The organism is uncultured Roseobacter sp. (assembly GCF_947496515.1).
GTDB lineage: Bacteria > Pseudomonadota > Alphaproteobacteria > Rhodobacterales > Rhodobacteraceae > Roseobacter.
The window spans coordinates 1-108,813 of record NZ_CANMDB010000001.1 but is presented as its reverse complement, the minus strand read 5'-3'; the positions used below and the strand labels follow the sequence as shown (position 1 = coordinate 108,813).

Below are 108,813 nucleotides of genomic sequence, written 5' to 3'. Positions count from 1 at the left end.
CATCGGACCCTCGGATATGATGGACGGCCGCATCGGCGCCATGCGCAGCGCGCTGGAGGACGCAGGCCACCAGAACGTCATGATCCTGAGCTATGCGGCGAAATACGCCTCTGCCTTCTATGGACCCTTCCGCGATGCGGTAGGGGCGTCGGGCGCGCTGACAGGCGACAAGAAGACCTATCAGATGGATCCGGGCAACTCCGACGAGGCGCTGCGGCTGATCGAGCGTGATCTCAGCGAGGGCGCGGATATGGTCATGGTCAAACCCGGCATGCCCTATCTCGACATCTGCCGGAGGGTCAAGGACAGCTTTGGCGCGCCCACCTACGCCTATCAGGTCTCGGGCGAGTTCGCGATGATCCAGGCAGCGGCGGAGCACGGCTGGATCGACGGAGAGCGGGTGATGATGGAAAGCCTGATGGCCTTCAAACGCGCGGGCTGTGACGGGATCCTGACCTATTTCGCCCCCGCCGCGGCAAGGCTGCTCAACGCCCGGCGGTAAGCTGCACGGGTTCCCAGCTTTCCCGTGACAAGCCCGCGCGATGGGCGTATCTTTGCGCATAAGTCGGACAAACCGGCATATGAGCAAACATACAGGCGGATCAAATGACAGATTTCAGACTTTCCCGCAGGGGATTCACGCTCGGCGCGCTGGCGGGCGTGTCGGTGACGGCAGCCTGCGGCAACGGCGTGGGATCGCGCGGATCGGTGGCCATTGACGCCCGCGTCGATGCAGCCCTGGCAGAGATGTACCGACGCTATCCCAACACGGTGAACCTGGCGGAGAAATCCAACGGCATGCTGGTCATGCCGCTGGTGACAGAGGCGGGTTTCGGCTTTGGCGGCGCCTACGGGCGCGGCGCGCTGCGGGTGAACGACGTGACGGTGGATTACTACTCGACCGCGCAACTGTCGGGCGGCTTGCAGATCGGCGCACAGCAATATGCGCATGTGCTCTTCTTCCTCACTGAGAACGCGCTGACCCAATTCCGCCGCTCCCCCGGCTGGGTCGTGGGCGGCGACGTAGAGTACGTGATCTCCGATCAGGGAGACGGGGTGAAGGCGGACAGCACCACGGCGCTGTCACCGGTGCAGGCAGCCGTCTTCGGCCGCGCGGGCCTGCTCATCGGAGCGACACTGCAGGGCACAAAGTACACGCGGATCATCCCCTAGAAGCGCGGTGCAACCCGGCAACCGCGTCCGAGCACGGTCGCCAACCCGCGCCCGTCAGAGCCGTTCGATGGCACCAAAGCACGACTGAACCGCTGTTAGCGTCTTGCTTCTCGACTGCTGTTGACAGCCCAAAGCGGTCCTTGCTGCAGAGGTTCTTCGGGAGTAAAATTGAGTAGGACTAGCATGGTAACGGCGGATGGCAAAGCCGGAAGAAAAGACAATTTTTCTGATGTGAGGCTCTTCGAAGTTGCAAAGTCGACTTATCAAACGGAGTTCTCTCTTTCGCAACACTATGAGACATTGCGAGCCTCACTGACTGCAGTCAATTTAGCGCTTGTTGGTGCGGTTTTTTCTATTGATGTGAGAGATGAAACTGCCCGCCTGGCGTTCCTTCTGATACTTGGTTTGGTTTCTGCGCTCTTGGCGCTTAGGCTAGGACAGGCGCACCAGTTTCACTTTAAGCTTGCTGCGAAGATGAGGCGAATTGCCCTTCAACACCATCGAAAGGCGTTCTCAAAATTTAATGAAGTAAACAGGGATTGGTCCGAAAGAAACTTCTGGTGGAGTTGGGCAGATCATGAAGCCCTATGGGTTTTTGATCAACATCAGTGTCCCGTGGACTTTTGTGGCAATTGAAGTCTTTGACTTCAAAGCAATGCCGTAAATGAGCCTGCTATTGACGACGGGACATGTCGGAAAGATGGGTATAGTTGCCGCCGTCAGCCCAAAGCGGTCATCGCATTCGGACATTGGATCCAGCACTTGCTGCCATTTTCCAACGTTGCACCGCGCCAGTATGCGCCTCATACTCGAAACGAAAAAAATGGAGAGTGCGATGTCTGAAACTGAGTGTATTTGCGGCTGCGGTGAGACTACACGCGGCGGTCGGTTCCGCCCAGGCCATGACCAGAAGCTTCGCAAAGCAATTGAAGATGCTGTAGGCGGATTGGAAAACCTACGCGTAGTCGCCGAAGCGCACGTCAAGCGCCCTATAACGACTAGCAGGCCAGAGTGAAGGCTGGCTGTTTGTGACCTTCCATACAAAGAGCAGCGAGCGGCATTACCAGCCCATATAGACAGATGCCACGGGGCGCGCGGATATCGGCTTTAGTAACCGACCGCACGATACCTTATCGCGATTCGGTCGTCGCCAACGTGAAGCCAGCGAACAGAAAAAAGCATGCCAGCCCGCTTTCAACCCATCGCCGCGCTCGAAAATAGCCTCGCCGGATCGGTTCGGAAGACAGGATCAAGGCGTAGCCTCCATGTCCTGCGAAAGAGATCACAAACGCCCCCGTGATAAAAATGAGAACAACGGAGATCGGGGCGTTTCCGACACCGCCGACGCTCGCCACTGCAAGCCAGAAAAAGATCGCCTTCGGGTTTGAGAGTTGCAGTGCAAATCCGGTCAGCCCTGATCGCCATGCGCTTGAAGCGGAACAGACTTTTATCAACGATGCTGGGTTTAGAGCCGCGATGCGGAACGCTTTGTAGGCGAGCCATGTGAGATAACCCGCGCCGATCAACCATACATACGTCATCAGGTCAGCCATTTCGGCCATCAAAGCGGCCAATCCAAGAACGGTGGCGGTCGAGAGAACGATGGAGGCGCAGGCAATACCGAAGGCAGTCACTATTGACGTCAATCTACCTTGGTTGGTCGCCGAGCCTAGGATCAGCATGATCCCCGGTCCGGGTGAAATGACACCCATGAACTGGATCGACCAAGCGAGCATGAGTTGGGGCAGATACTCGGCCATCAAACGCCAGATAGGAGCTGGCGATACACCGCAGGTGTCATTCCAGTCTGCGCCTTAAACGTGCGGGTCAAATGGCTCTGGCAGGAAAAGCCACAAGCCGATGCCGCTTTGGCAATACTGCTTTCGCATCGCAGACTGTCTTTGGCGGCCTCAATTTTGCGCATCGTAACCCATTTGTGCGGAGACGTACCTCGCGAGACGCTGAACATCCGATGAAAGTGGAACTCCGAAAGCCCTACTTCAGCTGCAAGCTCAGAAAGCCTTATGGCGCCACCAATGTTGGCGTCGATCCACGCGTCCGTCTGCCTCAACTGTTTGGTCGCGAGACCACCTTGAAGCGGTCTACGACGATCTGGGAGGCAATAGATCAGCTCTGCGATTGCACTATCCGCGAGTAAGAGGTCATTCGAAGCTGCGGCAAAAACCAACTGTTTTAGCTGCTCCGTCATGGGAGGCGCAGCGTCAAACTTTATTTCAGCAAGGTCGAAATACCGGGCGTCCAGATCATGGATGCGAGAAAACCAAGCACGCAGCGGTTCGTCCGGCAGAACCAAATGCAAAAACTGGAACGGCGTTGTGATCTCCCAATCGGAGGTTTGCCCTTCAGGCAGCACGCAAATCGCGCCTGGAAACCCCTTCATGCCTCCTGCATCAAGCCTCCGCGTTCCGGTTCCACCTTTCAGATGGAGGCTAAAGGTGTGCCCTTTAGGTTTGTTGTAGAAAATCCGGTCGCTGTGCTTCTCCCATATGGTCACGGTTCGGCCAGCACCCAAGTCGAGTCGGGCGTGCGCATGAGCGGTGGGAGACTGCTCCAAATAATCTGAAACCGTTGATAGCATAAATATTCATAGCCTTTTGGCTTATCCAACTAAAGGCGGCTGGGGCGACTAAACTCCAAAAACCGCAAGATCGTGCAAGCCCGGAGCTGCGCCCGGTGGTAACGCCTGCGCCGAAGGGGACAGTTTTGAATAGCGCAGTATTATTTGTCGCCACGGTCTTGATTTGGGGAACGAGCTGGATTGCGATTACTTTGCAGATCGGGCAAGTGCCAGTCAGCGTGTCGGTTCTTTATCGGATCGCGCTCGCGGCGGTCCTTCTGCTTTTGGCGCTCGCAGCCATCAAGCGTCTCGCTCTGCCTGCACAATAGCGGTTCGTCGTCCTTCAGGCCATCTGCCTGTTCAGCCTGAACTTCGTGGCGCTCTACAATGCCGCAGCTTTGATCCCGTCTGGGCTACTATCTGTTGTTTTCTCTCTGGCATCCATTTTCAATGCGCTGAACGCCCGCGTCTTCTTTGGTGAAAAAATTGCAGTCCGAGTGGTGCTCGCTGGGTTGCTGGGGGTGTCAGGACTTATTCTCCTGTTGTGGGACAGCCTGACCGTTTCGTTTGATCCTGACACTGTGCGCGGAATTGGTTGGGCGTTGCTGGGTACTATGATCTTTTCGTGGGGCAACATAGCTTCCCGTAGGAACAGCGCAACCAGGACTGCACCGATCATCGCTAACGCATGGGGCATGGGTATTGGTGCAGGTGTGCTCCTCGTTCTGGCATTGGCGACACGTCAGCCATTGGTCGTTCCAACTGATCCGACCTACCTTGCCGCGTTGCTTTATCTGGCAGTGTTTGCCTCTGTGATCGGCTTCACGACTTACCTGATGCTTGTTTCGCAGATCGGATCGGCACAGGCTGGCTATGCGACGGTGGTTTTCCCCGTTGTAGCGCTGGTGATCTCCACGTTCTTCGAAGGCTACGCATGGACAGCTACTGCCGTCATCGGAATTGCTCTGACCCTATTAGGCGATGCCGTTATGTTCGGAAGGTTTGGCCGAAAGCGTGCCGGGAAAATCCTTAAGCTGACATAGCGATATGGTACTCGAACGGCAGCTCCGTCTCACGATTTTCCTATCCATGGAACTTTAGCCTTCGCTATCGCAGCGATTGTCCGGCAAGGCGGGCGCAGCCGTAGAAACTCTGTTAGTGGTCGGATGGCGGCTTTGGGCCGCCCGCGAAAGCCCTCCACCCTTGACCATGGGCGATGCTGCGGAGGCCCCGACGGCTCGACTGAGCCCATAGTCACTGATGCTGCAGAGACTTCAAACGACCGCTAATGGAAAACCAGCCCACACACTATTCTGCCCCGCTGGTCAAATCCTGGGCAAGCATCAACGCGTTGCCGTCAGGATCATAGAAGGTTGCTGTTTTCACCATGCCTTCAACGACATCGGTGCCGCCGTCAAATTTAACTTCGGCCTGCTCCATTTTCTGCCGCGCCACATCCAGATCAGCGATACCGAAGACAGGAACACAGTTTCCAGGCGCAGGTTTCGTGTGTTCGCCCAAACCGATTGTCACGCCGGTCGTCTTGGTCTGAAGCTCTGACCATCCTGCCTCATCCGCGTGGTAGATCGTCTTAAATCCAAGCATACTGCCGTACCACTCAGCACTTGCATGGCGGTCTTTGACTGACAACGCTATGGTGATGGTTTCTTCCAGTGAAATGAGTGACATGGTCTTCCCTTTTTTGCATAAATTTATTAACTATACTTTATGAACATAGCAGTCTTTGTCAACACCACCTCAAGGGCTTGGGCCATTCCTATCATGTCGAGCCTGCATGCAGGCATTGCAGGCAGACAAGCGCCGCTGCTTGCAGCTACCGGAGCCAGTAGGACAGCTTTCGCGCAAAGCATAGATCACCTCATCTCGATCGGATTGCTGGAACGAAACCCAGGCTATGGCCATCCGCTACGTCCAGAGTTTCAACTGACAGAGCTTGGTGTTTCCGCTGCTGCCCTTGCTAACAAAATTCAAAGTGTCACTGCTGAACGCGATCAGGATTTGCTCCGACGCTCATGGACCTTGCCGGTTCTGACTGCAATCCATAGGCCGAGCAACTTCAATGATATCAAACGAAACCTGCGAACGATTACGGATCGCGCCTTGTCGCAGTCGTTGAAAATGATGGAAACCAGAAGCTGGGTTCACCGAAATGTTGACGCAGCCGCCCGACCACCACGATCTATATATTGTGCTGTGAATACTGGTGGTTTGATAAGCAGTGTTGTGGCCAGTGAAATCAGCTTTCACGGATAAGCAGTCCTTCTTTTGGAAACAACGAATGGAGGCAAAGTCCGCTGACCGACGCTTGAGCGGCAAAAAATGCTGCGCAGTGCATGAATGTCAGCAATGCAAAAGCCGCACTGCAGCGCCGATCAATGAGACGGATGGCAGCTGTGGGCCGTCCGCGAAGACGGCCCTGGAACTCTAGATCTCAATGGCTTCTGCGATGATAAGTGCGTCTTCCAGCTCAACGCCGAGATACCGGACGGTGCTGTCCAACTTTGTGTGTCCGAGTAGGAGTTGGACCGCGCGGAGGTTGCCGGTCTTTTTGTAGATCTGCGTAACCTTGATCCGTCGTATTGAGTGCGTCCCGTAGGCACTTGCATCGAGGCCGATCGAGGTAACCCAATCCCGCACGATCCGCGCGTACTGGCGCGTCGAGATGTGCAGACAATCGCGAAAACGGCCAGGCCAGAGGTATTCCGATCCGACCATCAGGTCATCCTTCAGCCATGTTTTGACAGACGCGCGCGTCCCTTCAGATATCTCGAAACGAACGGGGCTCTGGGTTTTACTCTGCAGCACGGAAGCCCGCTCTTTGATCCGGCCAGATGCCATGACATCCATGACCTTCAGCTTGACGAGATCACAGCCGCGAAGCTTGCTGTCGATGGCCATATTAAAGAGCGCGAGATCGCGGTGGCTTCCGGCGAGTTCCAGGCGCACTCTGATCGCCCAGACATGTTTCGGTTTCAATGGTCGCTTCTGGCCCACGATGCGACCCTTGTTCCAGGGGGCGCGCCGCACGCGGATTGCAGGTAGGTTTGATGTTTCCATAACAGATCCTCCAATCCACCATGCCCTCCCGAACGACAACCCGACGTTGACCTGCATACCCTACCACGAAATGCCGCACTGCATTTGAGGTCAGTAGAGAGCCCAGAGTACCGCATGCTGCGCGCTGCACCAATGTCAGCGCTTGATGAGCCTCGGTCACATCTCAGCTCGTTCGATCGGGCGAGGCCGGCCATGCGAACAGCGCGGGGCCGCACCGCTACACTCCGAAGTGCCGGTCGAGACTCAAGATGCCGGGGGCGGGAGGCCGGCGAACTGCGGCAGATCGTCAGGAATGCGGTGGAAGGGTTGCTTCTCTGCCACGAAGATCGCCGCGCGGGGCGCATCGAACCTGCCGGGCTCATCGAGGGTGCCCACCTTCAGGATCACGCCGTCGAGCCCTGGTCGCCGGGTGAAGAGATGAGTACCGCATGTTCGACAGAAGCTACGCGTGACGGCCGCTTCGAGGTCGGACCGCGCGAACGAGGCCGGCGTTCCCTTCGTGATAGAGAACCCGAGCTCCGGCACCAGCATAAAGTATTGCGGGCCGCCTCCGGCGACATGCTGGCAGGCCCGACAGTAGCATAGGGCCTTGAAGACCGGCATGCCCGCCACCGCGTAGCGGACCGCGCTGCAGTAGCATCCACCCTCCAGCTCCATCACAAGCCCCTTTCGAACCTCTAAGACACGGTAGCACCAGAAACGAGCGTTATGGGTAGAAACATTTAAGCGGGCGACGTCAGTATTCGGCCGAGCAATGGTCGGGGCGCATTTTCGGATGGGGCCAATACTGAGGTCACACTTGGCATGTTTGAAAAAATGGGCCTTAGTGTGCCGCACAGCGAAAGCAGGATCTGTCCCGCAGACCGCGAATTCGAGTGGAGAAATTCTGTGGCGAGGCAGCGAAAGTCCGGTCTCGTGAACGTGGGACCGGCGCTTGAGTTTGCCGGCAATGTCCGCAGTGGAGGCAACTGCCAAGGAAGGCATCTAGACTTTGCAACTTTGCAGTGTCCGCTTCCTGCGCTTCACGGTCTCTAAGGTAACCCAAAGTATCATTCAAAAAGATCTCGAAGCAGGCCCCTCAGTTAAAACCGGGAAAGCCCGCTCCGAAGGCGCATTATCCGAGTGCCTGCAACCGCTTGAAAAGGCTCGACGTGTCCCAGCGGCCGCCGCCCATTTTTTGAACGTCCTTATAGAACTGATCGACCAGCGCGGTGACCGGCAGGCTGGCGCCGGTTTCATCCGCGGTGGACAGGCAAATGCCCAGATCCTTGCGCATCCAGTCGGTGGCGAAACCGTGGTCAAAATGATCGTCCAGCATCGTCTCGTAGCGGTTCTGCATCTGCCAACTGCCCGCGGCGCCCTGGCTGATCACCTCCACCACCGCACGCCCGTCGAGCCCGGCTTTCTCGGCGAAGTGCAGCGCCTCGCTGAGGCCCTGAACCAGCCCCGCGATGGCGATCTGGTTGCACATCTTGGTCATCTGGCCTGCGCCGCTGTCGCCGATGCGGCGGCAGATCTTGGCGTAGACCTCCATCACCGGCAGTGCGCGCTCATAGGCGCCCGCATCCCCGCCGCACATGATCGAGAGTGCCGCATTCTCTGCCCCGGCCTGCCCGCCGGAAATCGGCGCATCGATGAAACTCACCTGCGCATCATTGGCCGCGGCATAAAGCTCCCGCGTCACGGCCGCGGATACCGTCGTGTGATCCACGAAAATGGTGCCGGACCCCATGCCCGCAAAGGCACCGTCATCGCCGACACACACGCTGCGCAGATCATCATCGTTGCCAACGCAGGCCATCACCAGATCGGCGCCTGCCGCAGCCTCCCGCGGGGTGCTTGCCATCGCCCCGCCATGGGCCGTCACCCAATCCTCCGCCTTGGCGGTCGTTCGGTTGTAGACCGTCACCTCATGACCCGCCTTTGCCAGATGCCCGGCCATCGGCCCGCCCATGACGCCCAGACCCAAAAATGCCAGCTTGGCCATGTGATTACCTTTCTATTTTTACGTGTTTTTTACGTGTTGTCTTGCACAGTCGTTGTACCTAACAGTCAGGCTGCAAGGGTTAATGAAACGAAGCGCTTGCACATAAGAGGCATGGATGGGTCTGGTCTTCAAATGGTTAATGCGATTGGCCGCCACCTCGGTGGTTCTGGTCGTGCTGGGGGCGGGGCTGGTCTACTATCTAGCCGCGCGGTCGCTGCCGCAATATGACAAGACGCTGGATCTGCCCTACCTGACCGCGCCAGTCGAGATCGTGCGCGACAATGCCAACGTGCCGCATATCTTCGGGCAGGCCGATCAGGACGTCTACTATGCGCTCGGCTACGCACATGCGCAGGACCGGCTGTGGCAGATGACCATGCTGCGCCGCACCGTGCAGGGGCGGCTGTCGGAGGTTTTTGGCACACCCACCGTGAGCATCGACACGCTGATGCGCCGGTTCGACCTCTACAACGCCGCCGTCGCGTCGCTGGAGGCGCAGGACGAGGCGACCATGCAGATCCTGCGGGCCTATGCGACAGGCGTCAACGCGCGGCTCGATGAAATCAATGCCAGTGCCCTGGGTCGGGGGGCGCCGGAGATGTTCGTCTTCAACGCGCCGGTATCGGCCTGGCGACCTGCGGATTCGCTGGCCATCGTGAAGCTGATGGGGCTGCAGTTATCGCGTCATCTGCCGGAAGAGGTGCTGCGCGCGCGCATGTCGCTGGCGCTCTCCGACCCGGAGCGGTTGCTGGATATTCTGCCCGATGCGCCGGGCACCGGGGTTGCGGCCCTGCCCGAATATGCGAGCCTCTTTCCCGGTGCGCCGCGGATGGCCAGGGCGCCCGTGCCAACGCCCCACCCACTTGTATCGCTGGGCTCGCGCGTCTTTGGTGGGGCATCAAACGCCTGGGCCGCGGCCCCCTCACGTTCGGCCTCCGGGGGGACGCTGCTGGCGAACGATCCGCATCTGGGCTTCAGCGCACCGTCCATCTGGTATCTCGCGCGGCTGGAGTTGGAGACCGGCGGGGTCATCGGGGCCACGATCCCCGGCATGCCATTGGTGCTGAGCGGGCGCAGCGAGGCGCTCGGCTGGGGCCTGACATCCGCGGGGATGGACGATCAGGATGTCTACATCGAAGCGCTGAACCCCGACAACCCGGAGGAGTACCGCACACCGGACGGTTTCAAGACCTTCGAAACCCGCGGGTCTATCATCAACATCAAGGACGCAACCCCCATCACGATCACCCTGCGGTGGACGGAAAACGGGCCGGTGCTGCCCGGCTCCGACTACAACCTCGGCACGATCACGCCGCCCGGTCACGTGGCATCGCTTGCCTGGACCGTGCTGAGCCGGGAGGATACCTCGCTGGCCGCGGCGCTGCGGCTGATGGCGGCCGGTTCGGTGGATGAGGCGATTGCGGCGGCCGAAGGCTATGTCGCACCCGCCCAAAACCTCATGTTGATTGACCGCAATCGCATCGCGATGAAGATGATCGGTGCCATGCCCAGGCGTGATGCCACCCATCAGAGCCAGGGCCGCCTGCCCAGCCCCGGCTGGATCCAGACAAACCGCTGGCAGGGCCGCCTGCCCTATAGCGCCAACCCCGAGTTCATTGCCCCTGCAGGCGGTATTCTGGGGAATACCAACAACAAGGTGGTGGACCGACCCTTCCCGAACCACGTCTCCTTTGACTGGACGGACACGCAGCGCATCCAGCGCTGGCAACGCCTGATGCAGGCGCGCGAAGTGCACACCCGCGACAGCTTCATCGAGGCGCAGCTCGACAGCGTCAGCGTCACGGCACGCGCCTTGCTACCGCTCATCGGGGCAGAGCTGTGGTTCACCGGCGAAGCGGCGGCAGAAGGAACGCCGATGCGCAAGCGGCAGCGGGCCCTGACATTGCTGGCGGATTGGTCGGGCGAGATGAACGAGCATATGCCCGAGCCGCTGATCTACGCCGCTTGGCTGCGCCGCCTACAGGAACGCATTGTCCGGGACGAACTGGGCCCGCTGGCGGCGGCTCTGACCCACCCCGAGCCGCTCTTTATCGAACGCGCGTTTCGCGACATCGACGGCGCCTCGGTCTGGTGCGACGTGATCCAGTCCGCCCCGCGGGAAACCTGCGCTGACATGGCGCGGCTGGCGCTCGACGACGCGCTTTTGTGGATCGAAGAGACCTGGGGCCCGTCGCTGGAGACGCTGCGATGGGGAGATGCGCATCAGGCGACTCACGATCACCCGGTTTTGGGCGAGGTGCCGGTGCTGCGGTACTTCGTCAACATCCGCCAGTCCACCAACGGCGGCGACAACACACTGCAACGGGGGCTGACCCGCGGGACCGGCGACAACCCTTTCGCCAATGTGCATGGGGCGGGCTACCGGGGCGTCTATGATTTCGCTGATCCCGACAGTTCCGTCTTCATCACCTCCACCGGTCAGTCCGGGCACTTCCTGTCGCGGCACTACGATGACATGGCGCAGCTGTGGCGGCGCGGCGAATACATCCCCATGTCGCTCGACGAAGACCTCGCACGTGCCGCCGCTGTGGGCGTGACGGTGCTGCGTCCCGCCCGCTGAGCCCCATGAGCCGCGTCCTGCTCTTCCACAAACCCTTCGGCGTGCTGTCGCAGTTCACCGACAAAGGCACCGAAGGGTCGCCGCGCCCGACGCTCTCACAGTTTATCGACGCGCCTGGCTTCTACCCCGCCGGGCGGCTCGACAAGGACAGCGAAGGGCTGATGGTGCTCGCGAACGATGGCCGCCTGCAGGCGCGTATCGCCGATCCGCGGCACAAGATGGCCAAGACGTATCTGGTGCAGGTGGAAGGCACGCCCGATGAGAACGCGCTGACAGAACTACGGCGCGGCGTGACGCTGAAGGACGGCCCGACAAAGCCGGCAACAGCAGACCAGATCGACGTGCCGGACCCGCTCTGGCCACGCGACCCGCCGGTGCGCTTTCGCAAGACGGTGCCCGATGCCTGGCTGCGGATGACCATCCGGGAAGGCCGCAACCGGCAGGTCCGCCGCATGGTGGCCCATGTGGGCCTGCCTTGCCTGCGGCTGATCCGGGTTCAGGTCGGAGACTGGCGGCTGGACGATCTGGCCCCCGGGACGTGGGTATTCGAGGAAACCGCAGATCGGCCATAGCGCCCGCCCCCCTCGCAGAGACCGCCCCATAAAAAAGACCACCGGTGCCAGTCAAGCTGCGAGGGGCCTTGGTCACGCCGGTCGCAACGGGTCCACCCGGCCAAAGGCCGGGCAGCCCTCGATCCTCCTCGATGGAGGTGAGGGGGCTTGCCCCGTCCGGGCCATAGGACAGCACGCGCGCTCCGCGCAGCCAAACTACACCCCGTTGCCGAATGCCCGCGCAAAGGCCGCTTCCTGATCCACTGTCCAGCGCACGGTGATCTCAAAGCCGTCCTCGGTTTGCCGCTCGCCCTCCACCAGATCCTGATCAAAGAGCCACGCGCGCTTACGCCCGTCAGCAAAACCAAGGCTCAGGTCCGTGACCCGCTTTGCCCCCTGAAGCTGTGCCGTGATCGCATCCAGCAACGTGCCCAGCCCGTCTCCCGTGAGCGAAGAGATGGCAAAGACGGCCTTGTCCCGGTCCGCCCGTGCCTGCATCGCCTGTGCTGCCTCTGCGGGCAGCAGATCCAGCTTGTTCCAGACCTCGAAACTGGGACGATCCTCCTCTACCCCCAGAGACGCCATGATCTCACGCACGCCGCCCGCCTGCTCTTCGGTCTCGGGATGGGCGATGTCGCGCACGTGACAGATGACGTCAGCGGCCAACACCTCCTCCAGCGTGGCGCGGAAGGACGCCACCAGTTCCGTGGGCAGATCGGAGATGAACCCGACAGTATCGGACAGGATCACCTCTGGCCCGTCGGGCAGCGCCAGCCGCCGCATCGTCGGATCGAGCGTGGCAAAGAGCATGTCCTTGGCCATCACCTCCGCCCCCGTCAGACGGTTGAAGAGCGTGGATTTCCCGGCATTCGTATACCCCACGAGTGCCACGATCGGATAGGGCACCTTGGCGCGCGCCGCCCGGTGCAATGCGCGGGTTTTCACGACCTTGTCCAACTGGCGGCGCAAGCGGTTGAGCTGGTCGTCAATGGCGCGCCGGTCCGCCTCGATCTGTGTCTCACCGGGCCCGCCGACAAACCCCAGGCCGCCGCGTTGTCGTTCCAAGTGGGTCCAGGCGCGCACCAGCCGCGTGCGCTGATAGCTCAGCGCCGCCATCTCCACCTGCAACACCCCTTCGCGGGTCGCCGCCCGGTCGCTGAAAATCTCCAGAATGAGCCCCGTGCGGTCGAGCAGCTTGACCCCCCAGGCCTTCTCAAGGTTGCGCTGCTGCACCGGCGTCACCGGCCCGTCGACCAGCACCAGTTCGATCTCGGCCTCGTGCAGGGCCGCCTTGATCTCCTCGATCTTGCCGGAGCCAAAGAGCATCCCCGCGCGCACGGTTTTGAGCACGACAATCTCGCCGCCCACGACCTCCAGATCCGGCAGCGCGCGCGCCAGCGACATGGCTTCCGCCAGAGCATGATCCGGCAAACGCCGGTCGGGATCCGAGCGGATGTCAGGATGCAGCACCCACGCCCGGGTTACCCGGGAGGCGGCATCACTCTCGACCTGGAAGGGTGGCTTGCTCAAGTCTCGACCTGACCGGGCGGCATGCTCAATTCGAGTCTTCGCCCTCGTAAAGGCTGATCGGCTGGCTCGGCATGATGGTGGAGATCGCGTGCTTATAGACCAGCTGGGATTGCCCGTCGCGGCGCAGCAGAACGCAGAAATTGTCGAACCATGTGATCACACCCTGCAGTTTTACACCGTTGATCAGGAAGATGGTCACAGGAACTTTCGTCTTGCGCACATGGTTCAGGAACGCATCCTGAAGGTTCTGTCTGTCCGACGCCATTTTAGCACTCGCTTTTTTTCTTGCAGGGGCGCGCAGATCGCACCTGTCCCTCAACTGCAAGTATGAAGGTCCAAACAAGGAGATTCCACCCCAAAAAACAGTCCGTTACGGACCTAAAAAACACGTCCCCTCAACCACGCCACAAATCCGGCGTCAAAAGCGCGATGATGGCGAGCGTCTCCAGCCGCCCAAGCACCATGGCGGCGCAGAAAACCGCCTTGGCCGCGGGGCTTAGCTGCGCCAGCGCGATCGGCGACTCGACAGCCAGCGTCGTCAGCGGCCCGGTGGTGGAAAGCCCCGCGATGCTCAGCACAAGCGCATCCTCGAAACTGACACCGCAAATCGCAAGCACCACGGTCAGAAAGGCCAGTGTCAGCGCGAACAGCATGAAAAAGATCCAGGCGATAAAGGCCCCGTTGCGTTGGATCCGGCGTGCGTCCCCGCCCGCGCGGCTGACCGAAGAAGGATGCACCAGCCGTTCCATCTCGCGCAGCCCGTTGAGATAGAGCGCAAAGACCCGCAGCAGTTTGACCCCGCCTGCGGTCGTGGCAACCCCGCCCCCGATCAGCGCCAGCCCCATCAGGATCAGCCCCGGTGTCTCCAGCCCGGACCACGCCTGCGTCTGTACCCAATGCTCGCTGGCGAAACCGGTGGTCGTCAGAAAGGACATCACCGTGAAAATGGATCCCCAGAGCGCCCGCGCCGCCTTGCCCAGATCATCCTCGCCCGCGACGTCGAAGGCCCCCAACCAGTGGCGGAAGAACAGCACCAGCGGCACGCCGATGATCAGGATCAGCCCCAGCCGGAATTCCGGATCGGACCGCAACCCGCCTTGTGTGGCCGTGACGGTGTCCGAGGAAAACGTCAGCCGCGAGAGTGCAAAGAACATGAACAAGAGCGCCAGCGCCTCGCCGGTGATGCCAGACCCGCTGAACTCCACCCCGCCCACGGGCGAAATGCCGGATGTGGCCATGACCGACATCGCATGACATAGTGCGACCAATGCGCGGTCACCGCTGATCAGCAAGAGCACCCACAACAGCAGCGTCAGCCCGATGTAGATAGGCAGCAGCGTGCGGATCACGCGGAGCAGCTGCGCCCGCGGATCGACGCGCCCCACGAGGCTGGAGAGCGACTCGCGCTGGCCAGGTTCAGCCTGTGCCGTGACCTCGAAGCCGCCGAGGTTCAGGGGTGCAAGAATGGCGGAGGCCGCGATCCACATGACCGCCCCGCCCATCCAGCCTACCTGCGCGCGCCACAGATGCAGCGTGGTATCCAGCCGCTCCGGGTCCTGAAAGAGCGTCGCACCGGTGGTGGTGATGGCACTGACCATCTCCAGATAGGCGTTCAGGAACGTGGTGGTGCCCAGACCCTCATAGAACGGCAAGGCCAGAAAGGCGGGCAGAAAGACGAAAGTGGAAAAGAGCGACATGAGCGTGCCAAGCGCCCCCTGCCGGGGGCGGCGTCCCGCGTGGGCAATCGCCACCAGCGCAAAGGCGATCAACCCCAGAACGCCGGAGTAAAAGAACATCCGCGCCGTGTCGATATTTCGCACCGTGCCACCGTGCAGCGCAGGCACCAGCATCGCGACCGACGCAACCCCGAAGATCAGCAGGAAGAGCGGCAGGTCAACGAGGTGTTCCAGCGCGCTGCGGCGGCCCCTCATATGGCGGCTCTGCGCCACGGGCTAGAAGAAATCGATGGAGACCTGCATCAGCCGCTCCACCTCCGGCACATCGCCCGCGAGTGCAAAAATAGCCACCACGTCGCCTTCCTCGATGCGGGTGCTGCCCATGGGGCGGATCACCTTGTCGCCCTTGCGCACGGCACCGACCAGCACGCCTTCGGGAAAGTCGATCTCGGCGATGGTGCGTCCTGCCAGAGGCGAGGTGGACATCACCTCGGCCTCGATCACCTCGGCCTCCGCATCGCCGATGGAATAGACCGCGCGCACCCGCCCGTGCCGGATGTGGCGCAGGATGGAGCTGACCGTGGTCGCGCGCGGGTTGATATAGGCGTCGATGCCCAGCGGCGTCATCAGCGGCACCAGCGTGGGGTCATTGATCAGCGCGATGGTATAGGGGCAGCCCTCCGCCTTGGCGCGCACGCAGGCCAGCATGTTGGTCTTGTCATCATCGGTGATCGCCAGCATCGCATCGGCGCGGGCAATCCCCGCCTCGGCCAGGAGCCCCGCATCAAGCCCGTCCCCGTTGAGCACAATCGTCCGCTCCAGCGCCTCGGCCGCGCGTTCAGCGCAGATGCGGCTTTTCTCGATCACCTTGGCCCGCACCCGCCGCGCGCGGCTTTCCAGCGTCTGGGCCACGGCGAGACCGACATTGCCGCCGCCCACCAGCACCACGCGCTCCTGCTTGGCAACCTTCTTGCCAAAAATCTCCAGCGTGCGCGGGATGTCATCCACATGGGTAAAGACATAGCAATCATCCCCCACGAACAGCTGATCCTTGGATTCCGGCGCAAAGAGCGTGCCGTCCCGGCGCACCCCCACCACCACCGCCCGCAGGGTCGAGAAGAGATCCGTCAACTGCCGCAGCGGCGTGTTCACCACCGGGCATTCTGCCTCAATTGTGATGCCCATGAGATGCGCGTGGCCTTCCATAAACACCTCCGTGTCGAAGGCCGCAGGGGCAGAGAGGCGTTGCAGGGCGGCGGTGGCCACCTCCTTTTCCGGGCTGATCACCACGTCGATGGGCATGTGATCGCGGCGGTAGAGATCCGAATAGATCGCATCGAGATAGGATTTGCTGCGCAGCCGGGCGATCTTGCGATTGATGCCAAAAACCGAGTGGGCCACCTGACAGGTGACCATATTGACCTCATCGGAATAGGTCGCGGCAATCACCATCTCCGCATCGCGCGCACCCGCGCGGTCGAGCACATCGGGATAGCTGGCGAAGCCCGCAATGCCCTGCACATCCAGCGTATCAGTGGCCCGGCGCACCAGATCGGGGTTGTTGTCCACGACGGTGACATCGTTGCGTTCTCCCGACAGATGTCGGGCGATCTGCCAACCGACCTGCCCTGCGCCGCAGATAATCACCTTCATGCGCCTGCAGATCCCCTCGGCCGTTTCGCACCTCTTTGCATGGCAGAAGGCCCCAGTGTGGTCAATTCAATTGTCCCGGGCCGATTTGGACGGCAAAGTGGGTGTATGAGACATGCGATATATCTCCTCCGCACCGCGGCCCTTGCAGGGGCGCTGGTGGCCTGCACCCCGCTGACGGTCTACCACCGGCAAGGCACGGCGGTTGCCACGATGCGCGCCGATCTGCTGGCATGCGAGGTCTCGGCGCTGGCGGATGTGCCCGTCGCCAACCAGATCCGGCGCGAGCCGCCGCGCTACATTCCCGCCCGGCGGTTCTGCGATGCGGATGGCGATTGTGTGACCCGGGGTGGCTTCTTTGAAGAGGGTCGGGTGTTTACCGTCGATGTGAACGCCGACTTACGTGACCGGGTCGAAGCGCAGTGCATGGCGGACGAGGGCTATGTCCCGCAGACCCTGCCCAATTGTCCCAACAGTGTCTTTCGCGCAGTGCCCAAGACGCAAACGGCGGTGCTGCCCAGGTTGACCCCCAACACCTGCGCCATCAAGTATCAGGACGGCACCTGGCAGATCGTGGAACAGGCGGGCTGAGCCTTATTCCGCCGCATCCGGCTCCTCTTCCATATGCGCCACGCGCCCCCCTGTTTTGGCGGAGGTTACAACCCCCAGCGACTTCAGCTTGCGGTGCAACGCCGAGCGTTCCATGCCCACGAAGGTCGCGGTGCGGGAGATATTGCCACCAAAGCGGTTGATCTGGGTCAGTAGGTATTCCCGCTCGAACGCCTCGCGGGCCTCGCGCAGCGCCAGCGTCGCCAGCCCCCCTGAGAGCACCACGCGGGTGTCTTCCTCACCGGATTTATCCAGCCCCGGCAGTTCGCGCGCCTCGATGGGGCCGCTGCCATCGCCCAGGATCAGGATCCGCTCGATCAGGTTCTTGAGCTGGCGCACATTGCCGGGCCAGACCATCGTCTGCATGGTGGCCTCCGCCTCGCTGCTGATCTCGCGCAGGGGCAGACCCTGGCTTGCGTTCATCTCGGCGATGAAATGATGCGCCAAGGCAGGAATGTCCTCGCGCCGTTCCTCCAGCGAAGGTACCGCAATCGGCACCACGTTGAGCCGGTGATAAAGCTCCTCGCGGAAGGTGCCCGCGGCAATCGCCTCCTTCAGGTCGCGGTTGGTGGAGGAGATGACCCGCAGATCGACCCTCACCTTGTCGTTCCCCCCGACCCGCTGAAACGTCTGATCGACCAGCACGCGCAAGATCTTCGACTGCGTGCCCACCGGCATATCGGCCACCTCGTCGAAATAGATCACCCCGTTGTGGGCTTCCTCCAGCAGGCCGGGCTCCACCCCGCGCTCCGGCGTCTCGCGGCCAAAGAGCACTTCTTCCATCCGGTCAGGGGCAACACCGGCGCAGTTCACCGTGACGAAGGGTGCTGCGGCGCGCAGCGAATTGGCGTGGATATAGCGGGCGGCCACCTCCTTGCCGGAGCCTGCGGGGCCCGTCAGCATCACCCGACCGTTGGATTTCGTCACCTTGTCCAACTGGCTGACCAGACTGCGGAAGACGGCTGAATTCCCGATCATCTCGGATTTGGTCAGGTCCCGGCGGCGCAGCGTCTGGTTCTCCCGCCGCAGGCGCGAGGTCTCCATGGCGCGGCGGATGACCACCAGCAACTGATCAATGTTGAAGGGCTTTTCGATGAAGTCATAGGCCCCCTGCTTGATTGCGGCGACGGCAATCTCGATGTTGCCGTGACCGGAGATGATCACCACCGGCACATCCGGGTTGTCCCGTTTGACGGTCTTGAGGATGTCGATCCCGTCCATCCGGCTGTCCTTGAGCCAGATATCGAGCACCAGCAGCGCGGGCGGCTCGGCATTGATCGCGGCCATGGCATCATCGGAGTTGCCCGCCATCCGAGTCGCATAACCTTCGTCCTGCAGGATGTCGCAGATCAACTCGCGGATATCGCGTTCGTCGTCCACAATCAGAATATCGCTCATGGGGTTGCGTCCTCTTTCGTGTGTAGGGGATGGGCGCCAGCCGGAAGGCACGGCAGCGTGATCACTGCCATGGCGCCGAAATGAGTGTGCCCGTCAAAGGGCGGCGCGTCCTCAAGGGTCAGGCTGCCGCCGTGCTCCTCGATAATCTTCTTGACGATGGGCAGCCCGAGGCCGGTCCCTTCGCTGCGGGTGGTGACATAAGGCTCAAAGAGCCGCGCACGGTCTTCGGGCAGGCCGATGCCATTGTCGGCAACCGTGATGCGGGCGTGGGTGTCATCCTGCGTCAGTGCTACCTCAATCCGCGGCGCATGACCCTCTGGCGCACCTTTTTTCTGCAGTGATTCAATGGCTTCCCCTGCATTCTTGATCAGGTTCGTGAGCGCCTGGCTGATCATCGTCGCATCCAGATCCACCATCACGGGACTGTCCGGCAATTGGGGGACGATCTTCACGCCAGGCTGACCGGTCTGCTGCAGCACGACCGCGTCGCGCATCAGGTCGCACAGATCGAGCGGCTTGCGCTCAGGCTCGGGCATGCGGGCGAATTTCGAAAACTCATCGACAATGCGCCGCAAATCATTGGTCTGGCGCACGATCACATCGGTCATCTGGTCCAGCGTCTCGCTGTCCTCGCCGACCTTCGGAGAGAACTTGCGCTTGATCCGCTCGGCTGAGAGCTGAATGGGGGTCAGCGGGTTCTTGATCTCATGCGCGATGCGCCGCGCCACATCGCCCCAGGCCGCCATCCGCTGGGCGCTGACCAGATCGGTCACATCATCAAAGGACACCACGTAGCCTTCCAGCGTGCCATCGAGCGACCGTCGCGTTGCCATGCGCACCAGCAGGTTCTCCAACTGGCCCTTGCGCGATACCTTAATCTCGCCCTGCGCGACCTCGTTGCGCGATTGCACTATGGTCTCGAACAGCGGGCCAAATTCCGGCACGGCAGCGGTCAGGGTAAGCTGGTCCGCGCCTGCGCGACCGGCCAGCAAGCGTTCGGCTGCGCGGTTCACAAAGGTCACCCGCCCCCGCGGATCGAGCCCCACAACACCCGAGGTCACGGAACTCAGCACAGAATCAAAGAGCCTGCGGCGGCGTTCGATCTGCTCGGTGTTCTCGACCAGCGTTTCGCGCTGCGCCTTGAGCTGACGGGTCATCTGGTTGAAGTACCGCCCCAACATGGCAATTTCATCGTCGCCGGTTTCCTCGCGCACCTGCACGTCCAGATCACCCGCGCCGACGCGCTGCGCCGCACCGGTCAGCAGACCGACAGGGCCGGACAACCGCTCCGCAAACCACAGACCGAGCCAGATCGCCGCGAGGATCAGAATCACCGCGAAGGCCAGATAGAGCAGCACAAAGTCAAACAGCAGTCGCCCGCGCTCGCTCTCCAACTGCTGGTACAGCTCGACCGTCTCCTTGGTCTCGTCGAGCAGTGACAGGATCTGGCCATCGACTTCGCGGCTGATATAGAGAAAGCGGTCAACAAAACCCGTCAGGCGCACCAGCGCGCGGAATTCATTGTTGTCCCAGTCCTGAATGACCACCACGTCCTGAACATCGGCCTGTTGCATCTCCTCCGGGGTCGGCGGCTCGAAATCAAAAAGGTAGGATCGGTCACCGCGGGCGCGGATCTCGCGGGTACCGTCGATCAGGTAGGCTTCCCGCAGACCGCGCTGGATCTGCCGCTGCCGATCCCCCAAAAGCTCGCTGTCAGAGGCGTTGACCCCCGATCGCCGCGCCTGTGTCAGGCTGCGCGCCAAGGCCAGCGCATCCGCCGCCAGATCGATGCGCTGTTCTTCCTCGTAGGCCTCGGCGGCGGCCAGCGAATTGCCCACCACCTCGCGCACCCGGTCGGAGAACCATCCCTCCAGCCCCACGTTCACGGTCAGACCGGCAAAGATGGCAACCGTCACCGTGGGGATCAACGCCATCAGCGCGAACACCCCTGTCAGCCGCAGGTGCAGCCGCGAGCCTGCGGATTTCGCGCGCCGCGCGGCGATCAGGCGCCCTACCTGCGCCAGGACCAAAGCGGCAACGACGAGGATGTAGACCAGATCGGCCATGAGAATGAGCCGCAGGCCCAGCGTGTTGCCCGCCTGCCCTAACGGGCCCAGCACCAAGTAGGTAGAGAGGGCCAGCAACGGGCCCAGCACGACAAGGCCCAGCGTGGCGGTGTTGCGCATGCGTCTGCGGCGGCGCAACCGCCCCAGCCTGAGCCATAGTGACCGTTCTACCCGGGGGTTCACCCGATGCCCTCACTCATGATGTGGACGCACCGCGCCCGACCGCCTTATGTTGTGGTCCTGATCGGGGTGTCCCCCAATGGCCACGGTTTGTGTGGCGGTTTTACATCAACTTGCGGCGTCTTGTCACCTCTATATCGAGGTCGGTGATTTTCTTTCTGAGCGTATTCCGGTTGATCCCCAGCAAATCAGCACATTTCGCCTGATTTCCACCCGTTGCCTCCAGTGCAATCTCGATCATCGGGGTCTCGACCTCGCGCAGGATCCGCGCATAGAGCCCGGCGGGCGGCAGCATATTGCCATGCAGATCGAAGTAGCGGCGCAGGTGCCGCTCGACCGAGGCGCCGAGCTTTTCGGTATTGCCCGCCGCGCGCATCGGTTCAAGATCGGGCTGAGCGCCCAGCACGTGTTCGACCTCGGAACCGGAGATTTCCGCGGCCCGGCTGGTCAGCCCCAGGCGGCGCACGGCGTTTTCCAGCTGGCGCACGTTGCCGGGCCAGCTGTAGTTGCGGAAGATCTCGGAGGCCTCACGGGACAGCGCGCGCGGGGCCGACCCGGAGGCTTCGGCCTTGGCAAGGAAGTGTTCCGCCAGAATGGGGATGTCATCTACCCGCTCCCGCAAGGCCGGTACCGTGAGGGTCGCACCGCTGAGCCGGTAGTAAAGATCCTTGCGCATCTTGCCGGCTTCCATCGCCGCGTTCAGATCGGACTGGCTGGTGGCCAGAAAGCGCGGCGCGTAGTCGCCGGGCGTGTCCATCATATGCACCAGACGCGCCTGCAGTTCCGCGGGCAGATCACCGATTTCCTCCACCAGAAGCGAGCCGCCCTTGACCCGGGCCAGAAGGCGCGCGGGCCCTTCCAGATCCTGCAGATCCTCCGAGGAGGCCGCAATAAACGGCAGGTTCCGCCGGTCCGAAAAATCATGGATCGCGCGGGCAATCAGCGATTTGCCCGTGCCGGATTCGCCCCAGATCAGCACCGGCAGATCGGTATTCATCACCCGCGCCACCACCCGGTAAAGCGCCTGCATCACTGCCGTGCGCCCCACCAGCGGCAGATCATCGGGCCGTGCGTCGCTGTCCTCGGCCATGCGGCGGTTCTGGGGCCGCGTTTCCAGCGCGCGGGCGGTGCGTTTCATCAGATCAGGCAGATCGAACGGCTTGGGCAGATAGTCATAGGCCTCCGCCTCTGCCGCCTTGATCGCCGTCATGATGGTGTTCTGGGCCGAAATCACGATGACCGGCAGGCCGGGACGATCCTGCGCTATCTTGGGCAGCATCTCCAGCCCGTTACCATCAGGCATCATCACGTCCGAGATGACCACATCGCCCTTGCCCTCGCCGACCCACCGCATCAGCGTCGTCAGGCTGGAGGTCGCGTGCACCTTGCAGCCCGCACGGGTCAGCGCCTGGGTCAGGACGGTCCGGATCGTCCTGTCGTCATCGGCCACAAGAATGGTGCCATCCATCGGTCTGCTCTCCTGCTTTATGCCTGCTCGGCGCTTTTCGGCGCGCGCGGAAGTGAAATGCGAAAGACGGTGCGCCCGGGAACAGATGTCACCGAGATCCAGCCGCCATGGTCTGAAATGATTTTGCTGACAAGCGCGAGGCCGAGCCCCGTGCCATTCTCTCGCCCCGACACGAAAGGATCAAAAACATCCTCGCGAATGGCCTCGGGCAGGCCCGGGCCATCGTCGATGATCTCCACCTGCAGGGGCAAGGACTGGCCAGCGCCATCGGCGCGGCGCAGCCGGAAGGAATGCTCGTAATAGCTGTGCAGCCGGATCGTACCGCGCGCGCCGCTCGTTGCTTCAGAAGCGTTCTTGAGCAGGTTCAGCACCACCTGCAACAGCTGATCCGGATCGCCATGGGCCAGCGGCAGCGACGGGTCGTAGTCCTCCACGATCTTCATATGCGCACCGAACCCCAGCAGGGCAGAGCGCCGCGCCCGGTCCAGCACATCATGGATGTTTACCGGTTGAAAATCAGGCACGGAGAGGTTGCCGAACTGTTCGACTTGTCCCAGCAGCTTCACGATGCGGCGGCTCTCTTCCACGATCAAGTCCGTCAGTTCCAGATCGGAGGCCTTGAGGTTCATGCTCAGCAGTTGCGCCGCCCCGGTGATGCCCGCCAGCGGGTTCTTGATCTCGTGGGCCAGCATCTCGGCCATGCCGATGGCGGATTTCGCGGCGGATTTGACGGAATGGTTCTGGGTCATGCGGCCCGCCAGCTCGCGCGGGGAGATCACGAGGATCATATGGCCGGGATGCCCCACCAGAGGGGCGACCTGCAGATCGGACTGCATCGGCGCGCGTTGACCGCTGCCCACATCCACATCGTTGACGAAGAGCGGCGTGCCGGTGTCGCGGGCGCGCGCCACCGCATCCTCCAGCGGCTCGTTCACGGCGATCTGGTCCCAGACCGGCGCCGCGCGCACAGATTTGGCGGAGACATTCAGGAAGCCTTCTGCGGCAGAATTCACATCGGCAATCCGGTCGTCGGGATCAATGATCAACGTCGGCACAGGCAAGCTGGCCCAGATGGCGCGGTCAGATGTCATGCAGCGACCGCGAGATCGCTGCAGCAGGCGTCGGGGATCAGCGCCAGCGTGCCCGTCACATCCGGTGCCGTCAGCACCGCGCGGCGCAGATCAGCGGGTGTGCCGCAGGTGTCCATGTACCAGCCCAGCTGCTTGCGCGCGACGCGCAGGCCCAGCGTGTATCCGTAAAAGCGGATCATGGCCTCGTAGTGCGCCGCCACCATATCGGCCAGCGCCGCCCCGCGCGGGATCTCCGGTGCCGGGGCGTCAAAAAGCGCGTGCGCAATCTCGGCCAGCAACCAGGGTTTGCCGCGTGCACCACGTCCGATCATCACGCCACTGGCGCCGGACAGGGCCAGAGCCGTGCGGGCGGTTGCGCTGTCCACGATATCGCCATTGGCAATGACCGGAATGCGGACCGCTTCCCGCACAGCGCGGATCGCCGCCCAATCAGCGCGCCCCTTGTAGAACTGACAGCGCGTACGCCCGTGGATGGTGATCATGGCTATGCCCGCCGCCTCCGCGCGCGATGCGATCTGCGGCGCGTTCAACATTGCGTCGTCCCATCCCAGCCGCGTCTTGAGCGTCACGGGCACATCCACGGCCGCCACCACCGCCTCGATCAGCCTCAGGGCGTGATCAGGCGTGCGCATGAGCGCGGAGCCGGAATACCCCTGTGTCACCTTCTTGGCCGGACAGCCCATGTTGATATCGATAACCTGCGCGCCCTGCCCCGCCACCATGCGCGCGGCCTCGGCCATGGGTCCTGCCTCGCGGCCCGCAAGCTGCACTGCCGTCCGGGTGCGCCCCAGACCAAGCTCCGCTTTTTCACGGCTGCCCGGGCGCGCGTTGAGCATGTCGTGGCTGGCCACCATTTCCGACACGACCAGCCCCGCGCCGAAACGCGCCACCACATCGCGAAACGGAAGGTCAGTGATTCCCGCCATCGGCGCCAGCAGCACCGGGGGAGCGAGATCAACGGGAAAAGGACTAACGGACATCTGTGCTCAATCCTTGGGCATCGCCGAAAGAAGTATCAACCGCGAGTGATTTCCTCAATATTCCAATGAGGTCATGCGGCGTCTGCGAGAGCGTATCGCCTATTTTTTGGGCGACGCGCTTCGGCGATTGCCCCGGCTGACGCGACCTCATAGGAAGGAGCACAAATGACATTCGACTGTTTAACATGAAAATCGGCGCCGTGATTGTGGCAGCCGGTCGCGGGACCCGGGCCGGGGAAGGCATCGCCAAACAATGGCGACCGCTCGCCGGTAAATCGAGCGCGTTCTATGCGCTGGATGCTTTTGCACGCCATCCCCGCGTCGACCATTTGGTACTGGTCGTTGCCCCTGCGGATCTTGACGCGGGGATGGTCTTCGAGATGCCGGAGGTCGAGATCGTGCCGGGCGGCGCCAGCAGAAGCGCCTCCGTCCTGGCGGGCCTCGACGTCCTTGAGGGCAGTTGTGACAGGGTGCTTATCCACGATGCCGCGCGACCCTGCATCTCGCGCAGGGTGATCGACGACGTGCTGGACGCCCTGGAGACCACGCCCGCCGCGGCGCCGGCCCTGCCGGTCGTCGATGCGTTATGGCGCGGGGCGAATGGCCGGGTCGTGGAGAGCGTTGCGCGCGACGGGCTCTTTCGCGCCCAGACACCGCAGGGGTTTCACCTGCCCGCCATTCTTGCCGCGCACCGAGCGCATCCCGAGGGGGCCGCCGACGATGTGGCGCTGGCATTGCTGGCCGGGCTTGAGGTTGCCATGACACCCGGCTGCCAGGACAATCTCAAAATCACCGTGGCGGCGGATTTTGACCGCGCCGCCCTTATCTTGAAGGGCCGATATGGACATCAGGCTAGGTAACGGATTTGACGTGCATGCATTCGGGCCGGGCGATCACGTGGTGCTCTGCGGCGTGAAGGTTCCCCACGACCGCGGGCTTGTCGGCCATTCGGACGCGGATGTGGCGCTGCACACCATCACTGATGCGATCTATGGTGCTTTGGCCCAGGGCGACATCGGCCAGCATTTTCCGCCCAGCGACCCGCAATGGAAAGGTGCGCCAAGCGACATCTTTCTGCGTCATGCGGTCGATCTGGCGGCTGAGATGGGCTTTGCCATCGGCAATATCGACTGCACACTGATCTGCGAAGAGCCCAAGATCGGTCCCCATGCGCCCGCCATGCGCGACCGGCTGGCGAAGATCACGGGGATCGACCGAGACAGGCTGTCCGTGAAGGCGACCACCTCAGAACGGCTGGGCTTTACCGGACGCGGCGAAGGCATTGCGTGCCTTGCGACCGCGGCACTGGTGCGCCCGTGAGCCGCGCTGCCACTTGGGTCGGGACGGTACTGGGGGTTGGCTATCTCCGGCCCGCGCCGGGCACCTGGGGATCGCTGGTGGCCCTGCCCTGGGCCTGGCTGCTGCACGTACTGGGGGGGTTTCCGCTGCTCGTGCTTGCGATTGGCGCGGGCTTTGCCAAAGGGTGGTGGGCGACCGCTATCATGACAAAGGGCAGCGACGAGCACGATCCCTCCGAGATAGTGGTGGATGAGGTGGTCGGTCAATGGATCGCCCTGCTGCCGCTGTCCTATGCTGCGTGGTCCATGGGGCTGAACATTCTGGTGATGTGGCCGGGATGGCTTGCCGCTTTTGCGCTCTTCCGGCTGTTCGACATCCTCAAACCCGGGCCGGTCGGCTGGGCCGACCGCCGTGGCGATCCGCTGGGGGTGATGCTGGACGATGTAATCGCGGGCATCTTCGCCGCAATCGGAGTGCTGGCGCTGGCGGGTCTCTATCACGGAGTCATTGCATGAGCCTCGCCGCACAGATAATTGAAAAAGCATCGAAATCCGGGCTGAACATCACCACTGCCGAAAGCTGCACCGGGGGGATGGTGGCGGCGGCCCTTACCGATGTACCGGGTGCCTCGGCAGTGGTGGAGCGCGGCGTTGTGACCTACTCCAATGCCGCCAAGACAGAGATGCTGGGCGTCGCACCCAAAACGCTCGCCGCCCACGGTGCCGTGTCCGAAGAGGTCGCGGCGGAGATGGCAGCGGGCGCTCTGGCGCGGGCGCGCGCGGGGCTTGCTGTCTCCATCACGGGCATCGCAGGTCCGGGCGGATCCGAGCACAAACCCGAAGGTCGGGTCTGCTTTGGACTGGCACAGGGCGAGCATGTCGAAACCCATACGGTGGAGTTCGGCCCGCTGGGGCGCAGCGCAGTGCGCACAGCGGCGCGGGATCACGCGCTGACCCTTCTGCTGGGACGGCTCTAGGCGGGCGCCTTGCCGTATAGTTCCTGAGCGCGGGTCTCAAAGGCGCGCACGATTCGCTGCATCGCCTCGTTGAAGACCACCCCGATCATCCGCTGCAAGATCATGTTGCGAAAGGCGAAATCCACGAAGAAGCTCACCTCGCAGCCACCCTCCACATCCCGAAAGCCCCAGTTGGATTTCATGTAGCGGAACGGCCCGTCCAGGTACTCGGTATCAATGCGATGATCGTCGGGCATCAGCACCACGCGGCTGGTAAAGCGTTCGCGGAACACCTTGAAGCTGATCACCAGATCAGCTTCCATGATCTCGTCCGAGCCTTGCTGTGTCACCGATTTTACCCGCGCCGCAGAACACCAGGGCAGAAACTGCGGGTAGCTGCCCACATCCGCCACCAGATCGTACATTTGCTGAGCGCTGTAAGGCAGCGTGCGGGTCTCTGAATGGGTGGGCATTGCGTAACCGGTGTTAGAACGATAATGCCCCATGTGCTGCCTGAATGCCCCAAGATCAAGGCCTGCCCATGTCCGCGCGTCCATATGTCATAGAAGAAATGATCTCTGCCAAGGCCATCGCGGCCCGGATCGAAGCGCTGTGCCGCGACATTCAAAAGGAGTTCGCCGAGACCAACAAGCTGGTGGTCGTAGGCCTCTTGCGGGGCAGCTTCGTCTTTATCGCCGATCTCGTGCGAGAACTGGATCTACCGATCGAGGTCGATTTTCTGGAAGCCTCCAGCTACGGCGACGGGATGGAGAGCACACGCGAGGTGCGAATCCTCAAGGACCTGCGCGGCGCCATCGAAGGTCGCGACGTGCTGGTGGTCGAGGACATCGTGGACACCGGCCACACGCTCAACCACGTCACGCAGCTGCTGCGGACACGGCGCCCGGCGCATTTACGGTCCATTGCCTTGCTCGACAAACCCAGCCGCCGCGAGGTGGATTTTCGCGCCGACTGGATCGGGTTCGAGATACCGGATGAGTTCGTCGTGGGGTATGGTATTGATTTCGCTCAGCGAAATCGCAACCTGCCCTTTATCGGCAAGGTCCGCTTTACCTGACGGTTTACCAGCAAGATCAGCAATTCGGGCAGGTGCAGGCAAAGTGATGTTTCGGGGCGCTATCTTGTGCATCGCGCGCGACAATCGCAAAAACCGCATCATCAATATGGTGTGCTGCGACATCGTAGCGTTCTTTATCGAGTGCTTTGTAAATGTCACGGAGTGCTGAAATTGCCCAATGCTTATCCGTCATCGTACCAACCCTTTTTTGAGAGTATTTGTCTCGAGTCAAATACAACCAGAGGGCTGCACCGGTCACGAAAAAAACGGTCGGATTTTCACGGCTAACGTAACGTAACGCAGTCAGGCGCGGCCCAGCTTTCGGTCGCGGGCGGCGCGCAACCGGGCAAAGTCATCGCCCGCATGATAGGACGAGCGTGTCAGCGGCGTGGCCGACACCATCAGAAATCCTTTGCCGTAGGCTGCATTTTCGTACGCGGCGAACTCATCGGGGTGTACGAAACGGTCCACGCGGTGGTGTTTCGGCGTAGGCTGCAAGTATTGACCGACCGTCAGAAAGTCGATGTCGGCGGCACGCATATCCTCCATCACCTGCAGCACCGCCTGCTTGTCCTCGCCCAGCCCCACCATGATGCCCGATTTGGTGAACATCGACGGATCCAACTCTTTGACCCGCTGCAACAGGCGCAGGGAATGGAAGTAGCGTGCGCCCGGGCGCACCTCCGGATAGAGGCCGGGGACGGTTTCGAGGTTGTGATTGAACACATCCGGGCGGGCCTCGACGACCACCTCCAGCACCGCAGGATCACATTTGATGAAATCAGGGGTCAGGATCTCGATGGTGGTGCCGGGGCTGCGGTGGCGAATCGCCCGAATGGTCTGGGCAAAGTGATCGGCCCCGCCGTCTTCCACATCGTCGCGGTCCACGGAGGTGACCACCACGTGGTTCAGCCCGAGCTTTTCGACAGCATGGGCCACGCGCCCGGGCTCAAACGCGTCGAGCGCTTCGGGCGGTTTGCCGGTGGCGATGTTGCAAAAGGTGCACGCGCGGGTACAGACCTCTCCCATGATCATCATGGTCGCGTGGCCCTGGCTCCAGCATTCGCCGACGTTCGGGCAGCCCGCTTCCTCGCAGACGGTGACCAGCTTGTTCTCGCGCATGATTCGCGCGGTGTCCGTATACCCTTGCCCACCCGGTGCCTTGACCCGGATCCAGTCGGGCTTTTTCGGCTGCGGGTTATCGGGGCGGCGCGCTTTTTCGGGATGGCGCTGCGCGGGTATCTTCAGATCACGTGGGGCCATGGTGCCTGCTCCTCTGGGCTACAGCTAAGGTCTGCCGCAGCCTTTACAAGAAGACTAATCTATCGCGCCGCGAGCGTACAGCCGCACAAGGTCGCATGAGACGCATGGCAGACCTGCGCCCGGACTGAAAAAGGGGCGCCTGTTGGGCACCCCTTTCGCAACTTCATCGGCAGCATCGCCTGTTTCGCGGCCCTCAGCCGATCAGCGGACCGCCCGGACCAACCGTTTCATCGTAGTGACGTTTCAGCCGCATCAAAGCGATGCGCAGCACGATCTTGCCCGACCGCGCGGACCAGCCGAGTTTTTTCTCGGCCGTCTCCAGCCCTTCGAGATAGCAGCAGCAGCGCAGGACCACATCCGACAGGCCCGGCCCCAGATCGGACAGCGCATCCGCGACCCGCTTGCGCGCGCGCGACGGCCCGTCGCCGACACCGCTGTCCGGCACATAGCTGCCACGGTCGCTGGAGGTCAGAAAGCGATCCCAGTTCTGGGCGACCTTGGGACCCATCTGCGCCAGCTCGAAATCCTCGCGCAGCCGCTCGCCAACGGTCACGAGCGCATCGGTCAGAAAGGGCTCGCCGTTCTTGTCCCGCCGCCGCGCGAGCGCTGTCAGGGGGCTTTCCGCAAGATTGTAGCGCATGCGCCGCGGGCGGTCCGTCTCCGCATCCGGCAGGGTCTTTTCCCCCCAGAGCCGGTGCTGGCCCGCAAAATCAGCCGGCGCTTCGCCAAAGCCGGGCGTCTCATCGCCTGCGGTCTCCAGCATTTCTTCGAGCGCTGTGCGACCCGCGGGCGTGATGGTATAGCGCGTGATCTTGCCGCTGGTATTGGCCGAAATCCAGTCCTTCAGCGCCATGGCTTCGGCAATCTGGCGGGACACCACACCGGTACGTGTGGCCCGGCCCGTCGCCCCATCGCGCACGATCACGGCTTTTTCCATCTCGGCCGCAACCGCCAGCACCGCCCCTTTTTCGCACAATCGCCGCAGCACCCGTGTGCTTTCAGCCAGCAGAAGCTCTTCGCTGGGCGGGGTTTCCAGAGCAGGCGTCGGGGTGGGCAGGTGTTCTTGAAAGCTCATGCGCGATACATCCTTTGTCGTCGGTTTGGCTGCATCGGAACGAGGAACAAAATGGGCGGCCCCAAGGGTTTTCAGAGCAGCATCGACAAGCGGATCATCCCGCCGGGTTTCAACCCGCCGGATCTGCCGCAGAATTGTCGAGGCATGGCAGCCCGCCGCCCGCGCCAGTGCGCGAATGGGCAGACCCGCTTCGGTATGGGCCAGATAGACCTGTGCCGCGGCAGGAACCCAGTCAGGCAACCCGGCTTCTGGCGGGCGGTTGTCAGCGAAAGATGGCAACTCCAGCTCCTTCATGTGTAGCGGTCCCAGGTCATAACACACCTTTGGTTGTTCGATTTTAATCAAATGCAACCTAAAGAGGTATTCGTTACTCGTTCGTTAACAGGTGCAGATTTGCCGAGTATTTGCGGAAAATTATAAACAGTTTTTACTGGTCCGAACGCCCCAGCCGCGCTCCGCGCAACAGCGCCTAAAAAAGAGGCGGAGCGGCAAAATCTCCGTGAGATCCGAGTCTTAACAACTCCCTAAGCCACCCGAGCGCGCTGTTGCCGAGCCGCGCAACATCGCCGGGTGCGGTGGTATAGCCTGGTCATCGGGCTGCCAAAGCTCCGTTGCCAAAAAAAAGACGGACCGAAAGGAATACGAATATGCAAGACCTTCTCTCCATGCTGCACGCCATTCGCCGCCCCCCCCTTTTGATGCGCGCGGCGCGCATCGGCGCGGAGGATTACCGGCGCGCTGTCCATCTGCCGCGGCTGCTGGGCTACGGTGTGCTGCCACGCCATGGCGCGGCCTTGATGCGGCTGATCGAGATCGAGGGTGAGCTGAATGCCCAGCGGACCGGCAGCGACACGAGCTACAGCCTGATCCGTCATGTGGACGTGCTGATCGCAATGCTGGGAGAGGCGCGCGTCCTGCGCGCGACCCAGGCGGCCTGATCTACATGAAGCTGTCTGGCTCCTGTGCCTTCTTGGCGGCGATGAACGCGACGAGCGCCTCTTCCTTGGCGGGGTCAAGCGATGGTTGCTGGTAGTCGGCAAGCATCTTGTCCACACGCAGGCTGGCAAGCGCCTGGGTGTCCCGCGCCCCTTCGTCGTCCCAGGTCTCAAAGGGCTTGTAGTCCAGCAGATCGGATTTCCAGAATGCCGTTTTGAAATTCGCCTGGGTATGTGCGCAGCCCAGGTAATGCCCTCCCGGCCCCACCTCGCGGATCGCCTCCATCGCCTGCGCTTCCGCATCGACACTGACGCCCTGCGCCAGATGATGCAGCGTCCCAAGCTGGTCCGCATCCATCACGAACTTCTCGAAGGATGCCACCAGGCCGCCTTCCAGCCAGCCACAGGCGTGCAGCATGAAGTTGACCCCCGAAAGCAAGCCCACGTTGAGGCTGTTCGCCGTCTCGTAAGCAGCCTGGGCATCGGGCAGTTTCGAGCCGCAGAATGAGCCCGCCGACCGGTAGGGCAGCCCCAGCCTGCGCGCCAGTTGACCGGCCCCGTAGGTGATATGCGCAGCCTCCGGTGTGCCGAAGGTCGGCGCGCCGGAGTTCATGTCGATCGAGGTCACGAACGCCCCCATGACCACCGGCGCGCCTGCCCGGCACAGCTGGCTGTAGGCAATCCCCGCTAGCGTCTCCGCCAGCACCTGGGTCAGCGTTCCCGCGACGGAGACGGGCGCCATGGCGCCGCCGACGATAAAGGGCGAGATGATGCAGGCCTGATTGTTGGTGGCATAGACCTCCAGCGCGCCCATCATCACATCGTCGAAGGTCATGGGCGAGTTGATGTTGATCAGCGACGTCATCACCGTGTTCTGCTGCACGAAATCGGCGCCAAAGAGCACCTCGCACATCTCCACCGAATCGCGCGCGCGGCTGGGTTCGGTGACGGACCCCATGAACGGCTTGTCGCTCAGCGTCATATGGGCGTGCAGCATGTCAAGATGGCGCTTGTTCACGGGCAGATCCGTGGGCTCGCAGACCGTGCCGCCCGAATGATGCAGCCACTTGGACATATAGGCGAGTTTCACGAACTTGCGGAAATCCTCCATCGTGGCATAGCGGCGCCCGCCGATGGCATCGCGTACGAAGGGCGGGCCGTAGACCGGCGCCAACACCAGATTGCGCCCGCCGACCTCAACGTTGCGCGCCGGATTGCGCGCGTGCTGGGTGTAGCTGGAAGGGGCGGTCTTACAGAGTTCGCGTGCCAGCCCCTTCGGAAGCCGGACCCGTTCGCCATCCACGTCAGCGCCAGCATCACGCCAGCGCTGCAGGGCCGCGGGGTTTTCGATGAAGTTCACGCCCACCTCGGCCAGCACCGTCTCGGCATTGGCCTCGATGATTTCCAGCGCTTCTTCGTTCAGCACATCGAAATTCGGGATGTTCCGCTCGATAAAGCGGGCGGTCTCAAAGGAAACGGCGGATCGTTCGGCACGTCGCGCCGCGCCGCCGCCCCCTCTGCCCCGTCTGCGCGTTGCTGCTTCGGCCATATCCTTGCTCCCGCCTGTGCTGCTCAGGCCGGTGCTACCCCATTTCGGGCAGCACCTTCGCGCCCGCTGCGGCCTTGCAGGCAAAAAAAGCGACATACTGCAGCCATCTGACCCAACTTGTGATCGGAAATATCCGCCCGGCTCCGGCGGCGGGCAATCATCGCACCCTTGCCACTTGGCAGCGCCGCCCCTAATCAGCGTTTATGAACACAGCCCAACACGACCGCCTCTTAATCATCGATTTCGGCAGCCAGGTGACCCAGCTGATCGCCCGCCGCCTGCGCGAGCTGAATGTTTACTGCGAGATCCACCCGTTCAACACGGTGACGGATGCGTTTCTGGCCGATTTCGCGCCCAAGGCAGTGATCTTTTCGGGCGGCCCCGCGTCTGTCTTTGCGGATGGCGCGCCGATGCCGCCAAAGTGCGTCTTTGAGCTTGGCGTACCGATCCTGGGCATCTGCTACGGTCAGCAGGTCATGATGCACCTGCTGGGTGGCAAGGTGGACCGCGGCCAGGGCACCGCGGAATTCGGGCGCGCCTATGTCACGCCTGCGGCGCGCCAGCTGGCCCTGCTGGAGGGGTGGTTCGCCGCGGACCGGGAGCAGGTCTGGATGAGCCACGGTGATCACGTGAGCCAAATCGCGCCGGGGTTTGAGGTCTACGGTACCTCGCCCAACGCGCCCTTTGCCGTGACTGCGGATACGGATCGGAACTTCTATGCCGTGCAGTTTCACCCGGAGGTGCACCACACCCCCAACGGCGCCAAGCTTTACGAGAATTTCGTGCGACTGGCGGGCTTTACCGGCGACTGGACCATGGGCGCCTACCGCGAGGAGGCTATCGCGCGCATCCGCGACCAGGTGGGCAGCGGTCGGGTGATCTGCGCGCTGTCGGGCGGGGTGGATAGTTCTGTCGCCGCCGTTCTGATCCACGAGGCGGTGGGCGATCAGCTGATCTGCGTTTACGTGGACCACGGGTTAATGCGCAAGAACGAGAGCGCGGAGGTCGTGGGCATGTTCCGCGAGCACTACAATCTGCCGCTCATCCACGCCGACGAATCGGAGCTCTTTCTGGGCAAGCTCGACGGGGTCTCCGACCCCGAAACCAAGCGCAAGATCATCGGTGGCCTGTTTATCGAGGTCTTCGAGAAACACGCCAAGGCCATTGGCGGGGCGGATTTTCTGGCGCAGGGCACGCTCTACCCGGATGTGATCGAATCGGTTTCCTTTTCGGGCGGCCCCTCGGTCACCATCAAATCGCATCACAATGTGGGCGGGCTGCCCGAGCGCATGAACATGCAGCTGGTGGAGCCGTTGCGCGAACTCTTCAAAGACGAGGTGCGCGCACTGGGCCGAGAACTTGGCCTGCCTCCGAGCTTTATCGGACGGCACCCCTTTCCCGGACCGGGCCTTGCCATCCGCTGCCCCGGCGAGATTACCCGCGCCAAGCTCGACATCCTGCGCGAGGCCGATGCGATCTACATCGACCAGATCCGCCGCCACGGGCTCTACGATGACATCTGGCAGGCGTTTGTGGCCATCCTGCCGGTGCGCACGGTGGGTGTCATGGGTGATGGGCGCACCTACGATTACGCCTGTGCGCTGCGCGCGGTGACCTCCGTCGACGGGATGACCGCGGATTACTTCCCCTTCAGCCACGACTTTCTGGGCGAGACGGCGACGCGCATCATCAACGAAGTGCCCGGCATCAACCGTGTGACCTACGACATCACCTCCAAACCGCCCGGCACCATCGAATGGGAATGACCGAAGTGCGCCTCACCGGGCGGCTGATCTGCGCAACCCCTGACGAAGCCGCCCGTGTGCGCTCCGCCCTGCCCGCGCATATCGCGCTGACACGGGCCGAACCGGGCTGTCTGTTCTTCGAGGTCACACCGACGGAGAATCCGCTGATCTGGGCCGTCAGCGAGCGGTTTGCGGATAGCGCCGCCTTTGAGGCGCATCAGGCCCGCGCCGACGCGAGCGTCTGGGCTGCGCAAACCACGAGTATAGCGCGCGATGACACCGTTACCGGTCTGCCAGAATGAACACCGTGGGCGTTGCCGCCCTGTGGATGATCGGCGCGATTGCCTCATTTTCCACCATGGCGGTGGCCGGGCGCGAGGTATCGGACAGGCTCGATACGTTTGAAATCATGATGTACCGCAGCATGATCGGCGTGCTGGTCGTTATGGCGCTGGCCTGGCTGACGGGCCGCTGGCGTGAGATCCGCAAAGACCAGCTGGGCACGCACTTGCTCCGCAATCTGGCGCATTTCACGGGACAAAACCTGTGGTTCTACGCGGTCACCGTCATACCGCTGGCGCAGGTCTTTGCGCTGGAATTCACCTCGCCGCTCTGGGTGATCGTGCTGTCACCGCTCATATTGGGGGAGCGGCTGACCGCGGTGCGGGGGATGTCGGCGATTCTGGGGTTCATCGGCATTCTGGTGGTGGCGCGGCCCGATATGGCGGGGATCAACGCGGGCGTGATCACGGCGGCCTCCTCCGCGATCTTCTTTGCGCTCACGATCATGCTGACCAAGCGGCTGACCCGGACCCAGAGCATCACCTGCATCCTGTTCTACCTGACAACCATGCAGCTGGTCATGGGCGTGATCGCCGCCGGATATGATGGCGACATCGCCCTACCGGATCCGGCGAGCCTGCCTTACGTGGTGATGATCGGCATCGCGGGGCTTCTGGCGCACTACTGCATGACCAATGCGCTGGCCATCGCCCCCGCCACCGTCGTGGTCCCGATTGACTTCATCCGCCTGCCCGCGATCGCCATCGTCGGCATGCTGCTCTACGGCGAAGCGCTCGATGTCTGGGTGTTTCTCGGTGCTCTGATCATCTTCGGCGGCAATTATTTGAATATTTGGGTCGAAACACGACGCCCAAGTTGATTTTACGTGAGGTCACAGTGCAAGCTTCCCCGGCGTCAACAATTGACCGATCAAGGATGCGTGATTAGCTGCGCCGACTTTTATTCAAATGACGCAGGTCTTCTGGGGAGGAGAACCATGAAAAGATACCTCACGATTGTAACAGCCACATGTCTGGCAAGCGGCGCGGTGCATGCGGGCGCGCTGGACCGTTCGGGTCAGTCGGTCGATGTGCTCTTCGAAGAAGGACGCCATGTCGAGTTCAGCTTTGCTGGAGTGTCACCGGAGCTGAGTGGAGAAGGCGTCGGTTTCACCGCGGGTGTGAGCTCAGGCGATATTTCACCAAGCTACTTTCAATTTGGTGGAGCTTACAAGGCTGACATCAACGATACCTGGTCGTACGCGCTTATTATCGATCAACCATTCTTGGCCGAGGTGGACTATCCAGACGGCACTGGCTACTTCGCTGCCGGATCAAATGCAGAGTTCAACTCAGTAGCTTTGACCGGCCTGCTACAATACAACATGTCCAACGGAATAAGTGTTTACGGTGGGCTCAGACTTCAGCGAACCGACGCCAATGCGGAGATCTCCTTCACCCCTATCGCAAGCCTTACTGGTTACAACGTCGATGCTGAAAGCGACTATGGTGTCGGCTACGTCGCCGGTGTCGCATACGAGCGGCCTGACATCGCTTTGCGCGTATCGTTGACCTACAATTCTGAAGTAAGCCACAGCAACAAGACAACGGAAAACTCCGTCGCTCTCGGCGGGCCAAATATCTCTGACACAGATTTTGAAACACCTCAGTCTGTGAACCTCGCTTTCCAAACAGGAATTGCGCCGGGAACGCTGCTGTTCGGTGGTGTGCGTTGGGTCGATTGGGACGATTTCGACCTTACGCCCGCGAACTATCAGACGCTTACCGGCGGTACCTCACTGCTGAGCTATGAGGATGATGTGACCACCTACACACTTGGGATAGGACGCCGTCTCAATGCGAACTGGGCTCTCGCAGCGAGCCTTGGGTATGAACGAAGTAGTGGCAGCTTTTTCACCAACCTCGGACCGTCAGATGGACAAAAGAGTATTGGTCTGGCCGCCATCTACACCCAAGGCAACATGGAAATCACCACTGGAATTCGGTACATCCGCATCGGCGATACAGAAACGCGTGCCGGCCCGGTCGCTCCAGCCGGGGACTTCGAAGACAACGACGCCGTCGCGATCGGTGTAAAGGTCGCTTACAAGTTTTAATCATAGTGTCTGACAATCACTGCGCTCGGGTTCTTTCCCCGGGCGTTTTTCTTTGCACATGATCCGGGTGGCTGGCGGGGACAGCTGCGCCTAGGGTGCGGCCATGACACCTCAAATGATCCTCTCACCCAAAGCGTGGAGCGCGCTGCTCCTGCTAGGGCTCCTCTGGGGCGCGTCGTTCCTGTCGATCCGCGTCGCATTGGACGAGATCGGGCCCGCCTGGGTTGTGGCACATCGCACCTTTTGGGCGGCGCTGGTGCTCTGGGTTGTGGTGATGGCCATGCGCCTGCCGATCCCGCGCGGTGCGCGGATCTGGGGCGCCTTCTTCGTCATGGGGCTTCTCAACAATGTGATCCCCTTTGGTCTGATGGCCTGGGGGCAGCTGCATATCGAGACCGGGCTGACCTCGATCCTGAACGCTGCAACGGCCGTTTTCGGCGTGATCGCGGCGGCGGTCTTCTTTGCCGATGAACGGTTGAGCCTGCGCAAGGGGGTGGGGGTCAGCTTAGGCTTTCTCGGCGTTGCCACGGCCATCGGGCTGGAAAATCTGGCGCGCTTCGATCTGCGCTCTGCCGCGCAACTGGCGGTGATCGGCGGCACGGTCTCCTACGCGCTGGCAGCGGTCTGGGCCCGGAAAAAGCTCGCCGGGTTATCACCGCAGGTGGCGGCAGCAGGCATGCTCACCGGCTCCAGCCTGATCTCGGTACCCGCAGCCTTCCTGATCGAAGGGCCCGTCCGGCTCGACCTGCAGGCCGACACCTTTCTGGCCATCGGATACTTCTCCATCATCGCGACGGCGGGGGCCTACCTGCTTTACTACTATGTGCTGGCGCGCGCGGGCAGCGGCAACCTGATGCTGGTCACCCTGCTGATCCCTCCGGTGGCGATCCTGCTGGGTGCATGGGTGCTGGGGGAGGATCTGGGCGCCAACGCCTACGCGGGCTTTGCGCTGCTGGCCGTGGGGCTGATGGTGCTCGACGGTCGGGCGGCTCATTTGCTGCGCCGACGTCAGCGCGACCCCGTCGATTGACGCGCTAAGAGCCCGGCGGTAGGTGTTCGGACCAGCCCCTGCCCCAAGGACCTTTCCGCATGCTCTATTCCTCCGCTGCCCAGTGGCTGGGCGCCCCGCGCAAATCCGTGCTGGTCTACGGCATGTCGGGACTGGGCAAGACGCATATGTCGAACCTGCTGCGCGCGTCGGGCGAGTGGTTCCACTACTCCATCGATTACCGTATCGGCACCCGCTACATGGGCGAGCGCATCGCCGACAACGCCAAGGCGGAGGCCATGAAGGTGCCGTTCCTGCGCAGCTTGTTGATGAGCGACAGCATCTACATCGGCTCCAACATCACCTTTGACAATCTGGCACCCGTGGCCACCTACCTGGGCAAGCCCGGCGATCCGGGCAAGGGCGGGTTGGCCATCACCGAGTACCAGCGCCGTCAGGAGGAGTTTCGCCAGGCGGAGATCGCGGCCCTGCACGACACCGCGCATTTCGCCCAGCGGGCCGAGGCGCTCTATGGCTATCCGCATTTCATCTGCGACACCGGCGGGTCGATCTGCGAATGGGTGGACCCCCACGACGATGCCGATCCCATCCTGTCGGAGCTTGCGCGTCACTGCCTGATCGTCTGGATCAAGGGCGACGAGGCCCATACCCAGGAACTCATCCGCCGTTTTGACCGCGCCCCCAAACCCATGGCCTACCAGCCGGAATTTCTGAGCGCTGCATGGGCTGCCTATCTGAGCGACACCGGGACCGTCCCGGAGACGGTGGACCCGGATGATTTCCTGCGCTTTGCCTACGCCCGCGCACTGGCCCACCGGCAGCCGCGGTATGCGGCCATGGCCCGCTGGGGCGTGACCGTCACCGCCGACGAGGTGGCTGCGCTGCGCACTCCTGAGGATTTCGACAGGCTGATCGCTGCGAAGCTCTGACGCGCCCGTGAGCACCCGCCCCTTGAGCCTGCGCGCCCTTGCGCCTATCTGACAACCCTCACAAGCGCCCGGAACATCCCCATGCCCATCAAGATCCCTGCCGACCTGCCCGCCTATGACGTGCTGACGAACGAAGGCGTGATGGTCATGGACCCTGATCAGGCCGCGCGTCAGGACATCCGGGCGCTGCGGATCGGACTGCTCAACCTGATGCCCAAGAAGATCCAGACGGAAAACCAGTTCGCCCGGCTGATCGGCGCCACGCCCCTGCAGATCGAGCTGAGCCTCATCCGCATGTCCGAGCATCAGACCCGCAACACTGCCGCCGCGCATATGGAGAGCTTTTACCGCCCGTTCGAGGAGGTCCGTGACGAGAAATTCGACGGTCTGATCATCACCGGCGCACCCATCGAGCATCTGGCCTTCGACGAGGTGACTTACTGGGACGAGCTGCGCATGGTCATGGACTGGACGCAGACCAATGTGCATTCCACCTTTGGCGTGTGCTGGGGCGGCATGGCGATGATCAACCACTTCCACGGGGTTCGCAAACATATGCTGGAGGCCAAGGCCTTCGGCTGTTTCCGGCACCGCAATCTGGCCCCCGCCTCGCAGTATCTCCGCGGCTTTTCCGATGACTGCGTGATCCCCGTGTCGCGCTGGACCGAAATGCGGCAGGCAGAGATCGACGCGGCCCCGGGGCTGACCACGCTATTGGGCAGTGACGAGGTCGGTCCCTGTCTGGTGGAGGATCCCGCGCACCGCGCGCTCTATATCTTCAACCATTTCGAATACGACAGCGATACGCTGAAGCAGGAATACGACCGCGACGTGGCCTCGGGCGAGGCGATCACGCTGCCGGTGAATTATTATCCGGGCGACGACCCCGCGCGCACTCCGCTCAACCGCTGGCGCAGCCACGCGCATCTGCTTTATGGCAACTGGATCAACGCGATCTACCAGTCGACGCCGTTTGATATGAGCCAGATCGGTGCTTAAAGCCTTGGGCTATATCGCTCTTTTCCTGGTCCTGCTCGTTCTGGTGACGCTGTGGCGGGCCAATGCACGCGATGCAAAAGCCGCCGCGGAGTTCCCCCCCGCGGGCCAGCTCGTCGGACCGGCGGGCAGGCAGGTCCATGCGGAGGTCTTCGGCAGCGGGCCCGATGTCATTCTGATCCACGGCGCGTCCGGCAGTACGCGCGATTTCACCTTCGATCTGGTGCACAGGCTCAAGGACCGCTACCGCGTGATCGTCCTGGACCGCCCCGGCCTTGGCTGGACGGACCGGGCGGGCCCGGCGTTCGAAGGGGTGCTCAGCACCGCCGCGGAATCGCCCGCTCGTCAGGCGGAGATGTTGCAAGGGGCTGCCGATGCCCTCGGTGTGCAGAACCCCATTGTCGTCGGCCACTCCTACGGTGGGGCGGTCTCTCTGGCATGGGCCCTGTCCCGGCCCGACCGGACCGCGGCACTGGTTCTGCTGGGTGCCGCGTCGCAGCCCTGGCCCGGAGAGCTGACGCTGCAGTACCGGCTGCTGGATACGCGATTTGGCAGCCTGATCCTGGTGCCGCTGATTGCGGCCTTTGCGCCTGCCCCGCTGGTACACGACAGTGTGGAATCCATCTTTGCGCCGCAGCCGGTGCCCGAGGGCTACATTGACCATATCGGTACCGATCTGACCCTGCGCCGCACGACCCAACGCGCCAATGCACAGCAGGTCAATTCGCTCCGCCCGCATGTGGAGGAGATGTCGCAGCGCTACCCGAGCTTGGACTTGCCAGTGGAGATCCTGCACGGAACCGAAGATACTACCGTGCCGCTGCATATCCATTCCGAGCCACTGGCGGGCATGCTGCCGGACGGCGAGCTCACCCGGATGGAGGGCGTGGGCCACATGCCGCACCACGCCGACCCGGAGGCGGTTGTCGCCGCCATCGACCGTGCCGCCAGCCGTGCGGGTTTGCGTTAAAACCTTTAACATCCCATATAGAGCCTGTGAGCAAGCTGCGGAGAGCCCCATGACCCTGCCATTTGACGGTGCGATCAGTCGCTTTTTCGAGGCGACAGCACCCGAGGAGATCCGCGCGGCGATCCGCGGTGCCGACAAGAACGACATGCTCTCGCCCAGCTACCCGCATGCCGAGCGGATGGGCCGCAAGGCCTATGAACGCGCGCTCCATACGCTGCAGATCGAGCTGGTCAAACTCCAGGCCTGGCTGCGCGAAAGCGGCGGGCGCGTGGTGATCGTTTTCGAGGGGCGCGACGGGGCCGGCAAAGGCGGCACGATCAAACGGTTCCGCAGCAACCTCAATCCGCGCGGCGCGCGCATCGTGGCCCTTGGCAAACCGACCGACGTGGAAAGCGGGCAGTGGTATTTTCAACGCTATATCAATCATTTGCCCACCGAAGGCGAATGCGTTTTCTTTGATCGCAGCTGGTACAACCGCGGCGTGGTCGAGCGGGTCTTCGGCTTTTGCACGCCCGAGCAGCGCGCGCAGTTCTTTGATCAGGTCACCCCTTTCGAGACCATGCTGGTGGAGGACGGGGTGCATCTGTTCAAGCTGTGGATGAACGTGGGGCGCGCCGAGCAGCTGCGCCGTCTGCTGGCGCGCGAGGCGGACCCGCTGAAACAGTGGAAACTGAGCTGGATCGACGTGGAGGGGCTGAACCGGTGGGATGCCTACACGGATGCCATCTCCGAGACGCTGGAGCGGAGCCACACGGCGCAGACACCCTGGACCGTGGTGCGGTCGGATGACAAGCGGCGCGCGCGGCTCAATGCGATCCGGACGGTGCTGCACGGGATCGACTACGCCCGCAAGGACGCGGCCGCCATCGGACCCGTGGATGCGGGCGTCTGCGGCGGGCCGGATATCTGGGATGCCTAAACGCGGCTACCACCACGGAAATCTGCGCCAGGCCCTGATCGACGCCGCATTGGAATTGATCGAGGTGCGCGGCCCCATGGGGTTCACCCTCTCAGAAGCCGCCAAGCAGGCAGGCGTCACGCCCGCGGCGGTCTACCGTCACTTCGAAGGGCGCGAGGATCTGATCGCCGAGGGCGCGCTGCAGGGCTACGAGATCTTTGGCGACTTGATGGAATACGCCTATCAGAACGGCCAACCGTCTGCTTTGGAAGCGTTTTCTGCCACGGGCCGCGCGTATCTCGCCTTTGCGCGAAAATATCCCGGGCATTACATCTCCATGTTCGAGAGCGGGATTTCCATCAACCGCACCCCGGAACTGGCCGCCGCCGCCGCGCGGGCCAACGGGGTCCTGGAGAAGGCTGCGACGGATCTCAGCCAGCATATCCCGGCGGAGAAACGCCCGCCCGCGCCGATGTTCTCGGCGCATATCTGGGCGCTGAGCCACGGGGTGGTGGAGCTGTTTGCGCGGAACTCTCCCGGGCGTGCCTCGCCCTTTCCGGCGGATGATCTGCTGGAGAGCGGGATCGGCATCTATCTGCGCGGGCTGGGGCTGATCGAACCCGACGCCTGAGCCCACTCCCCCTCTTTCGGAACGCGCCGCATCGCACCCCTCCTGATGGGTTAAAGCGGCGTGCGCGCAACACGGGCGGGCCGCCTGCTGGCGAAGCACCCGTTAACCCAGTAAAACAAGGGCAAAGCCGCGTCGGTATCCCGTCGGTATCACGTCGGTATTATGTCGGTGCAGGATAGGTGTTGGGCTGGGATAACAGGGCGCACGGTGGGGTTTCCGAGCAAAGCGTGACCGGACCGGCCGGTGGCGATGGGCGGGCGCAGGCGCAGGGGGTGCGGCGGGGCGAAAGGCCTTGCAAGGCCTTTGGGCGCCGTCGCGCCAACGACCGAACGCAGGCCCGGTGGCCCAGACGAAAAGGGCCGCCCCCTTTGGACGGCCCTGAGATCGTGGCAGCGAGGCCGAGTTAGCGCTTGGAGAACTGGAAGCTCTTGCGCGCCTTGGCCTTGCCGTATTTCTTGCGCTCCACCACGCGGCTGTCCCGGGTCAGGAAGCCTGCAGCCTTGAGTGCGCCGCGCAGGGAGGGATCGTAAAGCTGCAGCGCCTTGGAGACGCCGTGCTTGACCGCACCGGCCTGACCGGAGAGCCCGCCACCTTTGACCGTGGCGGTCACGTCAAACTGGCCTTCTGTCCCGGTGATCGAGAAAGGCTGGGCCAGGATCATCTGCAGCACGGGCCGCGCGAAGTAATCGTTCTGCGGCTTGCCATTGACGGTGACCTTGCCGGAGCCGGGCTTGATCCAGACGCGGGCGATCGCATCCTTCCGCTTGCCGGTGGCATAGGAGCGGCCCAGGTCGTCGCGGACAGGCTCGCGCGGGGTCATTTCGGTTTCCACGCCCTGCACGGCACCGATGTTGTCGGTCACGGCGTCCTTGAGGTCTTCGAGTGTGTTGATTTCGTCAGCCATGCTCATGCACTCCGGGTGTTTTTGCTGTTCATGGATTTCACGTCCAGAACTTCGGGGCTTTGCGCCTCGTGGGGATGCTCGCCGCCTGCATAGACGCGCAGGTTGGTCATGATCTGACGGCTGAGACGGTTGCCGGGCAGCATGCGTTTGACCGCGAGGGTCACCACGCGCTCGGGGTGCGCACCCTCAAGGATCTGCGCCTTGGTGCGCGATTTGATCCCGCCGGGGTGGCCGGTGTGCCAGTAGTGATGCTCATCGCGCTTCTTGCCGGTGAGCTGCACCTTGTCGGCGTTGATGATGATCACGTTGTCGCCCATATCCATATGCGGTGTGAAAGAGGGCTTGTGCTTGCCGCGCAGGCGCGTGGCAACGATCGATGCGAGACGGCCCAGAACGACACCTTCGGCGTCGATCAGGATCCATTTCTTGTCGATATCTGCGGGTGTTGCAGAAAAGGTTTTCATGGACGGTTCCCCGATTGAGGTGACGGGCGCGCGACGGCACCCAAATTCGATAGCAGGGTTATAAAGGCGCGCGGCGTCGCGTCAAGCGCTGGTAAAACGATTTAATCGTTTTGGATCATAGGTTTATAAAATAGGTATTATTTTACCCCACTTTCAGACGCTGATTTGCTCCGGCGGATTGTCGAGCAATTGACACAGGCGGACCATCGCCGCCTCAAAGCTGCCGATGGAGACACCGGCGTTCACGGCCATGCGCACCGCATGGGGCGCGCGGGCCTCGCGGCAGACGAATTCCTCGGATGACCTGATTTGCACGCCCACGGCTTCGGCGGCCTGACAGAAGGCCCCGGCCCGCCAGCCCAGCGGCAGCCGTAACCACAGAAACGGCACGTCTTCGCGCCAGGTCAGATCGTGCCCGCCCAGCACGTTGACGGCGCGCTGCACATAGGCGTTGAAGGCGCGGCGGGTTTCCTGCGCCAGCGCGTCGATCTGCGGGTGGGAGAGCAGCAGCGCGGCCACATCGCCGATGGGTGTGGCGAGACCGAAAAAGCTGTGCTCTGCGGTGCGGCGCAGGACCGACCACTTGCCCTCCGGTGCGATGGCGAACCCAAAGCGCAGCGCGGGCGTGATCGTCTTGGCGATGGAGGAGACGTACCAGCCACGCTCCGGCGCCAGCATGCGGTAGGTGGGCGCGCGGTCGACACCCATCCGGTAGCAGTCATCCTCCAGGATCTGCACATCGTAGCGGCGCGCGATCGCCGCGATCTCTTCGCGCCGGGCGGTGGGGGTGAAGCCGCCGGTGGGGTTATGAACCTCGGGCGATGTGCAGAGCACCTGCGCGTCATGGGCGCGTACCGCCTGCTCGAACGCCTGCGGGATCAGGCCATGGGCGTCCATGGCGATGGGCACCACATCGGCGCGCAGCATCTCGGCCGCCCGGCGAAAGCCCGGATAGGCCAGTTCCTCGATCAGCACCGCGGGTTTGCGGCCCGTCAGGATCGACTGGAGGCACAGCAGGATACCGTTCTGACCACCGTGGCAGAGGGCGATGTCCTTTTCGCCCAAGGGGCCGAGCGGCGTGCCCTCCAGCCAGCGGACGACGGCCTCGCGCGCGGGTCGTGAGTTTTCGCGGCTGGGGTAGTGCATGATGCCCGAGGGCGGCTCCTGCGCCACGTCGGCAAAGAGCTGGCGGATCAGCTTGTCCTGACCGACGCAGGGAAGATGCGGGGAGAAGAGGTTGACCGCGTAAGGGTCCGGGTCCTCCCCCACCCGGTGGCGGATCACGTCGATTTCGATGGGTGTATCGGGAACACGGGCGGGCTGCGGCGGGGCGACGAAGGTACCGCGGCCCACCTCGGCGTTGAGCGTGCCCTCATCGGTGAGGATCGTGTAGGCGCGGGCAACGGTGCCCGGCGTGATCTGCAGTTGCCAGGCCAGATCCCGCACCGGTGGCAGCTTGTCCCCTGGCTGCAGGGCGCCTGCGTCAATGCCCTGGCGAATGCTGTGGGCAACGGCCTGATACTTGGGGCCCTGCCCCTGGGTGATCTCAGGTTGCCAAATTGTACTCATTACAATGTTTTCCTAGCGCGATTGTATCTGTCATCGTATCAATAACCCGTAGCTATCACGCTACATTGTGTCAATACAATTCAGGAGATTCCCATGACACATCTTATGACCCCCTCCCACCGGACCATCGCCTATCTGAACACGGCAAAGGACATTCCGACGGTTGCGCTGCTGGCGCTGGAGTTTGCGGTCATTGTGTCGAAATGGGCCACGCGGCGCCGTACCAGACGTGCGCTGAGCCAGCTGGAAAATTGGCAGCTGGATGATGTGGGGCTGACACCGCGGGTGGCTCGGACCGAGGCGTCCAAGGTGTTCTGGCGCGTGTAACCTCCCCGGTGCACGCATCAGACCTCTTCCTTGCGGCCGGGCATGTCCCGGCCGTTTTTTTATCCTCTCCCTCTGGGCGCAGGCGGAATGGCGTAGGTGAGGCTGGCGCGGGCCACCGGCTCCACCATGCCGTGGGAGGTTATCATCACATCGCTGACCGACAACTGCTTGCCCAGTTTCAAGAGCCGCGCCTCGCCGATCAGATCAACACCAGCGGGGGGTTTGCGCATGAAGTCGATGGCGCAATTCGTGGTCACCGCCAGCGCCTGCGGCCCGATATGGGCCAGCGTCACCAGATAGGCCGCAACATCCGCCAGCGCGAACATCGACGGCCCCGAAATGGTGCCACCGGGACGCAGATGCTTGTCGCCGATGGTCAGCCGCACCGTCAGGCGATAGGGCGAGACGGTCTCGACGATGAAGTCATCGGCGACCTGCTCGAACACACCTTGCAAAAACGCGTTGAGCGCCGGCACATCCATCTTGAGATCCATCGTCCCCCCCTTCCCCCGGTGATGCCCCGGAACCTGCGGTAATTCGCCCGGACGAGCAAGCGGGCATCGGTTGCGCGGCGCCGCGCGCTGGCTTAGATGCAGGGGCATGACAGAAGAATTGCACATCGTGGGCGGCGGCATGGCCGGGTCCGAGGCCGCCTGGCAGGCGGCACACATGGGCGTGCGGGTGGTGATCCACGAGATGCGGCCCGAGGTCGGCACCTTTGCGCATCAGACGGGCCTTTTGGGGGAAATGGTCTGCTCCAACTCCTTCCGCTCCGATGATGACGAGCAGAACGCCGTGGGGCTTTTGCATTGGGAGATGCGCGCGGCGGACGGTCTGATCATGCGCACGGCGGATCGGCACCGGCTGCCCGCGGGCGGCGCGCTGGCGGTGGACCGGGACCCTTTTGCGCAATCGGTGACCGATGCGCTGATGGCGCACCCGAACGTGCGGGTCGAATATGGCGAGATCACCGAGCTGCCCCGCGAGGGTCAGTGGATCATCGCGACGGGGCCGCTGACATCCTCCGCGCTCGGTCAGGCTATTGCGGCGGAAACGGGGGCGGAGGCGCTGGCATTTTTCGACGCCATCGCCCCCATCGTCTATTTCGACAGCATCGATATGTCCAAGGCCTGGATGCAGTCGCGGTATGACAAGGGCGAGACGGAGGAGGAGCGCACGGCCTACCTCAACTGCCCCATGGACCGCGACCAGTACGAGGCGTTCATCGACGCGCTGCTGGGTGCCGACAAGACGGAGTTTCACGAGGGCGAGACCGCGAACTACTTTGACGGTTGCCTGCCCATCGAAGTGATGGCGGAGCGCGGGCGCGAGACGCTGCGCTTTGGCCCGATGAAGCCCGTGGGGCTCACGAACCCCCATGCGCCGGATGTGAAGCCGCATGCGGTGGTGCAACTGCGGCGCGACAACAAGCTGGGCACGCTCTACAACATCGTGGGCTTCCAGACCAAGATGAAGTACGGCGCGCAAGCCGATGTTTTCAAATCTATTCCCGGGCTTGAGGATGCGCGCTTTGCCCGGCTGGGTGGCATTCATCGCAATACGTTCCTGAATTCGCCCACGGTGCTGGACGCGCGGATGCGGTTGCGCGCCCGGCCCAACATCCGCTTTGCCGGGCAGATCACCGGCGTGGAGGGATATGTGGAATCTGCTGCCATGGGTCTTTTGGCGGGACGTCTGGCCGCCTCCGAGATGCTGGGGCAGTCGCTGGACACACCGCCCGCGTGTACCGCCACCGGCGCGCTGATCACCCATATCACCGGCGGCGCGGAGGCAAAGACCTTTCAGCCGATGAACGTGAACTTCGGACTTTTCCCGCCTGTAGAAGGGCTTAGAGGCGGCAGACGTGGTCGCAAGGACCGCTACAAAGCCTACACGGACCGGGCCAAGGCGGCCTGGCAGACCTGGCTGCAGGGCGCGGTACTGGACGCGGCCTAGGCAAACTGGCTATCTTACCGGGATGGCGGAACCTTACTTGACCCGGGTCTACGGATCCCGACACCCAGACGACACCCGCGCGCTTTACGACGATTGGTCCGATGGCTACGAGGCCGAGGTGCGCGAAAACGGCTATGTGACACCGGGCCGCTGTGCCGAAGCGCTGGCCAAACATGTCCCCGATCTGACCGCACCGGTGCTGGATTTCGGCTGCGGCACGGGGCTGTCGGGGCTGGCGCTGAAACTGGCGGGCTTTGCCGCATTGGACGGCGTCGATATCTCCGAAGAGATGCTGGCCAAGGCGCGGGCCAAGCGGCTCTACCGCGCGCTGGCGCTGCGGGCGCCCGGAGACGGGGTGCCGGATCTGACCGGCTACGCGGCGGTCGCGGCCATCGGCGTGATTGGCGCGGGGGCGGCACCCATGTCGGTTTTCGATGATCTGATGCGCGGGCTGCGCAAGGGCGGATTTCTGGTGCTGTCCCTGAACGATCACGCCCTGGCCGACCGCTGTAACGAGGCGCGCATCTGCGAGTGGACCGACTGCGGCGCGGCGCGGTTGCTGTTCCGGGAACACGGGCCGCACCTGCCCGGGATCAACCTGAAGTCTACCGTCTACGTCCTTGAGAAGATGTGACTTTCCGTACACGCTTTGCACCATCTCCCACAGGGCCGCTGCATCTGGGGCATGCCTATTCGGCCTTGCTGGCCCATGACATGGCGGTGCGGTCGGGTGGCGTCTTTCTGCTGCGGATCGAGGATATCGACCGGAGCCGGGCGCGCGCGCAGTGGGAGGCACAGATCACCGATGATCTGCACTGGCTGGGGGTCCGTTGGCCTGCGCCGGTGCTGAGGCAGTCCGAGCAGATGGCGCGATACGAGGCGGCGCTGGAGACGCTCTGGGCGTGCGGGCTGCTCTATCCCTGCACGTGCAAGCGGCGCGACATTCTGGCCGCCGCGAGCGCGCCGCAGGAGGGGGTGACGTTCGGCCCCGATGGTCCGGTCTATCCGGGCACCTGTCGGCGGCGACCCACCGGTCCAAGGCCCCGCGATGCCGCGCTGCGGCTGAACATGGCGGCGGCGGTGGCGGGGCTGGAGATCGCCTTTGACGAGGAAGGCCCCGCACACCGAGGACGCATCCGGGTGCCGGCGCAGGCGCTGATCGACACGGTTGGTGATGTGGTGCTGGCCCGGCGGGACATGGGCACCTCCTACCATCTGAGCGTGGTGGTGGACGACGCCGCGCAAGGGATCACCCATGTGGTCCGCGGGGAGGATCTGTTCGAGGCGACGCAAATCCATGTGGTGCTGCAGCGCTTGCTGGGGCTGCCGACACCCGCCTATCACCACCACGGGCTGATCCGGGATGAGGCCGGCAAGCGGCTGGCCAAGCGGGACGATGCCCGCGCCATCGCAGCGTTTCGAACGGAAGGGGCCACGCCCGCCGACATTCGCGCGATGGTGGGGCTCGCGCCCTCCGCGGATCACATCGGCTCTGCGATCACCCGTTCCTGATCCGCGGTCACTTCCGTGTAAAAGCAGCTGCGCCGCCCGGTGTGACAGGCAGGACCGACCTGACGGACCAGCATCAAAAGGCAATCTCGGTCACAGTCGAGCCGCATCTCCACCAGTGTCTGACGGTGGCCGCTGGTCTCTCCCTTGACCCAGAACTGCTGCCGCGAGCGGCTCCAGTAGGTGACATTGCCCGAAGCGAGTGTTTGTTCCAAGGAGGCCGCGTTCATCCAGGCCAGCATCAGCACCTCGCCGGTCTCGGCATCCTGGGCGATGGCGGGCAGCAGCCCTGCGTCATTGTAGCGCAAGCTCTGCGGATCGAAGGGGCTGGGCGCTGTGGACATGGCAAAAACCCTTTTGCATCTGGGACAAGCGGACTTATGTATTGAAACCGGGACAAACGAAAGGCCGGGAGGGTGCCATGTCTGGCGAAACCGATCTGATCAAGCTTTACTCCGCGCGGATCCTCGCGTTGGCGGCGGATGTGCCGCATCACGCACGGCTGGCGGCGCCGATGGCCACGGTCAAGAAACGCTCGCCCCTGTGCGGCTCGGCGGTGACGGTGGATCTGAGCGTCGAGGACGGGCGGGTCAGTGCCTTTGGTCAGGACGTCAAGGCCTGCGCTCTGGGTCAGGCGGCGGCTGCCGTGACCGGCGGTGCCGTCATCGGACGCAGCCTGGCGGAACTGGAAGAGGCCCGGGACCAGCTGCGCGAGATGCTGAAGGCGGACGGGCCGGTTCCCCCCGCGCCCTTTGACGGGTTCGAGGTGCTGGAGCCCGCGCGCGGCTACAAGAACCGCCATGCCTCCATCCTGCTGAGCATCGAAGCCAGCTGCGAGGCGATGACACAGGCCCTTCAGGCCGACTGCGCCTGAGCGCCCGCCTTTTCCGACCGGACAAAAAAACGCCGCACGTCCCATGAGAGACGGCGGCGTGAGGTATGCGTCTGTCGCGTGGGGATCCCGTTTGTGAGCAACCGCAGGGGAAACCCCTGAGGAGACCGGGCACAGGCAGTGTGCGTCTCCGATGCCGGGTGGAAGATCCCGGCAAGGTTACGGGCCGCGACGGCGCAGGCAGAAATCAGACGATGGCGCTGACGTTCAGGGCGATCAGCAACATCAGGACGAGCGCGGCAGCACCGGCGATGTCCTGGAGCAAGGTCGGCTGGGCCCGTGTGGCCGCTGATTTGATCTGTGCAAGAACATCCATGATCACCCTCCTGTATGTTGCTACTTTGTTCTCATATCGAAAGCGATTCGTAAAGAACTTATTAAGAACATTCGGGGTCGAGGGGGTATCGGTGCGGAGTCACCCGACAGAAATCAGGCGAATGGCCTCATCCTGCCGCATCATCCACAGGAGCAGACGTGCCGCCTCGCCGCGCGGGCTTTGCAGGCCCGGATCGTCGGCCAGCAGGCGGCGCGCGTCGCTTTGGGCGATGGCCATGAGGCCCGCTTGCCGCTCCAGATCGGCAACCCGGAACCTTGGCAGACCCGATTGCGCGGTGCCGATCAGATCACCCGCGCCGCGCATCTGCAGATCCGTCTCCGCGATGCGAAAGCCGTCTTCAGTCTCGCGCATCACTTCGAGCCGCTTGCGCCCGGTCTCGGACAGCGGCGGCTGAAACAGGAGCAGACAGGTGGAGGCGCCGGTCCCCCGCCCGACCCTGCCGCGCATCTGGTGCAGCTGTGCCAGACCGAAGGATTCCGCCCGCTCGATCACCATGATCGTGGCGTTGGGCACGTCCACGCCCACCTCGATCACGGTGGTGGCCACCAGCACCTTGGTCTCACCGGCGGTGAAACCCCCCATGGCGGCGTCTTTCTCTGCTGCAGGCATCTGGCCGTGCATGAGCCCCACCGTGCCTTCGCCCAGGGCGGCGCGCAGGTGTTTGAACCGCGCCTCGGCCGCGGAAAGATCGGAATGTTCGCTGGTGTCGACCAGAGGGCAGACCCAGTAGCATTGCCGCCCGTCGGCGGTGGCAGCGCGCAGCCGGTCCACGACCTCTTCCAGCCGGTCGGTGCTGATCATCGCCGTGGTGATCGGCTGGCGCCCGGGCGGCTTTTCGTCGAGCACGGAGACATCCATATCGCCGTAATGCGCCAGCGAGAGTGAGCGGGGGATCGGCGTGGCGGTCATCACCAGAATGTCGACCGCCTGCCCCTTGCGCCCGAGTGCCAGCCGCTGGCGCACGCCGAAACGGTGCTGCTCGTCGATGATGGCGAGGCGCAGATCGGCAAATTCGACATCCGCCTGAAAGACGGCGTGGGTGCCGACGAGGACCTGGATTGCACCCTTGGCCAGCGCCTCGGTCTTGGCGCGGCGCTCCGCACCCTTGTCGCGGCCTGTGAGGATCTCCAGCACGACGCCTGCCTCCTCCGCCAGAGGGCGGAGGGCCGCGAAATGTTGCCGGGCGAGGATTTCCGTGGGCGCCATCAGCACCCCCTGCCCGCCCGCTTCCACCGCCCGCAGGAGCGCCATGAACCCCACCAGCGTCTTGCCCGCGCCCACATCCCCCTGCAGCAGCCGGTTCATCCGCGCGGGTGCTGCCATATCGGCGTTGATCTCGGCAATGGCGCGGGATTGCGCAGCGGTCGGGCTGTAGGGCAAACGCGCGCGCACCCGGTCCTGCAGCGCACCGTCGCCTGTCGTGGCGCGACCGGGCTGGCGCCGGGCACGCGCGCGGGCCAGGGCGAGCGTCAGCTGATGCGCGAACAACTCGTCATAGGCAAGCCGCTCGCGGGCGGGGGACGTCGGGAGCAGATCACCAGGGTTGGCGGGGCTGTGCGCCTTGGTGGCGGCCCCGGTGAAATCAGGCCAGCCTGCCTGCGCCTGTTGCGCGGGATCAATCCATTCAGGGAAAGGCGGCATCAGCGCGAGCGCCGACTGCGCGGCCTTTGTCATGGTCTTCTGGGTCACACCGGCGGTGAGCGGGTAGACAGGCTCGAACACGGGGATGCTGTCCGCCTCGGCCTCCGGCAGAATGTGATCGGGGTGGACCATCTGGGCCGTGCCATCGAAGAACTCCAGCTTGCCGGAGACGATGCGGCGGCTGCCCGGAGGGTGCGCCTTTTCCCAGTAGTCGCCGCGCGCGTGGAAGAACACCAGCTGAAACGCGGTCTGCGCATCGGTGACCTGAATGCGGTAGGCGCCGCCCTTGGTCCGGGGCGGATAATGCGGCCCGATCTCGACCGCGACGGTCACGGTGGCGGGCGGTGTGCTGTCCTTGATGCTGTCGCGGCGCTGTCGGTCGATGCCGGTGTGCGGCAGGGTAAAGAGCAGATCGCGCGGCGCCTCAATGCCCAGACCGCCCATGTGCTGCGCGGTCTTGGGCCCCACGCCCTGCAGCGTCTGGAGCTCCGCAAAGAGCGGCCAGAGCGCCTCGGGCCGCCCGCTCATGCGCCGTCGATCAGCGCCAGCCAGCCGTCCTCGTCCAGCGTTTCGATGCCGAGATCGGCGGCTTTCCTGGCCTTTGAACCCGCCCCCGGCCCCGCGACCAGCAGATCGGTCTTGGCGGAAACGGAGCCCGCCACCTTGGCCCCCAGCCGCTCGGCGCGCGCCTTGGCCTCGGCCCGGGTCATCCGCTCCAACGTGCCGGTGAAGACGACGGTCTTGCCTGCCACGGGGCTGCTGGCGGTGTCGGGGCGGCTGACCGGCAGGATGTCCAGAGCCTTGACCAGCCGGTCGATGGAGGCGCGTTCAGCCTCTTGCGCCAGGGTCTGGACGAGCGAGCCTGCCATCACGGCGCCCACACCGTCGATGTCGATCAGCTCCTGCCAGTCCGCGCCGGTCTCATCCCGCGCGCCGCGCATGGCAGCATCGAAGGTGTCCCAGTCGCCGTAATGCAGCGCGATGGACTTCGAGGCGGCCTCGCCCACGTGGCGGATGCCCAGCGAAAAGATGAGCCGCGGCAGCGAAATTCTGCGCTTTTCCGCGATGGCCGCAAAGAGGTTCTTGGCGGATTTCTCGCCCCAGCCCTCGCGGTTTTTCAGCTGGCGGGGGCCGGATCCGTAGGTGGCCTCAAGATCGAAAATGTCTGCGGGCTCCCTGATCCAGCCGTCGGCGTGGAACTGTTCCACCTGTTTGGCGCCAAGGCCTTCGATGTCAAAGGCGGCGCGCGAGACGAAATGCTTGAGCTTTTCCACCGCCTGCGCGGGGCAGATCAGACCGCCGGTACAGCGGCGCACCGCATCGCCAGGTTCGCGCCGCGCCTCGCTGCCGCATTGGGGGCAACGGTCCGGGAAGACATATTCTTCAGTGTCGGAGGGGCGTTTGCTCAGATCCACATCGGCCACCTTCGGGATCACGTCACCCGCGCGGTAGACCTGCACCCAGTCGCCTTTGCGGATGTCCTTGCCGCCCCGGATCTCTGCCCCCTTGCTGTCGCGGCCGGCGATATAGTCTTCGTTGTGCAGGGTCGCGCTGGAGACGACGACGCCGCCGACGGTCACCGGATGCAGCCGCGCTACCGGCGACAGGGCACCGGTGCGCCCGACCTGAATGTCGATGTCTTCGAGCCGGGTCCAGGCCAGTTCGGCGGGAAATTTGTGGGCGATGGCCCAGCGAGGCGTGGTGCTGCGAAACCCCAGACGTTCCTGCAGCGCGAGGTCGTTGACCTTGTAGACCACGCCGTCGATGTCGTAGCCCAGCGTGGCGCGGCTCTCCTCGATCCGGGCATAGTGGGCGAGCAGATCTGCGGGGCTGTCGCACAGGCGGGTCAGCGGATTGGTGGCAAAGCCCAGCTCCGCCAGCCAATCGATTGCCCCCATCTGTGTCTGCGCCAGCGGGTCGGAGAGCGCGCCCCAGGCGTAGGCGAAAAAGCGCAACGGGCGGGCACGGGTGATGCTGGCGTCAAGCTGGCGCAGCGACCCCGCGGCGGCGTTGCGCGGGTTGGCAAAGCGCTTTGCCCCGTTGGCTTCCTGCGTTTCGTTCAGGGTCTCGAAATCGGGATGCGACATGTAGACTTCCCCGCGCACCTCCAGCAGCTGCGGCGCGCCTGTTATGCGGGTCGGAATGTCGTCGATGGTGCGGGCGTTGGCGGTGACGTTTTCGCCGGTGGTGCCATCGCCGCGGGTGGCTGCCTGAACGAGCGCGCCGCCCTCGTAGCGCAGCGACAGGGACAGACCGTCGATCTTGGGTTCGGCGGTGTAGGGGAGCGGCTCTTCGGCGGGGACCCCGAGATAGCGGCGGATGCGCTGGTCGAAATCGGTAATGTCCTCCGCGTCGAACGCATTGGAGAGCGACAGCATCGCAACGGCGTGTTCGACCTTGGCAAACCCGTCGGCGGGTGCGGCGCCCACCTGATCGGAAGGGCTGTCGGTGTGTTTCAGGTGCGGGAAACGCCCCTCAATCCCGATGAGCCGCCGCTTGAGCGCATCGTAGTCCGCATCGCTCAGCGTCGGGTCATCGGCAGCGTGATAGGCGGTGTTGGCCGCCCCGATAATCCCGGTGAGACGCGCCAGTTCGGCCTCGGCCTCCGCTTCGGTCAATCCCTCGATCGGCTTGTCGGACGCCATGACCCGGCCCCTCTCTTTCGCTTAACCGGTTAGATATGCCTGCGGTCCTGCGAGGTCCAGTTGATTTGCCGCGAAGCGTATATGGGCTGGTGGGATCGGGTGAGGATTGGCCCGAGCCTTTGAACGAACGACAGGTGACCTCATACGAGGGCAAGTCCAACGGATTTTCCGTCGCGAGCGCGTTTCTCCATTCCGGCGATCTGCAGGACGAGAGGGACAATGGCCCAAAGGCTTTTTGCTACCGGCGCATTCGGGGAGTGCTGTCATGAAAAAATCCGCCAGCATCAGCTGACGGATTTTCCTGTTTGTGACCTGTATGTTTATCCTGCCGCTCTGGTGCACACTCACCAGAAAGATCGTTCGCCTTTCCAACACGGGAGCCTAGGCCCCGACTGCGACCGCGCCGATCAGGCGCCGACGGCCAACCGCTGTGGATCGTCCGCGTGGTTGGGTTCGGGATCGCGCAGCACGTAGCCACGGCCCCAGACTGTCTCAATATAGTTTTCGCCGCCTGTTGCAGTGCTCAGTTTCTTGCGCAGCTTGCAGATGAAGACGTCGATGATCTTGAGTTCGGGCTCATCCATGCCGCCGTAGAGATGGTTGAGAAACATCTCCTTTGTCAGGGTCGTGCCCTTGCGCAGAGAGAGCAGTTCCAGCATCTGATATTCCTTACCGGTCAGATGCACGGGCTTGTTGTCCGCGCTGACCGTCTTGGCATCGAGATTGACCGAGATCAGGCCAGTGTTGATCACCGACTGAGAATGCCCCTTGGACCGGCGAATGATCGCATGGATACGTGCGACCAGTTCTTCGCGGTGGAACGGCTTGGTCAGATAATCATCGGCCCCGAAACCGAAACCCTTGATCTTGTTCTCCGTATCATCGGCACCCGACAGGATCAGGATCGGTGTTTCGATCCGTGACAGCCGCAACTGCCGCAGCACCTCATGCCCATTCATGTCCGGCAAATCGAGGTCCAGCAGGATAAGATCATAATCGTATAGCTTGGCCAGATCGATCCCTTCTTCACCAAGATCTGTCGCATAAACGTTCAGGTTGGCGTGTGTCAGCATCAGTTCGATGCTTTTAGAGGTCGTGGGATCGTCTTCCACAAGCAGTACGCGCATGATTATCTCCGCATCGGGTGAGTGTGCTCTGTCTCGTTAACCGTGGACAAAAAAGGTTAATCACACGTTACTATCGAGGAGATTCTTACGTGAACAACTTAGGGTTGTCTATATTTTTGTAACGCTGTGGCCTTGAGAGCATCCTCGCCGTGCTCCGACACAGCCTTCACCCATTCGTGAAATTCGTCTTCACTGATCTGATATCTTTTTAATGCATCGCTCTGACTGATCAGACCATACGCCACGCCCCGCACCACCGCCGCCTTGCGCGACGCGACCCAACGTCTTGTTTTCGCTGGCGGAAGATCGGCTTGCGTCATCACGCTGCCATCGGCCAGCGTCACCGACCTCGGCCCATCCACTTTCTTAAGATACATCACTCATACCCGTACTTGCTTGGTAGGCTTACCTTGACCTCTGCCTCTTAAAGAGCCATGAAGCGCGCGCTTGAGAGTATTTAGGATTTTCCTATATTTCCGTAGATTATGCTGAGCCACCCCATGCCCCTTGACGACAAACCACAGCTGAACTCCCTCGGGATCGCAAAATTACCGGCGCAAACGCGGGTCGTTGTGGCGATGTCGGGCGGAGTCGACAGCTCGGTGGTCGCGGCGATGCTGGCGGATGAAGGCTATGACGTGGTGGGTGTCACGCTGCAGCTTTATGACCATGGCGCCGCGCTGGCCAAGAAAGGCGCCTGCTGTGCCGGACGCGATATTCACGACGCCCGCCGGGTCGCAGAGGCGATGGGATTTCCGCACTACGTCCTTGATTACGAAAACATTTTCAAGGATGCGGTCATTGATGAGTTCGCCGACAGCTATCTGGGTGGGGCGACGCCCGTGCCGTGCATTCGCTGCAACGAGCGGGTCAAGTTCAAGGATCTGCTGGCGATGGCCAAGGATCTGGACGCCGATTGCATGGCCACCGGTCACTATATCCAGCGCAAGACCGGGCCGCTTGGGCCGGAACTGCACACGGCAGGCGATCCCGCGCGCGACCAAAGCTATTTTCTGTTCTCCACGACACCGCAACAGCTTGATTTTCTGCGCTTCCCGCTCGGGCATCTGACCTCCAAGGCGGAGACACGTGCGCTGGCGGCGCGGTATGATCTTGCCGTGGCGGACAAGCCCGACAGTCAGGATATCTGCTTTGTCCCCAATGGCGATTATGCGGCGGTGATCCGCAAACTGCGCCCCGAAGCAGCCGATCCCGGTGACATCGTGCATGCGGACGGCCGCGTGCTGGGGCGCCACGACGGGCTCATTCACTATACCATCGGCCAGCGCCGCGGCCTTGGCATCGGGGGGCTGGCAGAGCCGCTTTACGTGGTCCGCCTCGATCCGGCGACAAAAACGGTCATCGTCGGGCCCAAGGAGATGCTGGCCACACGGACCGTTCCGGTGCGCGAGATCAACTGGCTGGGGGACGCGCCCTTTACCTCGCAGGACAGCTGGTCGCTCGCGGTCAAGGTTCGCTCCACCCGCCCACCGACCGAGGCCATCCTCCGACCGCTGAGCGAGACCGAAGCCACGGTCGAACTCATCACCCCGGAAGAAGGTGTCTCCCCCGGTCAGGCCTGTGTGTTCTACGCACCCGAGGGCAGCCGGATTTTCGGCGGCGGCTGGATCCACAAGGGCTGAGCCGGGCCGGTTGACCACAAGGTCAACCGCGGCGGGGCCCGTCAGGGACCCGCCCTCCATGGCGTCAGGCGCAGCCTGGCCTTGTCAAAAAAGCCCGCGTTACAGGCGGGCGAGCACGGCACGGGCGGCGCGCAAACCCGGTGCCTCACCACCCTCGCCAAGGCGCTGCATGGTCAGCTCCATCGCCGCGCGTTGAGCCTGCGGCTCGGCCATCACCTTCAACAGCCCCGCGCCGATGGCCCGGGGCTGACAGGCCGGTCCCAGAAATTCCGGCACCACACGTGTCTCCGACACCAGATTGACCAGCGTGACCGTATCGATCAGCGCCATGGCACGGATGATCCGAAAGCTCAGCCAATGCATCCGGTAGGCCACCACCATCGGCGTCCGGGCCGCCGCCAGTTCCAACGAGACGGTGCCGGAGGCCGCCAGTGCCACATCCGCGGCAGAAAACGCCGCCCGCTTTTCCAGCGCGGCGGGTTCTGCCTCCTGCGCGCGCGGATCCAGAACCTGTGCCTTGACGGGCCAACCCGCAACCGCCTGCTGCACCAGATCAGCCACCGGGGCCGCTGCCGGGACCACCACACGCAGATCCGGATGCCGGGCCAGCACCGGCGCAATCGCCTCGCCGAAGATCGCACCGAGACGGCTGACCTCGCCGCGACGCGAGCCGGGCAGCACCAGCAACAGCGGTGCCGTGCCAATCCCGTGCCGCGCGCGGAAGGCCCGGGCCTCGTCGGCGGTGGCCTGCGGCTCCGCCACCACCGGGTGGCCCACGAAATCACAGACCATCCCGTCGACGGTCATCAGCGGCGGCTCGAACGGAAAAAGCGCCAGGACATGGTCGATCATCCGCGCCATCTTGCGCGCGCGACCCGGCCGCCAGGCCCAGACCGTCGGTGCCACGTAGTGAACCGTGCGCACGTCGCTGCTGGCCTTAACCCTCTTTGCCACGCGCAGGCTGAAATCCGGGCTGTCGATGGTGATCAGCAGGTCAGGCTGTGCCTCTATCACATCCACCGCCGTCTGGTTGATCCGCGCCATCAGGGCCCGGTACTTGGGCAGGATCTCGGCGATGCCCATGACGCTGAGCTCCGCCATGGGAAAGCGGCTGACGAGCCCTTGGGCCTGCATCTCCGTCCCGCCGATCCCGTCAAAGCTGATCTCCGGCACCAACTGCCGCAACCCGGCCATAAGTGCCGCCCCCAAACGGTCGCCGGATGGCTCGCCCGCGATGATAAAGACGCGCATCAGCCCTCAGCCCAGAGCACCAGCCCCGCCGCATCCGCCGCTGCAACAACGGCCTGTCGGTCCAGCACGATCACGGAGCCTGCCTCGATCACCAGACCGGCGAGGCCCGCCTCCGCCACGGCGCGCAGCGTGTCCGGCCCGATGGTGGGCAGATCGACGCGCCGGTCCTGGCCTGCCTTGGCCGATTTGATCAAGAGCGCGCGCGCCTGCGCCACGCCCGCAGGCAGCGTGGCAAGCATGTGATCGGTGCCACCAATGCTCTCGATCCCCCAGATCAGCCCGCAGCCCACGACACACCCCTGCCCTACGTCGAGCGGTGCCAGTGCTGCCAGGAGCGTGCGGCCACGTACCAGATCCGCGCGCATTTGCGCATCAGGCTGAGCGGTGCTGAGCACGCCTTCTTCAACCAGCAGATCCGGTGCCAGACCATGGGCTGCCACGATCTCGAATCCCTTGTCCTCGAAAATGCCCATGACGGCCCGCAGGGCCGCGTCATCCCCACCTGCCATCGCGGCCATCATCTGCGGCACCAACGGCAGTGTCGCCGCATCAATCATCGCGGGATCCACGGCAGGCCGCTCAATCGCGCCGCAAAAGCAGACCTGACGCACACCGCGCGCCTTGAGGGTTTCCAGAAAACTGCCCAGATGTTCGAGACGAAAGACGAGATCCGCCGCAAGCCGCTCGGGTGCGAAGCCCTCCAGCACACATATGAGCGGCATCTCGGGCAGTGCGGCCGCGACACGCTCGGGCAAGCCGCCCCGGCCACAGACCAGCGCCAGCATCAGCGCGGAGTCAGGAAATGGCGATCACTGTCGGCGATGACGAAATCAACGATCTCGCGCACGTAATCGCTGGTGGTTTCGTCCGCGAGCCTGCGCGCGCGGCTCTGAAAGGTGCCCTCGCCCTGGGCCAGCATCTGAAAGGCCGCCCGCAGCGCGGTGATGTCGGAACGGGCCACGCCGCGCCGCTTGAGGCCCACGAGGTTCAGACCGTCGAGCTCTCCCCGCGGGGCCTGAACAAGCCCGTGGGGGATCACATCGTTGGTGACCATCGTCACCGCCCCGATGATGGCCCCCCGTCCGATGCGGACGAACTGGTGTACGCCGGACAGACCGCCGACGATCACCTCGTCCTCCAGAATGCAATGCCCGGCGATCGCCACGGAATTCACGATTACACAGCGGTTGCCGATCACCGCATCATGCGCGATGTGGCAGCCCGCCATAAAGAGATTGTCATCCCCGATGCGCGTCACGCCGCCGCCACCTTCGGTGCCGCAGTTCATGGTTACATGCTCGCGGATGCGGTTGCGCGCGCCGATGATCAGCTGCGTTGCCTCGCCCTTGAACTTCAGGTCCTGCGGGATCTCGCCGATGACCGCGAAAGGAAAGATCACCGTGCCGGCACCAACCTGCGTCTGACCGGTGACGACCACGTGGCTTTTCAGCTCCACATCTGCCGCCAGAGAGACATTGGGACCCACGACACAGAACGGACCCACGCGTGCGGAGGGGTCAATCTGCGCGCCGTCCTCGATCACCGCACTGGGATGAATACCCGCCATGCGCGCTATCCCAGATCCATCATGGCGGTGAATTCGCATTCCGCCGCCATCTCGCCCTCGACGGAGGCCACCCCGCCAAAGCGCCAGACCTTGCCACCCGGCTTGCCGCGCAGCGTGCTCAGCCGCATCTCCAGCACGTCGCCGGGCACGACCTTGCGGCGAAACTTGGCCTTCTCGATGGCCATGAAATAGACCTTCATCTCCTTGTCGGCCATGCCGAGCGACACCCCCACCATCACGGCTGCGGTCTGGGCCATCGCCTCGACAATTGTGACGCCCGGCATGATCGGCAGACCGGGGAAATGGCCCTGAAAATGGGGCTCGTTCATGGTGACGTTCTTGATGCCGGTGGCGGTCGCGATGCCATCGATGTCGATCACCTTGTCCACCAGCAGGAACGGGTAGCGATGCGGCAGGATGCGCTGGATCAGCTGGATGTCGGCGCTGGTCGGGGGGCTGGTCTCAGGGCTCGTCATATCCGCTGTCCTTTTGTCTTCAAGGGCTTGGCACCTTGCCTAGCAACTCCGCCGCGGCCCCGCAAGCATCCTACTCGTTGAGCGATGTTCCATCGCCCAGCACCGCATCGATCCGGGCAATGGCGCGGCGGGTCACATCAATGGCATTGGCGCTGAGAAAAACCGAGCGCTTTTCAAGAATGACGGCCGCCCCGGTCTCGCGCATGAGACCCTCGAGGACGGGGGCTGCTGCGTTGAGAAACACCCCCCGGCTGTCCTCGAAATCCTGATTGATCTCGCGGGTCTTGGCGTCCTGCGTGCGCCGGGTGGTCTGCACTTTTTCGTCAAAGGCATCGGCCAGCACGCGGAACTCTTCGGGCGTCATGGTGCCGCGCTGCTCGGTCAGGCGCTGCTCCTCGGCTTCAAGCTCTGCCTGGATCTGGCTGTTCTCTGCCGCCAGCGCCGCGCCCCGCGCCTCGAAGGCGGCGACCGTCTGGCGGCCATAGGCGCTGTCGGTAAAGAGCCTGTCGGAATCGATGGTCAGTATCGGTGTCGGCACCGGGCTCTGGGTCTGTGCCGCCGCGAGGCTCATCCACGCGACAGCAAGCAAAACGGCGATGCCCGCAGCCCGCAACACCGGGATCAGAACGTCGTGCTCAGCGTCAGCTCAAAGGACTGGTCCCGGTCGAAGTCTTCCTTGCGGATCGCATCCGTGAAGTTGAACCGCAAGGGGCCGACGGGTGTGTCCCAGAGGATCGCAAAGCCGATCACATGGCGGAAGGAGCCGCCCTCGCCAACGATGGTACCACCGGTGGTGTCCACATCGCTGAGGTCCCAGAAGTTACCCACATCGTAGAAAAGGCCGCCGGTGATACCGTATTCCTCGGGCAGACCGAGGGGGAACTCCGCCTCGAACCGTGCCGCCACAAAGAGGTTGCCGCCAAGCGGGTCTTCGTCACTGACCGACAGGTCGCGCGGCCCGATGCCACCTGGCTCGAACCCGCGAATGATGTTGGTGTTGTTGATGAACCGGTCCACCGCGCGGTTGGTACCGCCGCTCCAGGACAGCGCGCCGCCTTCGATGGTGGCGCGCAGGGTGACCTCTTCGCTCAGCACCTTCATCTCGCCCACGGCGGACGCGGTCGTCTTGATGAACTGTGTATCCCCGCCCAGACCGGCAAAGTCCTGACCAAAGCGCAGCACATAGCCTGCGTTGGGATCGAGACCGTTGATCCGCGAATCATAGGTAAATTCGTAGCCGAGGCTGCTGCTGATCTGCGAACCTGCGTCGATCTCATTGCCGATGACCGGGCCGTTTTCGGGATCGCTCCGCTCCAGCATCTCCGAATCGTCAAAGCGGTAGCGCAGCTGCAGGGTGGAGCTTTCTCCGAAGGGGAAGGTCAGCGAGGGCTCGAAGATCACGCGCTCACTGTCGAAAGTGGTAAAAGAGCTGTCGGTCTCATCCAGCGCCAGACGCAGCCCGAAGGTCACATCGCGGCCCAGAAAGGCGGGTTCCTGAAAGTTCACCGAGTAGCGGCGCGATTCCTCGGCGGTGGCGATGTTCAGGTTGAGCCGCTGTCCCCGGCCCAGAAAGTTCCGCTCCGAGAACTGGATGGCAAAGCCGATACCATCGTTGTTGGAGAAAGACGCCCCGAACCCGAAGGAGCCTGTCGGGGCCTCGACCACGTCCACATCAACCACAACCTGATCGGGCGAGCTGCCCTCGCGGGCATTCACTTCGGCATTCTCGAAATAGCCCAGGGCGCGGATCCGTTCGGCGGCTTCGCGGATCTCGCGCGGGTTGAAGGGATCGCCTTCGACACTGCGGAACTGGCGGCGGATCACCTGATCGAGCGTGGTGGTGTTGCCCTCCACGTCAATCCGCTCCACGAAGATGCGGGGACCGCGGGTCAGGTTGTATTCCACGTCCAGTGTCAGATCACGGTCATTCCGGCTGACCCGGGGCTCTACCCGCAGGAAATCCACCCCGTCGCGGATGGCCTGCCGTTCCATGCGGGCGATGTCATTTTCCAGCAGCGTGGGCGAATAGATCGCCCCCGTCTTGATATTGGCGGCCTCGCGGTAGACCTCCGGATCGACGCCGGGCACATCGCTGGTGACGGTGATCTCGCCGAATTTGAACCGCTGGCCTTCCTGCACGTTGAAGACCAGGAAATAGCCGTCGCGTTCCTCGGTCAGCTGGGCATTGACGGAGTTGATCCGGAAATCCACGTAGCCGCGCGACTGGTAGAAATCGGTGAGCAGCTGGCGGTCAAAATCAATCCGGTCCTCGACCAGCGAATCCGAGCGCACGAGCGCGCGCAAAAGGCCCGCCTGCTTGGTCTCCAGCACGCGGCGCAGGCGGCGGTCGGAATAGGCCCGGTTGCCGACAAAGCTGAGCCGCTCGATCTCGATGTTGTCGCCCTCGAAGATCTCAAAGACCAGATCCACGCGGTTGTCCGACCGGCGGATGATGCGCGGTGTGACGCGCGCGGCAAGCCTGCCTTCGGTCGAATAGGCCTGCGAAATCAGGGTCGCGTCGCGTTCGGCCTGTGCGGGGTTGAAGACGCGCCGCTCATTCGACTGGATGGCGGCGGCCAACGCTTCATCGTTGATGCGCTGATTGCCCTCGAAACTGATGCGGTTGATGGTGGGAAACTCGACCACCGTGATGCGCAGCGTATTGCCCGCAGGATCGAAGGTGACAGTCTCGAAAAGGCCGGAATCGATCAGCCGCTGGTAGGCCGCGTTCAGCTCTCCCGCGCTGACGGTCTGGCCGGGCGCGAGCCCCGCCCGGGTCAGGATTGCCGCATCGCCGATGCGCAGGTTGCCATCAACGCTGATGCTGCTGAGTGCGAATTGCTGTGCGAGTGCCGGTGTCGGCGGTGCGATCCACGCTGCCGATAGAAAAAGACATACGCCCGCGCCCAGTATGGCGGGTTTGAAAGATGTCCACTGCCCGCCTGCGCGTCTGTCCGCGCCGTCGTTTCCCCACGTCATGACCTGCCCCGATCCTCAGAGAATTATGAAATTCTGAGTATCGGCAAAGGCCGCCCTTGTCAAAACCATGTGGTCAAAAAGTGAGGGTCAACTACATGCGCACCGGCGTTGCCATCCCGCGAAGCCGCTGAAGACCCTCTGGGTCGCGCAGGATTTATCCGTTGGCGGTACCCGGAAGGCGGCGGCAGGAGGCCGGCGACCGGTTGCCATGCGGCAACGTCAGGCCAGCAACATATGCAGCCACGCGCTGGCACCAAGTGCGATGAAAACGGCGCCTGCGGTCAAAAGGTGACCGGCATGAAGAGATGTCAAAAGTACGAACTTCTGAACCGTCTTGCGATGTGACATGGCGTTTTCCTTACTTGATGCAGATCAGCTAAAGGCGAATTGTGGCACAAGCTGGGCAGCAAAAAGACAAGATCTGGTCAGACGCTTCGTGCAGAGATCAGGGGCAGAAAATATCGTTGCCCAGGGCAAAGAGCATCAGCGTCAACACCATCGCCAGCCCAGCAGCCATCAGGACCTGCAGTGCCCGGTCACTGGGCGGTTTCCCGCGCACGGCCTCGTAGGCGTAAAAGACCAGGTGGCCACCATCGAGCGCGGGGATGGGAAAGAGGTTCAGCAAACCCACCGCCGTGCTGAGCACCGCGATGAACCAAATGAAGGATTCCGCGCCCTGGCTGGCCATGGCACCGGATGTCTGGGCGATGCCAATCGGGCCGCTGAGGTTGCAGGTGCTGATCGCGCCGGTGATCATATGAGCAAGGCCACTGAGAGATCCTTCGATGATGCGGCCTGTCTGAGCCACCGCACCCGTGAAAGACCCGGTCAGACCCGGCGTCTCCACAGCCGGTTCAAAAGCCATGCCGCCGACAACGCCGATCCGCCATTGGGTGGCAAAGCCACCCTCCGGCTGCGGCTCATCCACCCGGCGCGGGGTCAGCATGACGTCGCGTTCCGCCCCGTCGCGCCAGATCCGCATCTCCAGCGTCGCGCCATTGCCGCCCTCCACCACTTCTTTGAGCTGCTCAAAGGCAAAGACGGAGGTGCCGTTCACGCCGATGATCACATCCCCGGCCTCAAGCCCCGCGTCCATGGCGGCGCTCTGCGGGCTGACGGCGGCCACAACCGGTGGCAGCAGATGGACGTCCGTGACCACCCGCTCCCGCCCACCTCGGGTGACCACATATTCGAGTTGCGGCTGCAATGGCAGCGACCCAATCAGATCGCTGTAGGCGGGATCCTCGGTGCTGGGCACCGTCGTTCCCTCTATGGAGACAAGCGCATCACCCGGTTGCAGCCCGCGCTCTGCCCCCGGCATGGGGCGCAACTCACCCACGGTGAGCGGGTCGCGCGCCACGCCGGTGGTCATGATGATCACCGTAAAGACGAGGATCGACAGGATGAAGTTGAAGATCGGTCCCGCCGCCACCGTTGCCGTGCGCGCCCAGAGGGGAGCGCCGTGCATGGTGGCGCGCAATCGGGCGGGGTCGCTTTCCGCCGCGGCCATCGCATCCGCATCCTTGCCGGAAGCAGCGTTGGCATCGCCCGCAAATTTCACGTAGCCGCCGAACGGCAGGGCGGCGATCTGCCAGCGGGTGCCGCGCCTGTCCACGCGCGAGGCCAAGACCGGCCCAAACCCGACGGAGAACACATCCGCGTGGATCCCCGACCATCGCCCCACGATGTAATGACCGTATTCGTGGATCGCCACGATCACCGAGAGCGCCAGCACGAAAGCCGCAATTGTCCAGACGAAGCCGCCAAACTGCGGGATCAGCGCGAAAATATCCAAAATCTACCCTGCTTTTTCTGCGATGACGGCGCTGGCCGTCTCCCGGCTGAGATGGTCCACGCGGGCGACATTATCAAGGGTGATCTCTGTCGCACCGCGCGCCGTGTCCGAGAGCCGCGTCAGCACCTCCTCGACTACCGGCGCCATCTGGGTGAACCCGACCCGGCCCGCGATGAACCCGTCGAGCGCTGTCTCCTTGGCCGCGTTGAATACCGCGCCCGAGAGGCCTCCCGCCATCATCACCTCCCGCGCGAGCCGCAGGGCGGGCCAGCGCGCATCGCAGGGCGCGCGAAAGGTCAGACCGCCGATCTGCGCCAGATCCAGCCGCGCCACCGGCAGGCTGCGCCGCTCGGGCCAGTGCAGCGCGTAGCCGATGGCGTGGCGCATGTCCGGTGGCCCCACATGGGCCATCAGGGCGCCGTCCCGAAACCCTACCAGCGCGTGGATGAGCGATTCCGGGTGCACGATCACCTCGATCCGCGCAGGGTCAATGCCGAAGAATTCCCACGTCTCGATGATCTCCATCGCCTTGTTGAACATGGACGCGGAATCGATGGTGATGCGCTGCCCCATGTCCCAGTTGGGATGGCTGGAGGCCTGATCCAGCGTCGCATGGCCCAGATCCTCGATCGGCCAGTCCCGAAAGGCACCACCACTGGCGGTGATCACGATGCGTTCGACCGCTGCCGTGTCCTCGCCCACCAACGCCTGGAAAATGGCGGAATGCTCGCTGTCCACCGGCAGGATGCGCGCACCGTGCTGCCGCGCTGTGCGCAGCATCAGCGGGCCAGCGCAGACGAGCGATTCCTTATTGGCCAGCGCCAGCGTACCACCCTGTTGCAGTGCCGCCAGCCCCGGTGCCAGACCTGCGGCGCCCACAATCGCGGACATCACCCAATCGGCAGGGCGCGATGCGGCCTCGATCACTGCCTGCGGGCCTGCCGCGGCCTCGACCCCGCTGCCAGCGAGGGCCGCGCGCAGATCCTCCAGACGGTCCTCGTAGGCCGTGACGGCGATCTCGGCCCGCAGCCGCCGCGCGTCCGCTGCCAGTTGCGGGATGTTGCCCGCGCCGGTCAACGCCACGACGCTGTAGTCATCTGGCGCGCGGGCAATGAGGTCCAGCGTGTTTTGTCCGATGGAGCCGGTGGCCCCCAGGATGCTGACGCGCCGCATCGCTCAGCGCAGCATCACGGTGGAGCCAATGAGCGGCCCGCCGATGATCAGCAGAAAGATCGCCGCCCCCAGCATCCCGTCAAAGCGGTCGAGCAAGCCACCGTGACCGGGAATGAGGTTGGAGCTGTCCTTGACGCCCACCCGCCGTTTGATCGCACTTTCGGCGATGTCGCCCATCTGGCTGGCCATTGACACCGCGACCGAGATGCCTATCAGTTGCGGCCCCGCGCCGGTATTGGCCATGAAGAAAGCACCGACCGCCGCCGCCCCGATCCAGCCAAAACCTGTACCGGCCCAGGTTTTTTTCGGGCTCACACGGGGCCAGAACTTGGGCCCGCCGATGAGACGCCCGGCAAAGTAGCCGACCACATCCGTCACCACCACCACGAGAACCATCCAGAGCATCCAGTTGAAACCCATGGTGTCGCGCACCGACATCATGCCAAACCCGGCCAGCAGCACCATCACCGTGAAAACCATGTAGATGGTGCGAAACCGTTCCAGCTGACCGAAGCCAACCAGCGCCGAGGCCAAGAGCACCGGCAGCGCAAAGCCCGCAGGCAGGTAGCTCGCCGCCAGCAGCGCCGTTCCGGTCAGCACACCCATGATCCGGGGTACCGGGCGCGCGGCCCCGATCATATGCGCCAGTTCCCAGATCATCGCGCCGCAGATCAGCGCCACCATCACGTGGAACACATGGCCTCCGGCCCAGACACCGGCCATGCCCAGCACCACCAGCGCCGCCCCCGAGCCGAGACGCGTCGCCAGATCGGACCATTTCTCAGCCGGCTCCCCCATCGCCGCGCTACCGCCTCACGCCGCCGTAGCGTCTGTCGCGTCCGCCAAAGGCCGTGCAGAGCCGCTGGAACTCGGCCTGAGTGAAATCCGGCCAGAGCGTATCGATGAATTCATATTCCGAATAGGCGGACTGCCACAGCAGGAAGTTCGAAATCCGCGCTTCGCCGCTGGTGCGGATCACCAGATCGGGATCGGGCAGCACGTGCGTGTCGAGATAACGCGGCAGCGTCTCCTCATCGACCGCATCGGGGCTGAGGTTGCCCGCAGCCACATCCGCGGCCAGGCGCTTGGTGGCGCGCGCGACCTCGTCGCGGCCACCGTAGTTGATGGCGATGGTCAGATGCACGCGGCTGTTCTGGGCTGTCGCGGCCTCCAGCTCGGTCATCATCTGGGTCAGCTTGCGGTCCAGCCGCACCCTGTCCCCGATAAAGCGCACCCGCACACCAGAGGTCACCAGCGCGCGGGTCTCCTTGATGATGTAGCGGCGAAAGAGGTTCATCAGCCCCGCAACCTCGACCTGCGTGCGCTTCCAGTTTTCGGTCGAGAAGGCAAAGATCGTCAGGTAATCGACACCGAAAATGGGGCAGCATTCGACGATCTCACGCACCCGGCGGGCGCCTGCGTGATGCCCGTAGAGCCGCGGCCTGCCCCGCTGGGTCGCCCAGCGGCCATTGCCGTCCATGATGATGGCCACGTGACGCGGACAGCCCGGGATCAGATCGGATTGGGGTTGCGGTACACCGGCCATGTCAGTCTCCTACCAACGGGCAACGCCGCACCCGCTCTCTTTCTTGGCGTGCCGGCAGAGCAGTTGCACCGCGGCCCACCGCGGCCTCAGACCTGCATGATCTCGCCTTGTTTGGTCTCCAGCGCCGCGTCAATCGCTTTGATGTGGCGGTCGGTCATTTCCTGGACTTCGGTCTCCCAGATCTTCTGGTCGTCCTCGGAAAGCCCGTCGTTCTTGGCCTTCTTGATCTGGTCCATGCCGTCGCGGCGCACGTTGCGGATCGAGACGCGGGCGTGTTCGGCATATTGGCCCGCGACCTTGGTCAGCTCGCGGCGGCGTTCTTCGTTCAGCTCTGGGATCGGCAGCATGATGATCGTGCCGTTGAGCTGCGGGTTGATGCCCAGCCCGCTCTCACGGATGGCCTTCTCCACCTTGCCCACCATGCTCTTGTCCCAGACATTGATCGTGACCATGCGCGGTTCGGGCACGTTGACGGTGCCCACCTGATTGATCGGTGTCAGGGAGCCATAGGCATCCACCATCACCGGCTCCAGCATGGAGGCCGAGGCACGGCCCGTTCTGAGAGAGGCAAATTCCGTCCGCAGATTGGCCATGGCACCGTCCATGCGGCGCTCAAGATCATCTGTGTCCAGCATAAAATCGTCTGACATCGGTCTTCCTGCCAAAGTGTACGCGGCGCGCGGGTGCGCGCGGTTGGTGCGCCCGTGTATAGATCAGGTTTGTTGCGAAAGGCCAGCGGGAGTTACACAGGCTTCAGCCCTGCACCCGGGTAAAGGTGCCGCGGCCTTCCAGGATCGACTTGAACCCGCCGGGTGTGTCCAGCGGGAAAACGATCAGGGGCAGGTTGTTGTCGCGTGCCAGCGCGATCGCGGAGGCATCCATGACCTTGAGGTTCTTTTGCAGCACTTCATTGTAGGTGACGGTCTCGTAGCGGGTGGCGTCGGAGTTGGTTTTGGGATCCTTGTCATAGACGCCGTCGACCCCGTTCTTGCCCATGAAGATCGCCTCGCAGGACATCTCGTTGGCGCGCAGGGCCGCGGCAGTATCGGTGGTGAAGTAGGGGTTGCCCGTCCCGGCGGCAAAGATGCAGACGCGTTTTTTCTCCAGGTGGCGCACGGCGCGGCGGCGGATATAGGGTTCCGCCACTTCGTTCATGGTGATGGCAGAGATCACCCGCGTGTGGATGCCCAGACCCTCCAGCGCCGACTGCATGCCAAGAGCATTCATCACCGTGGCCAGCATGCCCATGTAGTCTGCCGTCGTCCGCTCCATCCCCTGTGCGGAGCCCTGCAGCCCGCGAAAGATGTTCCCGCCGCCGATCACCATGCAGATCTCGACGCCCATCTCATGCACGGAATGAACCTCGCGGGCGATGCGTTCCACCGTTGGCGGGTTCAACCCGAAACTCTGGTCTCCCATCAGTGCTTCGCCGGAGATCTTGAGCATCACCCGTTTGAACTTGGCCTGAGGGTCTGGGTGGGTCATCGGGCAAGCTCCTGGCGCGTGGGGTTTTGTTCGGCGGCAAAATGTCCGAAAAGCCCCCGGACTGCAATGCACCCCAAGCCCCCGAGCCGCAGAAAATGACCCTGCCTGAAATCACTGCCACAGCATCGCTCATCGCCGGGCTCTCGCGCGAAAAACCGCTGTTGATCGCGGGGCCGACGGCGTCCGGCAAATCGGCGGTGGCGCTGGAGGTGGCAGCACGGCACGGCGGCGTGATCGTGAATGCGGATGCAAGCCAGGTCTATGACTGCTGGCGCGTGCTGACCGCACGACCGTCGGTGGAGGAAGAGGCCGCGGCAACGCATCTGCTCTACGGCCACCACGCGGCAACGAGCAGCTATTCGGCGGGCCATTGGCTGCGCGAGGTCGCGGCTGTGCTGGCGGGCGATGCGCGCCCGATCATCGTGGGCGGTACCGGGCTTTACTTTGCCGCACTGACGCGCGGGCTGGCGGAGATCCCCGCGACACCCGCCCAGGTGCGGGCGCGCGGGGATGCCATGGCGCTGGCGGATATGCTGGCCGCCCTGGACCCGGCCACCCGGGACGCCATCGACACGGCCAACCGCGCGCGGGTGCAGCGCGCGTGGGAGGTGCAGGAGACCACCGGGCGCGGCCTGCGCGACTGGCAGCGCGACACCGGCGCGCCGCTTCTGCCCGAGCGGGCGGCGGACTGCGTCGTCTTCACCACACCCAAGGAGGTGCTGAACGCGCGGATCGCCCGGCGGTTCGAGGCGATGCTCAGCGCAGGCGCGCTGGAGGAAGCCCGCGCGGTCCTGCCCTCCTATGACCCTGCGCTGCCCGCGCATCGCGCCATCGGCGCGCCGGAGCTGATCGCGCATCTGAAGGGGGAGCTGACGCGGCAGCAGGCCGCGGGACGGGCCATCATCGCCACCCGGCAGTTCGCCAAGCGCCAGCGCACCTGGTTCAGGTCCAAAATGCGCGACTGGCAGGCATTTGCGCCCGCGGGCTGATCGGAGGACCGGCCTCCACCGCCAGCGTGGGGGGCACTGGCGCCCCGTCCCGGTTGCGTTAATCTTCCGGTAAGTTAACTAAAATACGACTCATCGGGCAAAGGAGTTCCCTCGATGTCCTCGAACCGACCGGAAATCATGTCGTTGCCGCAGCTGTGCGAGGGTCAGGAATGGCGTCTGGCGCTGGTGCACGACCGGCCCGACCATCTGCTAATCTGGGTGACCCGCGGTCAGGGGCGCGCGCTGCTGGACGGGCGGCGGCGCGGGGTGGGCACGCACAACGCGCTGGTGATCCCGGCGGGTCAGCTCTTTTCGCTGCAGCTGGGCCCGCAGGCCATGGCCCAGGCGGTGGTGATCCCGCGGGAGACGGACCTGCTGATGCCGCAGATCCCGCGGCTTTTGCGCATCCGCGATGCGCTCTCGATGAAAGAACTGACCGGGCTGATCGAGGCCGGGATCCGCGAACAGGAGAGCGGCAGGCCGCTTCAGGAGCAGGCAATGGATGCCTACGGCGCGCTGATCTCCGTCTGGGTGCAACGGCAAATCGGGCTCGAAGAACATGCCTCCCCCCGGCGCAATGCCGCCGCACGGCTGAGCGCGGCCTATTGCGCGCATCTCAATGAACAGTTCGCGACCCCCATGACCATGGCCGATCACGCGGCCTATCTGGGGGTGACCCCCACCCATCTGACACGCGCCTGCAAGGCCGCGACCGGCAAGACCGCGGCCGAACTGCTGACCGAGCGCGTGCTCTATGAGGCGCGCTGCCTGCTGACCTCGACCGACGTGCCGGCACAGGACATCGCGCGGCACCTCGGGTTTGGCAGCGCCGCCTATTTCACCCGGTTCATGCAGCACCACACCAAATCGTCACCGACAGCACTGCGCAAGGCATCGGCCCTCGCTCTCAAGGCTGCCTGAGCGCCTGACGCCAGCGACCGCGCCGATTTACGACATGCGAGATGTCGCGAACGAACGCGCCAACCCCGCAAGATGGCATTGACGCGCCCGCCAAACTCGGGCCTCATGGCGCAAAATGAGCGGCGGTCGGACGCAACAGCCGGTCGCGCGCCGCAGCAAGACGCCACGGTCTGACAACAGGGGCATGGGATGGGACTTTTCATACTCAAACGCCTTGGTGTCATGGTACTGACCGCGCTCTGCCTGACGTTCGTCGTTTTCTGGCTGACAAACCTCTATCCGAACCTTGAGAAACTGGCCAAGACTCAAGGAAACTTCCGGATGTCCGACGAGGCGGTGGAGAGCTATCTGGGCAGGAACGGCTATCTTCAGCCGCTGCCGATCAAGTTCGGTCAATGGTTGGGCGTCGTGCCGGGTTGGGTGATCGAGACGGACGGCACCGTTGCAGGCAAATGCTTTGACGCAGGCACGCCCGAGGAGGCGCGGCGCAGCTACTGTGGCGTGTTGCAAGGCGACTGGGGCCGGTCGACCGTGTTCAAGGCGGATGTAGGCGGGATCGTGGCCGAGCGGCTGGGGCTTACGGGCAAGCTGATGTTCTTTGTGATGCTGCTGATGGTGCCCATGGCCCTGCTCATCGGTGTGCTTGCGGGCATGCGCGAAGGCTCCAAGCTCGACCGGTCGCTGTCGACGGTGTCGATCCTGTCGACCGCCACGCCCGAGTATGTATCCGGGGTGATCTTCATTGCGGTCTTTGCGTCCTCCGCCGGGTTCAAGATCTTCAACGGGTCGGCCACATCGGCCATGGACGACGCGACCTTCGAGAATTTCACCCTGCCGGTGGTCACCATTGCGCTCTTTGGCATGGGCTATATCGCACGGATGACCCGGGCGAGCATGAGCGAAGTGATGACGGCGCAGTACATTCGGACGGCGCGGCTGAAGGGCGTAAGCTTTGGCAACATCGTGTTGAAACACGCGCTGCGCAACGCGCTGATCGCGCCCTTCACGGTGATCATGCTGCAGTTTCCCTGGTTGCTGAACGGGGTGGTGATCGTCGAGACACTCTTCAACTACAAGGGTTTCGGCTGGGTGCTGGTGCAGGCAGCAGGCAACAATGACATCGAGTTGCTGCTGGCGGTGTCGGTGGTGTCGGTGATCGTGGTGCTGCTGACGCAGCTCATCTCCGATATCGGTTATGTCTATCTCAACCCGCGCATCCGCGTTGCCTGAGGGAGAAGCATGGAACCGCTGAGCTGGGGCGAGATTTTTGTGGCGGTCATGGTGCAGCTGACACCGGTGTGGATCGCGCTGGTGGCGATCTTTGCGCTATCGGTCACCTTCAAGGGTCGGCTGGGGCTTTACGGCAAGCTGTTCGACAGTACCATCGGCATGATCGGCTTTGGGTTGGTCATGTTCTGGGTGCTGGCGGGGGTTCTGGGCGGTCCATTCGATCTGATCGTGACACATGATCCGCTCAGCCAGGTGTCCGGCATGAAGAACGAGCCGCCCGGCACGGCGCTGCGCAGCCCCGCCGAGGGCGACTACCCCTACTTTTTGCTGGGCGGTGACAACCTGGCGCGGGATGTGTTCAGCCGGGTCATCAAGGGCGCCTGGATCGTGGTGCAGATCGCGCCCCTGGCCACGCTCTTTGCCTTCATGGTGGGGATCACGCTGGGGCTGCCTGCGGGATATTTCGGCGGGGCGCTGGATACCGGGCTGTCTTTTCTGGCCAATCTGATCCTCGCCTTTCCGGTGATCTTGCTGTTCTACCTGCTGGTCACCCCCGAGATCGTGCAGACTGGCATCCCGAATTACATGGCACTGGTGCTCTTTGCCTTTCCGCTGGTCTTTGTGGTGGTGTTGCTGAACGCGCGTTACTGGACCCGAAAGGCGGTGCGTACGCCCTTGCTGGCGGTGGTGATCCTGGGTCTTGGCTGGCTCTATCTGTCGCTGGTCTCTACCGGCGGTGCGGTGGTGGCGACGCCTGAGTACCGGATCCCGGGATTGCCGGCCGCGATCGATCTTTTCGACATTGATCCCGGGATCCTGGTGGTCTTTGTCTCGGTGGTTTTTGTCAATGCGCCGACGGTCTTTCGGATCGTGCGCGGGCTGGCGATGGATATCAAGACGCGCGACTATGTGGCAGCGGCCCAGACCCGTGGCGAGGGACCGTGGTACATCATGCTCTGGGAGATCCTGCCCAACGCGCGCGGGCCGCTGATCGTCGATTTCTGCTTGCGGATCGGCTATACCACGATCTTGCTGGGGACCCTTGGGTTCTTTGGTCTGGGGCTCGCATCGGAGAGCCCGGACTGGGGGACCACCATCAACTCAGGTCGTCAGCTGTTACGCGCCTATGTGCATCCGGCGGTGGTGCCGGCGGTGGCGCTGCTGACGCTGGTGCTGGGGCTCAATCTGCTGGCCGATGGTCTGCGCGAGGAGAGTTTGCGGGATTAAAAAGAAATATGGGGGCCAGCCCCCACCGCGCAAAGCGCGGCCCCCCGGAGTTTATCTGGCAAGATGAAAGAGCCAGTCAGGGAGATGAGGATGAAACCGCAGACAGATCAGGCGCCGATCCTGGAGATTGACACCCTGTCCATTTCCTTTTTCACGCGGGCCCGGGAGATCCCGGCGGTGATGGATTTCTCCGTCAAGGTCAGGCCGGGTGAGGCCGTGGGGCTGGTGGGGGAATCGGGCTGTGGCAAGTCCACCGTGGCGCTTGGTGTGATGCAGGATCTGGGGCAGAACGGGCGGGTTGTCGGCGGGTCGATCCGCTTCAAGGGCAGAGATCTCGGCGCCATGGATGCCGCGGAGTTGCGCGCCATTCGCGGGGCCGAGATTGCGATGATCTATCAGGAGCCCATGGCCTCGCTGAACCCCGCGATGCGGGTGGGCCGACAGCTGATGGAGGTGCCGATGATCCATCAGGGGATGGGTGAGGCGGCGGCGCGTGAACGGGCACTTCAGATGGTGCGGGATGTGAAGCTGCCGGACCCCGCGCGCATTCTGGAGGCCTATCCGCATCAGCTGTCCGGCGGGCAGCAACAGCGCATCGTCATCGCCATGGCGCTGATGTCGGAGCCTGCGCTGCTGATCCTGGATGAGCCGACAACCGCGCTCGACGTGACGGTAGAGGCGGCGGTGCTCGACCTGGTGAAGGATCTTGGCAAGAAATACGGCACCTCGATGCTGTTCATCAGTCATAATCTCGGGCTGGTGCTGGAGACCTGTGACCGCATCTGTGTGATGTACTCTGGCGAGGCGGTCGAGCGGGGCCCGACAGCGGAGGTCTTTGACCGGATGCGGCACCCCTATACGCAAGCGCTCTTTCGGTCGATCCCGCTGCCCGGGGCGGACAAGACGGCGCGGCCTCTGGTCGCGATCCCGGGCAATTTCCCCCTGCCCCACGAACGGCCCGAGGGATGCAATTTCGGGCCGCGTTGTGACTATTTTGTGCGCGGGGTCTGTGATCGCGAGACGATCCCCATCGTGTCGGTTGATCCTGCGATCCGGCACGAGACGCGCTGCGTGAGGTGGCAGGAGATCGACTGGGCCGCGCCGCCCCAAGTCTCTGGCGTCAAGCAACAGAGCGCCGTGGGCGATGTGATCCTCAAGATCGACAGCTTGAAGAAGTACTACGAGGTGGTGAGTGGTGCGCTCTTCGGCGGCGGCAAGAGGCGGTTGGTCAAGGCCAATGAGAGCCTCAGCTTCGAGGCGCGCGAGAGCGAGACGCTGGCCATCGTGGGCGAATCCGGGTGTGGCAAATCCACCTTTGCCAAGCTGTTGATGGGACTGGAGACCGCCACCGACGGCGAGATCCTGTTGGGCAACCGCGCGCTGCAGGATGTGCCCATAGAGGCGCGCGATGCAGGCACGGTGGCGGATGTCCAGATGGTGTTCCAGAACCCGTTCGATACGCTCAACCCCGCCATGACCGTGGGGCGGCAGATTATCCGGGCGCTGGAGGTCTTCGGTGTTGGCGCCACCGGTGCCGACCGGCGCGCGCGGATGCTGGCGCTTTTGGATCTGGTCAAGCTGCCGCGCAGTTTTGCGGACCGGATGCCGCGGCAGCTGTCCGGCGGGCAGAAGCAGCGCGTGGGCATCGCGCGTGCCTTTGCGGGCGATGCGCGGGTCGTGGTCGCGGATGAGCCTGTCTCTGCGCTGGATGTGTCGGTGCAGGCGGCGGTCACCGATCTGTTGATGGAGATCCAGCGCGCCCATAAGACCACGCTCATTTTCATCAGCCACGATCTGTCCATCGTGCGCTATCTGAGCGACCGGGTGCTGGTCATGTATCTGGGCCATGTGGTGGAGCTGGGCACGACCGATCAGGTCTTTGCCCCGCCTTACCACCCCTATACCGAGGCACTGCTGTCGGCGGTGCCCATCGCCGATACGAAAGTGCGCAAGAAACACATCGTGCTGGAGGGGGATGTGCCCTCGGCCATGAACCCGCCGTCCGGCTGCCCGTTTCACACACGCTGTCGCTGGAAAACGGAGGTCCCTGGGGATCTCTGCGAACGGGAGGTGCCACCGCTGCGCAGCCTGCCCGGTGCTCACCAGATCAAATGTCATCTGGACGAAGACAAACTGGCGAGGATGACGCCGGTGATCGAAGTTGACATGGCGGCGGAATGATCCCGGGCGGATCAGCCTGTCTCACGTCATCTGTCAGGTGGTTGGACCAACGCTTTCACGAGCGCCACAGCGACCCGACACCGGCCGGATCAGCTGCCGCTGATGATCTTCACGTAGTTGCGGGTTTCGCGAAAGGGTGGAATGCCGCCGTGTTTCTTCACGGCACCGGGCCCTGCGTTATAGGCCGCGAGCGCCAGCTTCCAGCTGCCAAAGGTACGGTACTGCGCCATCAGGTAGCGGGCCCCGCCGTCGAGGTTCTGTTCAGGATCGAGCGGATCGACCCTCAGCCCGCGGGCGGTTTGCGGCATCAGCTGCGCAAGGCCCAAAGCGCCCTTGTGTGACTTTGCCTTGGGGTTCCAGTTGGATTCCTGTTGTACCAGCCGCACAAAGAGGTTCTCAGGCACGCCGTGACGCCGGGCCGCGGCCCGTGCCATCTCCAGAAATGGCCCGCTGTAAGCGCCTTCGTAGGCCGGTATGCCCCACTTTGTGGGCACCTGAACCTTCGGCGGCTGCAGCCGAACAGAGTTGTTGTATTGACTTGCCGCCCGGCTATCGAGGATCTTGGTCTGCGCGGAAAAGAGCTTGTTGCGGCTCTTGCTCGACAGGGTCTGCGCCTCTGCCACGGCACCACCGATGCCCAGCATCAGGCAGAGCGTCACCCCGCCAGACAGCTTTGATCTGATTTGCCGCCACATCCTCATACCCTCCGCATACCCGCTAATCGCGGACCGATCCAGCCCTAAGCATCGCGCCCGCAGCAGCTTCAACCCTGGGTTTTGAAAACGGGGGCGGCTGGGGGTTGAGCGCCTCGACCCTCTGGCGCACAGCGTGTCAGATTTCGGTCTGACAGGGCGTCTCTGGTTCAAGACGGACGGACCGTGTTCCGGCGGATCTGACGCGGACCGGCGCGGGCCCTGAGCCGCGCACACGACGGTTGAAAACCAGTGGCGCGTAAGCCCCGAGCGTCCGTTCTCGGCCAGGCGTCCGCCGCGGGGTCCTGAATTCGGGACGCGTGCCGGGATAACAGCCTCAAGCCCGTGGAAACCCGCACGCGCACGCGGTAGGCTCGGCAAAATCCAACGGCGGGATTCGGGTACAGAGCCCGCCTGCCACCACATGATCGAAGAGGGACGCGATGGCCGGCTCAGTGAACAAGGTAATCATCATCGGCAATCTCGGGCGCGACCCCGAAGTGCGCAGCTTTCAGAACGGCGGCAAGGTGTGCAACCTGCGCATCGCCACCTCCGAGACCTGGAAGGACCGCACCACCGGCGAGCGCAAGGAGCGGACCGAGTGGCATTCCGTTGCGATCTTTTCCGAACCATTGGCCCGGGTGGCCGAGCAATACCTGCGCAAGGGCTCCAAGGTCTACATCGAAGGCCAGCTGGAGACGCGCAAGTGGCAGGACCAGTCCGGTCAGGATCGCTATTCGACCGAGGTCGTGCTGCGCCCCTACCGGTCGGAGCTGACCATGCTCGACGGGCGTGACAGTGGCGGCGGCGGGGGTGGCGGCTACGGCGGCGGCGGGGGCGGCCAGATGGGCTATGACGACCGCGGTGGCGGGGACAGCTACGGCGGTGGCGGTAGCGGGGGTGGCAGCCCGGCCCCGTCGCGCGATCTGGATGATGAGATCCCGTTCTGATCCGGATCTGCTTTGCGGCAATCCTGATGTCGTGACGTGCCCGAGCGGTTGCGCTCGGTGAAGGTTTCTGACAGGCGAGGCGGTCGCCGCTGGCGAAAGGCCTTCGAAGGCCTTTCCGGCGCCGCCTTAACCCGCTGAACCCTCGGGGTAACGATCCGGCCTCTTCGCCTTGTGGCTGGCCCTGCGGTGTGTCAGGCCAGCGCTTCCGCCAGATCGGCGATCTGCGCGGGCGCGAACACGCGGATGCCCGCCGCTTCCAGCGCGGCGGTCACGACCCCCTGCCCCGCGCGACGGACGCCATCGAGCGCACCGCTGTAGATGAAGGTACTGCCACAGGATGGGCTGCCATCGGTGAGAAGTGCGAAGGCGCAGCCCGCCTGCCTTGCATGGCGCACGGCCAGCTCGGCCCCTCGCACAAAAGTTCCGGTTACATCTCTGCCAGTATTCTCGAGAATGCGCGCCTCCCCGGCCAAAACCGCCGCCCCACCGCCCGCTGTTTCAATCTCGGCGGGTGGTCGCGGTGTCGGAAACCCTGCGCCGACTTCGGGGCAGAGCGGCACCAGCCGACCCTCCTGCCGCCAGCGCTCCAGCAGTGCGTCGGTCACTGTCTTTGCGCTGCCATCGTAGCGAACGGGCTGTCCCAGCAGACAGGCGCTCACCAGAATGCGCTGCATCTGCTAGACCTCAAGCCCGTCCGCAAGCACGCGGCGGACCATGTCTCGCGGCACGTCAGAGGTGATGAACGCCTCCCCGATGCCGCGCGCGAGAATGAACCGCAGTTGCCCTTGCACGACCTTCTTGTCCTGCGCCATCAGATCCATCAGCGCGTCAGGCCCCGGCAGATCGCCTGGGATGTCGGTCAGATCGGTCTTCATCCCCATATCCTTGAGATGCGCGCGCACGCGGCTGGGGTCTTCCTGGCTGCACAGTCCCATCCGCGCCGATAGCTCGAAGGCCAGCGCGCAGCCAACGGCCACACCCTCGCCATGCAGCAGGCGGTCGGAATAGCCCGTCGCAGCCTCCAGCGCATGGCCAAAGGTGTGCCCGAGGTTCAGGAGCGCGCGGTCGCCTTGTTCGGTCTCGTCGCGGGTGACGATATCGGCTTTCATCTGCACGGACCGGTGCACCGCCTCGATGCGCGCGGCCTGGTCGCCCGCGGCCAGCGCGGGCCCCTGCCGCTCCAGCCACCCGAAGAACTCCGCGTCCCCCAGCAGCCCGTATTTCACCACCTCGCCATAGCCCGCCAGAAAATCACGCGGGGTAAGCGTGCCCAGCACCTCCGTATCGGCCAGCACGAGGCTGGGTTGATGAAATGCGCCGATCAGGTTCTTGCCCTGCGCCGCGTTGATCCCGGTCTTGCCACCGACCGAGCTGTCCACCTGCGCCAGCAGCGACGTGGGGATCTGCACAAAGCGCACGCCGCGCCGCAGGATCGCGGCGGCAAAGCCCACCAGATCGCCGATGACGCCGCCACCAAAAGCCACAACCACATCGCCGCGCTCCACCTGCGCTTCGAGCAGCCAATCCACGCATTGCTCCAGCGGACCCCATGATTTCGTGGCCTCGCCGGGTGGCAGGCTCAGTGCATCCGAGGCGACCCCGGCCGCAGCCAACCCGTCCCGCAAGGTACCAAGATGCAGCGCCGCCACGGTCTCATCAGTGATGATGGCGACGCGTGGGCGCTTCAACAGCGGCGCAATCTCGGCGCCTGCATGCCTGATCAATCCCGGGCCGATCCGCACCTCATAGGCCCGCCCCGGCAGATCGACCGTGACCGTCTCACGCATGGGGCGCGCCCAACACGTCGGCGCGCGTCGCCAGCACGTCTGCCACCCGGCGCGCCATCCGCTCGATCGACACGGGCGGCGCACAGGGCACGCGCAGATCCGCCTTTCCGTATTCCGGCACCCGCGCCTCATAGATGGCACCCAGCGTCGCCCGCGGATCCACGGTGCGCAGCAAGGGCCGCGTGTCGCGGTGGCGCACCCGGCTCCACAGCAGATCCAGATCCGCATCCAGCCACACCGATACCCCGCGCGCAGAGATATTGGCGCGGTTTTCAGGCGAAAGGAACGCGCCACCACCGGTCGAGAGCACACAAGCCGCACCCCCCAGCAGCCGCGAGATCACCTCCGTCTCGCGCGCGCGGAAAAAAGCCTCGCCATCGCGGGCGAAAATCTCGGGCACACTCATGTTGGCGGCGGTCTCGATTTCCTGATCCGAATCGAGGAACGGCACGCCCAGAAACTGCGCCAGCGCCCGGCCCACGGCAGTCTTGCCCGCGCCCATCATCCCCACCATCACAACGGTCTTTTTCAGCGCCAGTGCGGCCGACTGAGGCGCGTCTGCGCCAGGATGCTGAAAATCGCTCATAATTCTCTGAATGACGTGATATTGCTCAAAAGGCCATATATAAGTTCGGTAAAAACAGGCAGGCATTCAAGGCAGTACAGACATGATGCGGATACTCAAGCTATTGTTCTTTCTCCTCATTGTGGGGGGCATCGGTCTTGTGGGCTACGCCTATGTGGGCCCGTTTTTCGGCGCTGATTTCTCCGCCCCGCAAGAAGAGATACGCCTCCCCGTCACGCTGGATGCCAGTTAGGCGTCGCCCATACCTCGCCGCAGTGGCTGCAGTGGCCCTGATCGTGCCCGGCGCCGGCGCGCAGGAGGCGCCGCTGTCGGTCATTGACTGGCTCAGTCAGAACCCCGATCAGCCCGGCGCAACCTCCGTCGCGTTGCCCGCGGAGGAGCCGCCGGTGGCAGGCTCCGGCAGCCGCCCCGCGGTCGATGTCAAACCGCTGAGCGCGGAGGCCACGCGCAGCATCGGCCTCGTGCCCGCCCGCGTCACGGGCCTACCCGCCGAGTTGTGGCTGCACGGCAATGCGGCGGAGTTGAGCGCCGCACTTGGCGATCTGCCGGAGCTTCGCCTGCCCGCAGCACAGGCGCTGCTCTTTACGCTGCTGCTGACCGAAGCACTGCCGCCGCCGCGGGATGCAGGCGCGCTCACCCGGGCGCGCGTCGCCGCGCTGCGGCGGTTCGGGGCGCTCGATCCCGCGCTGGCCTTGATGGAGCAGGCCGGGGTCCGCCGCGATCCGGCAGATTTCGAGGTCTTCATGGATCTTGCCCTGCTGACGGGTCAGGAACGGATCGCCTGCGATATTCTGGACAACGCGCCGCATCTGTCGCCGGGCCTGCCCGAGCGGATCTTTTGCGCGGCGCGGCTCGGGGACTGGTCCCTTGCCGCCGTGCTCTTTGAAAGCGGGCGCAACATTGGGGTGATGGATCCGGTGGAGATCGCGGTACTGGACCGCTTTTTACACCCCGAGCTATTCGAAGGCGCGCGCCCCCTGCGCCCGCCCCGCGCGATGACGCCACTGATCTTCCGGTTGCTGGAGGCCATCGGCGAGCCGCAACCGACCCGCAGCCTGCCGCGCGCCTTTGCGGTGGCGGATTTGCGCGATCTGGCCGGTTGGAAGTCGCAGATCGAGGCGGCGGAGCGGCTGGCGCAAACCGGCGCGTTGCCCGCTAACCGATTGCTGGGTCTTTTTTCGGAGCGGCAGCCTGCGGCCTCCGGTGGCGTCTGGGACCGCGTCCGCGCCATCCAGCAGATCGACACAGCCCTCAGCGCCGGATCGGCGGAGGCCGTGGCAAAAACGCTGCCCGCTGCCTGGGCCGCGATGCAGGACGCAAGTCTGGAAATCGTCTTTGCTACGCTTTTTGCCGACCGGCTGCACGCTGTCCCGCTCACGGGGCGCACGTCCGATCTGGCCGCACGCATCGCGCTTCTGTCCCCCGGCTATGCGCAGGCAGCCGCCCGAGCACCGGACCCGCTGACCCGCGCGCTCGCCGCGGGCCAGCCGGGGGATCTGCGCGCACGCGACAGCCTGGAGGCCGCGATCCTTGAGGCCTTCCGGAGCGACACGTCAGCACCGGTCCCGGCCTCTGCTCAAGGGTCCGCGATCCTGCGCGCGCTCGTCACGCTGGAAACCGGCGCCAGCGGTGATCTGCCATCCCTGACCCGCGCGCTCAGCGCCCTGCGCGCGCTCGGACTGGAGGATTCCGCTCGCCAGGCTGCGCTGCAGATCCTTCTGCTGGAGCGGTTCGGATGAGTGCCGCGCACTGGATTTCCGCCTTTCTGGAGGCACAGGCGGCGGAGCTTGGCGCTGCGCGCAACACGCTGTTGGCCTACGGGCGCGATCTGCAGGATTTCCAAGGCTGGCTTGCGGGCGCGGGCCACGGGTTCGACACGGCACAACAGGACACTGTCGAAGCTTACCTGATCCACTGCGACACCCAGGGCCTCGCGCGCGCCACCCGGGCCCGGCGTCTTTCGGCGATCAAGCAGCTTTACCGCTTTGCCTTTGAGGAAGGCTGGCGCAGTGACAACCCCGCCATCCAGATCAGTGGCCCCGGGCGCGACAAGCGCCTGCCCCAGACCCTGTCGGAGACCGAGGTGGACCGGCTGCTGGAGGCCGCGCGCACCACCGGTCGGTCAGACCGCGACCGAGCGCGCAACAGCTGCCTCATGGAGCTGCTCTACGCCACCGGTATGCGCGTCAGCGAGCTTGTCACCCTGCCCGCCAGTGCCGCGCGGGGCGATCCGCGGATGCTGCTCATTCAGGGCAAGGGCGGCAAGGAACGCATGGTACCGCTCTCCCCGCCCGCGCGGGAGGCGCTGGCCCGCTGGCTTGCCATACGTGACCGGATGGAGGCGGAACGGCGAGCGGCAGGCAAGACGCCTTCACGCTATCTGTTCGTGTCGCGCAGCGCGGCGGGGCATCTGACGCGCCACCGGTTCTATCTGCTGATCAAGGAGATGGCGGTGACCGCGGGCGTTTCCCCCGCCAAGGTCACGCCCCATACGCTACGCCACGCCTTTGCCACCCACCTGCTGGCCAACGGCGCGGACCTGCGCTCCATCCAGACGCTGCTGGGCCACGCGGACGTGGCGACCACCGAGATTTACACCCATGTGCTGGAGGCACGGCTACAGGAACTGGTCCTGACCCATCACCCGCTGGCCAAGGACGGACCGCGCAAGTCCTCGGGCAAGATATCCTCCGACGGCCAGTAGCCGCTCAGCAAAGCCCCGTCATATCCTTGTGTCAGCGCCGCGCGGCGCATCTCTGCAGCGGCGCCATCCGCGTCATAGCGCAGCCGGTGGATCGTCACCTCTCCGCCATCGAGGATACCATAGCGCGTCTGCTGCCGCCCGTCGTTGGGCGGCATGCCGATCACCCCGGGGTTGATCCAACGCCCCTGTGGTGTCTCGCGGATAAAAGCCAGCCCGCAATGCCCGGCGATCACATGGTCCACCGGCCCGGCTGCGGCCTCTACCTCCTGCCACTCCGCTTCGAACACCGCATCCGCATCGCTCGGCCAGACAAAACGGGCCACATCCGTCACCCCACCGTGGATCACCGCGTAGCGCGCGCCCTGATGGCGAAAGACGATCATGTCCGGGCAGGCCAGCATCCACGCTTTTGCGGCGGCATCTGCCTGATCCCGCGCGTGAGCATACCAGCCCGCGCTCAGCAAATCACAGGTGCTGCCCGGCTCGAAGCCGCACCCGCACTCCTCTGCGGCCGCACCCAGCTGCTGCTCGCAGTTGCCTGCGACCACCGCCGCACCACTGGTGCGAATGAGCTCCACCGTGGTGCGGACCGCCGCGCCGTAAGCCACCACATCGCCGGTGCAGATCATCTGCGCACCGCCCAAGCCGCGGGCCGCCGCCTCCGCCAGCAGCGCGCGCGTGGCCTGCGCGTTGGAATACGGCCCGCCAAACAGCAGCACCGGCCCGTTGATCACTCCCAGATCCCGCAGCATCACACGCTCTTCCCTTGAATGCAGACTGCCCTGCGCCCATACATATGCCATTGAGCATAAGGGTAACAATCCACATGGACACGGCGACTGCAACGCTTGACGGCACCTTCTGGCTCACCTCCGCGGTGATCTTGTTTCTGCTGGTGCTGTCGGGCTTCTTTTCGGGCTCGGAAACCGCGTTGACCGCCGCCTCGCGCGGCAAGCTGCGCGCGCAGGCCGACAAGGGCTCCAAAGGGGCGCAACGCGCGCTGCGGATTACCGAGGATAATGAACGGCTGATCGGCTCGGTGCTGCTGGGCAACAACCTCGTCAACATCCTCGCGGCCTCTCTCGCCACGCTCATCTTTACGCGCGCCTTCGGTGAAAGCGGCGTGGCGCTGGCCACGCTGGTCATGACGCTGCTGGTGCTGATCTTTGCGGAGGTGCTGCCCAAGACCTACGCCATCACCAACTCCGAGACCGCCGCCTCGCTCGTCTCCGGTCCCATTTCGCTGATCGTCAAGATCTTCTCGCCCATTGTGGCCGTGGTGCGGCTGCTGGTGCGCGGGGTGCTGCGGATCTTCGGGGTGCGGATTGACCCCGACAGCAACATCCTCGCCGTCCGCGAGGAGATCGCGGGCGCGCTGCATCTGGGCCACTCCGAAGGCGTTGTGGAGAAGGAAGACCGGGACCGTATCCTCGGCGCGCTCGATCTGGGCGAGAGGGTGGTGGAGGAGATCATGCTGCACCGCTCCGGCATCGAGATGATCAACGCCGAAGACGCGCCCGAGGCCATTCTAGAGCAATGCCTCACATCGCCCCATACGCGCCTGCCGCTCTATCTGGACGATCCCGAAAACATCATCGGCGTGATCCACGCCAAGGACCTGTTGCGCGCCATGTACAAGATCATCGGCGGCCCCGACGGCGACGCCAGCAAGCTGCGCGATTTCAAGATCACGGATGTGGCGATGCAGCCCTATTTCGTGCCCGAAACCTCCACGCTGGACGAGCAGATGCGCCAGTTCCTGCGGCGGCACACGCATTTTGCCCTGGTGGTGGATGAATATGGCTCGCTGCAGGGGTTGATCACGCTGGAGGATATTCTGGAGGAAATCGTCGGCGAGATCACCGATGAATTCGATGGTGGCAATGACAGCGGTGTAACCCGCGACAAGGATGGCCAGTTCGTGGTGGACGGCGGCATGACCATCCGCGATCTGAACCGCGCGACCGACTGGAACCTGCCCGATGAAGAGGCCAACACGGTCGCGGGTCTGGTCATTCACGAAGCACAGATGATCCCCACACCGGGTCAGGTCTTTTCCTTTCACGGTTTCCGGTTCGAAGTGGTCACCCGCGACGGCAATCGGATCACCGGGCTGAAGATCCGCCCTCTGTAGCCCTGGCATCCACCGCGGCACCGGTCTCGCCGACCCGAGCCGCTGACGCATCGGATCTTCGATCTGAGACGCCCAACGTTCATACTGAAGCGCCGGCCCAAGGGGTGGCGCAATCGCGCAGCCCGTTTTGCCAGAGCCAAACCTCCGGTCTGACGTTGGCGGAACGGCGCCTGTTGCACGGGTGCTCTGAGCGAAGCAGTATGTTTCAGATTGAAGGTCCGATGCGTCAGCCCCGTTTCCCGACCGTGATGCCGCGGCGCGAAAGGCGGTTCAGATTTCGGGCGGAGTGCGCTACATCACGGCAACCATCAACGCAGGATATCGCCATGACCTCTCTCTTGATCCTGAACGGGCCCAATCTGAACCTGCTGGGCACCCGCCAGCCCGAGGTCTACGGTCACACGACCCTGGCCGATATCGAAACGCTCTGCACGGATCATGCGCAAACCCGCGGCTGCGCGGTGGTGTTCGCCCAATCCAATCACGAAGGCGCGCTGATCGACACCATTCACGCGGCCCGCGGCGTCCATCAAGGGCTGATCCTGAACGCAGGCGCCTACACCCACACGTCCGTGGCGCTGATGGATGCGATTGCGTCCGTCAACATCCCGACGATCGAGCTTCACCTCAGCAACGTCCACGCCCGCGAGGCGTTTCGCCATCGTTCCTACATTGCCAAGGTGGCGGTCGGGGTGATCTGCGGCTTTGGCGCGCACGGCTACACGCTGGCCATGGACGCGCTGTTGAACCGGCTGGACGGCTAAGCATTGCTCAGATTGTAGCGCGCAGCCCCCATTTAGCCCGCGTTTACAGGCAAGCCCAAAGGCCAGAACCCGCGCGATCCTCACCGGATGCGGTGCTCACGTTACCTGAATTGCCGCACGAATGTCCTGCGCCCGGATCGGCTTTAGATACCTGTCCACATGGTTGAATTTTTCGTCTATGGGCGCGGCGCTTCCGTAACCGGTGACGAAAACGAAGGGGATGTCCAACTCCACAAGCGCCTGCGCCACGGGCTCGCTTGTATCGGTGTCACCGAGGTTGATGTCCAGCAGGGCGAAGTCACATGCACCGTGATCCAGCACGTTGAGCGCATCGGCGGCGCTGCGGAAGGGGCCGACGCATTCCAGGCCCATCGATGTCAGCATGTCCTTGAGAGCAAAGGCAATCATCATCTGGTCTTCGACAACCAATACGCGTTTTGCAAGTGTCATGTCTTTGCTTCCTTGAACGGACGCATTGTAACTTCGTAGTACAAGCCGCCCTCCGAAAAAACGAGCTCTGAGGTGCCCGCCAACTCGCCGGGCAGGATATCGTTGAGCAGAACTCGGCCAAATCCTTCGGCTTTCGGCGGGCGAGGCGGCGGTTTTGGCCCCCCCGTTTCACGCCAGTAGAACGCAGGGCTGCGGTCCTTGTTGCGAATACCCGCCTCGATCCTGCCGGATCCGGTGGACAGGGCACCGTATTTGGCCGCATTGGTCATCAGCTCATGGAGCGCCATGCTCACCGTCATCACGTGCCACGCGGGGATTTCAAAGGCATCCGCATCAAGTCGGATGCGGTCTGTCGCCCAGCGAGGACCCAGAAAGCTCTGCGCGGCATTTGAGAAAAGCTCCGTGAACTGAACCGGAGACCAGTCCGATTGACGCAACAGATCATGGGACAGGCTCAGGTTGCGCAACCGTTCGTCCACCGCGTCGAAGTAGCTCTGGATATCCGTCGCACCACGTCTGGATAGGCTGACAACGGCGATGGCGGTCGCCAGCGTGTTTTTCACCCGGTGCTGCAACTCGTTCAGCAGCATCTTGTTGTGTAGCCTAGCGGTCTGCTCTTCGGTGATGTCCTGGACCGTTCCCACCAGTCGAATCGCCTTTCCGTTCTGGAAAAAACAATCCGCTTTTGCTCTGAGCCACCGCATCGGGCGCCCATCTTTGGGATAGAGGCGATACATCATATCCATATGACCGTCCCCGTCGGGATCCAGTGCCTTGGCCGTCTCGGCGTCGTGCAGGGCGCGGTCATCCTCATGCACCTGGGCCACGATAGCTTCATAGGTTATCGGGTCGGTGCTCTGTATTCCCCATAGTTCACGGACCCGGTCATCCCAAAAGGCGGTATTGGTTTCCGGCTCGAACTCGAACACACCGATCTGCGACGCGCGGAGTGCTGCAACCAGCCGTCGCTCATCTGCATCCCTGATCGCGGCAACTTCGCTGTTGGTGTGGTCAAAGTATTTCATGGCTGCGTCTGCCCGCCGTCCCACCTGTCTACCCCATATCACAGATATGAGCGGACGATGCGCTTTTTGTCCCGGTCGAAAATAAGCGGGCCTTCAGTTACTTTTTCGTCTCAGCTTGGGGACATGCTGTGACATTCGTGGCTGACCCCTTTTTTGCGCGCTGCGGCTGGAACCACGCCTGATGGCACGACAGCATCCTAAGACCATATGACCAACGAAAAAGGGCGCATCGCTGCGCCCTTTCCTATCATCCGTCGTGATGCTCAGCCCTTGGCGGCCTTGGCCACCTCGGCGGCGAAGTCTTCCTTGACCACCTCGATGCCCTCGCCCACTTCCAGCCGGACAAACCCGGTGATGGTAGCACCCGCGGCCTCGGCGGCCTCGCCCACGGTGTGGTCGGGGTTGACCACAAAGGACTGGTTGAGCAACGTTACCTCGGACATATATTTCTTCATACGGCCCACGATCATCTTTTCGATGACCGCTTCGGGCTTGCCGCTCTCGCGGGCGATGTCCATCTGCACCTGTTTTTCCTTCTCGACCACTGCCGGATCCAGATCCGCCTCAGAGAGGGACGCCGGGTTCACCGCGGCGATGTGCATCGCCACCTGTTTGCCAAACCCTTCGTCACCACCCGTCAGAGCGACCAGCACGCCGATCTTGCCCATACCGGGGGCAGCAGCGTTGTGCACGTAGGAGACGACCGTTTCGCCGTCGATGGCCGACATGCGGCGCACGGACATGTTCTCGCCGATGGTGGCGATCTTGTCGGTGACCACGGTGGCGACGGTCTTGCCGCCCATGTCCGCCTCCTGCAGCGCCGCCACATCGGAGACTGTCAGCGCCACATCGGCGATGCCCGCGACCATCTCCTGGAATTCGGCGTTCTTGCCGACGAAATCGGTCTCGGAGTTCACCTCGACCGCGACACCGTGCCCGCCGTCGACCTTGACGGCCACCAGACCTTCTGCCGCGGTACGGCCCGATTTCTTGGCGGCCTTCGCCAGACCCTTGGTGCGCAGCCAGTCGATGGCCGCCTCCATGTCGCCGTCCGACTCGGTCAGCGCCTTTTTCGCGTCCATCATGCCCGCACCGGTGGTGTCGCGCAGTTCCTTGACCATAGATGCTGTGATCGCCATCTCAGGTTCTCCTCTTGAACAGGGTATCATGGGGCAGGTCATCCCTGCCCCGCATGTCATTCAGATGACAGGGCGCGGGCTTACGCCTTGGCCTCTGTCTCCTGCTTGCTCTCCAGATCGAGCGGGCCGTCCGCGGCAATCGCGTCGTTGGACACCGTCTCGGAGGAGGCAGCGCCCACTTCGACACCGCCTGCAGGCTCGGCCACGGCTTCTTCGACAGGCGCCTCTTCCATGGCACCGATGTCCACGCCGGCGGCCCCCAGCTGTGCGCTCATCCCATCGAGTGCTGCGCGGGCTGCAAGATCGCAATAGAGAGAGATCGCGCGGGCCGCATCATCGTTGCCGGGGATAATATAGTCGATGCCATCCGGTGGGCAGTTGGTGTCCACGACGGCCACAACCGGAATGCCCAGCTTGTTGGCCTCGGCCACGGCCAGCGCCTCTTTCTTCACGTCGATGACAAAGATCAGATCGGGGCGGCCGCCCATCTCACGGATCCCGCCAAGGCTCGCCTGCAGCTTGCCCTGATCGCGCTCCATGCCCAGACGCTCTTTCTTGGTGAGGCCCGCAAAGCCCTGCTCGGACTGCTCATCAATCGCTTTCAGGCGGTTGATCGACTGGGACACGGTCTGCCAGTTGGTCAGCGTGCCGCCCAGCCAGCGGTGGTTCATGTAGTATTGAGCGCATTTCTCCGCCGCCTCTGCGATGGGCTGCTGCGCCTGCCGCTTGGTACCGACAAAGAGGATGCTGCCGCCCTTGGCGACGGTTTCGCGGATCACGTTGAGCGCCTGGTCCAGCATCGGGACGGTCTGCGTCAGATCCATGATGTGGATGCCGTTGCGCGCGCCGTATATGAAGGGACCCATACGCGGGTTCCAGCGCTGCGTCTGGTGGCCGAAGTGTACGCCTGCTTCAAGCAGTTGGCGCATGGAGAACTCTGGAAGAGCCATGTCAGTCTACCTTTCCGGTTTTATCCTCGGCGGGGGCATGACACTGGGGTTCAGTGCCAACCGGCGGACCCTCGGGGATGTCTCCCCCGATCGGCCCAAACCCCGCCTGCGGGTTTCGATGCGCGCGTATAGGACAGCCGCGCGCCCGCCGCAAGGGCGCAATTGCCTGCTTTCCCGCCGGAACCGGACCAATTCGGACCCGGGCGCTTGTCTCCCCGATCTTCTGCCCTTTATTGTGACGCCAGAGGCCGCAGCAGACGGCCACAACACCAACAACCGACCAATGGGGATAGATATGACCATCCGTTTCAGAACCGCCGCCCTGGCGCTGGCGCTTACCGTGCCTGCTGCGGGGTTTGCTGCACCACTTGCCCTCACCCCCGCCGACCCGCAGCCTGACCCCGGCGCGCTGACCCCGGGGCTGGCCGTCAGCTACGCCAGCATCCCCAGCTCCGTGCGGGATCTTGCGGGCGCTCAGGACGCACTGGAGCGTAAGGCCGCGCCCGGCGCGCCGCTCATCGGGCTTTCCTATGACGATACCGATACCGCCACCCTGACCTCCGGCATGGCCGAAAAGGTTGCCGCCGACATCTCCGGCTACATCCATTTCGACGCCGCTGGCACCTACACGCTGGATTTTCTGAACAACGACGGGCTTGCGCTCTCCATCGGTGGTGAGCAGGTGGCGCTCTATGATGGGGTGCACGCCTGCGGCTACGCGGGCGAGATCGACGTGGAGGTACCGCAGGCCGGCTATTATTCGCTGGAGGCCACGTTCTTTCAGCGCAAGGGCACCTCATGCCTCATGATGGAATGGGGCCCCGACAGCGACGGGCTGGCGCCAGTCCCTGATTCAGCCTTCTTTCACTGACCCCGGCCGCGGGGCGCCGAAACCCGTTCTCACACGGGTTTCACACGCGGCGGCGAGCGTCTTGCGATCGCCCGCTGCCGCCACCGCCAGCGGGGCGTGATAGACCACGGTCACGCGGCCCTGCCGCGGCGCGGCCAGGACCCGCAGCAGGTGCGGGCCGAACTCCATGTCGCCCCACCAGCCGTAGAACCGCGCGCCACAACCCTCCGGCGCCCGGTACCGCACCGATACCGGCTGAACGGCCAGCCGCTCGCGCAATCCAGGTGCAAAAAATGCTGCAAAGAGCGTGCTTTTGAATGGCAGCACCCGCTGCCCGTCACTGCTGGTGCCTTCGGGAAAGAAGAGCAGCCGATGTCCCGCCCTCAGCCGCGACTGAAAAAGCGCCGCCTGCGCCGCCGCCTGCGCCCGGTCGCGCGCGATGAAAACCGTGCCGGTTGCCCTGGCCAGCCAGCCGATACCGGGCCAGCCCGCCACCTCCGCCTTTGAGACGAAATAGACCCTCTGCGGCGCGTTCAGCACAAAGATATCAAGCCAGCTTGCATGATTCGCGACCACCGCCCCCGGTGTCGCCATGGGTGTACCCTGGGTTTCGACCGACAGCCCGATGATCCGCAAGGCACCGCGACAGACCGCCACCGTGATCGCGGGCGTCAGGGGCCGGTTCACCCCCCAGACCGGCCGCTCGATCAGCCGCACGAGCAGCGTCAGCGCCAGCCCGCCGAAGACCAGCAGCGCCAGCGGCAGGCCTCGCATCAGCACCCGCAGCACGCCGCCCGCGCCCAGGCGGGGCGCCCGGGGAGGCGGGTCGCCCATCCAGGTGGCGCTCATCCCGCGCGGTCGCGGTAGAGCCGCGCCTGCCGTTCGTTCATGCGGGCCGTGTCCAGAATGAGGCACACATCCGTGGTATTGAACGCATGATCCACAAAGGCCCCCTCGCCCACGAACCCGCCAAGACGCAGGTAAGCCTTGATCAGGGCAGGCACCGCCAGCATGCCCGCGCGCAGATCCAGCTGGTCCTCGGCGATCAGATCCATGCGCTGAAACGCACCCGGCTGCGCCCGCACCCGCAGCGGCTCGGGCGCCAGATGCCGGTGATGAAGCAGCGACAGCGGCTCGGCCAGTGCCGCGGTATCGGTGCCGTGAAAGCTCGCCACACCAAAGAGCACTTCGATACCGTGATCGGCGATGTAGCCCGCCAGCCCGTTCCACAGATGATACATCGCCATTCCGCCGCGGTAGTCCCGGTGCACGCAGGAGCGCCCCAGCTCCAGCAGCCGCCGATCAGACCGCAGCAGCGGCTCCAGATCGTATTCATCCGCGGAATAGAATTGCCCTGCCGCTGCCGCCTGATCGCGCCGCATCACCCGGTAGACACCGACGACCGCCTGCGTGGCGCCGTCTATCAGCAACAGATGGTCAAAGAAGGGATCGAACCGGTCCTGCTCCAGCCGCGCGTCATGATCCACCATGGCGCCACCACCGCCCAACTCCTCCACAAAGACCTCATACCGGAGGCGCTGCGCGGCACGGCGTTCGGCCACCGTCTCGGCGAGCTTGACCGACAACTGGACCTTGGGCGGGGCGTTCATCGGGCGGTGCGTCCTTGTCATATCAAGTTGGTGCGGTCTTAGTGAATCGCACGGCCCGGCGCAACGCGGACCAAAGACGCGCCTTTTACAATTGCGCAGGTGACGTTAACCTTTTGGCAAGGTTCTTCATCCATCAAATACGGGGATCAGAGCGATACGGGTGCTATCAATGACAATCTTTCCTTCGTCGCGAAAATTGACGGTAACACGGGCATTTACATTGCTCTGCACCTGGCCCGTGCCCCACTCGGGCCGGTCGGGATGCTGAACCAGCATGCCCGGTGACAAGATCGCATTATAATCTTCCATGACCCCTTATCGCGCAGGAGACCACGATGGGCCACAGCAATGTTAACCTTGCCGCGCTAATCGGCAGCCGGATCTGTCACGATCTGATTTCCCCCATCGGCGCCATCAACAACGGGTTGGAGTTGCTGGGCATGTCCGGCGGTACCGCCGGGCCGGAGCTGGATCTGATCCAGGAAAGCGTCGGCAACGCCAGCGCGCGTATCCGGTTTTTCCGCATCGCCTTCGGGGCCGCGGGCGAGCAAATGATGGGCCGGGCCGAAGTGATGTCGATCCTCGATGACATGATGAGCGGTGGCAGGCTGACGGTCGCCTGGGGGCCCATCGACCCGCAGCCCCGCGGCGAGGTGCGCATGAGCTTTCTGGCGCTGCAGTGTCTGGAGAACGCCATGCCCTACGGTGGCCGGATCGAGATCAGCCAGGAAGACGGCAAATGGCTGCTGCATGGTCACGCGGACAAGCTCAACATCGACAAGGATCTCTGGGAGGTCCTCGGCAGCCCTGACGCGCCCGCCGATCTGCGCCCGGCTCAGGTCCAGTTTGCGCTGCTGCCGATCATCGCCGCCGACGCAGGCCGCAGCATCACCACCGAGATCGCGGAGACCCAGATTAAGGTGCTGTTCTAGCCCTAAGGGCAATACACTACCCGGACGACAAGGATCCGCCAAGCCAACTGCGAGAACACCGCGTCAGCCGCCCCCGGGACCTTGCCCGACCAGTCACCGCAAGGCTCGCTATCCCTGAAAACAAGCGATCACCCGCGTGTAGAGCACACGACACGGCCGAACGGGTCTGCACCGCGCGTCGCTGTGTCCTGAAACGCCGTCTCACCCATATCGTTGCCATGACACGGAAAGATTGCTGACCCCCACTCAGCTCCTCATTATCCCATCTCAAAGAAAATTCCGACGCCAGCGGAGCACTGCGGGTGTCGCAAGCCGACCCGGCCCTCGGGCCGGGCAGCCCCCGATCCTCCTCGATGGAGGTGAGGGGGCTTCCCCCCTTCCCGTCTCGTGCATCGCCGTTCGACGACAGCACCGGTCCGTCGGCACCGCAGACTTCAGGCGCGCACGGTCCCCTTGCCACGGACCAGATATTTGAAGCTGGTCAACTGTTCTGCCCCCACCGGGCCGCGCGCGTGCATCTTGCCGGTGGCGATCCCGATCTCCGCGCCCATGCCGAACTCGCCGCCATCGGCAAACTGGGTCGAGGCGTTGTGCATCAGAATGGCTGAATCCAGTTCGGCCATGAAGCGGTTCGCGACGTCCGCGTCCTCCGTGAGCACGCAATCCGTATGTTGGGAGCCATGCTCGCGGATATGCGCCATCGCCGCGTCCAGATCCGGCACCACCCGCGCGGCGATGATCATATCAAGGTACTCGCAGCCCCAATCCTGCGCCGTCGCGGGCACAGTTCCGTCGATCCTGGCCAGCGCCTCATCCGCGCGCACCTCCACGCCAGCGTCGATCAGCGCCCGGATCAGCCCGCGCCCGATTGTCCCCGCCACAGCCTCATGGATCAGCAGACACTCTGCCGCGCCACAGATCCCCGTTCGCCGCGTCTTGGCGTTGAGCACCACGCGCAGCACTGTTTCAGGATCCGCATGGGCGTCCACATAGATGTGCACGATCCCTTCCAGATGGGCAAAGACCGGTACCCGCGCCTCGCGCTGCACCAGCCCGACGAGGCCCTTGCCGCCGCGTGGCACGATCACGTCAATATGATCGGTCATCGTCAGCATCTCCGACACTGCCGCCCGGTCCCGCGTTGGCACCTGCTGGATCGCATCACCGGGCAGCCCGGCCTCCGCCAACCCGCGCAACAAGGCCCCGTGCAAGGCGGTGGAGGAATGAAAGCTCTCCGACCCACCACGCAGGATCACCGCGTTGCCCGCCTTGAGGCAAAGCGCACCGGCATCCGCCGTCACATTCGGACGGCTCTCGTAAATCACTCCGATCACCCCCAGCGGCGTCCGCACCCGTTCGATCTCTAAACCGGAGGGCTGCGTCCAGGCTGCGATAACCTCGCCCACAGGGTCGGGTTGAGCGGCAATGGCCCGCAACCCGTCGGCGATCCCGCGCAACCGCGCCTCATCAAGGGCAAGCCTATCCATCATCGCAGGCGTGAGCCCTTTGTCCCGGCCGTAGTCCAGATCCTGCGCATTCGCCGCCAGGATCTCCTCGCGCGCCTCCCAGACATGGCGCGCCGCCGCCTCCAGCGCCGCGGTCTTGGCGGCCGCTGACGCAGAGGCCAGCGTGGCCGCAGCCGCGCGCGCGCGCGCCCCAATATCTGCCATCAGATGGGGAATATTGTCCATGTCTTTCATGTCTCTACGCCTCGCTCTTCATCTTCGCGCGTCACATTCGCATCTGCCTGATGCATCGATAGTGCCATATCATCCCGGTGGATCAAAGCGGCCCGCGCCGGATAGCCCAACAGCGCCTCGATCTGCCCTGATTTATGCCCTTGGATGACCGCGGCCTCGGTGTGGCTGTAGCGGCTGAGCCCCTGACCCAGCACCGCACCGCCCGGCCCCGCTATGGCCACCGCATCGCCGCGCCCGAAACGCCCCGTCACATGGGCCAACCCGGCGGGCAACAGGCTTTTTCCCGCACGCAGGGCCGCGACCGCCCCTGCATCAAGGCTCAGCGTACCCATGGGTTTCATCGCCGCGATCCAGCGTTTGCGCGCCGCCGCGGGATCGGTCCGGGCGGTGAACCAGGTGGCCGGCGCCCCCGTCTCCAGCCGACGCAGCGGGTTCAGCGCCGCCCCGTGGGTGATCGCCATGCGGCAGCCCGAGGCGGTCGCGGTCTTGGCCGCGATCAGCTTGGTCTTCATCCCCCCCTTGGACAGGCCAGAGCCCGCATCCCCCGCCATGGCCTCGATCTCGGGTGTGATCCGATCAATCGCGTCAAACCGACGGGCCGCGGGATCATCGACCGGATTGGCGGAATAGAACCCGTCCACATCCGACAGAAGAACGAGCTGATCAGCCCCGACTGTCACCGCGATCTGTGCTGCCAGCCGGTCATTGTCGCCAAAGCGGATCTCATCCGTGGCCACGGTGTCGTTCTCGTTGACGATCGGCACCACGCCCAGCGACAAAAGCTGCGCCAGCGTCGCCCGGCTGTTGAGATAGCGGCGCCGGTCCGCACTGTCCTCGAGGGTCACAAGCACCTGTGCGGTGGTGATCCCGTGCGGTGCCAGCCCCTCCTCATAGGCACGCGCCAGCCGGATCTGGCCCACTGCCGCCGCTGCCTGCGCCTGCTCCAGCGGCAAATCGCGGCTGCCCAAGCCCAGCACACCCCGGCCCAGAGCGATAGACCCTGAGGACACCAGTACCACGTCGGCGCCCCCCGCCTTCAGCCAGTGCACATCCTCTGCGAGGCTGCGCAGCCAGTCCTCGCGCAGCGCACCGCTCTCCCGATCGACCAGCAGGGCGGAGCCGATCTTGACGACGATCCGGCGCGCCTCGCTCAGGGGTGCCACGGTGCGTCCTCAACCGCGGGCGTCTGGCGCAACCGGTCCGCATCGATCTGGCCGCGCAGCGCGCGCAGCACCTCCGTCACGCCGTCCCGTGCCACACCGGACATCATCATCACTGGCCCGCCACTGGCTTTTTCCAACACTTCACGGCTGTTGGTGCGCTCCTCCTCATCCAGCGCGTCAATCTTGTTCAGCACCGTTACCCGCGGTTTCGCAGCCAGATCACCGCCGTAGGCCTCCAGCTCTCCGATAATCGTCCGGTAATCCTCCGCAACCGTTTCCGAGGTACCATCCACCAGATGCAAGAGCACCGAACAGCGCTCTACATGACCGAGGAAGAGATCCCCCAGACCGCGCCCCTCGCTTGCCCCTTCGATCAGGCCGGGAATATCCGCTACCACGAACTCCACCCCATCGACGCCCACGACCCCCAGATTGGGATGCAGGGTGGTGAACGGGTAATCCGCGATCTTGGGCCGCGCGTTGGAAGTTGCCGCCAGAAAGGTGGATTTGCCCGCATTGGGCAGCCCCAGCAGCCCCACATCCGCGATCAGTTTCAGCCGCAGCCAGAGCGTCCGCTCCACCCCCTCCTGGCCGGGGTTCGCGCGCCGCGGTGCCTGGTTGGTAGAGGATTTGAAATGCAGGTTGCCAAAGCCGCCGTTGCCGCCGCGCGCCAGCCGGACCCGCTGACCCACCTCCGTCAGATCGGCAATGACGGTCTCCTGATCCTCATCGAGGATCTCGGTCCCCACCGGCACCCGCAACACGATGTCATCACCATCCGCGCCCGTGCGCTGGCGCCCCATCCCGGGCACCCCGTTCTTGGCAAAGAAATGCTGCTGATAGCGAAAATCGATCAGCGTGTTGAGCCCGTCGACCGCTTCCGCCCAGACCGACCCGCCAGTGCCACCATCGCCACCATCGGGGCCACCGTATTCGATGTATTTCTCCCGCCGAAAGCTGACGCAACCGCCGCCGCCCGCGCCGGAACGGATGTAGACTTTGCACAGGTCGAGAAACTTCATCGTCAGATCCTAACCCGGGAGAGCCGCCCCCCGGTCACAGTTTTCGCAGATACGTCCAGGTGGGCACATTGCCAGCCCGCGCCAGACAATAGCTTTCCGCATCGCCCAGATACTCGAACCCGCAATGGGTCAGCACGCGGGCCGATGCCGGGTTGTCCTGAAAGACGCTGGCGAACATGGTCTTGTTGCCCAGCGGGTTCGCGTCGACCAGCGCCTGCACCGCGTCCGAGGCAAGCCCGGTGTTCCAGTAGGGTGGCCCCACCCAATAGCCGACTTCGGTCTGGTCCCGCTCCATCCGCTCCAGCGAGATCAGGCCCATCACCTCGGTGCCGCCGGATTTGGTGCCGTCCATGGCCCAGATATCCTCGATCCGCTCATCGGCCATGGCCCGCGCAATCAGCGCCTCTGTCATCCCCGGTGGCACGGGATGCGGGATCGACGTGGTCATCCTCGCCACCCGCGCATCGCCTGCGTAAAGCTCGATCAGACCGGCGTCGGATTTACGCAGGGGCCTCAGCACCAGCCGGTCGGTCTCCACGGTGGGTTGCACCGTTATCTTCTTCATTTCCATCGTCATGTCCCTCCTCCGAACAAAACAAACATCACTGACGCGACCGTGAGGGCCGCGAGCGTACCCATAAGATAAGGTTCCACCGCCGTTCCTGCGACCGTGCGCGCGGTGGCCTCACCGGCAAGTGTCCACAACGGGTGCAGCAGAATCTGGCAGGCGAGCAATACGGCGGCAATGGTTGCCGTTGCCTCAATGGTGGGTGTGCCGGGCGCCACAAAGGCGGTAAAGCCGCCCACGATCATCGCCCAAGCCTTTGGGTTGAGCGGATGCACGATGAGCCCGGCCAGTACACCAGGCGCGTCGGCCACATCCGCGCCGGTGCCCAGACGCATATGCGCCACCCGCCACGCCAGCCAGATGATATAGGCGGCGGAGGCGTATTTGAGCGCCTCAAAAGCCCAGGGCGCGGCCTCGGCAAGCTCCATCAGACCAAAGCCCACTGGCCAGATCACCAGCTGCTTGCCAAGCGCCACGCCCGCCACGAAAGGCAGCGCCGCGCGAAAGCCGTAGCGCGCACCGGTGGCCATCAGCGCCATGTTGGCGGGGCCCGGTGTACCGACCTGACTGGCGGCGAAAATGGCGAAGGACGTGACCGCGACGCTCATGACCGGGCCTCCCAATACTGCGCTGAAAGGACCATCTTCTGCACCTGAACAGACTGCTTCAGCGGAACGGAATGCACTTTCTCGACACGGGTGTCGACAAACCCCAATTTTTCCAGAACGCGCTTAGATCCGAAGTTTCCCAAGACATATCCGGACTTCAGATCAGGGACGCCTGCCTCGAAATGTCGGACTAAAAGCGCATGTGTCGCCTCAGTGGCGTAGCCTTGGCCCCAATAGGGCATCCCCAGCCAATAGCCCAATTCATCCTCAATCGAACAGCCACCAATCGCCATATCTGACAGCGTTATGGCGTAGACCTGTGCCTCCTCAGTATCGCGCGCAAAGAACTGCCGGGCATCCTCCGCTGTGTAGGGATGGGGTACCCGCGTCAGCCAGCGGGCAACCTCCGGATTGCCGATCAACGCGGTCACTGCATCTGCATCCGCGTCCCGGAAAGGGCGCAGCTCAAGGCGGTCGGTATGGATGCTCTTTGACATCGCGGATGGCCTAACACGTCTCGTGTGGCAAAAATAAGAAAGGGGACCGGCGGTTTGCCGATCCCCCTGACTGTGTCACGTCCCTGAGGAAGGGCTTATTCAGCGGCCTCCGCCACCGGCAGGACGGAAATAAACGTACGGTTCTTCAGACCCTTGTGGAAGGTCACGGCGCCATCGACAGTGGCAAAGATCGTGTGATCCTTGCCCATGCCCACGCCTTCGCCCGGCCAGAATTTGGTACCGCGCTGACGCACGATGATGTTGCCCGGAATGGCGGCCTGGCCCCCATAGAGCTTCACACCAAGACGACGGCCCGCGGAATCGCGGCCGTTGCGGGATGAACCACCTGCTTTTTTATGTGCCATCTGGTCTCTCCTTAGCCTTTGGTCAGTTCTTTGGCCTGTTCGATCCAGCCTTCACGCTCGATCCGGCCTTTGAACGACAGTTTCTCGTCCATAGCAGCAACGTCCTCTTCGGTCCATGCCGCAATCTGGGCAAAGGAGGTCACGCCGCCTTCGATCAGTTTCTTCTCCAGCGCAGGGCCAACGCCGCTGAGCTTTTTCAGATCATCCGCGCCTGCCGCAGCGGGTGCCGCCGCCGGTGCGTCGGCCTTGGCCTCCGCCTTTGGTGCTGCCTTCTTCTTGGGCGCTTCCGCTTCTACCGCCGTGGCAGAGACCGAGCCTGCGCCCATCGCGGCCTTCACGCCGGACTTGTCAGCACCCGAGGCCAGAATGTCCGTCACCTTGATCAGCGTCAGCTTCTGCCGGTGACCCTTTGTCCGCTTGGAAGAGTGCTTCCGGCGCCGCTTGACGAAGTTGATGACCTTCTCGCCCTTGATCTGGTCGATCACCTCGGCCTGCACACCTGCGTCCTTGACGAAGGGCGCGCCGACCACCGGGCTGTCGCCCCCCAGCATCAGAACATCGTTGAATTGAACGGTTTCACCCGCATCCGCAGCCAGTTTCTCGACGCGCAGCGTATCGCCCGCCTGAACCTTGTACTGCTTGCCGCCAGTCTTGAGGACTGCAAACATCGTCTCTTCCTTTGTCTTACCCGCGTTCTGTGGTCCCCGAACCTTCGGACGTTTTGGCCAACCCGGCCACCTCGAACAGCGCACCCCGTCAGGGATGATCGTTGAATTCCCGGCTCCGCGACCGCAGTCACCAAAGCCATGAAGCGCGCACATGCCCCAGCATGCCTTCCGTGTCAAGTCTCATCGCACAGATGGGGCGGCTCAGATATCGTCAGTTGTGGCGTTCAGCGCCACCGCCCGCCCCAAACCATAGGCGATGTCGCGAAACACCGTCTCATAGCCCTGAAAGAGCGCCGCATTCAGCGCCTGCCCCGCATCGCTCCGGGCAAAGGCGAGATAGGCCTCCGCATCCGCCAGCGGCAGGGGTTGCTGCGCCAGCATCAGATACCCCGTCAGCCAGGTCTCGGCACTGGCGCGCAGCGCGTCTTCACTCTCCCAGACCTGCGCGAGGATCGCGGCATCGTCTATCTCCAGCAGGTCTCCATCGGCCAGACCCTTGGAAAAACGGTAACTGGTGCTCATGGTCAGCGCGACATTGAGTTCCAGCAGGTCATTGACCTCGGCAAACCCCGCCACCACCGCGCCCAGGGCATCACCCTCGGGCAGCGCGGCAAAGGCCGCCGCAGCCGCCTCTTCGACAGCCGGATCCGCCATGGCCTGCCGCGCCGCGATCTCCAGCCCCGTGATCCGCTGGCCCCGGTCGCTGTCAAAGAACGCCACGGCCGCGGCCAGATCATCGTCGTCCATGCCCTCCGTCAGCGCCTGGTAGAAAGCCGCGTCCATGGCCTGCGTCTGATAAAGCGTCGAGATCTGTTCCTGCCAGAACGCCCCGCCCTGCCCGCGCAGCATATCGCGGTTCAGATCCTCCGCATCCCTCAGCCCCTCGTCACGCAGGGCTGCCAGCAGCTCCGGCAGACGCAGCGCCTCCATCAGCACGGTTACTTGCGCATTGGCCCAGACCGGTGCCGCGGTCAGCGACCACAGACAAAGGGCAAACACCGCCCGCATGCGCTCAAAGCTCCTGCGCCGGGCGCAGATCGCGCAGCCGCTCGGCCACCGCCTCATAGCGGTTTGCCATGATCTCGAACTGCACCGCATTCATCAGCTCATAGACACGCACCATGTCCGGATGCTCCAGCGCGTCCGCATAGGCTGTGAGCTCATCGTCGGAGAACGCCTGATAGGTATAGGCCGAGCCCGACAGCGCCGAGCGCTGCATCGCCGCGCGCATATCGGGCTCCTGCCGCGCGAGGTTTTCCCGCAGATCGGGCTCATCCATTTGCAAATCGATCACGCCAGCCCCCGCCGCCGCCATCAAAAACCGCACCTGCACCTCCTGAATGGCGCGCACCGCTGCATCCTCCGACCCCGATGCGGCGATCAGACGTTTGAGCTCCTCCAACCGGGGCGAGCCAAGCCGCACCAGCCCCGCCACGATCGCCTCGCCTGCTTCGGTCTTCTGCGCCTCGTCTTCTTTCATGTGCGAGGCATTCTCCGCCGTCACCAACCGCTGTCCCAGATCCGAGGCGTAGAAATCGACCGCATGGGTCAGCAGATCCGGCTCCAGCGTCTGGCTCAGGATATCCAGCGCCATGGCGTGCATCTGGTCCACCTCAAAGACATCGTCGACCAGCCGCGTCCACTCCGCGCCGAAATCCTCCGCCTCCAGCCCGATCATGCCAGGCGCTGTCTCGGCGCTCAGCTTGATGCTCTCCAGCGCAACATCAAACCCGGTGACCTCCAGGAATGCCTCCAGCCGGTCCAGATCCGCCGTCTGCGCAAGGCTCAGCGTCGGCACCATCGTCCCCACGAGCATCAAAAAGCCCGCGCAAATCTGTGTCAGGGCAGTCATGTGCAATCCCCTTGCTCATAGGTATTTTCCGCTCGTTGCCAGCAGAATAGGACTTCTGTCACACCGGGCAATCAAAATCCCTGTGAGAGCCACTCTCCGCCGCCCTGCCCGCCCTTGTTCAGCCCGATTGAAACCAAGCTCCTCTCATCTTGCCGGATAAACTCCGGGGGGCGCGATCCTCGGATTGTCCGGCAGGACAGTCCGAGGGTCGCGCGGGGCAGAGCCCCGAAAACGACCGAAGCAGCGCCAACAGCTGCTCCCCCCATGCATCACGCTTTCCTCGCACCCCCGCCATCCGCCGCGTTGGCCGACGGAGGCCTGCGCAGCGGACGCCCCGGCGCGCCGGGGGCGCGGTCATTCGACCAAAGGCTCCCCCTCGACCCGATTGCGGCACAGGCACGCTTGCGGCATAACGAACGCCGAAAGCCGTTAAAGAGGTTGCCGATGTTCCGTTACGCTCTCCTGCTCTCAGCCGCGACAGCCCTGTGCGCCTGCGGCGGCAGCCCTCAGCTCCGAACGCCGGGGGTGGCACAGACCGCCGCCATCCCCTTCGCCAGCGGCCCCATCGCCAACGCCTGCCTTGCCGAAGGACGCAGAGACGCCACCCGCGCGCGCTGCGGCTGCATCCAGGCCGCCGCCGACCAGACGCTCAGCCAGGCCGATCAGCAACGCGGCGTGCCGTTCTTTCGCGAGCCGGGCAAACTACAGGTGGTGCGCCAGTCCGACGCCCGGGGCAATGAACGCTTCTGGGAGGCGTGGAGCCGCTTTGCCGATCACGCCCGCGCCGTCTGCAGCCGGACCTGAGCGGCGGCCTTCAAGCCCCTGATATTAAGTTAAATTACCCGCCCGGCAGCGATCTCATCCAGAATTGCAGATCGTGCGCGCTCTCCTCAGTGGCGCCCACCTCGCGCCAGTCAAACCGCGCCGTCACCCCGGGCAGAGGCGCGTAGCCGCGCTTGCGCCAGAATGGGTCCAGGGGCGCATAGTCCGCCGGTCGCCGCGGGTCCGATGTCTCGCGCATCACGGCGCAGAAACACGTGGCCGAGAACCCCAGATCCCGCGCGTGGGCCTCGCGGGCGTCAAAGAACCGGTGGCCGGCACCCCGCCCGCGATAGCCGCTCAACAGCACACTCTCGGCGCAGTAGAATACCGTATCGAGGTCAATCCCCGTCTCCGCGTAAGCCGCCGCAAAATCCGCCTTGTGATCGCTGAGCGGGGTGCCGGTGCAGGCGCCCACCAGCCTGTCGCCGTCAAACGCGCCGACGACAATGGCCTGCGCGCTCTCCACATAGGGCTGCATATAGGTGCGCTCATAGGCGAGATCCCCATCATATAGGTAAGGCCAGTCCCGAAACACCGTGATCCGCAGCCGCGCAATATCCTCCAGCGCTGCGGCCAGCGCCTGTCCCGTCAACCGTCGCACCGCCAGCGTCATCTCTCAGGTCAGTTCCAGCCGTGGACCGAACCGCGCCAGCAGCCGGTCCATGATCTGATCACGCGCCTGCCGGTAGCTCGCCAGCTTGGCCTCGCGCGTCTCGCCAAGCCCGGTCGGATCGAGGATCGGCCAGTATTCCACCTCCAGATGGTAGCGCTGCGTCAGATCCAGCGCCCGGCGCTGCGATGCCGGGCTGAGCGCAATCACCAGATCAAAAGAGCCCAAATCGTCGCCCCAGTTCTCCATCTCATCGAAACTGCGCGAGCGGTGGCGCGACAGCTCGACATCCATCTCCTGACAGACCGCGATGGAAAACCCGTCGATCTCCATATCATTGCTGACCCCGGCGGACTGCACGTAGGTCCCCGTGCCATAGAACTTTTTCATGATGCCTTCGGCCATCGGGGAGCGGACCGCGTTGTGATCGCAACAAAACAGAACCGACCCTGGCAGCCTCTGGTCCATTCAGCCTCCGAAGTGCAGCACGCAAATCAGCGTAAACAGACGCCGGGCCGTATCCGTATCGACCTCGACCTTGCCATCCAACCGCTCCTGCAGCACCCGGCTGCCCTCGTTGTGGATGCCGCGGCGCGCCATGTCGATCGTCTCGATCTGGCTCGGGGGCAGGGTTTTGACCGCGTCGAAATAGCTCTCGCAGATCTGGAAATAATCCTTCACCACCTGCCGGAACGGCCCCAGCGACAAATGAAATTCCGCCGCTTTTTCAGCATCTTCGGTGTGCACGTCAAAGACCAGCCGTTTGTCCCTGATGGCAAGACCGACGTGATAGGGCCCCTCCGGCACCGCTTTGCCCTCACGTCCCGGCAGGACAAAGGAGTTTTCCTCCAGCAGATCAAACACCGCCACGCGGCGCTCCTGCTCGATCTCGGGCGTGGCTGGCGGCAGGCCAGCGTCATCTAGGACAATGTGGGAAATACGGGACATGGGTCAGACGATTTAAGGGCAATAACTGCACGTGCTTAGCGCAGGTCACCGGCCAAGCGCAATGACGCAAGGCGCGGTCACCCATGGGTAACCCTGCGCCCCGGACGCGTCACTCGTTCAGCTTGCGCAGCCGCGCGGTGACCGACAGCCCGTGCGCCTGAAGGCTCTCGGTTTGCGCCAGCGTCTCCGCCGCGGGTCCCACGGCGCGCAGAGCGGCAGGCGTCATCCGCGCAAGGGTGGTGCGCTTCATGAAATCCAGCACCGACAGGCCCGAGGAGAAGCGCGCCGACCGCGCCGTGGGCAGCACGTGGTTCGGCCCGCCCACATAGTCGCCGATGGCCTCAGGGGTCCACTGTCCCAGAAAGATCGCACCAGCATGGGTGATGCGCACGCTCAAGGCGTCCGGATCCGCCACGCACAGCTCCAGATGCTCCGGTGCGATGCGGTCGGACAGCACGGCAGCGGTTTCCAGATCCGGCACGGTGATCACCGCGCCAAAGTCGCGCCAGGCGGCACCCGCGATGGCGCGCCGTTCCAGCACCTGCAGCTGCCGCTCCACCGCCTCCGCCACGGCGCGGCCAAATGCGGCATCCGTGGTGATCAGGATCGATTGCGCGCTCTCGTCGTGTTCCGCTTGGCTCAGCAGGTCGAGCGCGATCCACTCGGGATCATTCTGAGCATCCGCAATCACCAGGATCTCGGACGGACCGGCGATCATGTCGATGCCCACCTTGCCGAAGACCCGGCGCTTGGCCGCGGCCACATAGACGTTGCCGGGTCCGGTGATCTTGTCCACCGGCGCGATGGTCTGTGTCCCGTAGGCCAGGGCGGCAACGGCCTGTGCGCCCCCGATCCGGTAGACCTCATCGACGCCCGCCAGATCCGCCGCTGCCAGCACCAGCGGGTTCAGCACCCCATCCGGTGCCGGCACAACCATGGCCAGCCGCGGCACCCCGGCCACCTTGGCCGGGATCGCGTTCATCAGCACGGAGGAGGGGTAGGACGCAAGCCCGCCCGGCACGTAGAGCCCAGCCGCGGATACCGGCCCCCACCGCCAACCGAGCGTGGCCCCCGCAGCGTCGGTCCAGCTGTCATCCTCGGGACGCTGGCGCGCGTGGTAGCTGCGAATGCGCTCTGCCGCCAGCGCCAGCGCGTCGCGCTGGTCCGCCGGCACAGCCGCCGCGGCCGTCGCAATCTCGTCTTGCGTGATGCGCAGGCCAGCGGGTGTCAGCTTCAGCCGGTCAAACCGCTCTGTCAGCTCGATGACCGCCGCATCGCCCCGGGCCCGCACGTCGGCAATGATGGCGGCGACGGCCTCGTCCACATCGGGGCTGTCCTCGCGCTTGGCGGACAAGAGCGCGGTAAAGCCGGTTTCGAAACCGGCTTCGGTGGAGCTTAGAAAAACGGGCATGATCGAAACCTTGAGTGAGAAGCGGCAGCACAGGCGCAGGGATCAGATCGGATGATCCGGCGTCTTCCGGGAGGGCGCAAGATAGGGCCGGGTGACGTCCCGAAGCGTCACCTCGATCGCCTCGACCGCCAGACGGATGGCCCCGTCGCCCGCAAGGGTGAGCAGGATGTGACCGCCGGGCGGGTCGGCGGGCTCGAAAGTCATCGACAACAGGGACAGGACAGTATCACCGTCTCCGCGGGTAACGCCATTGCTGGCGACCGCCGCAACCCCGTCGAAGACCAGCAGCGACTGCACGCGTTCGGGGGCTGCGCTGCGCGCCGCACCCTCCTCCCAGCGAAACCGGTTGAGCAGCAGTGCAAAGCGCCGCCCGGCGCTTTCCCACCGCATCTCGGAGGCCGGGAAGACCGCATCTTGCGTCAGCGATGAGATCACAGAGAGGTCTTCGGCATCCAGCGCCCCGATATTCAGCGGCGCGCTGCGCCCGTCCTCAAAACGCGCATCACTCATGTGTCGGAGATCCGTTCGATGTTCGCGCCAACACCTGACAGTTTGGCGACCACGTGCTCGTAGCCACGATCCAGGTGATAGACCCGGCCCACACGCGTCTCCCCCTCCGCTGCGAGCCCCGCCAGGATCAGCGACACGGACGCCCGCAGATCTGTCGCCATCACCGGCGCGCCCTTCAGCTGCTTGACCCCGGTCACGCGGGCCGTCCCCCCCTGCACGTTGATGTCGGCCCCCATGCGCATCAACTCGGGCGCATGCATGAAGCGGTTCTCGAAGATCTTCTCCTCCAGCACGGAGGTGCCCTCGGCGGTGCACAGCAGCGCCATCATCTGCGCCTGCAGATCAGTGGGAAAGCCCGGAAAAGGTTCGGTGGTCACGTCCACAGCGTGGATTGCATCCGCGCGGCGTCGGACCTTGAGCCCGGCGTCCGTCTCCGAGACCTCGACGCCCGCTGCGTCCAGCTTCTCGCAAAAGGCCTCCAGCAGGCTGATCCGTCCGCCCAAAAGCTCGACTTCGCCGCCACAGATCGCCGGTGCCAGCATATAGGTCCCCAGCTCAATCCTGTCGGTGACGACCGTGTGCGTCGCACCGCCCAGCCGCTCGACCCCTTCGATCGAGATGATCGAGGTTCCCTCGCCCGCAATGCGCGCGCCCATCGCCCGCAGGCAGCGCGCCAGATCCACGATCTCAGGCTCGCGCGCGGCATTGTTCAGCACCGTCGTCCCCTTGGCCAACGTCGCGGCCATCAGCGCGTTTTCCGTCGCCCCCACAGAGGCGAAATCGAAATCTACCGTCCCGCCCCGTAGCCCACTTGGGGCGCTGGCGTGAACGTAGCCGTCGCGCAGTTCCAGCTCGGCTCCCATCGCCTCCAGCGCCTTGAGGTGCAGATCGACGGGCCGCGCCCCGATGGCACACCCCCCCGGCAGCGAGACGATCGCATGGCCCGACCGCGCGAGCATTGGCCCCAGCACCAGGATCGAGGCGCGCATCTTGCGCACGATGTCATAATGCGCGGTGTGATTGGTAATGTCATGGCTGGACAGCGCGAGAACCTGCCCCGCTTGCAGTGAGGTCACCTCCGCCCCCAATGACTGCAGCAGCTGCGTCATCGTGCGAATGTCGCTCAGCCGCGGCGCATTAATCAGGGTCAGCGGCTCATCACTGAGCAGCGTCGCAGGCATCAGGGTGAGACAGGCGTTTTTCGCCCCCGCAATCGGTATCTGACCGCTCAGCGGCCCGCCGCCCGTGACGAGAATGGAATCCATGCGCTTATGCGTCCTTTTCCGGTTCGGTTGGGTCCGACCGCCCTGCGTCTTTGCTCTGCTCTGCCGACCGCGCGCGGGCCTGCTGCTTGCGCCGGGCCAAGTTCTGCTTGAGCGCGTTCTTGAGCCGGTCCTGCCGTTTGTTTTCCGCCGCTTCGGGCCCTGCCTTCGGTACCATGGCGCTTCTCTAGCGCAGCCAACCCGCAGGGTCCAGATTGGGCTTGCGCCGCTTTTGGTTTGCGTCTAATCACCGCGCCTGTCGGCGCTGCTGTAGCTCAGAGGTAGAGCACTCCCTTGGTAAGGGAGAGGTCGAGAGTTCAATTCTCTCCAGCAGCACCATCTCGCTTTTTGCCCCGAATAAATCCCCTAAGTTACTGAAGGGGAAAGAAAATTCTGGAGTTCCATACACTCCATTTTGGGTGTATCTTAACGGCCTCGAAAACGCCAATCTAAGCACAGCCTGACGCAATGCAAAATCACCGTTTTTGTATATTTCCCAAGGACTTGAGAGGAACTTCAACGTGAGTTCCATACAATCCTCTAGCCGTCCTTTCGGAGGCAACGATTTTTCAAGTCGCTCGCTGATCACGATTTTATCGCGTTCAAGCTTTTCAATTCTGGTTTCGTAAGCTGAAACCACTGACGCGTTTTTCGCTTCTACGATCCGATCCAAAAGACCCTCAATTTGGCAATCAACATCCACCACTTGCTTTTGCAGTGCCACCTTTTCACTTGCGGCGGACACCAAGCGTGAATCCCAAGCGTCGCGCAGCATCGCTTTGGCAAGATCGAACAGTCCCTTTGCAGGCTGCAAACTCATCATCACGTCTTCAAACGCCTCTTCCATTTTGGCCTTGGGAACGGATTTGCTCTTGGCTTCGCAACCACGCGTTTCGCACCGGTAGTATGCGTAATGCTTGTACTTACCTTTCGACCATGCAGCGGTCATCGCATTGCCGCAGCAGTCACAGAGAACGAAACCCCGCAGCGGGAAGTCTTCATTGTAGTCGGCTCGTGCGGCAGGTCTGCGTTTTTTGCCTTCCAAGTTTTCTTGAATGCGTTGGAATGTCTCGAAGCTGATTAATGGTTCGTGCTGGCCTTTTCGTAACGAAACGTCCCATTTTGGCGCTTCGACATAACCAGCATATACGGCCTTCTTCAGAAGGCGCGTGATGGTCATTGGACGGATCGAACCGTCTTTCTTGTCTTTCGGGTAATCTGGATTTCGTTCAAGAAACCTTTGAACTTCTGCCTGAGAAGCGAAGTGCCCTAATGCATACCCTTCCAAGGCATCGCGAACGACTGGAGCAAGCGTTTCATCGGGCACGAGCACCTTGCCACCGCCGGACGGAGACGGGACGTATCGATATCCAACTGGAGAACGAAAAACCCAGAAACCATTCTCCACACGCGCCTTCATTTTCTGGACAACTTGGCGGCGGTTTTGCTCTCGTTCCAACTGACCCTGCGCAGCGATCACGGTCTCGATGAACATGCTTTCGGGTGTGTCTTCGATCCGAAAGTTGAGGCATTCAATGGTTGCTCCACGTCGGGCAAACTCACGCCGCAGCTTCAAATGAAATTCAGTGTCGCGGGCAAAGCGTTTTAGATCGTCGAAGATGACAACGTAAGGCTTTCCTTGTTGTGCATCTAGAAAACTCAGCAAGGCGACCATCCCGGGGCGATGCATGAAATCTCCACCGCCGCTAACGTCGTCAGGGAATACGGCCTCAACCTTATAGCCCTTGTCGTCCGCGTAAGCCCGGCAGCGCTGTTCTTGGCTTTCCAGTCCACTTCCTTCAAGTCTTTGTTTTGTCGAAGAAACACGACAATAGACTAGCGCATGCTTCGCTTCGGTCTTTGTGTTGTATTCGTCTTTCATCCTGCCTCCAGATCGCCGTCACGGTCGCAATCTATTGGTATCATTATCTTTATTGGGTTTATCTGAGCATAAACCATCCTTGTTGGATGCGGTAGGTTCATTGTCAGCACTGCCTGTGATCAGCCCCACCTGAGTGGTCCAATTTGATTGTTAGTGCATGATTGGCGTTTGGTCCATCTGGACGATGGTTTC

The 108,813-nt window shown here is 63.5% G+C and carries 117 protein-coding genes, 1 tRNA gene and 1 pseudogene (1 of these 119 only partly in view); 46 read left to right on the top strand and 73 right to left on the bottom strand.

Features of this window, described 5'->3' with window-relative positions; genetic code table 11:
* The 3 genes from hemB to Q1A53_RS00585 all read left to right on the top strand — a co-directional run.
* Window positions 1–502: the end of a porphobilinogen synthase gene (gene hemB, locus Q1A53_RS00595; RefSeq protein WP_299961937.1), read on the top strand. Its footprint begins 503 nt before the window's first position; 502 of the gene's 1,005 nt are visible here — the last part of the coding sequence; its start codon lies beyond the left edge, outside the window; it ends in the stop codon at window positions 500–502.
* 104 nt (window positions 503–606) lie between these two features.
* Window positions 607–1,173: a YSC84-related protein gene (locus tag Q1A53_RS00590; RefSeq protein WP_299961936.1), complete on the top strand. Its 567-nt coding sequence runs from the start codon at window positions 607–609 to the stop codon at window positions 1,171–1,173.
* Between the two features lie 183 nt (window positions 1,174–1,356).
* A complete protein-coding gene (locus Q1A53_RS00585; protein WP_299961934.1) occupies window positions 1,357–1,809 on the top strand; it encodes a hypothetical protein in 453 nt (150 codons plus the stop codon).
* Between the two features lie 494 nt (window positions 1,810–2,303).
* Here Q1A53_RS00585 and Q1A53_RS00580 read toward each other — a convergent pair whose 3' ends face one another.
* Window positions 2,304–2,933 carry a LysE family translocator gene (locus Q1A53_RS00580; RefSeq protein WP_299961932.1) on the bottom strand — a complete coding sequence of 210 codons (630 nt, stop codon included), beginning with the start codon at window positions 2,931–2,933 and terminating at the stop codon, window positions 2,304–2,306.
* The gene (locus Q1A53_RS00575) at window positions 2,933–3,688 is read right to left on the bottom strand and encodes a helix-turn-helix domain-containing protein (RefSeq protein WP_299961930.1); all 756 of its coding nucleotides are present in this window, start codon (window positions 3,686–3,688) and stop codon (window positions 2,933–2,935) included. Before Q1A53_RS00575 ends, Q1A53_RS00580 begins: the two co-directional genes overlap by 1 nt.
* Before the next feature lie 209 nt (window positions 3,689–3,897).
* Here Q1A53_RS00575 and Q1A53_RS00570 point away from each other — a divergent pair, with 209 nt between their 5' ends.
* Complete coding sequence (locus tag Q1A53_RS00570) at window positions 3,898–4,080, top strand: hypothetical protein (protein WP_299961928.1); 183 nt, start codon at window positions 3,898–3,900, stop codon at window positions 4,078–4,080.
* 45 nt (window positions 4,081–4,125) lie between these two features.
* Window positions 4,126–4,794: an EamA family transporter gene (locus Q1A53_RS00565; RefSeq protein ID WP_299961926.1), complete on the top strand. Its 669-nt coding sequence runs from the start codon at window positions 4,126–4,128 to the stop codon at window positions 4,792–4,794.
* Between the two features lie 265 nt (window positions 4,795–5,059).
* Here Q1A53_RS00565 and Q1A53_RS00560 read toward each other — a convergent pair whose 3' ends face one another.
* Entirely contained in the window at window positions 5,060–5,440 is a 381-nt protein-coding gene (locus tag Q1A53_RS00560) for a VOC family protein (protein ID WP_299961924.1), read from the bottom strand.
* Window positions 5,441–5,479: 39 nt separating this feature from the next.
* Here Q1A53_RS00560 and Q1A53_RS00555 point away from each other — a divergent pair, with 39 nt between their 5' ends.
* Window positions 5,480–6,025, top strand: a complete 546-nt coding sequence (locus tag Q1A53_RS00555; protein ID WP_299961922.1) for a winged helix-turn-helix transcriptional regulator — start codon at window positions 5,480–5,482, stop codon at window positions 6,023–6,025.
* 171 nt (window positions 6,026–6,196) lie between these two features.
* Here the strand turns inward: Q1A53_RS00555 and Q1A53_RS00550 are convergent, their stop codons facing one another.
* The 3 genes from Q1A53_RS00550 to Q1A53_RS00540 form a co-directional block, all read right to left on the bottom strand.
* Complete coding sequence (locus tag Q1A53_RS00550) at window positions 6,197–6,829, bottom strand: tyrosine-type recombinase/integrase (RefSeq protein ID WP_299961920.1); 633 nt, start codon at window positions 6,827–6,829, stop codon at window positions 6,197–6,199.
* A gap of 243 nt (window positions 6,830–7,072) precedes the next feature.
* Complete coding sequence (locus tag Q1A53_RS00545) at window positions 7,073–7,486, bottom strand: GFA family protein (RefSeq protein ID WP_299961918.1); 414 nt, start codon at window positions 7,484–7,486, stop codon at window positions 7,073–7,075.
* 457 nt (window positions 7,487–7,943) lie between these two features.
* The gene (locus Q1A53_RS00540; RefSeq protein WP_299961916.1) at window positions 7,944–8,816 is read right to left on the bottom strand and encodes an NAD(P)-dependent oxidoreductase; all 873 of its coding nucleotides are present in this window, start codon (window positions 8,814–8,816) and stop codon (window positions 7,944–7,946) included.
* Between the two features lie 115 nt (window positions 8,817–8,931).
* Here Q1A53_RS00540 and Q1A53_RS00535 point away from each other — a divergent pair, with 115 nt between their 5' ends.
* Window positions 8,932–11,397 (top strand): penicillin acylase family protein, encoded by a 2,466-nt coding sequence (locus tag Q1A53_RS00535; protein ID WP_299961914.1) that lies wholly within the window; start codon window positions 8,932–8,934, stop codon window positions 11,395–11,397.
* Between the two features lie 5 nt (window positions 11,398–11,402).
* Entirely contained in the window at window positions 11,403–11,969 is a 567-nt protein-coding gene (locus Q1A53_RS00530) for a pseudouridine synthase (RefSeq protein WP_299961912.1), read from the top strand.
* A 195-nt stretch (window positions 11,970–12,164) separates the two neighbouring features.
* On the opposite strand, the gene hflX is transcribed toward Q1A53_RS00530, so the two are convergent.
* The 4 genes from hflX to trkA form a co-directional block, all read right to left on the bottom strand.
* Window positions 12,165–13,478 (bottom strand): GTPase HflX, encoded by a 1,314-nt coding sequence (gene hflX, locus Q1A53_RS00525; protein WP_299961910.1) that lies wholly within the window; start codon window positions 13,476–13,478, stop codon window positions 12,165–12,167.
* Between the two features lie 25 nt (window positions 13,479–13,503).
* Window positions 13,504–13,743 (bottom strand): RNA chaperone Hfq, encoded by a 240-nt coding sequence (hfq, locus tag Q1A53_RS00520; protein ID WP_299961908.1) that lies wholly within the window; start codon window positions 13,741–13,743, stop codon window positions 13,504–13,506.
* Window positions 13,744–13,873: 130 nt separating this feature from the next.
* Window positions 13,874–15,409 (bottom strand): potassium transporter TrkG, encoded by a 1,536-nt coding sequence (locus Q1A53_RS00515; protein WP_299961906.1) that lies wholly within the window; start codon window positions 15,407–15,409, stop codon window positions 13,874–13,876.
* 21 nt (window positions 15,410–15,430) lie between these two features.
* Window positions 15,431–16,807 carry a Trk system potassium transporter TrkA gene (gene trkA / locus Q1A53_RS00510; RefSeq protein ID WP_299961904.1) on the bottom strand — a complete coding sequence of 459 codons (1,377 nt, stop codon included), beginning with the start codon at window positions 16,805–16,807 and terminating at the stop codon, window positions 15,431–15,433.
* A gap of 105 nt (window positions 16,808–16,912) precedes the next feature.
* Here trkA and Q1A53_RS00505 point away from each other — a divergent pair, with 105 nt between their 5' ends.
* Window positions 16,913–17,395 (top strand): hypothetical protein, encoded by a 483-nt coding sequence (locus Q1A53_RS00505; protein ID WP_299961902.1) that lies wholly within the window; start codon window positions 16,913–16,915, stop codon window positions 17,393–17,395.
* A 3-nt stretch (window positions 17,396–17,398) separates the two neighbouring features.
* Here the strand turns inward: Q1A53_RS00505 and Q1A53_RS00500 are convergent, their stop codons facing one another.
* The 5 genes from Q1A53_RS00500 to dusB all read right to left on the bottom strand — a co-directional run bounded on the left by Q1A53_RS00500 (window position 17,399) and on the right by dusB (window position 24,596).
* Complete coding sequence (locus Q1A53_RS00500) at window positions 17,399–18,811, bottom strand: sigma-54 dependent transcriptional regulator (RefSeq protein ID WP_299961900.1); 1,413 nt, start codon at window positions 18,809–18,811, stop codon at window positions 17,399–17,401.
* Window positions 18,808–20,997 carry a PAS domain-containing sensor histidine kinase gene (locus Q1A53_RS00495; protein WP_299961898.1) on the bottom strand — a complete coding sequence of 730 codons (2,190 nt, stop codon included), beginning with the start codon at window positions 20,995–20,997 and terminating at the stop codon, window positions 18,808–18,810. The genes Q1A53_RS00500 and Q1A53_RS00495 overlap by 4 nt, the downstream gene beginning before the upstream one ends.
* 163 nt (window positions 20,998–21,160) lie before the next feature.
* Window positions 21,161–22,525 (bottom strand): response regulator, encoded by a 1,365-nt coding sequence (locus Q1A53_RS00490; RefSeq protein WP_299961896.1) that lies wholly within the window; start codon window positions 22,523–22,525, stop codon window positions 21,161–21,163.
* 17 nt (window positions 22,526–22,542) lie between these two features.
* Complete coding sequence (locus tag Q1A53_RS00485) at window positions 22,543–23,616, bottom strand: ATP-binding protein (protein WP_299961894.1); 1,074 nt, start codon at window positions 23,614–23,616, stop codon at window positions 22,543–22,545.
* Complete coding sequence (gene dusB, locus Q1A53_RS00480) at window positions 23,613–24,596, bottom strand: tRNA dihydrouridine synthase DusB (RefSeq protein ID WP_299961892.1); 984 nt, start codon at window positions 24,594–24,596, stop codon at window positions 23,613–23,615. Before dusB ends, Q1A53_RS00485 begins: the two co-directional genes overlap by 4 nt.
* Window positions 24,597–24,781: 185 nt before the next feature.
* On the opposite strand from dusB, the gene ispD reads away from it, so the two are divergent.
* From ispD to Q1A53_RS00460, 4 genes are read left to right on the top strand one after another with little or no spacing between them, the layout of a single operon-like run.
* The gene (gene ispD, locus Q1A53_RS00475) at window positions 24,782–25,456 is read left to right on the top strand and encodes a 2-C-methyl-D-erythritol 4-phosphate cytidylyltransferase (protein ID WP_299961890.1); all 675 of its coding nucleotides are present in this window, start codon (window positions 24,782–24,784) and stop codon (window positions 25,454–25,456) included.
* Entirely contained in the window at window positions 25,437–25,916 is a 480-nt protein-coding gene (gene ispF / locus Q1A53_RS00470; RefSeq protein WP_299961888.1) for a 2-C-methyl-D-erythritol 2,4-cyclodiphosphate synthase, read from the top strand. The genes ispD and ispF overlap by 20 nt, the downstream gene beginning before the upstream one ends.
* Complete coding sequence (locus tag Q1A53_RS00465) at window positions 25,913–26,410, top strand: phosphatidylglycerophosphatase A (protein ID WP_299961886.1); 498 nt, start codon at window positions 25,913–25,915, stop codon at window positions 26,408–26,410. The genes ispF and Q1A53_RS00465 overlap by 4 nt, the downstream gene beginning before the upstream one ends.
* Window positions 26,407–26,871: a CinA family protein gene (locus Q1A53_RS00460; RefSeq protein WP_299961884.1), complete on the top strand. Its 465-nt coding sequence runs from the start codon at window positions 26,407–26,409 to the stop codon at window positions 26,869–26,871. Before Q1A53_RS00465 ends, Q1A53_RS00460 begins: the two co-directional genes overlap by 4 nt.
* On the opposite strand, the gene Q1A53_RS00455 is transcribed toward Q1A53_RS00460, so the two are convergent.
* Window positions 26,868–27,323, bottom strand: a complete 456-nt coding sequence (locus tag Q1A53_RS00455) for a type II toxin-antitoxin system RatA family toxin (protein ID WP_299961882.1) — start codon at window positions 27,321–27,323, stop codon at window positions 26,868–26,870. The genes Q1A53_RS00460 and Q1A53_RS00455 overlap by 4 nt on opposite strands.
* A 68-nt stretch (window positions 27,324–27,391) precedes the next feature.
* Here Q1A53_RS00455 and hpt point away from each other — a divergent pair, with 68 nt between their 5' ends.
* A complete protein-coding gene (gene hpt / locus Q1A53_RS00450; protein ID WP_299963019.1) occupies window positions 27,392–27,928 on the top strand; it encodes a hypoxanthine phosphoribosyltransferase in 537 nt (178 codons plus the stop codon).
* Window positions 27,929–27,944: 16 nt separating this feature from the next.
* Here the strand turns inward: hpt and Q1A53_RS00445 are convergent, their stop codons facing one another.
* From Q1A53_RS00445 to Q1A53_RS00435, 3 genes are all read right to left on the bottom strand, one after another.
* Window positions 27,945–28,121, bottom strand: a complete 177-nt coding sequence (locus Q1A53_RS00445) for a hypothetical protein (protein WP_299961881.1) — start codon at window positions 28,119–28,121, stop codon at window positions 27,945–27,947.
* Window positions 28,122–28,231: 110 nt separating this feature from the next.
* Window positions 28,232–29,191 (bottom strand): lipoyl synthase, encoded by a 960-nt coding sequence (gene lipA / locus Q1A53_RS00440; protein WP_299961880.1) that lies wholly within the window; start codon window positions 29,189–29,191, stop codon window positions 28,232–28,234.
* A 193-nt stretch (window positions 29,192–29,384) separates the two neighbouring features.
* The gene (locus Q1A53_RS00435; RefSeq protein ID WP_299961878.1) at window positions 29,385–30,560 is read right to left on the bottom strand and encodes a DUF6456 domain-containing protein; all 1,176 of its coding nucleotides are present in this window, start codon (window positions 30,558–30,560) and stop codon (window positions 29,385–29,387) included.
* Between the two features lie 353 nt (window positions 30,561–30,913).
* Here Q1A53_RS00435 and Q1A53_RS00430 point away from each other — a divergent pair, with 353 nt between their 5' ends.
* Window positions 30,914–31,204 (top strand): DUF6477 family protein, encoded by a 291-nt coding sequence (locus tag Q1A53_RS00430; RefSeq protein WP_299961876.1) that lies wholly within the window; start codon window positions 30,914–30,916, stop codon window positions 31,202–31,204.
* Window position 31,205: 1 nt separating this feature from the next.
* Here Q1A53_RS00430 and Q1A53_RS00425 read toward each other — a convergent pair whose 3' ends face one another.
* The gene (locus Q1A53_RS00425) at window positions 31,206–32,750 is read right to left on the bottom strand and encodes a trimethylamine methyltransferase family protein (RefSeq protein ID WP_299961875.1); all 1,545 of its coding nucleotides are present in this window, start codon (window positions 32,748–32,750) and stop codon (window positions 31,206–31,208) included.
* Window positions 32,751–32,953: 203 nt separating this feature from the next.
* Here Q1A53_RS00425 and guaA point away from each other — a divergent pair, with 203 nt between their 5' ends.
* The 10 genes from guaA to Q1A53_RS00375 all read left to right on the top strand — a co-directional run bounded on the left by guaA (window position 32,954) and on the right by Q1A53_RS00375 (window position 42,326).
* Entirely contained in the window at window positions 32,954–34,516 is a 1,563-nt protein-coding gene (gene guaA / locus Q1A53_RS00420) for a glutamine-hydrolyzing GMP synthase (protein WP_299961874.1), read from the top strand.
* Window positions 34,513–34,797, top strand: a complete 285-nt coding sequence (locus Q1A53_RS00415) for an antibiotic biosynthesis monooxygenase (protein ID WP_299961872.1) — start codon at window positions 34,513–34,515, stop codon at window positions 34,795–34,797. The genes guaA and Q1A53_RS00415 overlap by 4 nt, the downstream gene beginning before the upstream one ends.
* Window positions 34,794–35,657 carry a DMT family transporter gene (locus tag Q1A53_RS00410; RefSeq protein WP_299961870.1) on the top strand — a complete coding sequence of 288 codons (864 nt, stop codon included), beginning with the start codon at window positions 34,794–34,796 and terminating at the stop codon, window positions 35,655–35,657. The genes Q1A53_RS00415 and Q1A53_RS00410 overlap by 4 nt, the downstream gene beginning before the upstream one ends.
* A 117-nt stretch (window positions 35,658–35,774) precedes the next feature.
* Window positions 35,775–36,893: an outer membrane protein transport protein gene (locus tag Q1A53_RS00405; RefSeq protein WP_299961869.1), complete on the top strand. Its 1,119-nt coding sequence runs from the start codon at window positions 35,775–35,777 to the stop codon at window positions 36,891–36,893.
* 103 nt (window positions 36,894–36,996) lie between these two features.
* Window positions 36,997–37,923, top strand: coding sequence for a DMT family transporter (locus Q1A53_RS00400; RefSeq protein WP_299961867.1), 927 nt, complete (start codon window positions 36,997–36,999; stop codon window positions 37,921–37,923).
* 59 nt (window positions 37,924–37,982) lie between these two features.
* A complete protein-coding gene (locus tag Q1A53_RS00395; protein WP_299961865.1) occupies window positions 37,983–38,831 on the top strand; it encodes an ATPase in 849 nt (282 codons plus the stop codon).
* Window positions 38,832–38,912: 81 nt separating this feature from the next.
* Entirely contained in the window at window positions 38,913–39,830 is a 918-nt protein-coding gene (gene metA, locus Q1A53_RS00390; protein ID WP_299961863.1) for a homoserine O-succinyltransferase, read from the top strand.
* A complete protein-coding gene (locus Q1A53_RS00385) occupies window positions 39,823–40,797 on the top strand; it encodes an alpha/beta hydrolase (RefSeq protein WP_299961862.1) in 975 nt (324 codons plus the stop codon). Before metA ends, Q1A53_RS00385 begins: the two co-directional genes overlap by 8 nt.
* Window positions 40,798–40,846: 49 nt before the next feature.
* On the top strand, window positions 40,847–41,716 hold the full coding sequence (gene ppk2, locus Q1A53_RS00380; RefSeq protein ID WP_299961860.1) for a polyphosphate kinase 2: 870 nt from the start codon (window positions 40,847–40,849) through the stop codon (window positions 41,714–41,716).
* A complete protein-coding gene (locus Q1A53_RS00375; protein WP_299961858.1) occupies window positions 41,709–42,326 on the top strand; it encodes a TetR/AcrR family transcriptional regulator in 618 nt (205 codons plus the stop codon). The genes ppk2 and Q1A53_RS00375 overlap by 8 nt, the downstream gene beginning before the upstream one ends.
* Before the next feature lie 403 nt (window positions 42,327–42,729).
* Here Q1A53_RS00375 and rpsI read toward each other — a convergent pair whose 3' ends face one another.
* The 3 genes from rpsI to Q1A53_RS00360 form a co-directional block, all read right to left on the bottom strand.
* Window positions 42,730–43,230: a 30S ribosomal protein S9 gene (gene rpsI / locus Q1A53_RS00370; protein WP_299961856.1), complete on the bottom strand. Its 501-nt coding sequence runs from the start codon at window positions 43,228–43,230 to the stop codon at window positions 42,730–42,732.
* A gap of 2 nt (window positions 43,231–43,232) precedes the next feature.
* Window positions 43,233–43,694, bottom strand: a complete 462-nt coding sequence (gene rplM, locus Q1A53_RS00365; protein ID WP_299961855.1) for a 50S ribosomal protein L13 — start codon at window positions 43,692–43,694, stop codon at window positions 43,233–43,235.
* Window positions 43,695–43,847: 153 nt separating this feature from the next.
* Entirely contained in the window at window positions 43,848–45,263 is a 1,416-nt protein-coding gene (locus Q1A53_RS00360; RefSeq protein ID WP_299961853.1) for a PLP-dependent aminotransferase family protein, read from the bottom strand.
* 93 nt (window positions 45,264–45,356) lie between these two features.
* Between Q1A53_RS00360 and Q1A53_RS00355 the strand changes: the two genes are divergently transcribed.
* A complete protein-coding gene (locus Q1A53_RS00355) occupies window positions 45,357–45,590 on the top strand; it encodes a DUF1127 domain-containing protein (protein WP_299961851.1) in 234 nt (77 codons plus the stop codon).
* 59 nt (window positions 45,591–45,649) lie between these two features.
* Here Q1A53_RS00355 and Q1A53_RS00350 read toward each other — a convergent pair whose 3' ends face one another.
* Window positions 45,650–46,084, bottom strand: coding sequence for a PaaI family thioesterase (locus tag Q1A53_RS00350; RefSeq protein WP_299961849.1), 435 nt, complete (start codon window positions 46,082–46,084; stop codon window positions 45,650–45,652).
* 106 nt (window positions 46,085–46,190) lie between these two features.
* Here Q1A53_RS00350 and trmFO point away from each other — a divergent pair, with 106 nt between their 5' ends.
* The 3 genes from trmFO to gluQRS are packed head-to-tail and all read left to right on the top strand — an operon-like array spanning window position 46,191 to window position 49,058.
* Window positions 46,191–47,546 carry a methylenetetrahydrofolate--tRNA-(uracil(54)-C(5))-methyltransferase (FADH(2)-oxidizing) TrmFO gene (gene trmFO, locus Q1A53_RS00345; protein ID WP_299961847.1) on the top strand — a complete coding sequence of 452 codons (1,356 nt, stop codon included), beginning with the start codon at window positions 46,191–46,193 and terminating at the stop codon, window positions 47,544–47,546.
* 22 nt (window positions 47,547–47,568) lie between these two features.
* Entirely contained in the window at window positions 47,569–48,180 is a 612-nt protein-coding gene (locus Q1A53_RS00340) for a methyltransferase domain-containing protein (protein ID WP_299961845.1), read from the top strand.
* On the top strand, window positions 48,177–49,058 hold the full coding sequence (gene gluQRS / locus Q1A53_RS00335) for a tRNA glutamyl-Q(34) synthetase GluQRS (protein ID WP_299961843.1): 882 nt from the start codon (window positions 48,177–48,179) through the stop codon (window positions 49,056–49,058). The genes Q1A53_RS00340 and gluQRS overlap by 4 nt, the downstream gene beginning before the upstream one ends.
* On the opposite strand, the gene hisI is transcribed toward gluQRS, so the two are convergent.
* Complete coding sequence (hisI, locus tag Q1A53_RS00330) at window positions 49,028–49,399, bottom strand: phosphoribosyl-AMP cyclohydrolase (protein WP_299961841.1); 372 nt, start codon at window positions 49,397–49,399, stop codon at window positions 49,028–49,030. The two genes, gluQRS and hisI, sit on opposite strands and share 31 nt — an antisense overlap.
* Before the next feature lie 77 nt (window positions 49,400–49,476).
* Between hisI and Q1A53_RS00325 the strand changes: the two genes are divergently transcribed.
* On the top strand, window positions 49,477–49,929 hold the full coding sequence (locus Q1A53_RS00325) for an iron-sulfur cluster assembly scaffold protein (RefSeq protein WP_299961839.1): 453 nt from the start codon (window positions 49,477–49,479) through the stop codon (window positions 49,927–49,929).
* Window positions 49,930–50,134: 205 nt separating this feature from the next.
* Here the strand turns inward: Q1A53_RS00325 and Q1A53_RS00320 are convergent, their stop codons facing one another.
* The 5 genes from Q1A53_RS00320 to Q1A53_RS00300 form a co-directional block, all read right to left on the bottom strand.
* A complete protein-coding gene (locus Q1A53_RS00320) occupies window positions 50,135–50,263 on the bottom strand; it encodes a hypothetical protein (protein ID WP_299961837.1) in 129 nt (42 codons plus the stop codon).
* A gap of 99 nt (window positions 50,264–50,362) precedes the next feature.
* Window positions 50,363–52,453: an ATP-dependent DNA helicase RecG gene (gene recG / locus Q1A53_RS00315; RefSeq protein ID WP_299961835.1), complete on the bottom strand. Its 2,091-nt coding sequence runs from the start codon at window positions 52,451–52,453 to the stop codon at window positions 50,363–50,365.
* Window positions 52,450–54,570, bottom strand: a complete 2,121-nt coding sequence (ligA, locus tag Q1A53_RS00310) for an NAD-dependent DNA ligase LigA (protein WP_299961833.1) — start codon at window positions 54,568–54,570, stop codon at window positions 52,450–52,452. Before ligA ends, recG begins: the two co-directional genes overlap by 4 nt.
* Window positions 54,571–54,977: 407 nt before the next feature.
* Window positions 54,978–55,697, bottom strand: a complete 720-nt coding sequence (gene ctrA, locus Q1A53_RS00305) for a response regulator transcription factor CtrA (protein ID WP_299961831.1) — start codon at window positions 55,695–55,697, stop codon at window positions 54,978–54,980.
* 98 nt (window positions 55,698–55,795) lie between these two features.
* Window positions 55,796–56,074, bottom strand: a complete 279-nt coding sequence (locus Q1A53_RS00300; protein WP_299961829.1) for a DUF1153 domain-containing protein — start codon at window positions 56,072–56,074, stop codon at window positions 55,796–55,798.
* A gap of 123 nt (window positions 56,075–56,197) precedes the next feature.
* Here Q1A53_RS00300 and mnmA point away from each other — a divergent pair, with 123 nt between their 5' ends.
* Window positions 56,198–57,340 (top strand): tRNA 2-thiouridine(34) synthase MnmA, encoded by a 1,143-nt coding sequence (gene mnmA / locus Q1A53_RS00295; RefSeq protein ID WP_299961828.1) that lies wholly within the window; start codon window positions 56,198–56,200, stop codon window positions 57,338–57,340.
* A 99-nt stretch (window positions 57,341–57,439) separates the two neighbouring features.
* Here the strand turns inward: mnmA and lpxB are convergent, their stop codons facing one another.
* The 13 genes from lpxB to pyrH all read right to left on the bottom strand — a co-directional run bounded on the left by lpxB (window position 57,440) and on the right by pyrH (window position 69,612).
* Window positions 57,440–58,591, bottom strand: a complete 1,152-nt coding sequence (lpxB, locus tag Q1A53_RS00290; protein ID WP_299961826.1) for a lipid-A-disaccharide synthase — start codon at window positions 58,589–58,591, stop codon at window positions 57,440–57,442.
* Window positions 58,591–59,376, bottom strand: a complete 786-nt coding sequence (lpxI, locus tag Q1A53_RS00285) for a UDP-2,3-diacylglucosamine diphosphatase LpxI (protein ID WP_299961824.1) — start codon at window positions 59,374–59,376, stop codon at window positions 58,591–58,593. Before lpxI ends, lpxB begins: the two co-directional genes overlap by 1 nt.
* Window positions 59,376–60,158, bottom strand: coding sequence for an acyl-ACP--UDP-N-acetylglucosamine O-acyltransferase (lpxA, locus tag Q1A53_RS00280; protein ID WP_299961822.1), 783 nt, complete (start codon window positions 60,156–60,158; stop codon window positions 59,376–59,378). The genes lpxI and lpxA overlap by 1 nt, the downstream gene beginning before the upstream one ends.
* Before the next feature lie 5 nt (window positions 60,159–60,163).
* Window positions 60,164–60,634, bottom strand: a complete 471-nt coding sequence (fabZ, locus tag Q1A53_RS00275) for a 3-hydroxyacyl-ACP dehydratase FabZ (protein WP_299961820.1) — start codon at window positions 60,632–60,634, stop codon at window positions 60,164–60,166.
* Between the two features lie 70 nt (window positions 60,635–60,704).
* Window positions 60,705–61,250 carry an OmpH family outer membrane protein gene (locus tag Q1A53_RS00270; protein WP_299961818.1) on the bottom strand — a complete coding sequence of 182 codons (546 nt, stop codon included), beginning with the start codon at window positions 61,248–61,250 and terminating at the stop codon, window positions 60,705–60,707.
* 5 nt (window positions 61,251–61,255) lie between these two features.
* On the bottom strand, window positions 61,256–63,613 hold the full coding sequence (gene bamA / locus Q1A53_RS00265; protein ID WP_299961816.1) for an outer membrane protein assembly factor BamA: 2,358 nt from the start codon (window positions 63,611–63,613) through the stop codon (window positions 61,256–61,258).
* 219 nt (window positions 63,614–63,832) lie between these two features.
* Complete coding sequence (locus Q1A53_RS00260; protein WP_299961815.1) at window positions 63,833–63,961, bottom strand: hypothetical protein; 129 nt, start codon at window positions 63,959–63,961, stop codon at window positions 63,833–63,835.
* 97 nt (window positions 63,962–64,058) lie between these two features.
* Entirely contained in the window at window positions 64,059–65,408 is a 1,350-nt protein-coding gene (rseP, locus tag Q1A53_RS00255) for an RIP metalloprotease RseP (RefSeq protein ID WP_299961814.1), read from the bottom strand.
* Between the two features lie 3 nt (window positions 65,409–65,411).
* Entirely contained in the window at window positions 65,412–66,581 is a 1,170-nt protein-coding gene (gene dxr, locus Q1A53_RS00250; RefSeq protein WP_299961813.1) for a 1-deoxy-D-xylulose-5-phosphate reductoisomerase, read from the bottom strand.
* Window positions 66,582–66,584: 3 nt separating this feature from the next.
* The gene (locus Q1A53_RS00245; RefSeq protein ID WP_299961812.1) at window positions 66,585–67,379 is read right to left on the bottom strand and encodes a phosphatidate cytidylyltransferase; all 795 of its coding nucleotides are present in this window, start codon (window positions 67,377–67,379) and stop codon (window positions 66,585–66,587) included.
* A gap of 7 nt (window positions 67,380–67,386) precedes the next feature.
* The gene (gene uppS, locus Q1A53_RS00240) at window positions 67,387–68,127 is read right to left on the bottom strand and encodes a polyprenyl diphosphate synthase (protein WP_299961810.1); all 741 of its coding nucleotides are present in this window, start codon (window positions 68,125–68,127) and stop codon (window positions 67,387–67,389) included.
* Between the two features lie 86 nt (window positions 68,128–68,213).
* On the bottom strand, window positions 68,214–68,777 hold the full coding sequence (gene frr / locus Q1A53_RS00235; protein WP_299961808.1) for a ribosome recycling factor: 564 nt from the start codon (window positions 68,775–68,777) through the stop codon (window positions 68,214–68,216).
* A 103-nt stretch (window positions 68,778–68,880) separates the two neighbouring features.
* Entirely contained in the window at window positions 68,881–69,612 is a 732-nt protein-coding gene (pyrH, locus tag Q1A53_RS00230) for a UMP kinase (protein WP_299961806.1), read from the bottom strand.
* Between the two features lie 95 nt (window positions 69,613–69,707).
* Between pyrH and miaA the strand changes: the two genes are divergently transcribed.
* The 5 genes from miaA (at window position 69,708) to Q1A53_RS00205 (ending at window position 76,160) form a co-directional block, all read left to right on the top strand.
* A complete protein-coding gene (gene miaA, locus Q1A53_RS00225; RefSeq protein WP_299961804.1) occupies window positions 69,708–70,601 on the top strand; it encodes a tRNA (adenosine(37)-N6)-dimethylallyltransferase MiaA in 894 nt (297 codons plus the stop codon).
* A 114-nt stretch (window positions 70,602–70,715) separates the two neighbouring features.
* On the top strand, window positions 70,716–71,522 hold the full coding sequence (locus tag Q1A53_RS00220; protein WP_299961802.1) for an AraC family transcriptional regulator: 807 nt from the start codon (window positions 70,716–70,718) through the stop codon (window positions 71,520–71,522).
* 189 nt (window positions 71,523–71,711) lie between these two features.
* Window positions 71,712–72,752, top strand: coding sequence for an ABC transporter permease (locus Q1A53_RS00215; RefSeq protein ID WP_299961800.1), 1,041 nt, complete (start codon window positions 71,712–71,714; stop codon window positions 72,750–72,752).
* Window positions 72,753–72,761: 9 nt separating this feature from the next.
* Window positions 72,762–73,979: an ABC transporter permease gene (locus Q1A53_RS00210; protein ID WP_299961798.1), complete on the top strand. Its 1,218-nt coding sequence runs from the start codon at window positions 72,762–72,764 to the stop codon at window positions 73,977–73,979.
* Between the two features lie 90 nt (window positions 73,980–74,069).
* Window positions 74,070–76,160, top strand: a complete 2,091-nt coding sequence (locus Q1A53_RS00205; protein ID WP_299961796.1) for an ABC transporter ATP-binding protein — start codon at window positions 74,070–74,072, stop codon at window positions 76,158–76,160.
* Between the two features lie 89 nt (window positions 76,161–76,249).
* Here the strand turns inward: Q1A53_RS00205 and Q1A53_RS00200 are convergent, their stop codons facing one another.
* Complete coding sequence (locus Q1A53_RS00200) at window positions 76,250–76,804, bottom strand: lytic transglycosylase domain-containing protein (protein ID WP_299963017.1); 555 nt, start codon at window positions 76,802–76,804, stop codon at window positions 76,250–76,252.
* A gap of 491 nt (window positions 76,805–77,295) precedes the next feature.
* Here Q1A53_RS00200 and ssb point away from each other — a divergent pair, with 491 nt between their 5' ends.
* Window positions 77,296–77,802 carry a single-stranded DNA-binding protein gene (gene ssb, locus Q1A53_RS00195; RefSeq protein ID WP_299961794.1) on the top strand — a complete coding sequence of 169 codons (507 nt, stop codon included), beginning with the start codon at window positions 77,296–77,298 and terminating at the stop codon, window positions 77,800–77,802.
* A 191-nt stretch (window positions 77,803–77,993) separates the two neighbouring features.
* On the opposite strand, the gene Q1A53_RS00190 is transcribed toward ssb, so the two are convergent.
* From Q1A53_RS00190 to Q1A53_RS00180, 3 genes are read right to left on the bottom strand one after another with little or no spacing between them, the layout of a single operon-like run.
* The gene (locus Q1A53_RS00190) at window positions 77,994–78,476 is read right to left on the bottom strand and encodes a DUF523 domain-containing protein (RefSeq protein WP_299961792.1); all 483 of its coding nucleotides are present in this window, start codon (window positions 78,474–78,476) and stop codon (window positions 77,994–77,996) included.
* Window positions 78,477–78,479: 3 nt separating this feature from the next.
* Entirely contained in the window at window positions 78,480–79,589 is a 1,110-nt protein-coding gene (gene aroB / locus Q1A53_RS00185) for a 3-dehydroquinate synthase (RefSeq protein ID WP_299961790.1), read from the bottom strand.
* On the bottom strand, window positions 79,582–80,175 hold the full coding sequence (locus Q1A53_RS00180; protein ID WP_299961788.1) for a shikimate kinase: 594 nt from the start codon (window positions 80,173–80,175) through the stop codon (window positions 79,582–79,584). The genes aroB and Q1A53_RS00180 overlap by 8 nt, the downstream gene beginning before the upstream one ends.
* A gap of 82 nt (window positions 80,176–80,257) precedes the next feature.
* Between Q1A53_RS00180 and Q1A53_RS00175 the strand changes: the two genes are divergently transcribed.
* From Q1A53_RS00175 to Q1A53_RS00165, 3 genes are read left to right on the top strand one after another with little or no spacing between them, the layout of a single operon-like run.
* On the top strand, window positions 80,258–80,407 hold the full coding sequence (locus Q1A53_RS00175; RefSeq protein ID WP_299961787.1) for a hypothetical protein: 150 nt from the start codon (window positions 80,258–80,260) through the stop codon (window positions 80,405–80,407).
* A gap of 22 nt (window positions 80,408–80,429) precedes the next feature.
* Window positions 80,430–81,914 (top strand): hypothetical protein, encoded by a 1,485-nt coding sequence (locus Q1A53_RS00170; protein WP_299961785.1) that lies wholly within the window; start codon window positions 80,430–80,432, stop codon window positions 81,912–81,914.
* Window positions 81,911–82,879 carry a site-specific tyrosine recombinase XerD gene (locus tag Q1A53_RS00165; RefSeq protein WP_299961783.1) on the top strand — a complete coding sequence of 323 codons (969 nt, stop codon included), beginning with the start codon at window positions 81,911–81,913 and terminating at the stop codon, window positions 82,877–82,879. The genes Q1A53_RS00170 and Q1A53_RS00165 overlap by 4 nt, the downstream gene beginning before the upstream one ends.
* Here the strand turns inward: Q1A53_RS00165 and Q1A53_RS00160 are convergent.
* Window positions 82,816–83,682, bottom strand: coding sequence for a metallophosphoesterase family protein (locus tag Q1A53_RS00160; protein ID WP_366872195.1), 867 nt, complete (start codon window positions 83,680–83,682; stop codon window positions 82,816–82,818). The genes Q1A53_RS00165 and Q1A53_RS00160 overlap by 64 nt on opposite strands.
* Window positions 83,683–83,705: 23 nt before the next feature.
* On the opposite strand from Q1A53_RS00160, the gene Q1A53_RS00155 reads away from it, so the two are divergent.
* Together Q1A53_RS00155 and aroQ are read left to right on the top strand one after the other, a co-directional pair.
* Complete coding sequence (locus Q1A53_RS00155; protein ID WP_299961781.1) at window positions 83,706–85,013, top strand: HlyC/CorC family transporter; 1,308 nt, start codon at window positions 83,706–83,708, stop codon at window positions 85,011–85,013.
* Window positions 85,014–85,339: 326 nt separating this feature from the next.
* Entirely contained in the window at window positions 85,340–85,777 is a 438-nt protein-coding gene (gene aroQ / locus Q1A53_RS00150) for a type II 3-dehydroquinate dehydratase (protein ID WP_299961779.1), read from the top strand.
* A 96-nt stretch (window positions 85,778–85,873) separates the two neighbouring features.
* On the opposite strand, the gene Q1A53_RS00145 is transcribed toward aroQ, so the two are convergent.
* The 4 genes from Q1A53_RS00145 to rpsB form a co-directional block, all read right to left on the bottom strand.
* Window positions 85,874–86,227, bottom strand: coding sequence for a response regulator (locus tag Q1A53_RS00145; protein ID WP_299961776.1), 354 nt, complete (start codon window positions 86,225–86,227; stop codon window positions 85,874–85,876).
* Window positions 86,224–87,252, bottom strand: a complete 1,029-nt coding sequence (locus tag Q1A53_RS00140) for an HWE histidine kinase domain-containing protein (protein WP_299961774.1) — start codon at window positions 87,250–87,252, stop codon at window positions 86,224–86,226. The genes Q1A53_RS00145 and Q1A53_RS00140 overlap by 4 nt, the downstream gene beginning before the upstream one ends.
* 263 nt (window positions 87,253–87,515) lie before the next feature.
* A complete protein-coding gene (tsf, locus tag Q1A53_RS00135; protein WP_299961772.1) occupies window positions 87,516–88,391 on the bottom strand; it encodes a translation elongation factor Ts in 876 nt (291 codons plus the stop codon).
* Window positions 88,392–88,471: 80 nt separating this feature from the next.
* Window positions 88,472–89,341: a 30S ribosomal protein S2 gene (gene rpsB, locus Q1A53_RS00130; RefSeq protein WP_299961770.1), complete on the bottom strand. Its 870-nt coding sequence runs from the start codon at window positions 89,339–89,341 to the stop codon at window positions 88,472–88,474.
* On the opposite strand from rpsB, the gene Q1A53_RS00125 reads away from it, so the two are divergent.
* Complete coding sequence (locus tag Q1A53_RS00125) at window positions 89,340–90,212, top strand: PA14 domain-containing protein (RefSeq protein ID WP_299961768.1); 873 nt, start codon at window positions 89,340–89,342, stop codon at window positions 90,210–90,212. The genes rpsB and Q1A53_RS00125 overlap by 2 nt on opposite strands.
* Here the strand turns inward: Q1A53_RS00125 and Q1A53_RS00120 are convergent.
* The 3 genes from Q1A53_RS00120 to Q1A53_RS00110 all read right to left on the bottom strand — a co-directional run bounded on the left by Q1A53_RS00120 (window position 90,195) and on the right by Q1A53_RS00110 (window position 92,110).
* A complete protein-coding gene (locus tag Q1A53_RS00120) occupies window positions 90,195–91,040 on the bottom strand; it encodes a lysophospholipid acyltransferase family protein (RefSeq protein ID WP_299961766.1) in 846 nt (281 codons plus the stop codon). The genes Q1A53_RS00125 and Q1A53_RS00120 overlap by 18 nt on opposite strands.
* Window positions 91,037–91,801, bottom strand: a complete 765-nt coding sequence (locus tag Q1A53_RS00115; RefSeq protein ID WP_299961764.1) for a GNAT family N-acyltransferase — start codon at window positions 91,799–91,801, stop codon at window positions 91,037–91,039. Before Q1A53_RS00115 ends, Q1A53_RS00120 begins: the two co-directional genes overlap by 4 nt.
* A 126-nt stretch (window positions 91,802–91,927) precedes the next feature.
* A complete protein-coding gene (locus Q1A53_RS00110; protein ID WP_299961762.1) occupies window positions 91,928–92,110 on the bottom strand; it encodes a DUF3553 domain-containing protein in 183 nt (60 codons plus the stop codon).
* A gap of 26 nt (window positions 92,111–92,136) precedes the next feature.
* Between Q1A53_RS00110 and Q1A53_RS00105 the strand changes: the two genes are divergently transcribed.
* The gene (locus tag Q1A53_RS00105) at window positions 92,137–92,733 is read left to right on the top strand and encodes a histidine phosphotransferase family protein (protein ID WP_299961760.1); all 597 of its coding nucleotides are present in this window, start codon (window positions 92,137–92,139) and stop codon (window positions 92,731–92,733) included.
* Between the two features lie 434 nt (window positions 92,734–93,167).
* Here the strand turns inward: Q1A53_RS00105 and Q1A53_RS00100 are convergent, their stop codons facing one another.
* The 10 genes from Q1A53_RS00100 to Q1A53_RS00055 form a co-directional block, all read right to left on the bottom strand.
* Window positions 93,168–94,433 (bottom strand): glutamate-5-semialdehyde dehydrogenase, encoded by a 1,266-nt coding sequence (locus Q1A53_RS00100; protein ID WP_299961758.1) that lies wholly within the window; start codon window positions 94,431–94,433, stop codon window positions 93,168–93,170.
* The gene (gene proB, locus Q1A53_RS00095) at window positions 94,430–95,596 is read right to left on the bottom strand and encodes a glutamate 5-kinase (RefSeq protein WP_299961757.1); all 1,167 of its coding nucleotides are present in this window, start codon (window positions 95,594–95,596) and stop codon (window positions 94,430–94,432) included. Before proB ends, Q1A53_RS00100 begins: the two co-directional genes overlap by 4 nt.
* Entirely contained in the window at window positions 95,584–96,618 is a 1,035-nt protein-coding gene (gene obgE, locus Q1A53_RS00090) for a GTPase ObgE (RefSeq protein WP_299961755.1), read from the bottom strand. Before obgE ends, proB begins: the two co-directional genes overlap by 13 nt.
* A gap of 34 nt (window positions 96,619–96,652) precedes the next feature.
* Window positions 96,653–97,189: a GNAT family N-acetyltransferase gene (locus Q1A53_RS00085; RefSeq protein WP_299963013.1), complete on the bottom strand. Its 537-nt coding sequence runs from the start codon at window positions 97,187–97,189 to the stop codon at window positions 96,653–96,655.
* A gap of 2 nt (window positions 97,190–97,191) precedes the next feature.
* Complete coding sequence (locus Q1A53_RS00080) at window positions 97,192–97,794, bottom strand: LysE family translocator (protein ID WP_299961753.1); 603 nt, start codon at window positions 97,792–97,794, stop codon at window positions 97,192–97,194.
* The gene (locus Q1A53_RS00075; RefSeq protein ID WP_299961751.1) at window positions 97,791–98,291 is read right to left on the bottom strand and encodes a GNAT family N-acetyltransferase; all 501 of its coding nucleotides are present in this window, start codon (window positions 98,289–98,291) and stop codon (window positions 97,791–97,793) included. The genes Q1A53_RS00080 and Q1A53_RS00075 overlap by 4 nt, the downstream gene beginning before the upstream one ends.
* Before the next feature lie 95 nt (window positions 98,292–98,386).
* Window positions 98,387–98,656, bottom strand: coding sequence for a 50S ribosomal protein L27 (gene rpmA, locus Q1A53_RS00070; RefSeq protein ID WP_195820307.1), 270 nt, complete (start codon window positions 98,654–98,656; stop codon window positions 98,387–98,389).
* Window positions 98,657–98,667: 11 nt separating this feature from the next.
* The gene (locus Q1A53_RS00065) at window positions 98,668–99,324 is read right to left on the bottom strand and encodes a 50S ribosomal protein L21 (RefSeq protein WP_299961749.1); all 657 of its coding nucleotides are present in this window, start codon (window positions 99,322–99,324) and stop codon (window positions 98,668–98,670) included.
* A gap of 201 nt (window positions 99,325–99,525) precedes the next feature.
* Window positions 99,526–100,332, bottom strand: a complete 807-nt coding sequence (locus Q1A53_RS00060) for a DUF2059 domain-containing protein (protein ID WP_299961747.1) — start codon at window positions 100,330–100,332, stop codon at window positions 99,526–99,528.
* Between the two features lie 4 nt (window positions 100,333–100,336).
* Entirely contained in the window at window positions 100,337–101,176 is an 840-nt protein-coding gene (locus Q1A53_RS00055) for a DUF2059 domain-containing protein (protein ID WP_299961745.1), read from the bottom strand.
* Between the two features lie 444 nt (window positions 101,177–101,620).
* On the opposite strand from Q1A53_RS00055, the gene Q1A53_RS00050 reads away from it, so the two are divergent.
* On the top strand, window positions 101,621–101,980 hold the full coding sequence (locus Q1A53_RS00050; RefSeq protein ID WP_299961743.1) for a hypothetical protein: 360 nt from the start codon (window positions 101,621–101,623) through the stop codon (window positions 101,978–101,980).
* Window positions 101,981–102,014: 34 nt separating this feature from the next.
* On the opposite strand, the gene Q1A53_RS00045 is transcribed toward Q1A53_RS00050, so the two are convergent.
* From Q1A53_RS00045 to Q1A53_RS00015, 7 genes are all read right to left on the bottom strand, one after another.
* On the bottom strand, window positions 102,015–102,611 hold the full coding sequence (locus Q1A53_RS00045) for a GNAT family N-acetyltransferase (RefSeq protein ID WP_299961741.1): 597 nt from the start codon (window positions 102,609–102,611) through the stop codon (window positions 102,015–102,017).
* A gap of 3 nt (window positions 102,612–102,614) precedes the next feature.
* Entirely contained in the window at window positions 102,615–103,076 is a 462-nt protein-coding gene (locus Q1A53_RS00040; RefSeq protein WP_299961739.1) for a low molecular weight phosphatase family protein, read from the bottom strand.
* On the bottom strand, window positions 103,077–103,556 hold the full coding sequence (locus Q1A53_RS00035; RefSeq protein ID WP_299961737.1) for a UPF0262 family protein: 480 nt from the start codon (window positions 103,554–103,556) through the stop codon (window positions 103,077–103,079).
* Between the two features lie 109 nt (window positions 103,557–103,665).
* Entirely contained in the window at window positions 103,666–104,967 is a 1,302-nt protein-coding gene (gene hisD / locus Q1A53_RS00030) for a histidinol dehydrogenase (RefSeq protein ID WP_299961735.1), read from the bottom strand.
* Window positions 104,968–105,009: 42 nt separating this feature from the next.
* Complete coding sequence (locus tag Q1A53_RS00025) at window positions 105,010–105,477, bottom strand: DUF2948 family protein (protein WP_299961733.1); 468 nt, start codon at window positions 105,475–105,477, stop codon at window positions 105,010–105,012.
* A complete protein-coding gene (murA, locus tag Q1A53_RS00020) occupies window positions 105,474–106,742 on the bottom strand; it encodes a UDP-N-acetylglucosamine 1-carboxyvinyltransferase (RefSeq protein ID WP_299961731.1) in 1,269 nt (422 codons plus the stop codon). The genes Q1A53_RS00025 and murA overlap by 4 nt, the downstream gene beginning before the upstream one ends.
* Before the next feature lie 4 nt (window positions 106,743–106,746).
* Window positions 106,747–106,917, bottom strand: coding sequence for a hypothetical protein (locus tag Q1A53_RS00015; RefSeq protein ID WP_299961729.1), 171 nt, complete (start codon window positions 106,915–106,917; stop codon window positions 106,747–106,749).
* Between the two features lie 86 nt (window positions 106,918–107,003).
* On the opposite strand from Q1A53_RS00015, the gene Q1A53_RS00010 reads away from it, so the two are divergent.
* Window positions 107,004–107,078, top strand: a tRNA-Thr gene (locus Q1A53_RS00010).
* A 541-nt stretch (window positions 107,079–107,619) separates the two neighbouring features.
* On the opposite strand, the pseudogene Q1A53_RS00005 reads toward Q1A53_RS00010, so the two are convergent.
* Window positions 107,620–108,621, bottom strand: a pseudogene (locus Q1A53_RS00005) (recombinase family protein); the annotation flags it as partial.
* Between the last annotated feature and the right edge of the window lie 192 nt (window positions 108,622–108,813).

Excerpts from the sequence above, each read along its gene's own strand:
- Q1A53_RS00065 (WP_299961749.1), bottom strand. The coding sequence starts at position 99,324 with ATGTTTGCAGTCCTCAAGACTGGCGGCAAGCAGTACAAGGTTCAGGCG.
- Q1A53_RS00585 (WP_299961934.1), top strand. The coding sequence starts at position 1,357 with ATGGTAACGGCGGATGGCAAAGCCGGAAGAAAAGACAATTTTTCTGAT.
- Q1A53_RS00165 (WP_299961783.1), top strand. The coding sequence starts at position 81,911 with ATGAGTGCCGCGCACTGGATTTCCGCCTTTCTGGAGGCACAGGCGGCG.
- lpxI (WP_299961824.1), bottom strand. The coding sequence starts at position 59,376 with ATGCTGGCGCTGGTCTGTGGCCGGGGCGGCTTGCCCGAGCGTGTCGCG.
- Q1A53_RS00455 (WP_299961882.1), bottom strand. The coding sequence starts at position 27,323 with ATGCCCACCCATTCAGAGACCCGCACGCTGCCTTACAGCGCTCAGCAA.
- lpxB (WP_299961826.1), bottom strand. The coding sequence starts at position 58,591 with ATGCGCGTCTTTATCATCGCGGGCGAGCCATCCGGCGACCGTTTGGGG.
- ssb (WP_299961794.1), top strand. The coding sequence starts at position 77,296 with ATGGCCGGCTCAGTGAACAAGGTAATCATCATCGGCAATCTCGGGCGC.
- Q1A53_RS00500 (WP_299961900.1), bottom strand. The coding sequence starts at position 18,811 with ATGAGCGATATTCTGATTGTGGACGACGAACGCGATATCCGCGAGTTG.
- Q1A53_RS00220 (WP_299961802.1), top strand. The coding sequence starts at position 70,716 with ATGTCCTCGAACCGACCGGAAATCATGTCGTTGCCGCAGCTGTGCGAG.
- Q1A53_RS00550 (WP_299961920.1), bottom strand. The coding sequence starts at position 6,829 with ATGGAAACATCAAACCTACCTGCAATCCGCGTGCGGCGCGCCCCCTGG.
- dxr (WP_299961813.1), bottom strand. The coding sequence starts at position 66,581 with ATGCGGCGCGTCAGCATCCTGGGGGCCACCGGCTCCATCGGACAAAAC.
- Q1A53_RS00505 (WP_299961902.1), top strand. The coding sequence starts at position 16,913 with ATGAGACATGCGATATATCTCCTCCGCACCGCGGCCCTTGCAGGGGCG.
- Q1A53_RS00205 (WP_299961796.1), top strand. The coding sequence starts at position 74,070 with ATGAAACCGCAGACAGATCAGGCGCCGATCCTGGAGATTGACACCCTG.
- Q1A53_RS00580 (WP_299961932.1), bottom strand. The coding sequence starts at position 2,933 with ATGGCCGAGTATCTGCCCCAACTCATGCTCGCTTGGTCGATCCAGTTC.
- Q1A53_RS00560 (WP_299961924.1), bottom strand. The coding sequence starts at position 5,440 with ATGTCACTCATTTCACTGGAAGAAACCATCACCATAGCGTTGTCAGTC.
- Q1A53_RS00540 (WP_299961916.1), bottom strand. The coding sequence starts at position 8,816 with ATGGCCAAGCTGGCATTTTTGGGTCTGGGCGTCATGGGCGGGCCGATG.
- ispF (WP_299961888.1), top strand. The coding sequence starts at position 25,437 with ATGGACATCAGGCTAGGTAACGGATTTGACGTGCATGCATTCGGGCCG.
- rpsI (WP_299961856.1), bottom strand. The coding sequence starts at position 43,230 with ATGGCTGACGAAATCAACACACTCGAAGACCTCAAGGACGCCGTGACC.
- Q1A53_RS00110 (WP_299961762.1), bottom strand. The coding sequence starts at position 92,110 with ATGGAAGATTATAATGCGATCTTGTCACCGGGCATGCTGGTTCAGCAT.
- Q1A53_RS00200 (WP_299963017.1), bottom strand. The coding sequence starts at position 76,804 with ATGCTGGGCATCGGTGGTGCCGTGGCAGAGGCGCAGACCCTGTCGAGC.
- ctrA (WP_299961831.1), bottom strand. The coding sequence starts at position 55,697 with ATGCGCGTACTGCTTGTGGAAGACGATCCCACGACCTCTAAAAGCATC.
- Q1A53_RS00040 (WP_299961739.1), bottom strand. The coding sequence starts at position 103,076 with ATGGACCAGAGGCTGCCAGGGTCGGTTCTGTTTTGTTGCGATCACAAC.
- Q1A53_RS00415 (WP_299961872.1), top strand. The coding sequence starts at position 34,513 with ATGACCGAAGTGCGCCTCACCGGGCGGCTGATCTGCGCAACCCCTGAC.
- Q1A53_RS00555 (WP_299961922.1), top strand. The coding sequence starts at position 5,480 with ATGAACATAGCAGTCTTTGTCAACACCACCTCAAGGGCTTGGGCCATT.
- Q1A53_RS00025 (WP_299961733.1), bottom strand. The coding sequence starts at position 105,477 with ATGAGTGATGCGCGTTTTGAGGACGGGCGCAGCGCGCCGCTGAATATC.
- obgE (WP_299961755.1), bottom strand. The coding sequence starts at position 96,618 with ATGAAGTTTCTCGACCTGTGCAAAGTCTACATCCGTTCCGGCGCGGGC.
- trmFO (WP_299961847.1), top strand. The coding sequence starts at position 46,191 with ATGACAGAAGAATTGCACATCGTGGGCGGCGGCATGGCCGGGTCCGAG.
- Q1A53_RS00325 (WP_299961839.1), top strand. The coding sequence starts at position 49,477 with ATGTCTGGCGAAACCGATCTGATCAAGCTTTACTCCGCGCGGATCCTC.
- aroB (WP_299961790.1), bottom strand. The coding sequence starts at position 79,589 with ATGCGTGAGACGGTCACGGTCGATCTGCCGGGGCGGGCCTATGAGGTG.
- Q1A53_RS00180 (WP_299961788.1), bottom strand. The coding sequence starts at position 80,175 with ATGAGCGATTTTCAGCATCCTGGCGCAGACGCGCCTCAGTCGGCCGCA.
- Q1A53_RS00050 (WP_299961743.1), top strand. The coding sequence starts at position 101,621 with ATGTTCCGTTACGCTCTCCTGCTCTCAGCCGCGACAGCCCTGTGCGCC.
- Q1A53_RS00175 (WP_299961787.1), top strand. The coding sequence starts at position 80,258 with ATGATGCGGATACTCAAGCTATTGTTCTTTCTCCTCATTGTGGGGGGC.
- fabZ (WP_299961820.1), bottom strand. The coding sequence starts at position 60,634 with ATGACGAGCCCTGAGACCAGCCCCCCGACCAGCGCCGACATCCAGCTG.
- rpsB (WP_299961770.1), bottom strand. The coding sequence starts at position 89,341 with ATGGCTCTTCCAGAGTTCTCCATGCGCCAACTGCTTGAAGCAGGCGTA.
- Q1A53_RS00350 (WP_299961849.1), bottom strand. The coding sequence starts at position 46,084 with ATGGATCTCAAGATGGATGTGCCGGCGCTCAACGCGTTTTTGCAAGGT.
- Q1A53_RS00405 (WP_299961869.1), top strand. The coding sequence starts at position 35,775 with ATGAAAAGATACCTCACGATTGTAACAGCCACATGTCTGGCAAGCGGC.
- Q1A53_RS00360 (WP_299961853.1), bottom strand. The coding sequence starts at position 45,263 with ATGAGTACAATTTGGCAACCTGAGATCACCCAGGGGCAGGGCCCCAAG.
- Q1A53_RS00425 (WP_299961875.1), bottom strand. The coding sequence starts at position 32,750 with ATGGCCGAAGCAGCAACGCGCAGACGGGGCAGAGGGGGCGGCGGCGCG.
- Q1A53_RS00035 (WP_299961737.1), bottom strand. The coding sequence starts at position 103,556 with ATGTCCCGTATTTCCCACATTGTCCTAGATGACGCTGGCCTGCCGCCA.
- Q1A53_RS00430 (WP_299961876.1), top strand. The coding sequence starts at position 30,914 with ATGCAAGACCTTCTCTCCATGCTGCACGCCATTCGCCGCCCCCCCCTT.
- aroQ (WP_299961779.1), top strand. The coding sequence starts at position 85,340 with ATGACCTCTCTCTTGATCCTGAACGGGCCCAATCTGAACCTGCTGGGC.
- Q1A53_RS00260 (WP_299961815.1), bottom strand. The coding sequence starts at position 63,961 with ATGTCACATCGCAAGACGGTTCAGAAGTTCGTACTTTTGACATCTCTT.
- bamA (WP_299961816.1), bottom strand. The coding sequence starts at position 63,613 with ATGACGTGGGGAAACGACGGCGCGGACAGACGCGCAGGCGGGCAGTGG.
- guaA (WP_299961874.1), top strand. The coding sequence starts at position 32,954 with ATGAACACAGCCCAACACGACCGCCTCTTAATCATCGATTTCGGCAGC.
- murA (WP_299961731.1), bottom strand. The coding sequence starts at position 106,742 with ATGGATTCCATTCTCGTCACGGGCGGCGGGCCGCTGAGCGGTCAGATA.
- Q1A53_RS00545 (WP_299961918.1), bottom strand. The coding sequence starts at position 7,486 with ATGGAGCTGGAGGGTGGATGCTACTGCAGCGCGGTCCGCTACGCGGTG.
- Q1A53_RS00155 (WP_299961781.1), top strand. The coding sequence starts at position 83,706 with ATGGACACGGCGACTGCAACGCTTGACGGCACCTTCTGGCTCACCTCC.
- hisD (WP_299961735.1), bottom strand. The coding sequence starts at position 104,967 with ATGCCCGTTTTTCTAAGCTCCACCGAAGCCGGTTTCGAAACCGGCTTT.
- Q1A53_RS00080 (WP_299961753.1), bottom strand. The coding sequence starts at position 97,794 with ATGAGCGTCGCGGTCACGTCCTTCGCCATTTTCGCCGCCAGTCAGGTC.
- Q1A53_RS00100 (WP_299961758.1), bottom strand. The coding sequence starts at position 94,433 with ATGAAAGACATGGACAATATTCCCCATCTGATGGCAGATATTGGGGCG.
- trkA (WP_299961904.1), bottom strand. The coding sequence starts at position 16,807 with ATGAAGGTGATTATCTGCGGCGCAGGGCAGGTCGGTTGGCAGATCGCC.
- Q1A53_RS00495 (WP_299961898.1), bottom strand. The coding sequence starts at position 20,997 with ATGCGCAACACCGCCACGCTGGGCCTTGTCGTGCTGGGCCCGTTGCTG.
- Q1A53_RS00515 (WP_299961906.1), bottom strand. The coding sequence starts at position 15,409 with ATGAGGGGCCGCCGCAGCGCGCTGGAACACCTCGTTGACCTGCCGCTC.
- Q1A53_RS00460 (WP_299961884.1), top strand. The coding sequence starts at position 26,407 with ATGAGCCTCGCCGCACAGATAATTGAAAAAGCATCGAAATCCGGGCTG.
- frr (WP_299961808.1), bottom strand. The coding sequence starts at position 68,777 with ATGTCAGACGATTTTATGCTGGACACAGATGATCTTGAGCGCCGCATG.
- ispD (WP_299961890.1), top strand. The coding sequence starts at position 24,782 with ATGAAAATCGGCGCCGTGATTGTGGCAGCCGGTCGCGGGACCCGGGCC.
- Q1A53_RS00120 (WP_299961766.1), bottom strand. The coding sequence starts at position 91,040 with ATGAGCGCCACCTGGATGGGCGACCCGCCTCCCCGGGCGCCCCGCCTG.
- Q1A53_RS00210 (WP_299961798.1), top strand. The coding sequence starts at position 72,762 with ATGGAACCGCTGAGCTGGGGCGAGATTTTTGTGGCGGTCATGGTGCAG.
- Q1A53_RS00140 (WP_299961774.1), bottom strand. The coding sequence starts at position 87,252 with ATGAAATACTTTGACCACACCAACAGCGAAGTTGCCGCGATCAGGGAT.
- Q1A53_RS00400 (WP_299961867.1), top strand. The coding sequence starts at position 36,997 with ATGACACCTCAAATGATCCTCTCACCCAAAGCGTGGAGCGCGCTGCTC.
- Q1A53_RS00340 (WP_299961845.1), top strand. The coding sequence starts at position 47,569 with ATGGCGGAACCTTACTTGACCCGGGTCTACGGATCCCGACACCCAGAC.
- tsf (WP_299961772.1), bottom strand. The coding sequence starts at position 88,391 with ATGGCGATCACAGCATCTATGGTCAAGGAACTGCGCGACACCACCGGT.
- ligA (WP_299961833.1), bottom strand. The coding sequence starts at position 54,570 with ATGGCGTCCGACAAGCCGATCGAGGGATTGACCGAAGCGGAGGCCGAG.
- Q1A53_RS00300 (WP_299961829.1), bottom strand. The coding sequence starts at position 56,074 with ATGTATCTTAAGAAAGTGGATGGGCCGAGGTCGGTGACGCTGGCCGAT.
- Q1A53_RS00375 (WP_299961858.1), top strand. The coding sequence starts at position 41,709 with ATGCCTAAACGCGGCTACCACCACGGAAATCTGCGCCAGGCCCTGATC.
- Q1A53_RS00395 (WP_299961865.1), top strand. The coding sequence starts at position 37,983 with ATGCTCTATTCCTCCGCTGCCCAGTGGCTGGGCGCCCCGCGCAAATCC.
- Q1A53_RS00355 (WP_299961851.1), top strand. The coding sequence starts at position 45,357 with ATGACACATCTTATGACCCCCTCCCACCGGACCATCGCCTATCTGAAC.
- Q1A53_RS00085 (WP_299963013.1), bottom strand. The coding sequence starts at position 97,189 with ATGGAAATGAAGAAGATAACGGTGCAACCCACCGTGGAGACCGACCGG.
- Q1A53_RS00530 (WP_299961912.1), top strand. The coding sequence starts at position 11,403 with ATGAGCCGCGTCCTGCTCTTCCACAAACCCTTCGGCGTGCTGTCGCAG.
- uppS (WP_299961810.1), bottom strand. The coding sequence starts at position 68,127 with ATGGCCGGTGTACCGCAACCCCAATCCGATCTGATCCCGGGCTGTCCG.
- Q1A53_RS00045 (WP_299961741.1), bottom strand. The coding sequence starts at position 102,611 with ATGACGCTGGCGGTGCGACGGTTGACGGGACAGGCGCTGGCCGCAGCG.
- Q1A53_RS00445 (WP_299961881.1), bottom strand. The coding sequence starts at position 28,121 with ATGACGGATAAGCATTGGGCAATTTCAGCACTCCGTGACATTTACAAA.
- lipA (WP_299961880.1), bottom strand. The coding sequence starts at position 29,191 with ATGGCCCCACGTGATCTGAAGATACCCGCGCAGCGCCATCCCGAAAAA.
- Q1A53_RS00410 (WP_299961870.1), top strand. The coding sequence starts at position 34,794 with ATGAACACCGTGGGCGTTGCCGCCCTGTGGATGATCGGCGCGATTGCC.
- Q1A53_RS00490 (WP_299961896.1), bottom strand. The coding sequence starts at position 22,525 with ATGGATGGCACCATTCTTGTGGCCGATGACGACAGGACGATCCGGACC.
- Q1A53_RS00055 (WP_299961745.1), bottom strand. The coding sequence starts at position 101,176 with ATGACTGCCCTGACACAGATTTGCGCGGGCTTTTTGATGCTCGTGGGG.
- Q1A53_RS00435 (WP_299961878.1), bottom strand. The coding sequence starts at position 30,560 with ATGAAGGAGCTGGAGTTGCCATCTTTCGCTGACAACCGCCCGCCAGAA.
- Q1A53_RS00215 (WP_299961800.1), top strand. The coding sequence starts at position 71,712 with ATGGGACTTTTCATACTCAAACGCCTTGGTGTCATGGTACTGACCGCG.
- rpmA (WP_195820307.1), bottom strand. The coding sequence starts at position 98,656 with ATGGCACATAAAAAAGCAGGTGGTTCATCCCGCAACGGCCGCGATTCC.
- Q1A53_RS00115 (WP_299961764.1), bottom strand. The coding sequence starts at position 91,801 with ATGAACGCCCCGCCCAAGGTCCAGTTGTCGGTCAAGCTCGCCGAGACG.
- hfq (WP_299961908.1), bottom strand. The coding sequence starts at position 13,743 with ATGGCGTCGGACAGACAGAACCTTCAGGATGCGTTCCTGAACCATGTG.
- mnmA (WP_299961828.1), top strand. The coding sequence starts at position 56,198 with ATGCCCCTTGACGACAAACCACAGCTGAACTCCCTCGGGATCGCAAAA.
- pyrH (WP_299961806.1), bottom strand. The coding sequence starts at position 69,612 with ATGACCCACCCAGACCCTCAGGCCAAGTTCAAACGGGTGATGCTCAAG.
- Q1A53_RS00015 (WP_299961729.1), bottom strand. The coding sequence starts at position 106,917 with ATGGTACCGAAGGCAGGGCCCGAAGCGGCGGAAAACAAACGGCAGGAC.
- ppk2 (WP_299961860.1), top strand. The coding sequence starts at position 40,847 with ATGACCCTGCCATTTGACGGTGCGATCAGTCGCTTTTTCGAGGCGACA.
- Q1A53_RS00190 (WP_299961792.1), bottom strand. The coding sequence starts at position 78,476 with ATGCAGCGCATTCTGGTGAGCGCCTGTCTGCTGGGACAGCCCGTTCGC.
- Q1A53_RS00535 (WP_299961914.1), top strand. The coding sequence starts at position 8,932 with ATGGGTCTGGTCTTCAAATGGTTAATGCGATTGGCCGCCACCTCGGTG.
- Q1A53_RS00160 (WP_366872195.1), bottom strand. The coding sequence starts at position 83,682 with ATGGCATATGTATGGGCGCAGGGCAGTCTGCATTCAAGGGAAGAGCGT.
- lpxA (WP_299961822.1), bottom strand. The coding sequence starts at position 60,158 with ATGGCGGGTATTCATCCCAGTGCGGTGATCGAGGACGGCGCGCAGATT.
- metA (WP_299961863.1), top strand. The coding sequence starts at position 38,913 with ATGCCCATCAAGATCCCTGCCGACCTGCCCGCCTATGACGTGCTGACG.
- rplM (WP_299961855.1), bottom strand. The coding sequence starts at position 43,694 with ATGAAAACCTTTTCTGCAACACCCGCAGATATCGACAAGAAATGGATC.
- dusB (WP_299961892.1), bottom strand. The coding sequence starts at position 24,596 with ATGTCCGTTAGTCCTTTTCCCGTTGATCTCGCTCCCCCGGTGCTGCTG.
- Q1A53_RS00105 (WP_299961760.1), top strand. The coding sequence starts at position 92,137 with ATGGGCCACAGCAATGTTAACCTTGCCGCGCTAATCGGCAGCCGGATC.
- hpt (WP_299963019.1), top strand. The coding sequence starts at position 27,392 with ATGTCCGCGCGTCCATATGTCATAGAAGAAATGATCTCTGCCAAGGCC.
- Q1A53_RS00125 (WP_299961768.1), top strand. The coding sequence starts at position 89,340 with ATGTCAGTCTACCTTTCCGGTTTTATCCTCGGCGGGGGCATGACACTG.
- hisI (WP_299961841.1), bottom strand. The coding sequence starts at position 49,399 with ATGTCCACAGCGCCCAGCCCCTTCGATCCGCAGAGCTTGCGCTACAAT.
- Q1A53_RS00590 (WP_299961936.1), top strand. The coding sequence starts at position 607 with ATGACAGATTTCAGACTTTCCCGCAGGGGATTCACGCTCGGCGCGCTG.
- Q1A53_RS00075 (WP_299961751.1), bottom strand. The coding sequence starts at position 98,291 with ATGTCAAAGAGCATCCATACCGACCGCCTTGAGCTGCGCCCTTTCCGG.
- Q1A53_RS00060 (WP_299961747.1), bottom strand. The coding sequence starts at position 100,332 with ATGCGGGCGGTGTTTGCCCTTTGTCTGTGGTCGCTGACCGCGGCACCG.
- Q1A53_RS00245 (WP_299961812.1), bottom strand. The coding sequence starts at position 67,379 with ATGGGGGAGCCGGCTGAGAAATGGTCCGATCTGGCGACGCGTCTCGGC.
- Q1A53_RS00485 (WP_299961894.1), bottom strand. The coding sequence starts at position 23,616 with ATGACATCTGACCGCGCCATCTGGGCCAGCTTGCCTGTGCCGACGTTG.
- recG (WP_299961835.1), bottom strand. The coding sequence starts at position 52,453 with ATGAGCGGGCGGCCCGAGGCGCTCTGGCCGCTCTTTGCGGAGCTCCAG.
- Q1A53_RS00320 (WP_299961837.1), bottom strand. The coding sequence starts at position 50,263 with ATGGATGTTCTTGCACAGATCAAATCAGCGGCCACACGGGCCCAGCCG.
- miaA (WP_299961804.1), top strand. The coding sequence starts at position 69,708 with ATGACCCTGCCTGAAATCACTGCCACAGCATCGCTCATCGCCGGGCTC.
- Q1A53_RS00145 (WP_299961776.1), bottom strand. The coding sequence starts at position 86,227 with ATGACACTTGCAAAACGCGTATTGGTTGTCGAAGACCAGATGATGATT.